The sequence below is a fragment of the Streptomyces sp. NRRL F-525 genome, assembly GCF_000716605.1.
Lineage (GTDB): Bacteria > Actinomycetota > Actinomycetes > Streptomycetales > Streptomycetaceae > Streptomyces.
This window is the reverse complement of the sequence record NZ_JNXE01000044.1, coordinates 1-82,749: the sequence shown is the minus strand read 5'-3', so window position 1 is coordinate 82,749 and position 82,749 is coordinate 1. Positions and strand designations below refer to the sequence as shown.

Genomic DNA, 82,749 nt, shown 5'->3' with positions numbered 1-82,749 from the left:
CCACCCACCCCCATCCCGGTCCCCCCAACACGGCGCCCTCGCCCACGCAGCCTTCGCCGGCTTCGACGTAGACGCCGCAGCCGCAGCCCAACACCCCGCCTGCGCCCTACTCCCCGTAGAGGCAGACGCCCACGGCGTAACCACCCTCGTCTGGCACCGCCGCCGCCCCTTCCACCCGGAGCGCCTCTACGCCGCACTAGAGGACATCACCTGCGCCGCCGCCCGCAGCCGAGGCCGCTTCTGGCTCGCCGACAAACCCGACTCGCTCCTGCACTGGGACGCGGCCGGCGGCGCCCTCTGCGTGGAGAGCGCGGGCCCGTGGCTGGCCTCATTGCCGGACGCGGCCTGGGAGTTGGTGCCACCGGTACGCCGCGCAGCCGCCGCGCTCGACTGGCACCCGGAGCACGGCGACTGCTGCCAGCACCTCGTCTTCACCTCCCCCGGCCTCGACCGCGACGGACTCGAACTGCTCCTGGAGTCCTGCCTGTTGACCGATACCGAGTACGCCGCGGGCCGTAGCGCCTGGAAACGCATCCCGTCCGCCTTCGACACCCTGCTGGAGATCTGACCGTGCCCCGCAAGCCCGACCTCAAGTCCGCGCGCCGACCCGCCAAGTCCCGTCGTAGTCCCCTGGATTCGGCCGGAGTGACGTACATCGACTACAAGGACACCGCCCTGCTGCGCACCTTCGTCTCCGACCGCGGCAAGATCCGCAGCCGCCGCGTCACCGGCGTATCCGCACGGCAGCAGCGGCAGTTGGCGGCCGCGATCAAGAACGCCCGGGAGATGGCATTGTTGCCGTACTCGACCCGATAGCCGCGCGCATGGAACACAAGGGCCCCCGTACACGTCTTCCCTAGTACATGTCCTGCCCGGTCCTGGGCAGACGCTGGAACGGCATCGGTAAAGCAGTCGTCAAAGCTGTAACCGGAGGACCACCCCCCGTGCACGTGCATCTGCCCATGCATCTGCACATGAACAGGGCTATGATCCGGAACAGTTGACCACTGCATCAATGGCCACACCAGCCAGTGCACAACCGGGAGCGACCTGTGGACCACCGCGTTGACAGCGTGTACTTGGGGTTCGACGTGTACAACGGCATGGCTGCCAGGCAGCTGGACGGAGTGGCCTGGCAGAAGAGCCGGCACAGCAACTCGCAGGGATCCTGCGTGGAGTTCGCGCGCCTGCCCGGCGGCGACGTCGCGGTGCGCAACTCACGCTTCCCCGACGGCCCGGCGCTCGTCTACACCCGCGCCGAGATCGAGGCGATGCTCCTGGGCATCAAGGACGGCGAGTTCGACCACCTGATAGCGGGATAGCGGAACACCACGCCGACCTGCGGAAACAGCGGCAACGCGCGTAGAACCGCGGCCTCAAAAAAGAGCCGCGGTTCCTCACGCGTCGTTCTGCGCGGGGTCACCCTGGAGCCGGAACAGCGCCCAGACCACCTTGCCGCTGAGCGTCCCCGCCAGCGGGTGCCAGCCCCAGCCGTCGGCGAACGAGTCGACGAGGAACAGGCCGCGGCCCGACTCCGCCGAGAAGTCCTCCGACTCGCAGGCGATGGGGCTGTCGTGACTGGGGTCGCGCACGGCGCACACCAGCCGCTCGGTCCAGCGCATCAAGTGCAGCCGCACGGGCGGGTTCTGCTCCGGGACGCGTGGAGTGTTCGCCGGCAGCGCGTGCCGCAGCGCGTTGGTGACCAACTCGGAGACGACCAGACAGACGTCGTCGAAGCGGTCGCCTATGTCCCACTGGTCGAGGGTGCGGCGGGTGAACTGCCGTGCCTCGCGCACCGCTTCGTAGCGGGCGGCCAGAGCACACGACGCGGCGCTGGACACAGCCGATGGGTCCAGCGGCGGAAGGCCCTGCCGTAACGGCTCGAGCATGGTCGATCCATTCGTCCCCATGCGAGGCACTCCCGGGAATTCGCGGTCGTTGCGATGCAGCGGTGGCGCGAGACCATGGTTTCGGATGCGTACAGCAGATGCAAGGGCAGATGCACGTGCAGCTGACCGAATTGGACCCTCCCGTACCGCTTGTTGGCCATTTTTTCCGCCAACTTCGCGCCGATCTAGCGCTCCGGCCTTGCTTCTTCCTGACGTCTTCCTGACAACTTCCTGTGAACGGGCGCCCCTTCTTTCCATTTCTGTAACCGAACGAGTACTGCTCGAAGTGTTTTAGTGGCAGACTGCGGCCCCTGAAGACGGTTGGGGAGGCTGGCGAACGTGAGCGCGGGAGAGCCCGGATCGGTGGTGCGGCGGATGCTGCTCGGCTCGCAACTCAGGCGACTGCGGGAAGCACGTGGGATCACCCGAGAGGCGGCGGGGTACTCCATCCGCGCTTCCGAATCCAAGATCAGTCGCATGGAGCTGGGGCGAGTGAGCTTCAAGACCCGGGACGTCGAGGACCTGTTGACGCTGTACGGCATCACGGACGAGGCGGAGCGCATCTCACTCCTCTCCCTCGCGAAGGAGGCCAACGTAGCGGGCTGGTGGCACAGTTACTCCGACGTCCTGCCCAGTTGGTTCCCCACCTATGTGGGCCTGGAGGGCGCCGCCTCCCTCATCCGCGTCTACGAGGTGCAGTTCGTGCACGGACTCCTCCAGACCGAGGCCTACGCCCGCGCGGTCGTCCGTCGCGGCATGAAGGGCGCGAGCGAGGCGGACGTAGAACGGCGGGTGGCGCTGCGGCTTGAGCGGCAGAAGTACCTGGTGAACGAGAACGCCCCCGACTTCCACATCGTCCTGGACGAGGCCGCCCTGCGCCGTCCGTACGGCGACCGCGAGGTGATGCGCGGGCAGCTCCAGCATCTGATCGAGGTCTCCGAGCACCCCAACGTCCGGTTGCAGGTCATGCCGTTCGGCTTCGGCGGCCACGCCGGCGAGTCCGGTGCCTTCACGATCCTGTCGTTCCCGGAGTCCGACCTCTCGGACGTCGTCTATCTGGAGCAGTTGACCAGCGCGCTGTATCTCGACAAGGCCGAGGACGTGGCCCAGTACGAGAAGGCGCTGAAGGAGCTCCAGCAGGACAGCCCGGGCCCGGACGAGAGCCGGGATCTTCTTCGGGGACTGCTCCAACTCTCTTGAAACACAAGTACGATGACGTGTGATCAGACCGTGATGATCGTGAGGGATCGCCCGGTCTGCTGTTGATCGTGTCTGCAACTGATCGTGTCTGCTGACGATTTGAGCGATTGAGGGATCACATGTCGTCCTACTTCACCGACCTGGCTCAGCAGTACATCGACGGTGAGTGGCGCCCGGGCACCGGCTCCTGGGACATCATCGACTTCAACCCGTACGACGGCGAGAAGCTCGCGTCGATCACGATAGCCACGGTCGACGAGGTCGACGAGGCGTACAAGGCGGCCGCCCGCGCCCAGAAGGCATGGGCCGCGACCAACCCCTACGCCCGCCGTGCCGTGTTCGAGAAGGCCCTGCGGCTCATCGAGGACCGCGAGCAGGAGATCGCCGAGGTGATCATCGCCGAACTCGGCGGCACGCACCTGAAGGCCGGCTTCGAACTGCACCTCGCCAAGGAGTTCCTGCGCGAGGCGATCCACCTCGCGCTGCGCCCCCAGGGCCGGATCATCCCCTCACCGGTCGACGGCAAGGAGAACCGCGTCTACAGCGTCCCGGTGGGCGTCGTCGGCGTGATCAGCCCCTTCAACTTCCCGTTCCTGCTCTCCCTCAAGTCGGTGGCCCCCGCACTGGCGTTGGGCAACGGCGTGGTCCTCAAGCCGCACCAGAACACCCCGATCGTCGGCGGTTCCCTGGTCGCGAAGATCTTCGAGGACGCGGGTCTGCCGGGCGGCCTCCTGAACGTCGTCATCACCGACATCGCGGAGATCGGCGACGCGTTCATCGAGCACCCGATCCCGAAGGTCATCTCCTTCACCGGCTCCGACAAGGTCGGCCGCCACGTCGCGACCGTCTGCGCCTCGCACTTCAAGCGCTCGGTGCTCGAACTCGGCGGCAACAGCGCGATCGTGGTCCTCGACGACGCCGACATCGACTACGCGGTCGACGCGGCGGTCTTCAGCCGCTACGTCCACCAGGGCCAGGTCTGCATGGCCGCGAACCGTGTCCTCGTCGACCGGTCGATCCGGGACGAGTTCACCGAGAAGTTCGTCGCCAAGGTCAAGTCCCTCAAGGTCGGCGACCCGCGCGACCCGCAGACGGTCATCGGCCCGGTCATCAACTCCTCGCAGGCGGACGCCCTTTCGGGTGTCGTCGAGCAGGCGATCGCCGAGGGCGCGACGGCCCTCGTCCACGGCACGACCACCGACAACCTGGTCGCCCCCTCGGTCCTCACCGACGTCCCCGCCGGCTCGGACCTGCTGCGCCAGGAGGTCTTCGGCCCGGTCGCCTTCCTCATCCCGTTCGACGGCGAGGAGGAGGCGGTGAGCATCGTCAACGACACGCCGTACGGCCTGAGCGGCGCCGTCCACACCGGTGACATCGAGCGCGGCGTGAACTTCGCCAAGCAGATCGACACGGGCATGTTCCACGTCAACGACGGCACCGTCCACGACGAGCCGATCGTCCCCTTCGGCGGCGAGAAGGCCTCGGGCCTGGGCCGCCTGAACGGCGAGTCGATGCTGGACGCGTTCACCAGCCTGAAGTGGATCTCGGTGCAGCACGGGCGGAGCGGGTTCCCGTTCTAGAACATGTGCTTCCGGCGGGCCATCGAGGACAGAACCTGACCTCGATGGCCCGTAGCTTCATCGACGTCGGGCAGGGGGACAGGCTCCCAGCCGGCACCGGCGAAAGGCGAAGGCCATGGTCACGCACGTACCCGCGGACGCACAGGGCGACGAGCGAGGGTCACTGCTCACGTTCATCGAGGACCAACGGGGCGGTATCCGCCGGGCGTTGCTCGGGCTGACCGAGGAACAGGCCGCGAGCAAGCCGAGCGCGAGCGGGCTCTCCCTCTCCGGGCTGCTGAAGCATGTCGCCGACGTCGAGCAGGGCTGGATCGCGCGGGCGAAGCAGGAGCCGCCGGCCGTCCAGCGCGACCAGAGCAACTGGCACGAGACGTTCCAGCTGGTCGGCGGCGAGACCGTCGAGTCGCAGCTCGCGTACTGGGAGAAGGTCGCCGCCGAGACCGAGGCGTACATCCGCTCGGTGCCCAGCCTGGACGACACCTTCCCGGTCCCGAGCGAGCCCTGGTTCCCGCCGGAGGGCCGCGTCTCCGTGCGCTGGCTCTGCCTGCACCTGATCCGCGAGACCGCCCGGCACGCGGGCCACGCCGACATCATCCGCGAGTCCCTGGACGGCGCGACCGCCTACGAGCTGGTCGTGAAGGAACGGGGCACCACCGAGGGCTGACCTCGCGGGTTCTACGCTGGCCCCATGTCAGCGATCCGTCTCCTCGTGCTCGGCGCGGTGCGCCAGCACGGGCGGGCCCACGGCTACCAGGTGCGCAACGACCTCGAATACTGGGGCGCGCACGAGTGGTCCAACGCCAAGCCCGGCTCGATCTACCACGCGCTCAAGCAGCTGGCCAAGCAGGGCCTGCTGCACGCCCACGAGATCGCGCCGTCCACCGTCGGGGGCCCGCCCCGCACCGAGTACGAGATCACCGGTCGGGGCACCGAGGAGTACCTCCGGCTGCTGCGCGAGGCGTTGACGTCGTACGACCAGCAGATGGACGTCAAGTCCGCCGCTATCGGCTTCATCGTGGATCTGCCGAGGGCCGAGGCGGTGGCGCTGCTGAAGGAGCGCACCCGGGGTATCGGCCAGTGGCGGGCCTCCGTCACCGAGCACTACATCCCCGAGGACGGGCCCGAACAGCTGGGCCACATCGGCGAGATCATGAACCTCTGGATTCACACGGCCGACGCGGAGGCCGCGTGGACCCAGGGGTTGATCGACCGGATCGAGGGCGGGGCGTACACCTTCGCGGGGGAGGGTGAGCCGTTCGTCGGTGTCCTGAGGGACGACGAGGAGAACCCGTACGCGACGGGGGAGCGGCATCCCGGGGATGTCGGCTAATCAAGTTTGACTAACGCTCGTTGTGGGGTTACTTTCGTGTGCGTAGTCAAGTTTGACTAGTGGAGGGGTGTTCAGTGGTCGACGCGGCGATCGTCGTCGAGGGTGCGTGTAAGACGTACGGCGACAAGAAGAGCCGGAAGAAGGCGTTGGACGGGCTTGATCTGTGCGTTGCGCGAGGCACCGTGCATGGGGTGCTCGGGCCCAACGGGGCGGGTAAGACCACCCTGGTCCGTGTTCTGTCCACGCTGCTGCGAGTCGACTCCGGTCGGGTTGAGGTGGCGGGCCATGATGTGTTGACCGAGGCTCGTGCGGTTCGGTTGCGTATTGGGCTGCTTGGTCAACATGCCGCTCTAGACGAGGAGTTGGGTGGGCGGCAGAACCTGGAGATGTTCGGGCGTCTTCATCATCTCGGTGCCCGGGGTGCGCGTGTGCGTGCTGATGAGCTGCTGGAACGGTTCGATCTTGCCGACACCGGGCGTAAGCCGGTTCGCGCCTACAGCGGGGGTATGCGGCGGCGGCTTGATCTCGCTGCCTCGCTCGTCACCGCGCCCGAGATTCTCTTTCTGGACGAGCCGACCACCGGGCTCGATCCGCGTGGTCGGGCCGAGGTGTGGGCGGCGGTTCGGTCTCTGGTGGGTGGGGGTACGACGGTGCTGCTCACCACGCAGTACCTGGAGGAGGCCGATCAACTCGCCGGTCGGGTCTCGGTGGTTGACCGGGGGCGGGTCATCGCGGACGGGACCCCGGACGAGCTGAAGTCCCGGACGGGTGGGGACCGTATCGACGTTGTCCTGCGTGATGCGGGTCAACTGGGCGCTGCGGTCGCTCTGTTGCCGCTTCCTGCCGCCGATGTCCGGGTCGATGCCGATCGGCGGTTGCTCAGTGCGCCCGTCTCCGACCGGATGGCTGCGCTCTCCGGGGTTGTGCGGGCGTTGGAGGAGGGCGGGATCGATGCCGAGGATGTGGCGGTGCGGCGGCCGACGCTGGATGAGGTGTTTCTGCATCTCACGGGTGACGGTGTCGGGACGGATGCGGGTGCGGGTGACCGGATGAACGTGAAGGAGGCCGTGTGAGCGTCTATGCCCTGAACGATTCCTGGACCATGACCCGGCGTGAACTCGCCCACTGGGCGCGGCAGCCCGTGCAGGTCGTGGTGAGTCTCGTTTTCCCGGTGATGTTGTTGTTGATGTTCGGGTATCTGATCGGCGGCGGGCGGGCAGTCGAGGGTGCGTACGTCGACTATCTGGTGCCCGGGATGCTCGCGTTGACCATGGCCTTTGGGCTGGAGGGCACGATGGTCGCCGTTACGCAGGATCTCAACAAGGGGGTGATTGATCGGTTCCGGTCGATGCCGATGGCCGACGGGGCGGTGCTGGTGGGGCGTTCGGCTGCGGACATGTTGCAGTCGGCGATCGGGCTGGTTGTGCTGATCGGGGTTGGGCTGGGGCTCGGGTGGCGGCCGCATGCCGGGGCGGGGCAATTCCTCGGCGCTGTAGGGCTGTTGTTGTTTTTTCGGTTCGCCATGTTGTGGGTCGGGATCTATCTGGCGCTGGTGGCGGGGCGGCCGGAGATGGTGCAGGCCGTGCAGATTCTGGTGTGGCCGGTTGGGTTTCTGTCCAATGCGTTGGCTACGCCGGCTGCGATGCCTGGGTGGTTGGGCGCGGTTGTTCAGTGGAATCCGATGTCTCAGACCGCTACGGCCGTGCGGGCGGCGGTAGCCGCAAATGTCACAGCCCCGCGCCCCTGGGTTGTGGGGGTGCGGCTCCGTGTGTGGGTGCGGGTGCGCTTCGGCGCGTGGGGTGCGTTGTGGGGCGGCGCCGCGCCGGGGGGTATCCGTCCTCGGATCGGCGCGGGGGCGTTTCTCGAGAGTGCGGCGGTGTGAGCGCCGACCGCTGCGGGCGGACACCCCCCGACACGTCGCCTCGCGTCGTACGCGGCTTGGGGGCCGTGCCGCCCATGGGGTGGGTGGTACGGCCCCCGGTGGGTTAGTGGTGGAAGCCTGTTGCCGCTTGCTTGTCGCGGGTGGAGGGGTGGGGCTGGCGGCGTAGTTCGGGGAGGAGGCGGGTCAGGTCGTCGAGGAAGAGTTCGGCCAGGTCTGCTGAGAAGCCGTTGCGGCAGACGATGCGGAGGACCGAGAGGTCTTCGCGGTTCGCCGGGAAGGTGTACGCCGGGACCAGCCAGCCGTGTTCTCGTAGGCGGCGGGAGATGTCGAATACGTCGTACGTCGTGACGTCCGGCCCTGTGGTGAAGGCGAAGACCGGCAACTCGTTGCCCCGGGTGAGGAGTTTGAAGTCGCCCAGGGCTTCGATGCGTTGTGCCAGGCCTTGGGCTACGTCCCTGGTGGACTGTTGGACCGCGCGGTAGCCCTCTCGGCCGAGGCGGAGGAATGTGTAGTACTGGGCTACTACTTGGGCGCCGGGGCGGGAGAAGTTGAGGGCGAAGGTGGGCATGTCGCCGCCCAAGTAGTTGACGCGGAAGACGAGTTCCTCCGGGAGGGCCTCCTTGTCGCGCCACAGGGCCCAGCCGACGCCCGGGTAGACCAGGCCGTACTTGTGGCCCGAGGTGTTGATCGACGCCACGCGCGGGAGGCGGAAGTCCCAGATCAGGTCCGGGTCCAGGAAGGGGGCGACCATGGCGCCGGACGCGCCGTCCACGTGGACCGGGATGTCGAGGCCCGTGCGCTCCTGGAGTGCGTCGAGGGCTGTGCAGAGGTCGGCGATCGGTTCGTAGGAGCCGTCGAACGTGGAGCCCAGGATGCCTACGACGCCGATCGTGTTCTCGTCGCACAGGTCGGCCGCGGCTTGGGGGTCCAGGTGGAAGCGGTCGCCCTCCATGGGGACTTGGCGCGCTTCGACCTCCCAGAAGTTGCAGAACTTCTCCCAGCAGACCTGGACGTTGACGCCCATCACCAGGTTCGGGCGGGCTGCCGGGTAGCGGTCCTTGTTGCGTTGTGTCCAGCGGCGCTTCAGGGCCATGCCGGCGAGCATGCAGGCCTCGCTGGAGCCGGTTGTCGAGCAGCCGACGGCAGCTGAGGGGTCCGGTGCGTTCCAGAGGTCGGCGAGCATCGCCACGCAGCGTTTTTCCAGCTCCGCGGTGCGGGGGTACTCGTCCTTGTCGATCATGTTCTTGTCCCGGCACTCCGCCATGAGGACGCCGGCTTCCGGCTCCATCCAGGTGGTGACGAAAGTCGCCAGGTTCAGGCGGGAGTTGCCGTCCAGCATCAGCTCGTCGTGCACGAGCTGGGCCGCCGTCATCGGGGGCAGCGGGGTGTCCGGGAGCCGGTGCTTGGGCGGGGCCTCGGACATGCCGCCGACCGGATTGGCCTCTCCGTAGAAGGGGTTCACGGACATGGGGCGCTCGGCGGACGGGTCGGGACCTTCGTGCAACGGCATGGGCTTGCCTCCGATAAGGATCAAAAGAACCAACGGGTACTAGCGAACCGGAGTTCCGTCCGCGCGCAACTGCATCTGCGGTCTCCCGGTCACCAGCAGCCAGGCCGGCAGCGAGGCGATGCAGAGGAGGGCGAGGATCGCGGGGGAGGCGACCAGGATGGCGGCCGTGAACAGGCTCACCCAGCCTTGTCGGGTGATGGCCAGGAGCATGCCGAGGACGCCTGTGGCGACCGCGAGTGCCGGGTCTACGGCGGGTACGACCGCGTGGGCGAACAGGCCGAACGCGACGCCGATGAAGACGGACGGGAAGATCCGGCCGCCCCGGAAGCCGCAGGACGCGGCGACCAGCAGTGCCGCCAGTTTCACAACGGTCATCGTTGCGAACTGGCCAGCCGACCAGCCCTCGGGATGCGCCGCCAGTTCTCCGACCTCGTCCAGTCCCTTGAAGAGCGTCAGGTGGCCGCCCAGCGCCGCCAGGAGGCCCAGGACCAGTCCGCCGGCCGGCAGCGTCAGCATGGGGTGTTTGAGCCGGGAGAAGGCGCCGTGGACGTACGGGAAGAGGTAGACGGCCGCCATGCCCAGCGCCGCTGCCAACGGGGCCAGGATCAGGGCCGCCAGCAGGTCGCCCCAGCCGGGACGGCCGAACGCGGGCAGGTGCAGGTCGAAGGTCGGGTGGGCCACCAGGGTGGTCGTCATGGCGCCCGCCGCCGCCGCGGCGAGCGGCGCGAACACGTTGTCCCACAGCGCGCCCTTGGTCTGCCGTGCGGCCAGCGCCTCCGAGATCAGCAGCGCCGCCGCGACCGGCGTCCCGAACAGCGCCCCGATCGTCGCCGACTCGGCCAGCGCGCCCCACGCCCCGCCCGGCACCCGGGGTGCCAGCCTGCGCCCCGCCCACAGCGCGAGGCCCACGTTCACGGCGATGATCGGGTTCTCGGGCCCCAGGCTCGGGCCGCCCGCGAGCATCAGCGCCGTCGCCAGGACCAGACCGGGAAGTACGGCCGGGGGCAGCGCTACGGCATCGAGGCCTGTGGTCGCCGGGTCGGGACCCGCGTGTCCGGGGACTTTCCACACCACCAGGCCGACCGCGATGCCGGTGGCCGTCAGCATGACGAGCATCCAGAGGACCGAGTACCGGCCGATGTTCAGGGCGTCGGGCAAGTTCTTCCAGAGCACGTGCTGGAGTTGTTCGGCTGCCTCGCTCACGCCGATGAAGAGCAGGCTCGCGAGCACGCCCACGACGAGTGCGGGGACGATCATCGGCAGCAGGGTGCGCGCCGGGGTCGTAGGGGCGGCTGGTGCCTGTTGCGCGCTGTCCTGGGCCACGGGCTCACCATAAGCGGGCAAAACGGACCCAACATCTTGAGATCGTGAGACGGGGGAGTGGGGGGCTTGTACCTCACGTGGCGTGAGGGCCGACCGTGGAGCGCGGACACGAGAAGGGAGCGGGAGTGAGCTACTCCGTAGGACAGGTCGCCGGATTCGCCGGGGTCACCGTGCGCACGTTGCACCACTACGACGACATCGGCCTGCTCGTCCCCAGCGAGCGCAGTCACGCGGGTCACCGGCGCTACGGCGACGCCGACCTCGACCGGCTCCAACAGGTCCTGTTCTACCGGGAACTCGGCTTTCCGCTCGACGAGGTCGCGGCCCTGCTCGACGACCCGGAGACGGACCCGCGCGCACATCTGCGCCGGCAGCACGACCTGCTGACCGCCCGGATCGAGAAGCTCCAGAAGATGGCCGAGGCCGTGGAACACGCCATGGAGGCACGCACGATGGGCATCAACCTCACCCCCGAGGAACGCTTCGAGGTCTTCGGCGACAAGGACCCCGAGCAGTACGCCGAGGAGGCGGAACAGCGCTGGGGCGGCACCGAGGCCTACGCCGAGTCGCAGCGCCGGGCCGCCCGCTACACCAAGGCCGACTGGAAGCGGCTCCAGGCCGAGGTCGACGACTGGAGCGAGCGTTATGCCGCCCTGGTGACCGCCGGCGAACTCCCCACCGGCGACGCGGCGTTGGACCTCGCCGAGGAACACCGCCTGCACATCGACCGCTGGTTCTACGCGTGCTCGTACGAGATGCACGTCTGTCTCGCCGGGATGTACGTCTCCGACGAGCGCTTCAAGGCGTTCTACGACGCGATGGCCCCGGGCCTGGCCGTGCACCTGAAGGACGCGATCCTGGCGAACGCGTCCCGGCACACCTCCTAGGGACCTGGCCCGGGGGTACGCGCTACTCCCGGGCCAGGACCACCGCCGTCCCGTAGGCGCACACCTCGGTGCCCACGTCCGCCGCCTCGGTCACGTCGAAGCGGAAGGCCAGGACGCCGTTGGCCCCACGCGCGCGTGCCTGCTCGATGAGCCGCTCCATGGCCTGGTTGCGGGTCTGCACGAGGGTCTTGGTGAGCCCCTTGAGTTCACCGCCGACCATCGACTTCAGACCGGCGCCGATCTGGCTGCCGAGATGCCGTGAGCGCACGGTCAGCCCGAAGACCTCGCCGATCACCTGCTCGACCCGGTACCCCGGGACGTCGTTCGTCGTCACGACCAGCACATCGGCCTGCGGCCCCTGGCCGCCGCCGTACTCTTCGATACCCATGGCTCACAGCTTTGTCCTATGGGGTGCACAGTGCATCCTGGAGTCACCGGTGGAACCTGGGACGGACACATCGCGTTGATAGCTTTGTGCGGCTGTACCTGGACGCTGGCACCTCCCTCCACCCCTCAGGAGCCCGGAACCGTGATGACGCTCGCCCTCGGCCCGAGCTGGCTCGACCCGAACACCATGCTCGACCGGTTCGGGATCTGGGGCCTCCTGCTCGTGGTCTTCGCGGAGTCCGGCCTGCTCATCGGGTTCTTCCTGCCGGGTGACTCCCTGCTCTTCACCTGCGGCCTGCTGATCACCGCGGGCACCCTCGACTTCCCGCTGTGGGCCGCCGTGGCGCTGATCTGCGTCGCCGCGATCCTCGGCGACCAGGCGGGCTACATCTTCGGCAAGAAGGTCGGCCCCTCGCTCTTCAGCCGCCCGGACTCACGCCTCTTCAAGCAGGAGAACGTGGTCAAGGCGCACGAGTTCTTCGAGAAGTACGGCCCCAAGTCCCTTGTCCTGGCCCGCTTCGTGCCGATCGTGCGCACCTTCACGCCGATCATCGCCGGTGTCAGCGGCATGAAGTACCGCTCGTTCCTCACGTTCAACATCATCGGCGGCGTCCTGTGGGGCGCGGGCGTGACCCTGCTCGGCTCCTGGCTCGGCAACATCGACTTCGTCCACAAGAACATCGAAGCGATCCTCATCCTGATCGTCATGATCTCCGTGGTCCCGATCATCATCGAGTTCCTCCGCGCCCGCTCCAAGGCCAAGAAGAACCCCCAGGGCCCCGGGGAGCAGCACGCCGACCCGGCCGAGACCCAGCCGTTCCCGGTGATCATGGACGACTCGACGACCCAGCTCCGCCGAGTGGACAGGCCCCAGCAGCAGCAACCTCAGCAGCAGTACGACCAGAACAACGGCTACGACCAGTACTACGCCCAGCCCCAACAGCAGCCGACGTACCAACAACAGCCGTACGGCAACCAGCAGCAGTACCCGCCGTACGACAACCAGGGCTACCCACAGGGCTGACCGCACCCCCTTAAGGGGCGCGGGGCTGTATCGATTTGCGGCTCCGCCGCGTGGGCGCGACCAGCCACGACGGACCCGCACCCGCCAACGATCCAAGGGCCCCCAGCTACTAGGCGCTCAGAACCCCCTGGTCCGCTTGGCCGCCCGCCGCGCCCCCGCAGACGCCCCCGGAATCCGCAAGAACAACCGCGAGATCTCCGACCCCAGATTGACCCCGATGGCGATGGCCATGGCGAGAGAAGCCGCCGTGGCCAACGACACCAACCCCCGGTCGACCTTGTTCTGCGCGATGGCCAACAGCCCGAAGTACGTGGCGGACCCCGGCAACAGGGGCCCGATCGCAGCGGTCGTGTACGGCAACGCCGACGCGAACCGGTACCGCGACAGCAACTGCCCGAACAGCCCGACCAACCCCGCCGCGACAGCCGTGGACGCGACCGGCGAGATCTTCGCGACGAAGTGCATCGCCCCGTAGACCGACCAGGCGACACCCCCGTTGAGGGACACGAGGAGCACGGTGGATCGTTCCTGCTGGAGCAGTACGGCGAAGGTCAGAGACAGCAGGACGGACGCCCCGATCTGCCACAGCGGCCGGTGGGAGTTGCCGAGGGCCACGTCCGGGTTGAGCTGTGCGCCGAGCTTCACGCCGAAGTACAGGACGATCAGGACCCCGGCCACGATGCCGACGAAGAAGTACATGACCTCCAGGAGCCGGGCCGCCGCGGTGATGTAGAAGCCGGTCAGACCGTCCTGTACGCCCGCTACGAGGGCCCGCCCGGGCAGCAGGGCGAACAGCCCGCCGGTGATGACCGCGGAGGCCTTCACATCGACGTTGGCGACCGTGAGGGCGACCCCTATCGCGGCGGGCGGCATCGCGGCGACCGTGAACTGGTAGAACTCCGGCAGCCCGCGCCCCGCGCACAGCCACGCCAGCCGGTCCCCGAGCATCGCCCCGAGCGCGGCGGCGAAGAACACGATGATGTCACCGCCGACGAGCACGGAGGCGGCACCCGCGAGCAGCCCGCTGGCGGAGGTCAGCACCCATCCGGGATACGGGTGCCGGTTGCGCCGCATCTCCGCGAGCCGCCGGTAGGCGTCCTCCAAGGAGAGTGCCGTTTCCGGGTCGCTGAGGTCCTGGACCAGCCGGAACACGGATGCGAGCCGCGTGTAGTCGGTGCCCCGCCGCCGTACGGTCCGGGACGCGGTCACCGGATCGTCCACCAGGGAGGGCTGATAAGAGATCGACAACAGGGTGAACGTGACGGTCGGCTCGCAGCGGTCGAGGCCGTAGGACCGGCAGACCGCGAACATCGCCGCCTCGACGTCCTCCGCGCCCTCACCGCCCGCGAGCAGCAACTCGCCGATGCGGAGCGTCAGATCGAGCACGCGCGGTACGGCGGGACCGCTGTCGTCCGGCTTCTGCACCGGCTCCGGCGCGGGCCGCTCGGCCACCGGCATGCGCAGCATCGTGCGCATCCGGTCCTGCCAGGGCACGTCCTTGGTGAGGCTGACGACGGGAATCCCGGTCGGCGGTGTGAAGGCGGGCGGCGCCTTGCGCGCGCTGTAGAGGCTGGGCGGGCTGAACGCCGACCCCTCGGAGTCCTCGACGGCCGGCGCGGGCGTCACGTCGAGCCCTTGCGGAACGGCGAACTCGGACGTCGTGGACGATTCCCCGTCAGCCGCCGCCACGACCGCCGCCTCGACGCCCGCCGGAGCCGTGAAGGCACTCCTGGCCTCGTCCGACTGCGGCTTGCGGTCCTCCGCTTCCGTCACTCCGTGGCACTCCCTGTACGACGCTTCGGTGATCCTCAGTATGCGCACAGACATGCAAACGGGCCGCACGCGTGCGCGTGCGGCCCGTCAGTGCACAGGGGGCTCAGTGGCCGCCCTGCTCCTTGAGTCGCTTGTACGAGCGCTCGATCTCCGCCTCGGCGTCCGTACGGCCCACCCAGTTGGCACCCTCGACCGACTTGCCGGGCTCCAGGTCCTTGTAGACCTCGAAGAAGTGCTGGATCTCCAGGCGGTCGAACTCCGACACGTGGTGGATGTCACGCAGGTGCTCCACACGCGGGTCGGACGCCGGGACGCACAGCAGCTTGTCGTCGCCGCCGGCCTCGTCGGTCATCCGGAACATGCCGATCGCGCGGCACTTGATGAGGCAGCCGGGGAAAGTCGGCTCCTCCAGGATGACCAGCGCGTCCAGCGGGTCGCCGTCCTCGCCGAGAGTGTTCTCGACGAAGCCGTAGTCGGCCGGGTAACTGGTCGAGGTGAAGAGTCGACGGTCCAGGCGGATCCGACCGGTCTCGTGGTCCACCTCGTACTTGTTCCGCGAACCCTTCGGGATCTCGATCGTGACGTCGAACTCCACCGGTGGCTCCTCCATGATCAGCACATAGTTCTGGTGGTTAAGTGTCCCTCACGCAGGTGTGTGATCGCGAAAGGGGCTGGTGGTCGTGCCGGAGCTGAGGCCTTGGCGGGCCGCGAGACCGCAAGTGACGCGGGTCGCGCGAGCCGTCCGGCCCCGTCTCGAGCGGGCCGCACAATCCGTGAAACCGCAGGTCACACGGCTCAACCAAGCCGTGAAACCACAGGTCACGCGGGTCACCCGGACCGTGCGGCCACAGGTCACGCGGATCACCGAAGCCGTGTCACCGAAGGTCGCCCGGCTCGTCGGATCCGTGTCACCACAGGTCGCGAAGTTGCCGCGGCCGAACAGGACCTGGCAGTTCACCGCCGTCGCCGCCACCGCCGGAATGGCGCTGGCCGCGGGTGTGGTGACCGCCGCCGGTCCCTGGGACTCCTCGGGTCAGCGTACGGCCGAGCGGGACTACGCAGCCGCACAGGAACAGTCAGGTGGCGTAGATCACGGCCGTTATTCCGATACGTCCGCCAAGGCACCCCGCCCCGCCCCGAGCGCCGCATCCGTCCTCGTCGGCCTCGGCGGCGCCGCCAGCACCGTGAAGTCCGCCCCGACCGGCACGGCCCTCGCCGACGTCCTCACGCCCCTCCTGGGCAACTCCGCGCTCGGCACCCGCCACACGGCCGCCGTGGTCGACGTCTCGACCGGAAAGCGCCTCTACGGAGTCGGCGCCGACGACGCGTTGACCCCGGCCTCGACGACGAAGATCGCCACCGCGACGGCCGCCCTCTCCGCGATGGGCGCCGACCACCGCTTCACCACCCGCGCCGCCCTGGAGCCCGACACCAGGGAACTCGTCCTGGTCGGCGGCGGCGACCCGACCCTGACGGCCCACCAGGACGCCGAGGGCTGGGCCAGCCTGCGCACTCTGGCCGACCGAACGGCGGTGGCCCTGAAGAAGCGCGGCGTGAGCGAGGTGACGCTGTCGTACGACAAGACCCTGTACTCCGGTGCCGAACTCCACCCGATCGGGGAGAACGTCAACCTGGCCCCGGTCAGTGCCCTGATGGCCGACGAGGGTCGTACGGACGACTCGTCCAGCGGCCCGGTCAAGCGCGTGAAGGACCCGGCGGCGGACGCGGCCGAGAAATTCGCGGGCTTCCTTAAGAAGCACGGCATTACGACGACATCCCCCGGTCCCTCCAAGGCGACCGGCCGGGCCACCACCCTCGCCGCGGTCTCCTCGCCCCCGCTCTCCGACATCATCGAGCGGATGCTGACGAACAGCGACAACGACATCGCGGAGGCCATGGCCCGCCAGACCGCCATCGCGACGGGCAAGCGCGCCGACTTCGACGGGGGCGCCGCCGCGATCCAGGCCCAGCTGACCAAGCTTCAACTCCCGGTCAAGGGCGCCGTGTTCAACGACGGCAGCGGCCTCAACCGCGACGACCGCCTCACCGCCGACCTCCTGACCGCCCTCCTGGTCAAGGCCGGTTCCCCGGCCCACCCCGAACTCCGCCCGGTCCTCACCGGCCTCCCCATCGCCGCGTTCACGGGCACCCTGACGAGTCGCTACACGGACGCCACGGGCGCGGCGGGCCTGGTCCGCGCCAAGACCGGCACCCTGACGGGCGTCAACACCCTCGCGGGCACGGTCGTGGACAAAGACGGCCAACTCCTGGCCTTCGCCTTCATGGCCTCCGACACGACGAGCCCCCAGGACGCCCAGGCAGCCCTGGACCACACGGCAACGGCGTTGGCGGCCTGCGGCTGCAGTTGACGGTGGCCGCTACCGCTGTGGGCAGGCGTTCCGCAAGGCGGAACGGGTGGGCACAGCCATCAGCACCGGGCGCCGTTCCAACAGACGCTCACCTGACCGACCTCACGGCCTGCCCCCAGCGGCAGCGCTCACGTACGGTTGACGCATGACGAGCATCGGTGGTGCCGAGATGGTCGACTGGAATCTCGCGGTGGCGACCGCGACCCGACTTGTACGGCCGGGCCCCGAGGTGAGCCGTGACGAGGCCCGGGCCGTCGTCGCGGAGCTGCGCCGGCATGCGAAGGCCTCGGAGCAGCACGTCCGGGGATTCACCCGGATGGGCACGGACGACATCCACGACACCCCGATCCTGGTCGTCGACCGCCCCGGCTGGGTGCGGGCGAACGTCGCCGGGTTCCGGGAGGTCCTCAAGCCGCTGCTCGACAAGATGCAGGAGCGGCGCGGCAACACCCCCGGGGGCGCTGTTTTCGGGGCGGTCGGCGGCAAGGTGACCGGCGTCGAGCTGGGCATGCTGCTGTCGTTCCTGTCCTCGCGCGTGCTCGGGCAGTACGAGACCTTCGCCCCGGCGTCCCGCGAGCTGCCGGCGGGGGCGAAGGGCGGGCGGCTGCTGCTGGTCGCGCCGAACATCGTGCACGTGGAGCGCGAACTCGACGTAGAGCCGCACGACTTCCGTCTGTGGGTGTGCCTGCACGAGGAGACGCACCGCACGCAGTTCACGGCCGTGCCCTGGCTGCGTGACCACCTGGAGGGCGAGATCCAGTCGTTCTTGGGGGAGACCGAGGTCGACCCCATGACGGTCCTGGAGCGCATCCGGGAGGCCGCCCAGTCGCTGGCCGGCGGTCGGCCCGAGGGCGAGGAGGACGACGAGGGCCGGTCCCTCGTGGAGATCGTGCAGACGCCCGCGCAGCGGGAGATCCTCGGCCGGCTCACCGCCGTGATGTCCCTCCTGGAGGGGCACGCCGACTTCGTGATGGACGGCGTCGGCCCGGATGTCGTGCCGAGCGTCGCGGAGATCCGCGAGAAGTTCCAGCAGCGCCGCGCCAAGGGCGCCTCCCGGCTGGACTCGGCGCTGCGCAAGCTGCTCGGCCTCGACGCCAAGCTGCGGCAGTACCGGGACGGCGAGCGGTTCGTCCACGCGGTCGTCGACCAGGTCGGCATGGACGGCTTCAACCGGGTGTGGACCTCCCCGAACACGTTGCCCACGAAGACGGAGATCGCCAAACCGGCGGACTGGGTCGCGCGGGTGCACCGCAAGGCCGAGTCGTGAACCGGTCGCGGATGTGGTGAAACGGATTCGGCCGACGGCAGGCGAACGCCCCTGCAATCACCCGTCCGAGGGACCGTGAGCGATGGGTAGGCGTGCGATGCTCGGGGAACGCCCCGGTTCTGTCACCATCTACACACTCTGAGTGACCGAACCTCGGGCCAACCCCCCGAAAACTTCATGAAGGGAACCGGACATGGGTCCCCATCCTGCGGTCGCGGCGATACGCCTGGCGGTCCGCCGCGTCCTCCACGACATCCTCACCGACCACGAGGCCCTGCAGACCGCCGGAGCCTCCCGGCACACCTCGCACGAGCGCCCGCCCTCGCCGCTCGTGCTCGTCGCATGCTCCGGCGGCGCCGATTCCATGGCTCTCGCCTCCGCCCTCGCCTTCGAAGCCCCCAAGCTGGGCATCCGGGCCGGCGGCATCACCGTCGACCACGGCCTCCAGGCCGGCTCCGACCTGCGCGCCGACGAAGTCGTTCTACGGCTGCGCGAACTGGGCCTGGACCCCGTGGAAGCCACGTCCGTGACCGTGGGCCGCGAGGGCGGCCCCGAGGCAGCCGCCCGGGACGCCCGCTACGCAGCTCTCGACGACTGCGCCGCCCGCCACGGCGCCGCCGCCGTCCTCCTCGGCCACACGCGCGACGACCAGGCGGAAACCGTCCTGCTGGGCCTCGCCCGCGGCTCCGGCATCCGCTCCCTGTCGGGGATGGCCGCGGTCTCGGGGGCCGACGGCCGTTACCGCCGCCCGTTCCTCCAGCTCGACCGGCAGACCGCCCGCAAGGCCTGCATGGTCCAGTCGCTGCCCGTCTGGGACGACCCGCACAACGCAGACCCCGCGTACACGCGTTCCCGTCTGCGCCACGAAGGCCTGCCGGCCCTGGAGAAGGCGCTCGGCAAAGGGGTCGTAGAGGCACTGGCCCGTACCGCGCAGCTGTCCCGGGACGACGCCGACGCCCTCGACACCTGGGCCAGCCAGGCCGAGGCCTCCGTACGGGACGCCACCGGGCTCCTGGAGTGCGCGAAGCTCTACGCCCTGCCGCCCGCCGTACGCCGTCGCATCCTGCGCCGGGCCGCCATCCAGGCCGGTGCCCCGGCCGGTTCGCTGTTCGCCCGGCACATCGAGGAAGTCGACCGGCTGATCACCGGCTGGCGCGGCCAGGGAGCCATCAATCTCCCGGGCAAGGTCGTCGCCCGTCGCCAGGGTGGCAGACTGGTGATTCGGCAAGGCTGAATCGACACCCCCTCCGGGCCTCCGGGGGCGGGGCCAGGTAGTAGCCGGTTGGACGACCGAAAGTGATGCGGGTGGACGCGAAAGACATGGGTGACGACCTCCAGTCGGTGCTCATCACCAAGGAAGAGATCGACGCGAAGCTCGTGGAGCTCGCCGCGAAGATCGACGCGGAGTACGCGGGCAAGGATCTGCTGATCGTCGGCGTCCTCAAGGGCGCGGTGATGGTCATGGCGGACCTCGCCCGGGCGCTGTCCACCCCCGTCACCATGGACTGGATGGCCGTGTCGTCGTACGGCGCGGGCACCCAGTCCTCCGGTGTCGTGCGGATCCTCAAGGACCTCGACACCGACATCAAGGGCAAGCACGTCCTCATCGTCGAGGACATCATCGACTCGGGCCTGACGCTGTCCTGGCTGATCTCCAACCTCGGCTCGCGCGAGCCCGACTCGTTGAAGATCTGCACCCTGCTCCGCAAGCCGGAGGCGGCCAAGGTCGCCATCGAGGTGGAGTGGGTCGGCTTCGACATCCCGAACGAGTTCGTCGTCGGCTACGGCCTCGACTACGCGGAGAAGTACCGCAACCTCCCGTTCGTCGGTACGCTCGCGCCGCACGTCTACGGCGGCTAGGGCCACTCGGCCCAAGCCCTGTAAGACGATCGGGAACCCCAGCGGGTTTCGCGCCGTTGGAGCATGCAGACGCGTCTCCCAGCCGTCCCGTGCGACTTCGGGCAACATTGCTGGGGTACGGTCAGAAGAACTGTCTTTATCAAACTCACTATGGCAGGAGGGACGGAGCGAATTCGCTCCGTATGGATGGACGTGAAGCGATACTTCCGTGGGCCGGTCATGTGGATCGTGCTGGCCGTCCTTGCCGTGGTCGTGTTGATGCAGGTCGTCGGCTCGTCCGGCGGCTACAAGGCGGTGGACACCGGCCAGGTCGTCCAGGCGATCAATGACAACAAGGTCGAGTCGGCCAAGATCACCACCGGTGACGAGCAGACCATCAAGGTCACGCTCAAGGACGGCGTAAAGGTCGAGGGCAGCTCCAAGATCCAGGCGAGCTACATCGGCGACCAAGGCGTGGACCTCGCGGCCACGCTGCAGACCAAGTACCAGGACAAGCAGATTCCGGACGGCTACACGGTGTCGCCGACGAAGCAGAACGCTTTCGTCGGGATCCTGTTGTCGCTGCTCCCCTTCGTCCTCATCGTGGTCGTCTTCCTGTTCCTGATGAACCAGATGCAGGGCGGCGGCTCCCGAGTCATGAACTTCGGGAAGTCCAAGGCCAAGCTCATCACCAAGGACACCCCGAAGACGACGTTCGCGGACGTCGCGGGCTCCGACGAGGCCGTCGAGGAACTGCACGAGATCAAGGAGTTCCTCCAGGAGCCGGCGAAGTTCCAGGCCGTCGGCGCCAAGATCCCCAAGGGCGTACTCCTGTACGGCCCTCCCGGCACCGGCAAGACCCTGCTGGCGCGCGCCGTCGCGGGCGAGGCCGGGGTGCCCTTCTACTCGATCTCCGGTTCCGACTTCGTCGAGATGTTCGTCGGTGTCGGTGCCTCCCGAGTCCGTGACCTGTTCGAGCAGGCCAAGGCGAACGCCCCGGCGATCGTCTTCGTCGACGAGATCGACGCGGTCGGCCGCCATCGCGGCGCCGGCCTCGGCGGTGGACACGACGAGCGCGAGCAGACGCTGAACCAGCTGCTCGTCGAGATGGACGGCTTCGACGTCAAGGGCGGCGTGATCCTCATCGCCGCGACGAACCGGCCCGACATCCTCGACCCGGCCCTCCTGCGCCCCGGCCGCTTCGACCGCCAGATCGCGGTCGACCGCCCGGACATGCAGGGCCGTCTGGAGATCCTCAAGGTCCACCAGAAGGGCAAGCCGGTCGCACCGGACGTCGATCTGTCGGCCGTCGCGCGCCGTACGCCGGGCTTCACCGGCGCGGACCTGAGCAACGTCCTCAACGAGGCCGCCCTGCTCACCGCCCGAGGCAACCGCAAGCTGATCGACAACGCCATGCTGGACGAGGCGATCGACCGTGTGGTCGCGGGCCCGCAGAAGCGGACCCGGATCATGTCGGACAAGGAGAAGAAGATCACCGCGTACCACGAGGGCGGACACGCCCTGGTCGCGGCGGCTTCCCCGAACTCCGACCCGGTGCACAAGATCACGATCCTCTCCCGAGGCCGTGCTCTGGGCTACACGATGGTCCTGCCGGAAGAGGACAAGTACTCGACCACGCGCAACGAGATGCTCGACCAGCTGGCCTACATGCTGGGCGGCCGCGCGGCCGAGGAACTGGTCTTCCACGACCCGACCACGGGCGCCGCGAACGACATCGAGAAGGCCACCGCGACGGCCCGCGCGATGGTCACGCAGTACGGCATGACCGAGCGCCTCGGCGCGATCAAGTTCGGCGGCGACAACACCGAGCCCTTCCTGGGCCGGGAGATGTCGCACCCGCGCGACTACTCGGAAGAGGTCGCCGCGCTCGTCGACGAAGAGGTCAAGAAGCTCATCGAGAACGCGCACAACGAGGCCTGGGAGATCCTGGTCGAGAACCGTGACGTGCTCGACGCGCTCGTGCTGCAGCTGCTGGAGAAGGAGACGCTGAACAAGGAGCAGATCGCCGAGGTCTTCGCTCCCATCGTCCGGCGTCCGGCCCGTCCCTCCTGGACCGGCTCCTCCCGCCGTACGCCGTCCACCCGCCCGCCGGTGCTCTCCCCCAAGGAGCTCTCACTGACGAACGGGACGAACGGCGCGGGTCCCGCGATCACCGCCGGTGCGACCACCGAGTCCTCTCCCACGCTGGAGAAGGCCCCGGAGGACCGCCCCGAGAACTGACGCGCGTCTCACACGGCTCGAAATGGAAGCCGCGCCCCCCGGGATTTAGCCTGGGGGGCGCGGCTTTTCCATATGCCCGCAACTGAGGCGTGTGTCCGCACACGCGTGACCCGCACAGGAACGAGGCACCGCTATGACCGACCCCGTGACGCTGGACGGCGAGGGAGCGATCGGCGTCTTCGACGAGAAGCGCGCCGAGAACGCCGTACGCGAGCTGTTGATCGCGGTCGGGGAGGACCCCGACCGTGAGGGGCTCAGGGAGACGCCGGGGCGGGTGGCTCGGGCGTACAAGGAGATATTCGCGGGGTTGTGGCAGAAGCCGGAGGATGTGCTGACGACGACGTTCGACCTGGGGCACGACGAGATGGTCCTGGTGAAGGACATCGAGGTCTTGAGCAACTGCGAGCACCATTTGGTGCCGTTCGTCGGGGTCGCGCATGTCGGGTACATCCCGTCCGCCGACGGGAAGATCACCGGGTTGTCGAAGCTGGCGCGGCTGGTGGATGTCTATGCGCGGCGGCCTCAGGTGCAGGAGCGGTTGACCACGCAGGTCGCGGATTCCCTGATGGAGATTCTGGAGCCGCGGGGGGTCATCGTCGTCGTTGAGTGCGAGCACATGTGCATGTCGATGAGGGGGGTGCGGAAGCCCGGTGCCAAGACCATCACGTCTGCTGTGCGGGGGCAGTTGCGGGACCCGGCGACTCGTAATGAAGCGATGAGTTTGATCATGGCTCGCTGACGGGTCACTTCGGGTGCGGGTCCGGTGGGGGCTGGTCGCGCCGTTCCCCGCGCCCCTTTCGGGGCGCTCAAGCGAGGGGCGTTATCTCATCAGGTGACCGGGGTTGCCCCGGCCGCGTTGTTGTCGTCGTCCTCCGGGAGTTTGCAGACTCGCTCCAGGAAGATCGCCGCCGCTATGACCGCGATGCCCGCTACGACCGAGAAGCCGGCGTAGATGGCCTGGTCGCGGCGGGCGGGGATGTCGAGGGACTCCAGGAGGTAGGCGCCCGTGCCGCCGTACATGCCGGCTACGAGGGCGGCGACCAGGGCGCTGGACTGGCCGAAGACGACCGCGCGGGCGGCCATCAGGGGGTCGACGCCCTTGGCGCCGGGGCGGCGCTCGCGCTGGGCCTTGAGGCGGGCGCGCAGGGAGAGCGCCGTGGCCAGCAGGACCACGGCGATCACGGCGAGGACGATGGGCGCGGCCAGCGGGACGCTCGGCAGGGTCCCCACCGCGCTCCACAGCCGGGCCCCCGCCCAGGACAGCACTCCGGCGATCACGAACACGCCGGCCAGCACCCTGATCCGCAGCTCTCTCACGGTGTCCCTTCAGCTCCCCGTGCCCTGTCCGGGCGTAGTGGTCGTCTCGACCTTAACGACTACTCGGGCAGCCGGAGTTCCAGGTCCTTGCGGGGCGCGACACCGTCGCGGGTGATGTCGTCCAGGAGGGCGGCGACCGGGCCGTGGCCGGGCAACTGCGCCTCGGGGTCCACGTCGTGCCAGGGGACGAGGACGAAGGCCCGCTCGTGGGCGCGCGGGTGGGGGAGCGTCAGGACCGGGTCGTCCGAGACGACGTCGGCGTACGCGACGATGTCGACGTCGATCGTGCGCGCGCCCCAGCGCTCCTCGCGGACCCGGTGGAAGGCCTCCTCGACCGCGTGCGCCCGCTCCAGCAGGGAGGACGGGGGCAGGGTGGTCTTGAGGACGACGACCGCGTTGAAGTACGACGGCTGGCTGCCGGGCTCGACGCCCCACGGCACCGTCTCGTAGACAGGGGACACGGCCTTGATGCGGACGCCGGGGGTGTCCTCCAGGGCGTCGATCGCACCCTGGAGGGTCTCCAGGCGGTTGCCCAGGTTCGCGCCGATGGAGATCACGGCGCGCCTCGGGTTGCTGAGGGTGGTGTCGGCGGCGTCCACCTGCTGCACCACGGAGGCGGGCACCGGCTGGACGGTCGGGTCGCTGTGACCCTCGGTGAACGAGAAGGTCATACTCGGCTCCGGGTGATGGTGACGGTCACGTCGTCGAAGGGGACGGTGATCGGGGCGTCCGGCTTGTGGACGCGGACCTCGACCTCCTCGACCCCTTCGTGCTTCAGGCAGGTCTGCGCGATGCGCTCGGCGAGGGTCTCGATGAGGTTGACGGGCTCGCCCTGGACGACGGCCACGACCTCCTCGGCCACGATGCCGTAGTGCACGGTCTTCGCCAGGTCGTCGTCGGCGGCGGCCGGCCGGGTGTCCAGGCCCAGGACGAGGTCCACGATGAAGGTCTGGCCCTCCTCGCGCTCCTTGGGGAACACGCCGTGGTGCCCGCGGGCCTTCAGGCCGCTCAGCGCGACACGATCCACGCGAATCACTCCTGCAATCGTCGGTGGTGGCCGGTTCGTACCGTGTGCGGGCGGTACCCCGGCCTCGAACGAATCTACCTGCGGGCACTGACAACGCCGGGCCACGAGGGCGTGGGCGCCGCCCGGGGCCAGAGGATTCACAGAGCGTTTCCCCTGGGGAACCCGGTGGCTCATGGGTCGGTAGCCGCCCCTACCCGCACGTTCGTGATTCCAACCACTTCTTGGTCCCGACGGGTTGCGACGGGTTCTCCCAGGGGGCGCCTACCCACTCAGGTGGGGGTGTCCTCGCCCTCGTCCTCGTCGTTTTCGGCCAGAACCGGGGACGCGTGGTGCGACCAGAGCTTCCAGCCCTCGGGGGTGCGCCGGAACACGTTCGTGGCGACCACGAGCTGGCCGACCAGGGGGCCCAGTTCGTCGCTGTCGTCGGGGGAGGGGCCGCCGCTGAGGATGTTCTCCGTGCAGGTGACCAGCGCGGTGTCGCCGGTCACCGAGACATGCACGTCCGTGAGGAAGAACTGGATGTACTCGGTGTTCGCCATGATCAGCGCGTACGACCGCAGGACCTCGCCGCGGCCGGTCAGCACCGGCCAGCCCGGGTGCACGCAGGAGATCACGCCGCTGTCCGCCGGGTCGTGGTACTCCTCGTCGACGCCGAGGTCGGCCGGGGTCAGCCAGAGCGCGGAGAGCTCGTCGAAGTCACCGCGCTCCAGGGTCTCGTAGAACGCGGTGTTGGCGAGTTCCACCTGCTCGACGTCGGTGTGCGGGGCGGTCACAGGGCGGCCTCGGAGTTGGTGTGAGCGGCCGGTCGGGCGCCGGGGGCGCGCGCTCCCTCGACGGCGCGGGCGACGCGTACGGCGTCGGCGGTGGCGCGGACCTCGTGGACGCGCACCGCCCAGGCGCCGGCGTGCGCCGCGAGCGCGGAGACGGCGGCCGTGGCGGCGTCGCGCTCGCGCGCGGGCGGGGGCGCGCCCTCGGGGCCCGCGAGGACGCGGCCGAGGAACCGTTTGCGGGAGGCGGCGACCAGGAGGGGGTGGCCGAGGGCGAGCAGGCGGTCGAGGTGGGCCAGGAGCACGAGGTCGTGCTCGGCGTCCTTGGAGAAGCCGAGGCCCGGGTCGACGACGATCCGGTCGGGGGCGACACCGCCGGCCAGAACGGCCTCCACGCGTGCGTGCAGTTCGTCGACGACCTCGGTGACGACGTCGTCGTAGACCCCCTTGACGTTGCCGCCCTCCAGGAAGCCGCGCCAGTGCATGACGACGAAGGGGGCGCCCGAGGCCGCGACGACCGGGATCATCGCGGGGTCCGCGAGGCCGCCGCTGACGTCGTTGACGAGGGCGGCGCCAGCGGCGAGGGCCTGCTCGGCGACGGAGGCGCGCATGGTGTCCACGGAGACGGTGACGCCCTCGGAGGCGAGACCGCGCACTACGGGGATGACGCGCTTGAGTTCCTCGGCCTCGTCGACGCGGGACGCGCCGGGGCGGGTGGACTCACCGCCGACGTCCACCAGGTCGGCGCCCTCGGTGACCAGGTCCAGGCCGCGCTTCACCGCCGCCGTGGTGTCGAAGAAGCGGCCGCCGTCGGAGAAGGAGTCCGGGGTGACGTTCACGACCCCCATGACCGCGCACCGGTCCCACTCCGGAAGGCCCGTGACGCGCCCGCGCCCGCTCTGCTTGCTCATACGTTCAGCGTAGGCCCAGGAGGAGGGGGCACGGCCCTGCGGGCCGGGGGGTGCTCCGGTGGTCGGCCTGCTTCGCAGGGGGTGGGCCCTCGTGAGGCCCTGGTGGGTGGGGTCGGGGTCGTGGCGGTACGGCGAGCCCGCCGCAGGTCGGGCCCTTTGGTTTCTCAGCATGGTTGAACGGGTTGGTGCCGGCTACGCGGCGGGCTGCGCCGTACCGCCACGACCCGCTCCCGGTTCGTTGGCGGCCGCGGGCCGGTGGGTGGGGTCCTGGGCCTCCTTCGCGGGGCCGTACCGGCTCGCGGACTTGGAGCGGCCGGCGGTGGGCGTCGGCCCTTGCCGTGATCGGCCGTGACCCTCGGGGGACCGGTCCGCGCCCGTCGTCGTAGCGCCCCGGGGTTCGCGCGACGACCTCCGGGCCCGACACGCGGAAACCTCGGGCCCGGCCCGAGCAAGCCCCCCAGCCGGAGCTGAAGGTCTCGCCCGGGTCGGGCCCGTTGGTCAGGCTGCGCGGACATCCCGTTCCGCCAGGCCGTGGGTGCAGGCCGGGGCCGCGGTCGTGCGGCGGCGGAGGAAGCGGGGGAGGGGGAGGGCCAGGTTGACGAAGCCCTCGGCCTGCATCGCGGCGAAGCCGATGCGGGGGAGGTCGCCGGAGGCGCGGTAGACGACGAAGCGGGGTTCCCAGCGGGGCTGGAACTTCGCGTTGAACTTGTACAGGGACTCGATCTGGAACCAGCGGGACAGGAAGACGAGCAGTCCGCGCCAGGCGCGCAGCACCGGGCCCGCGCCGATCTTCTCGCCGCGGGCGAGCGCCGCGCGGAACATCGCGAAGTTGAGCGACACGCGCGTGATGCCGAGCTTCGGTGCCGCCTGGAGGGAGGCCACGATCAGCAGTTCGTTCATCCCCGGGTCCGCCGCGCGGTCGCGGCGCATCAGGTCCAGCGACATGCCGTCGGTGCCCCAGGGCACGAAGTGCAGGATCGCCTTCAAGTCGCCGTACTCGCCCGGCTGTTCGTCCGTCTTGTGGGCGGTGGCGATGAAGCAGTCACCGTCCTCCGGGTCGCCGATGCGGCCGAGCGCCATGGAGAAGCCGCGCTCGGTGTCGGTGCCCCGCCAGGCCTCCGCGGCGAGCCGGATCCGCTCCAACTCGCCCTCACCGAGGTCACGTACACGCCGTACCCGGGTTTCGTAGCCGGCCCGCTCGATGCGCTTCACCATTTGGCGTACGTTGCGCATCGCGCGCCCGGCGAGCGAGAAATCCGCCACGTCGACCACCGCCTCGTCGCCCAGTTCGAGGGCGTCGAGACCGGTCTCGCGGGTCCACACCTCGCCGCCCGTCTCCGAGCAGCCCATGACGGCGGGCGTCCAGGAGTGGGCCTTCGCCTCGTCCATGAACCGCTCGATGGCGCCCGGCCAGGCCTCCACGTCGCCGATGGGGTCACCACTGGCGAGCATCACTCCGGAGACCACGCGGTATGTCACCGCCGCCTTGCCGCTGGGCGAGAAGACGACGGCCTTGTCGCGGCGCAGGGCGAAGTGGCCCAGCGAGTCGCGCCGGCCGTGCTTCTCCAGGAGGGCGCGCAGGTGCGTCTCGTCCTCCGGGGTGAGCTGTGCGGCCGGGTGTTCGGGGCGGAACGCGAGGTAGATCGTGGTGACCGCGGTGAGCAGGCCCAGGGCGCCCAGCGAGAACGCGACCGTCCAGGAGGTGCTGCCTTCGTAGTCGACCGGGCCCTCGAAGCCGAACAGGCCGTACAGGACGTGCGTAATCCGATCGGCCAGGCTCGGGTCGCCGACCATGCGCTTGGAGTGGACGCTGACGATGACCAGTCCGAGGACGAGGGAACCGGCGCCCATGAGCACGAAGTTGGCGAGCGCGCGCCACCTGCTGCGCGGGTCGGGCAGCGCCCGGAACTCGTCTCGGTGCAGCAGCAGCGGCGCGAGCAGCGCGGCCGAGATGACGACTCCTATGAGGGAGTGCCGGTACGCGAACTGCGCCACCGCGCCCGCCGGAAGCAGCGCGACGGCGGCCCGCCACGCCCGGCGCTTGCGCCGCCTGAGCCCGTGCGCGAGGAGCAGCAGCAGCACGCCGGCGCTCAGCGAGAGCGCCGCCGCGAACGGACCGAGCGCGCCCGGGAGCACCTCGGCCATCGTGTGCATACGGCTGTGCCGGAAGCGCGGGAACACCCCCGCGGCGATGTCCAGCAGGCCGACGAGGGCGCAGGCCCTGGCGACGAGCGTGGGAACGACCTCGGGGCGCGGACCTCGGACTATGCGCCGGACCCGGCCTGAACGGCTCGGAACCCCACCCGACATTTCCCCATCTATCCTGACAGACATCGCATCCCGTAGTTCTGCGAGAGACCTTGGATCCGGGCCCGATTCGGGCATCCGGCGACATTGCGCCCTCTAGGACGGTGTCTAGAGGAAGGAGGTTCCTTCCTTACCGAAAAGCCGGTTCAAAGGCAGAGGAAAGCCCGGGGCAAGCGTTCGCGAAAGTTGCGTGCGCCATGGGCGGAAAGCGCAGGCGGGGACAGCTCATGGGACTCACGAGCAGGAAAGTTCTGGTACTGGCGGTCGTCTGCGCCGTGCTGCTGTTCATCGGCACAGTATGGCTGTGGCCCCGCCTGGCCAGACACAACTGGCGGGCCGTCAGCGGGCGCGTGGGCCTGCTGCTGGCAACGCAGTTGGTGCTCTTCGCCTCGGTCGGCCTCGGCGCCAACCAGGCCTTCGGTTTCTACGCCAGCTGGTCCGACCTGTTCGGCAAGGAGACCGGCCAGGGAGTGGTCGTCGACAACTCGGCGCTCCAGGGCGCCGGCGGACCGGTCCAAGTGGTCGACACCCGGCGGGTGGACGCACCGGGCGGTTCCTCGCGGCCGGAGACCGTGGGCCAGGTGCAGCGGGTCGACATAGCCGGTCGTACGACCCACATCACCACCCCCGCGTACGTGTACCTGCCGCCGGAGTACTTCCAGCCGCGCAACCACACCCGCTCGTTCCCGGCGACGGTCGTCCTCACGGGGTACCCGGGCACCGCCCAGGCGCTCGTCGACAAGCTGAACTACCCGCGCACGGCACTGGAGTTGGCCAGGGCGGGCCGGATGCAGCCGATGATCCTGGTGATGATGCGGCCCACGGTGGCGCCGCCGCGCGACACGGAGTGCGTGGACGTCCCGGGTGGGCCGCAGACGGAGTCGTTCTTCGCCAAGGACCTTCCCGACGCCGTGACGGCCCACTACAGGGTGAGCAAGAAGCCCGGGAGCTGGGGCATCATCGGCGATTCCACGGGCGGTTACTGCGCCCTGAAACTCGCCATGCACCACCCCGGGGTGTACGCCGCGGCGGCGGGCCTGTCGCCGTACTACAAGGCACCGAACGACCCCACCACGGGAAACCTCTTCCAGGGCGACGAGACGCTGCGGAACGAGGCCGACCTGTCCTGGTACATCAAGCACCGGCCCGCGCCCGACACCTCACTGCTCGTCACCAGCAGCAGGGTCGGCGAACACAACTACAACGACACCCTGAAATTCATCGCCCAGGTGAGGGCCAGGAACTCCACCCGTATCTCGTCGATCATCCTGGACAGCGGCGGCCACAACTTCAACACCTGGCGACGGGAGATCCCGCCGGCCCTCCAGTGGATCAGCGGGCGGCTCACCGACTGGTGGAAGTGACCGCCGGACCCGGGTGAGAGAAGAGGGGTGGCTGTGTTTTTACCGGGCGGGGCACCATGATTCGCCTACGCGCGGTAAGTTTCTGGCCATGCCACGTGGACGTCACCGCCATTCCCCGCCGTTGCACCGGCTGTTGCCCCCCTCGGCGATCGCAGGCGTGTCGCTCGTCTGCGCCTTCGGGCCCTGGGTCTTCTCGCAACCGGCGGCGCTCCGCATAGTCGCGGCGATCGCCGCCGCGACCGCGCTCGTCGGCGCGGCGTTCATGCGCCGCTGGGACACACAGGCGGGCAAGCAGGTGGCCGACCTGATACGCGCGCGTACGAGCGACGAGTGGCGCTACGAGGAGCGGCTCGCCGAACTCGAGTCCGACCTCGACGAGTCGCGTGAACTCCGGGTCAAGCTGGAGCACAAGCTGCGCGCCAAGCGCACGGAGCTGGCGGGCCTGCGCAACGAGCACGCGGCCCTGCTGCGCCGGTACGCCACGGCCGAGACCGAGCGCGCGAGCGCCCTGGAGGGCCGCCGCCTGCTGGAGATAGAGGCCGCGGAACCCGCGCGCGCGTTGCCACCGGTTCCGGCCGACGGCGACGACGAGGCGTCGGCGGACGCGGAGTTGGAGCTCCAGGACGACGTTCCCGAGACGGACGACACCGAGGCTGTGGCTGCTTCGGTCGACGCCGACGACGAGACGGACGCCGAGGGCGAGACCGACACCGACGCCGAGGGCGACACCGAGGACGAGGAGTCGGAGGCGGCCGAGGTCGCCGCGGCCGCAGCGGAGAAGTCGTCGGAGTCCGCGGTGTTCTCCCCGGAGGGGTCCAAGCTTTTCCTGCGCGCCAAGGCGGCCCTGGTCCGGCTCGACGACGACCACGAGACCCCGGCGCCCGCGCCGAAGGACTCCGCGCCGAGCGACCCCGCGCCGAAGGACCTCGCTCCCAAGGACCTCGCACCGAAGGACGACGACTCCGCGCGGGCCGAGCCCGCCCCGGTGCCGGCCGACAGCGGCGGTTCCGGGTCGGAGGCCGCGCAGGAGGACGAGGCGGAGGGGAAGCCCGAGGCGGTCGACGGGCATGAGCACGCGGCCGCCGTTCCCCCGGCCGCGCCGTCCGCACAGCCCGCCCCGTCCGCACAGCCGTCCGGCCACTTCACCGTGCCGACCGCGGTGGCCGTCGTACCGGCATCTCCCGTACGGCGCCCGATGGTCGAGGGCGGTTTCGACTTCTTCGGCATGCAGAAGGGCTCGACGTCCGCCGCGATGGACGCCGTGCAGAACGAGGACCTCGCCGACGTCGTGGGCGAGGAGGCCATCGCCGTGCACAAGGCCGAGGCGGAGGCGCAGTTCAAGCCGGCCGACGAGCGGTCGCGCGATGTCGGCCACGGCCAGGTCATCGACCTGACGGCCCACGACGAGACCGAGCAGATCAACCTCCACGGGCTGCGCAGCGCGGCTTCCTGACCGACCCTCAGGCCATCCAGCGGTCCGGGCGGGCGTCTCTACGACCCGTCCGTGACCGCTCGGCCTGGCCGCGGAGCAGCTCAGCGGCCTCCTCAGCGTCCCGCAGGCGCGCTGTGACGGTCTCATTGGCCCCGGTGTCCACGTGCACCTCGGCAAGCCGCCAGAGGCGCTCCCAGGGCCCCTGGCTCAGCCGTACGCTCTGCACCTTCGCGTGCGGCACCAGCGACAAGCTGCGGCGGAGTAGTCCGTGCCGGGCCGCGAACACCGTGTCGGTTACCGCGAGGCCGTAGCCGCGCCACCACAGCGGCATGCACCGGCCCGCCCGGCGCGGTGAGCGGGACAGCTCCTCGCGGGACGGCACGGTCACCCCGGGCAGCACGCGCGCGACGACCGCCTCGGCGATCTCGCGCGGGGCGACCGGCACCAGCACGGAGTTGGACGAACCGGCCACGTCCAGCTCGACCCGCACCCAGCCGCGCCGCCGCCACAGCAGCGGTTCCACGATCCGCACGGTCTGCACGCGCCCCGGAGGCACCGTCTCGTGCGTGCGGTCCAGCAGCCCGTGGTCGATGCGCAGCCCGTCCGGGGACTCGCCGACCGTCCAGTCGTACTCGCCGACGAACCGCCCCACACTGCTCGCGCCCGCCGCGCCCAGCAGCGGCAGCGCGGTCGCGAGGACTGTCCACACGCTGTGGGTGGCGAACCAGAGCAGCGGCGGTACGACGAGTGCGGCGGCCAGTGATCCCCAGGTGGCGCCCGTCAACACCAGGGACTTGGCGAGGACCCCGGCCGGCACGTGCAGCAGCTGCCGCGCGGGTGCCTCGCCGACCTCGTGCGCGGTCTCGGGCGCGAACCCGGCCGCCCGGGCGAGGAGTTCGGCCCGCAGCGCCCGCGCCTCACCCTCGCCCAGGAAGGCCAGTTCGTCCTTCTTGTCGGTCCCCACGACGTCCAGCTTCAACTTGGCGACGCCCGCCACGCGCGCGAGGAGGGGTTGTGTCACGTCGACGGCCTGGAGGCGTTCCAGCCGGATGTGCGCGGTGCGCCGGAACAACAGGCCGGTGCGGATGCGCAGTTCGGTGTCCGTCACCGCGAAGTGCGTGAACCACCAGGTGAGGAAGCCGTACAGGGCGGCGGCCGGGACGAACACGGCGAGCCCGATGAGCAGCGTGACCGTGGTCAGCCGGGTCAGCTGTTCCTGGGCCTGGTTGGGGTCGTGCACCGCCCACCCGATGATGACGGCGACCGGCGCCCACGCCCGGCGCAACGGCGTCACCGGATGCAACCGCCGCTCCACGACCGGCACTTGCTCCCGTACGGCCGCGGTCGCTTCGGGTACGTCCTTGTCGGCGCCCGGCGTCGTCACAGCCCCGCCGATCGGGCCTCGCCCAGCTCGGTGAGCCGGTCGCGCAGCCGTTCGGCCTCGGCCGGGACGAGCCCCGGGATGGTCGCGTCGGTCGCCGCGGCGGCCGTGTGCAACTGCACGCTGGCCAGCCCGAAGTGGCGCTCCACGGGCCCCGAGGTCACCTCCACGAGCTGCATCCGCCCGTACGGCACGATCGTCTCGTGGTGCCACAGCACACCCCGGGTGATCAGCAGGTCGTCGGCGCGCTCGGCGTACCTCCAGGAGCGCCAGTTGCGGCCCAGCAGCACCCAGCCCCACGCCATCAGGGCGAGCGGCAGCAGCGCGAACGCGGCCCACCCGGTGCCGACGAACAGGCCCAGCGGCACCCCCAGGGCCACGGCCAGCAGCCCCAGCCACACCACCAGCAACAGGCGTCGCATCTTCAGCAGCCCCGGCGGCAGCCCGGTCCACACCGGCTCGCGCGCCGCGCCGTCCTGGGCGGCAGTCCCCGTTTCCATGCCGCAAGCGTACGTACGAGAGACTGTGCCCATGACTCCCACGACGGAGACCATGGTCGGGATCGGCGGCGCCGCGGAGAGCACCGACATGGTGCTCAACATCGGCCCCCAGCACCCCTCCACGCACGGAGTGCTGCGCCTGCGGCTCGTCCTGGACGGCGAGCGCATCCAGCACGCGGAGCCGGTGATCGGCTATATGCACCGGGGCGCCGAGAAGCTCTTCGAGGCGCGCGACTACCGCCAGATCATCATGCTCGCCAACCGCCACGACTGGCTGTCGGCGTTCTCGAACGAGCTCGGCGTGGTCCTCGGCGTGGAGCGGATGCTCGGCATGGAGGTCCCCCCGCGCGCGGTGTGGACGCGCACCCTGCTCGCCGAGCTGAACCGGGTGCTCAACCACCTGATGTTCCTGGGGTCGTACCCCCTCGAACTCGGCGGGATCACCCCGGTCTTCTACGCGTTCCGGGAGCGCGAGGTGCTCCAGAACGTCATGGAGGAGGTCTCCGGCGGGCGCATGCACTACATGTTCAACCGCGTGGGCGGCCTCAAGGAGGACCTGCCTGCCGGGTGGGCCTCCCGCGCGCGGGAGGCCGTTTCCGCGGTGCGCTCCCGGATGGGCCGGTTCGACGACCTGGTGCTCGGCAACGAGATCTTCCGGGGCCGCACGCGCGGAGTGGGCGTGCTGTCGGCGGAGGCGGTGCACGCGTACGGAGTGAGCGGGCCCATCGCGCGCGCCTCGGGCGTCGACTTCGACCTGCGGCGCGACGAGCCGTACCTCGCGTACGGCGAACTCCAGGACACCCTGAAGGTCGTCACGCGCCAGGAGGGCGACTGCCTGGCCCGCTTCGAGGTGCTCCTGGAGCAGACCCACAACGCGCTCGACCTCGCGGACGCCTGCCTCGACCGGCTCGCCGAGTTGGAGCCGGGGCCGATCAACCAGCGGCTCCCGAAGGTTCTGAAGGCGCCCGAGGGGCACACGTACGCGTGGACCGAGAACCCGCTCGGGATCAACGGCTACTACCTCGTCAGCAAGGGCGAGAAGACCCCGTACCGGCTGAAGCTGCGCTCGGCGTCCTACAACAACATCCAGGCACTCGCCGTGCTGCTGCCGGGGACGCTGGTGGCGGACATGGTGGCGATCCTGGGGTCGTTGTTCTTCGTGGTCGGGGACATCGACAAGTAGCGGAAATCGGCGGCCAGTAGAGCGCGTTACGGCTCCTGCAGAGGGTCCGGAATTCCCACCGACTGCACGAGCCAGCCGAAGTCGCCGAGTCCGCCGGTCGCCGTGAGCTCGGCCGCCTCACCGGCGCTCGCGAGGGCGCGGATGTACGCCGTCGGGTCGGTGGAGGCCAGCGTTAGCGGGGGGCGCGCGCCTGCGACGCCGAGAGCGCGCAGGGCGGCGCGTTGGGTGAGCAGGCGTGCGCCGGGGAGCGTGCCCTCTGCGTTGGCCGCCGTCGCGCCCGCTTCCGCGCAGGCGTCCAGGGCGACGTGGGTCGTGATGTCGCACGAGCCGTCCGGCACGGGCGCCGTCTCGCGGCCCTCGCGGAAGCCGGTGAGCGTGCCGAACGGGGGCCGGGTGTCCCGGGTGTGCGCGTAGTCGACGGCGATCGCGAGCCCCTGGTCGACGGTGGCGACGGCGGACGCCCAGGCCGTGTCCCTGGGGAGGCCGATCTCGGCCCGCAGCCCCTCCTCGGGCGCCAGGGGCCACCACCGGGCGAGCCACTCGGCCTCCGCACCGGAGAGGGGCTCCCCGAGCCGCTCGGTGCCGTCTTCTCGTACGAGCACGCGCCGCGGGACGCCGACGGGGTCCACCTCGGCCACCTCCACGGGCACGTTGTCCAGCCACTCGTTGGCGAACAGCAGCCCGGTGATTCCCTTCGGGGGCTCGGTCAGCCACTCGACGCGCGGATCGAGTCCTACGGGGCGGTCGGCGAGCTCGACGGCGAACGCACGCACGCGTGCGGCCACTTCGGCGGGCAGGGCGGCGAGTACGCCGGGCGCCAGCTCACCGCGGCCGGCGGCCAGGTCCACGAAGTCCAGGGCGGCCGGCTTGCCGAGGGCCTCGTCCACCCGGCACAGCAGCCGGGCCACGGCGCCCGCGAAGAGCGCCGACGCGTGCACGGACGTACGGAAGTGTCCGGCTGGTCCCTCGGGCCTGCGGTAGAAGCCGTCGGGCCCGTACAGGGCGTCCTCGGCCGCCGTCCGCCAGCCGCGCCACCGGCCCGTGGTGTCTTCCGTCACGTGGTCAGACTAAGTGCACAGGACAACAGGGCCTCCACCTTGGGGAGTACGCGGGACGTATACGGATCGGTCCTCCGGTTGACCCCCGCACACTTCACGCGTCCCTACGCTGGGTTACGTGCAGCGCCTCTATGACTTCCTCCGCAGACACCCGACATGGGTCGACACCTTCTGGGCTGTCTTCCTGATGGGGCTGAGCGGTGTGAGCATCGCGAGTACCAGCTACGCGTCGGGCCGGCACGGGACGGCCACCGGGGCGATCGCGGCGTCCGCCGTCATGTGCGTGGCGATCGCGCTGCGCCGCCGCTGGCCCGAGAAGATGCTCGTCCTCGCCAGTGCGACGGGCCTCGCGCAACTGCTCCTCGACGTCGAGCCCGTGGTGGCCGACTTCGCCATGCTGGTGATCGTCTACACGGTCGCCGCGGTCGGTGCGCGCTGGGCCTCCCGCTTCGCGCTGGCCGCCGGTCTGTCCGCGGCGACCCTCGCGCAGATCCGCTGGCCGCAGGAGCACACCAGTTCCGCCGGGCTGGTCGCGCTGGCGATCTTCCAGACGGTGCCGTTCGCGCTGGCCTGGGTGCTCGGCGATTCGATGCGCACCCGGCGCGCGTACTTCGCGCAGTTGGAGGAGCGCGCCGCCCGGCTGGAGAAGGAGCGCGAGGCGCAGGCGAAGGTCGCGGTCGCCGCCGAGCGCGCCCGGATCGCCCGCGAACTGCACGACGTGGTCGCGCACAACGTGTCGGTGATGGTGGTCCAGGCCGACGGCGCCGCCTACGTCCTCGACTCCGCGCCGGACCAGGCGAAGAAGGCCCTGGAGACGATCTCCTCCACCGGCCGCCAGGCCCTCGCCGAGATGCGCCGCCTGCTGGGCGTGCTGCGCACCGGCGAGCACAAGGAGGCCGGCGAGTACGTGCCGCAGCCGGACGTCGAGCAGATCGACGACCTGGTCGAGCAGTGCCGTACGTCCGGACTGCCCGTCGACTTCAAGGTCGAGGGCACCCCGCGCCCGCTGCCCAGCGGCGTCGAGCTGACGGCGTACCGCATCGTCCAGGAGGCGCTCACCAACACCCGCAAGCACGGCGGCCCGAACACGGGCGCGAGCGTGCGGCTGGTCTACTTCGACGACGGACTCGGGCTGCTCGTCGAGGACGACGGCAAGGGCGCCCCGCACGAGCTGTACGAGGAGGGCGGCGCCGACGGCCAGGGGCATGGTCTGATCGGTATGCGTGAGCGGGTGGGCATGGTCGGGGGCACGCTCGACGCGGGACCGCGGCCGGGTGGCGGTTTCCGTATCAGCGCGCTGCTGCCGCTGAAACCCGCGCACTGAGGTGCCGTACGCCGGGCAGTGACACCTGTAACGAATTGTTGAACGACTTGTTGAACCCATTGTTGAACGATCCTGTTGATGGAACGGAAGAGGACCCGATGGCGATCCGCGTGATGCTCGTCGACGACCAGGTGCTGCTGCGCACCGGGTTCCGGATGGTGCTCGCCGCCCAGCCGGACATGGAGGTCGTAGCCGAGGCGGGCGACGGCGTCGAGGCCCTTCAGGTGCTGGCCGCGACCGCGGTCGACGTGGTGCTGATGGACGTCCGTATGCCGAAGCTGGACGGGGTGGAGACCACCCGCCGCATCTGCCAGGGCGAGAACCCGCCGAAGGTGCTGATCCTGACCACCTTCGACCTCGACGAGTACGCCTTCTCCGGGCTGAAGGCCGGTGCCTCCGGCTTCATGCTCAAGGACGTGCCGCCCGGTGAACTCCTCACCGCGATCCGCTCGGTGCACAGCGGGGACGCCGTGGTGGCGCCCTCGACGACCCGCCGCCTCCTGGACCGCTTCGCCCCGATGCTGCCCGCCACCGGGAAGGAGCCCCAGCACAAGGAGCTGGAGCGGCTCACCGAGCGCGAGCGCGAGGTCATGATCCTCGTCGCCCAGGGCCTGTCGAACGGCGAGATCGCGGCCCGCCTGGTGCTGTCCGAGGCGACCGTGAAGACCCACGTCGGCCGCATCCTTACGAAGCTCGGCCTGCGGGACCGGGTGCAGGTCGTCGTCCTGGCGTATGAGACGGGGCTGGTACGGGCCGGCGGGCACGGCTGAAGCCCGGCTGCCGGGGGGCTACCTGAGGATGCCCTCCAGGAAGTCGCTGCCCAGGCGGGCCACCATCGTGACGTCCAGCTGGTGCAGGACGTAGCGGCCTCGGCGGCGGGTGGTGATCAGGCCGGCCTTCTTCAGGACGCCGAGGTGGCGGGATATCTCGGGGGCGGTCATGCCGTGCACCTGGGTCAGCTCGCTGGTGGTGAACGCGCTGCGGGCCAGGCTGCGGCACAGGCGCATGCGGACCGGGTGGGACAGGGCGGTCATCCGCAGGGTCAGCTGCTCCAGGGAGGTCGGCGCGGCGATCTTCGGGGTGTTGTGCACCGGGTAGTGCACGACGGGCTGCCAGCCGTACCGGTACAGGACCGTCAGGTGCGGCCAGCCCAGGGCCGTGGGCACCAGGAGGAGGCCGCCGTCCTGGGGCGCGGTGCGGCCGGTGCCGAGTTTGTCGACCGTGATGAGGGTGGCGTCCTCGTCGACTGTCACCGCCGTGGACATCGACGTCAGTGCCTCGGCGAGGCCCTTGTGGCGCAGGAGGTCCGTCTTGTGGCGGGCGTCGGCCACGAGTTGGTGGTGCGTCCGGGACCAGGTCTCCGCGAAGAACGCCTCGTCGCAGTCCTCCAGGAACTGCCGCAGCCACGCCCTGGTCCGCGGCGGGTCGGCCAACAGCCGCTCGGTGAACGCCAGTTGATGCGGACCCCGCGCGGCCGCCTGCTCCAGGGCGCGGTGCCGGATCCCGGCGTCGGCCAGCGGGCCGGGTCCGCCCGTGCTGTAGGAGATCGCGCAGGTGGTGAACTCCATCGCGGCGTCCACGAATTGCTCGTCCGTCAGCTTGTCCAGCAGGTCCAGCTCCTCGGCGAGCGTGGCCCCGGGGAGCGTGCTCCGGCCCGGGATGCCCGCGTACGGCAGGAACAGGTCGGAGAACGTCGACCGCCACAGGAAGTCCGCCTCGCACATCCGGTCGGCCAGATGCGGATCGAGCCGCGCGGTGACGCCGGTGACCCAGCCCTGGAGGCCGGGGTGGTGCCCCGGCTCGGACATCGCGTGCAGCGCCATGCACAGCTCGCCCAGCGGCGAGGGCGCGAAGGTGATCCGCTCCTGCCGCAGCCCGGTGATGTCGATGTGCACGCTCATGTCCCCAATCGTGCACCCCGCCACTGACAACGCCCTCCTCGTTTGACGGCGCCCGTCAATCGGCGCGACAGCCACGGGGGAGCGGCGCAGCCTGGAGACATGAGCATCACCCAGCAGCACCTCCTCGACGTCCATCGCGCCCGGCGGCTCGGCGAGGTCCCGCCGCCCCCGCCCGGCACCCACGACTGGCGGACGGTCCGCGAGGTGCGCGGCTACCGGCAGTTCCGTGCGGTCGTCGCGGAACGCCCGGCCCACGGCAGGCTGCGGCGGGCCCTGGACCGGTGGCGGCGCCCGCGCGCGCGTGCCGCCTGCTGACGTCCGTCAGCCCCCGGTCTCCTCCTTCAGCCGGACCACGAAGTCCGCGACCGCCGCCTTCACGTCCTCGGCCGTCCACTCCAGGGCGGCGGCGCGCACGTAGACCTCGGTGACCGCGAGGCCCGGGCCCTTCGCGTCCCAGTAGTTGGAGAAGAGGGCGGTCTTCGTCTCCTCGGCCTGCCGGATCGAGGCCTCCGTGACGGCGTCCGGATCGAACGGCAGCCAGACCTGGAACTCGTTCGTGTGCGGCTGCTCGGGGTGGACGCGTATCCAGGGCACCCCGGCGTCCGCGAACCCCTCACGCAGCGCCTCGGCGACCACGCGCGCGTGGGCCACGTACTCGGGGAGCCGGGGGAGTTCCCGGTCCAGGCCGGCGAGTGCCGTCAGCGCGGTGGGGAACTGCTGGAAGATCTGGCCGCCGTACCGGTGCCGCCAGGTCTTCGCCTCGTCGATGAGGGTCTTCGGGCCGGCGATCGCGGCGCCGCCGAGGGCTTCGAGGGACTTGTAGAACGACACGTAGACGCTGTCGGCGAGGCCGGCGATCTCGTCGAGCGGGCGGCCGAAGTGGGTGGCGGACTCCCACAGGCGGGCGCCGTCGAAGTGGACCACCGCGTCGCGTTCGCGGGCGGCCTCGACGACGGCGGAGAGTTCCTCCCAGGAGGGCAGGACCAAACCGGCGTCCCGGAGAGGCAGTTCGAGCATCAGCGTCCCGAAGGGCTCCGGGAAGTCGCGGACCTCGTCGGCGGTCGGCTGTCGGGGCTCGCTCGTCACGTGGACCGGGCGGAGCCCGCTGACCTGGCTGAACGCGTCCCGTTCGTGCACTTCGGGGTGGGCGAGCGGGTGCAGGGCGACGGTCGGATTGCCGGTGCGGCCCGCCCAGCAGCGCAGGGCGACCTGCTGGGCCATGGTGCCGGTGGGGAAGAAGGCCGCGGCCTCCTTGCCGAGCAGTTCGGCGACCCGCTTCTCCAGGGTCTCGACCACGCCGCCGCCGTACATGTCCGACGTCTCGTCGAGGTCGTACAGCTCGGCCGCCTCCTGTACGAAGGCGAGCCCTTCCCTGAGTGTGCCCAGGAAGCCGAGGCGCGCGAGGGCGCGCTCCGCGTTCCGGTTCGCGCTGAGGCGCCGCTTGCGGCGGGCCAGGACGCGTTCCTCGTCGGTCGCCGGTTCCACTCCCCGCTCGCGCTGCTCCGCCTGATCCACGCCCTGTTCCGCTGTATCGCTCATGCCCCGGATCATGCCTGGCGCGGGTCCGCGGGAGCACCCGGATTTCCACGGGCTTTCCCGTACGGCACGGCTGTGCGACAGCCCACAGCCTGTGGACAACCGGACGCCCCTCGAACCGATCGCGTTAACATGACGAGAAATCGTCCGGTACCCGGAGCGGACTGGAACGGGAAGGCCGCCGTCGCGTGAGTACATTCCAACAGCCAGAGCCCAAGGACCGCCCCGCGCGGCTCGCCGTCGGTGTCGTCGGCGCCGGCCGGGTGGGCCCCGCGCTGGCCGCCTCGCTCCAGCTGGCGGGGCACCGCCCGGTGGCCGTCTCCGGGGTGTCCGACGCGTCCAGGCGACGGGCCGCGCTGATGCTCCCGGACGTGCCGGTCGTCACGCCCGCGCAGGTCCTGGAGCGCTCCGACCTGGTGCTGCTGACCGTCCCGGACGACGCCCTGCCCGGTCTCGTGGAAGGCCTCGCCGACACCGGGGCCGTACGCCCCGGCCAGCTGCTGGTGCACACCTCCGGGCGGTACGGCGCGCAGGTCCTGGACCCCGCTCTGCGGGTCGGCGCGCTGCCGCTGGCCCTGCACCCCGCGATGACCTTCACGGGCACTCCGGTGGACGTCCAGCGGCTCGCCGGGTGCTCCTTCGGGGTCACCGCGCCCGAGGAGCTGCGGCTGGCCGCCGAGGCCCTGGTGATCGAGATGGGCGGCGAGCCCGAGTGGATCGCCGAGGAGAACCGCCCGCTCTACCACGCGGCCCTCGCGCTGGGCGCCAACCACCTGGTGACCCTGGTCGCCGAGTCCATGGAGCTGCTGCGCACGGCCGGCGTCGAGGCCCCCGACCGGATGCTGGGCCCGCTGCTGGGCGCCGCCCTGGACAACGCCCTGCGCTCCGGCGACGCGGCGCTCACCGGCCCCGTCGCGCGCGGGGACGCGGGCACCGTCGCCGCGCATGTCACCGAGTTGCGCAAGCACGCGCCCCAGACCGTCGCCGGCTATCTGGCGATGGCCCGCGCGACCGCCGACCGGGCCCTGGCCCACGGGCTGCTGAAGCCGGAGCTCGCCGAGGACCTCCTCGGGGTGCTCGCCAACGGCACCGAGGGAGATGCCGGATGACCGCCACCCTGCTGCGCACCGCCGCCGAACTCCACGCACGCACGCGTGCGGGCCGTCGCGCCGTCGTGATGACGATGGGCGCTCTCCACGAGGGCCACGCCACGCTGGTCCGCACCGCGCGCGAGATCGCCGGACCGGACGGCGAGGTCGTCGTCACCGTCTTCGTGAACCCGCTGCAGTTCGGCGAGGGCGAGGACCTCGACCGCTACCCGCGCACCCTGGACGCCGATCTCAAGATCGCCGAACTGGCGGGCGCCGACGTCGTGTTCGCGCCCTCCGTGGACGAGGTCTACCCCGACGGCGAACCCCAGGTGCGCATCTCGGCTGGCCCCATGGGCGAACGCCTGGAGGGCGCGGTCCGCCCCGGCCACTTCGACGGCATGCTCACCGTCGTCGCCAAACTGCTGCACCTCACCCGCCCCGACGCCGCCCTGTTCGGCCAGAAGGACGCCCAGCAGCTCGCCCTGATCCGCCGCATGGTGCGCGACCTGAACTTCGGCATGGAGATCGTCGGCGTGCCGACCGTGCGCGAGGCCGACGGCCTGGCGCTGTCCAGCCGCAACCGCTATCTGTCCCCCCGGGAGCGGCGTACCGCGCTCGCCCTCTCCCAGGCCCTGTTCGCGGGCCGGGACCGGCACGCCGCCCAGGAGGCGCTCCGCGCGCGGGCCCGCGAGGTGCCCGCCACGCACGCGCGTGCCGAGGCGCTCAGCGCCATAGGGGAGTCCCGCGCGGCGGCCGACGCGCACGCAGTCGCCAAGGCGGCCCCCGGTCCCGGCAACCCGGCGTCCGTCCGCGCGGCCGCCCGTCTGGTCCTCGACGACGCGGCCCGTCTGGACCCACCGCTCGTGCTGGACTACCTCGCCCTGGTCGACCCGTCCGACTTCACGGACGTCGACGAGGACTTCACCGGGGAGGCCGTCCTCGCCGTCGCCGCCCGGGTCGGGACGACCCGGTTGATCGACAACATCCCACTCGCTTTCGGAACCCTCGGAGCCGCCTCGTGACCAGCACAGGCATACGACTGCACGCACCCGCCCCCGGGTGGTCCATCGACGCGGACGTCGTGGTCGTCGGCTCCGGAGTGGCCGGTCTGACGGCGGCCCTGCGCTGCGAGGCGGCCGGGCTGCGGACGGTCGTCGTCACCAAGGCCCGCCTCGACGACGGCTCCACGCGCTGGGCCCAGGGGGGCATCGCAGCCGCCCTCGGGGAGGGCGACACCCCCGAACAGCACCTGGACGACACCCTGGTCGCCGGCGCGGGCCTGTGTGACGAGGAGGCCGTACGGATCCTTGTCACCGAGGGCCCCGACGCCGTACGGCGGCTCATCGAGACCGGCGCCCACTTCGACGAGTCCTCCGAAGGAGGGCTGGAGCTGGCCCGCGAGGGCGGTCACCACCGGCGCCGGATCGCGCACGCGGGCGGCGACGCGACCGGCGCGGAGGTCTCCCGGGCGCTCGTCGAGGCCGTACACGCGCGTGGCCTGCGCACGATCGAGAACGCGCTCGTGCTGGACCTGCTGACCGACGCGGAAGGCCGTACCGCGGGCGTCACCCTGCACGTCATGGGCGAGGGCCAGCACGACGGTGTGGGTGCCGTGCACGCGCCCGCCGTGGTCCTCGCGACAGGTGGCATGGGGCAGGTCTTCTCGGCGACCACCAACCCGTCCGTGTCGACCGGCGACGGGGTCGCGCTCGCCCTCCGCGCGGGTGCCGAGGTCTCCGACCTGGAGTTCGTGCAGTTCCACCCGACCGTGCTGTTCCTCGGCGCGGACGCGGAGGGCCAGCAGCCCCTCGTCTCCGAGGCGGTGCGCGGCGAGGGTGCCCACCTGATCGACGCCGAGGGCGTGCGCTTCATGGTGGGCCAGCACGAACTCGCCGAGCTGGCGCCCCGGGACATCGTCGCCAAGGGCATCACACGGCGGATGCTGGAGCAGGACGCCGAGCACATGTTCCTGGACGCCCGGCACTTCGGCGCCGACATGTGGGAGCACCGCTTCCCGACGATCCTCGCCGCCTGCCGCAGCCACGGCATCGACCCGGTCACCGAGCCCGTCCCGGTCGCCCCGGCCGCCCACTATGCCTCCGGGGGCGTCCGCACCGACTCCCGGGGCCGTACGACCGTCCCCGGGCTGTACGCGTGCGGCGAGGTCGCCTGCACCGGCGTGCACGGCGCGAACCGGCTCGCCTCCAACTCCCTCCTCGAAGGCCTCGTCTACGCCGAGCGGATCGTCGCCGACATCACCGGGAACCAGGCCGGGAACGCCCTCCACGCGCGTGTGCCCGAGCTGGTCCCGCACCCCCAGAAGCCCGCGCACCCGCTGCTCGCCCCGGAGGCCCGCTTCGCGATCCAGCGGATCATGACCGAGGGCGCGGGCGTCCTGCGCTCCGCCGAGTCCCTCGCGAAGGCCGCCGCACAGCTCCAGCAGCTGCACACCGACGCCCGCGACGCCCTCGACGAGAACGGCAAGACCGCCGAGCCCGGCGTCGACACCTGGGAGGCCACCAACCTCCTGTGCGTGGCGCGTGTCCTGGTCACCGCCGCGGCTCAGCGCGAGGAGACCCGGGGCTGCCACTGGCGCGAGGACCACGCCGACCGCGACGACAGCTCGTGGCGGCGCCACATCGTCGTACGGCTGAATCCGGACCGCACGCTGGCCGTACACACCACGGACACCGCAGACTTCCCCCCGACCCGGCAGCACCGTCCCCAGGAGCAGTGACAGACGTGAGCACCCACGACCTTCCCCTCGCCGACAGCGGTGGCTGCGGCGACGGCTGTGCCTGCGGCGCGGGCGCCGACGCGGAGTACATGGAGTGCGGCCTCGACCCCGCGCTCGCCGAGCTCCTGGCGGACGCCGGACTCGACCCCCTGGAGGTCGAGGACATCGCCAATGTCGCCCTCCAGGAGGACCTGGCAGGCGGCGTCGACGTGACGACCGTGGCGACCATCCCTGAAGAGGCCGTCGCCACGGCCGACTTCACCGCGCGCGAGGCCGGTGTCGTGGCGGGCCTCCGGGTCGCCGAAGCGGTGATCTCCGTGGTCTGCACCGACGAGTTCGAGGTCGAGCGGCACGTGGAGGACGGCGACCACGTGGAGGCCGGACAGAAGCTCCTGTCGGTCACCACGCGCACGCGCGACCTGCTGACCGCCGAGCGCAGCGCGCTCAACATCCTGTGCCGCATGTCCGGCATCGCGACCGCCACGCGCGCGTGGGCCGACGCCCTGGAGGGCACGAAGGCGAAGGTCCGCGACACCCGCAAGACGACGCCGGGACTGCGCTCCCTGGAGAAGTACGCGGTCCGCAGCGGCGGCGGGGTCAACCACCGCATGTCCCTCTCGGACGCGGCCCTCGTCAAGGACAACCACGTGGTCGCCGCGGGCGGCGTCGCGCAGGCCTTCGAGGCCGTACGGGAGGCCTTCCCGGACGTGCCGATCGAGGTCGAGGTCGACACCCTGGACCAGCTCCGCGACGTCCTGGACGCCGGCGCCGACCTGATCCTGCTGGACAACTTCACGCCCGACGAGTGCGCGGAGGCCGTCGGCATCGTCGCCGGCCGCGCCGCCCTGGAGGCCTCGGGCCGGCTCACCCTGGACAACGCCAAGGAGTACGCCGACACCGGGGTGGACTACCTCGCCGTAGGAGCCCTGACCCACTCCGCGCCGATCCTGGACATCGGCCTCGACCTCCGCGAGGCGCAGTAGTCATGCTCCTCACGATCGACGTGGGCAACACGCACACCGTCCTGGGCCTCTTCGACGGCGAGGAGATCATCGAGCACTGGCGCATCTCCACGGACGCGCGCCGCACCGCCGACGAACTCGCCGTCCTCCTCCAGGGCCTCATGGGCATGCACCCGCTCCTCGGAGAGGAGCTGGGCGACGGCATCGACGGCATCGCGATCTGCGCCACCGTCCCGTCCGTCCTGCACGAACTGCGCGAGGTCACCCGCCGCTACTACGGCGACGTGCCCGCCGTCCTCGTCGAACCGGGCGTCAAGACCGGCGTCCCGATCCTCACCGACAACCCCAAGGAGGTCGGCGCGGACCGCATCATCAACGCGGTCGCCGCGGTCGAGCTCTACGGCGGCCCGGCGATCGTCGTCGACTTCGGTACGGCGACCACGTTCGACGCGGTCTCCGCGCGCGGGGAGTACATCGGCGGTGTCATCTCCCCCGGAATCGAGATCTCGGTCGAGGCCCTCGGCGTCAAGGGCGCCCAGCTCCGCAAGATCGAGGTGGCCCGGCCGCGCAGCGTGATCGGCAAGAACACCGTCGAGGCCATGCAGTCGGGCATCGTCTACGGCTTCGCCGGCCAGGTCGACGGCGTCGTCAACCGCATGGTCAAGGAGCTGGCCGACGACCCCGAGGACGTCACCGTCATCGCGACCGGCGGCCTCGCCCCGATGGTCCTGGGCGAGGCCTCGGTCATCGACGAGCACGAGCCCTGGCTGACCCTGATCGGCCTGCGGCTGGTGTACGAGCGGAACGTCTCGCGGATGTGATCACGCGCGCGGGGCACACAAGGGGCTGCTCGGTCGTCTCACGAGCGTCTCGGGTGTGACCCGCGCGCGTGGTGCTGCCGACCGACACCCCGGCCGGCGAGTGCCTCACCGAGATGACCCCGCGCGTGTGGCGCCACCCTCGCCGACCCGCACCCCATCCCCACCCCCGCCGTCCGGCGAAAACCCCGCGCCACACCCGCCCCCTATGTCGAATTTGTCTGATTAGCGCGTATCGTCGCCCCATGCCCACGCCATACGGATCCCGCGGCGGCATGGCGTTCGGTGCGGAGGAGCTGCGTGTGCTCCGTCGCGCTCTCGCCCTCGCCCTCCAGCCCAGAACCGCCTCGGCCGAGGACGTCCAGGACTGTCTTCGGCTCGCCGAATCGCTCGACGAGGCGGTACACGAGGGAGTCCGGCTGCGCGCCTTCCTGGTCGCCGACCTCGCCCGGTACCGCGCCGCCCTGCCCGGCACCACCGCCGGCTACCTCACCCTCCTGGAGGAGGCGCTCGGCGCCGGGTACCGCCCGGACGTCGACGACCTCTCCGCGCTGAGAGCGCTGCGCGGGAACCCCTCCGCCGCCGTCCTCCTGGACCGCTGCCTCACCCTCGCCGAGCAGGACGTACGCGCGCGTCTCGCCCGTCGTACGACCGCCAGGGCCGCCGCCCCGACCGTCCCCGCCTCGCGCACCCGCCTCCTGGCGCTCCCTGGAGGCCTCTCCGGCGGCTTTCGCGCGGCCGACGGCGAACCGGTCGGGGAGGACGCCAAGGAGCCCGTGCGCAAGCCCGTGGAGCGGCCCGCGCCGACGCCCGCGCCCTCGGCGCCGAAGCCGTCCCGGCCCATCCCCACCCCCGGCGAGGTCTTCCCCCGGCGCAAACCGGCACCGCCTCCCGCGAACCCGTCGCAGCAACTCGCCGCCGGCTGAACCGACCCCGCCCCGTCCTCCTTGGGGCCCGTGGCTACTCTGGAGGCATGGACTATGTCTCCGCGCTCGTGCCCCCGGTCGTCATGGCCGTGTTCTTCATCGGACTGATCCGGGTCATCGTGAAGACCCAGGGCGGGGCCATGAAGGCCAAGGAGGACGCGGCCGTCGACGCCGCCATCGCGCGCGCGGAGAGCGCCCGCCAGGCCTCTTCGGCTGCCGACGCCTGAACCCTCCGTTTTCCCCGGCGCCTTCAAGGGCGTACGACTCCCGCACGCGCACGCGTGCTTTCCGAGTCGTACGCCCTTTTTGTTCCTTTTCCACTATGGTTCTGAGCTGTGCCTCGCCCATTGGGAGAACTCGAAGACTCGGTCATGACGCGGGTGTGGAAGTGGAACCGCCCGGTGACCGTTCGAGAAGTCCTGGAAGACCTTCAGCAGGAACGGTCGATCGCGTACACCACGGTGATGACCGTTTTGGACAATCTCCATCAGAAGGGCTGGGTGCGCCGTGAGGCGGAAGGCCGGGCCTATCGATATGAGGCGGTCTCCACACGGGCCGCCTACTCCGCCGCCCTGATGAACGACGCCTGGTCCCAGAGCGACAACCCCGCCGCCGCTCTCGTGGCCTTCTTCGGGATGATGAGCGACGAACAGCGCGAGGCCCTCCGCAGCGCCGTACGCATCGTCCAGGGACCGGAAACACCCGAACCCGCGGATGGCGTCCAGAACCCCGGCTCCACGCCCTCCAGGGGCGGGCGATAGCGTCCGCTCATGTCAGCAGAGCACCCCGAAGTCACCGCGAAAGCCATCACCGTCCGGCGGGCCAGGACCGGCGATGTCGAGGCGGTGCGCCGACTCCTTGACGCCTACGTCCGCGGTCGCATCCTGCTCGACAAAGCGACGGTGACTCTTTACGAGGACATCCAGGAGTTCTGGGTCGCCGAACGGGACGACAACGCCGAGGTCGTCGGCTGCGGGGCACTGCATGTCATGTGGGAAGACCTCGCGGAAGTCCGCACTCTCGCGGTGAAGCCCGGCTTGAAGGGTGCCGGTGTGGGCCATCAGTTGCTGGAGAAGTTGCTGCACACGGCTCGCTGGCTAGGCGTTCGTCGCGTTTTCTGTCTCACCTTCGAAGTGGACTTCTTCTCGAAGCACGGCTTCGTGGAGATCGGTGAGACACCGGTCGACACCGATGTCTACGCGGAGCTGTTGCGTTCCTATGACGAGGGCGTGGCGGAGTTCCTCGGTCTCGAACGAGTGAAACCGAACACCTTGGGCAACAGCCGGATGCTTCTGCATCTGTGATCGCGTCCCCCAATTCGGCCGGGTCGCCCTGCCCAGGTTCCCTATGTCCGAAACGCGCATCTTTCTGGGCGAGGGAGGTCACTCGGTCTCTCCCAGGGGTTTGTGTTTTTCCAGCAAAAGCGGTTTGCTTTCCGACGTACTGCAGTACTGCATATAACAGGGGACGGCGAAACGGCGGACGCCGCAGACCCCAGACCCGCAAGTAATCGATGAAAGGAAATCCGGTGGCACAGAAGGTTCAGGTCCTTCTTGTCGATGACCTCGACGGCGGCGAGGCGGACGAGACGGTGACGTTCGCGCTGGACGGCAAGACGTACGAGATCGATCTCACCACCGCGAATGCGGACAAGCTCCGTGGACTTCTCGACGCTTACGTGAAGGGTGGGCGCCGTACCGGTGGCCGCGCTTCGGGTGGTCGCGGAAAGGCACGCGCCGCAACCGGTGGCAGCCAGGACACCGCGCAGATTCGCGCGTGGGCCAAGGAGAACGGCCACGACGTGAACGACCGCGGCCGTGTTCCCGCGGCCATTCGCGAGGCCTACGAGAAGGCCAACGGCTGAGCGCACGAGCGCCGCAGCCGTACCCGGTGGCACTGTGTGGCCACCGTGTCCACAAGTCGTACGAGATCAGGGGCATGACCGATGCCCCCCACGGCCGACATTGTCGGCAGCGAGGCCTCGACCTCGCACCCCGGCTCGGGGGGTCGCAGCCATACGGCGGCCCCCTGCAAGGGACGTGAACCGCCCGCGGGGAGCGGTCGCGCCCTCGCGGCCCCCGCGCCCGGCAGCGGCGCCCCTGCGGGCCTCGCCCCGGGGAACGACGGCGCCTCCATGAGCCCGTCCGCGCCCAGTGCCACCAGATCCAGCGCCGGCGCCAGAGCGCCCCACTCCAGCCAGTCCAGCAGCCCCGGAAGCTCCTCCGCGCTGCCCGCGGCCACCAGCAGCCGCATCCGGTCGCCCTGCACGGCCACCGGAGAATCCGGACCCAGCCGCCACAGCGCCGCGGCACCGGCCTCGACCGGCACGTCCAGGACGTCGAAACGCAGGCCCGTGATCAGCCGTAGCGGCTCTCCGGGCACCGTGCGCCACCCCAGTTCGTTCTCGTACCAGTTCCGCCGCCGGTCGTCCGGATCGCGCGGGCGGCGGGGGAGCGGGACCGTGCCGAGAGGGGGGACTGTGCGAACCATGCCAAGAGCAACCGCCGAAGCGGGCCGGGAGTTACGCTGGGTGGTCCAACGAATGCGCTGGGTGCGGGTTGCGGGGGCGTTCGGGGGTGCGGCGCGGCGCAAGGTTGTTCGCCCGTAGCGGAGGGAACCGGTGCGAACGGCATGGAGTGTCAGTCCGTGCGGGTAAGACAATCCCTAGTGGGAGGGGGCGACACGCAGAAAAGGGCGTCTCACGTTCGCCATCGGCGTACTCATGGTGAGGGTAACTGCCTGGCCTGCGGGAACATCGTCTCGCACCATCAGGTTGGAGCAGATGTCGGCGTTACGGTTCAGGAGGCAGTGTTGGTTCTCGGTCCGGTGTCGGCAGTTGGAATGAGCGGTCCCCGCTTGCGGGACTAAGCTGCGGAAGGACAGGGAGGGGAGCGTCCCCTTACTGCCTGACCGCTCTGAGGAGCGATTAACGATGTTCGAGAGGTTCACCGACCGCGCGCGGCGGGTTGTCGTCCTGGCTCAGGAAGAAGCCCGGATGCTCAACCACAACTACATCGGCACCGAGCACATCCTCCTGGGCCTGATCCACGAGGGTGAGGGTGTCGCCGCAAAGGCCCTGGAGAGCCTCGGCATTTCGCTTGAGGCGGTCCGCCAGCAGGTTGAGGAGATCATCGGACAGGGCCAGCAGGCACCGTCCGGTCACATCCCCTTCACTCCCCGTGCCAAGAAGGTCCTGGAGCTGTCGCTCCGCGAGGCCCTTCAGCTGGGCCACAACTACATCGGCACGGAGCACATCCTGCTCGGCCTGATCCGTGAGGGCGAGGGCGTCGCCGCCCAGGTCCTGGTCAAGCTGGGCGCTGATCTCAACCGTGTGCGGCAGCAGGTGATCCAGCTGCTCTCCGGTTACCAGGGCAAGGAGACCGCCACCGCCGGCGGCCCTGCGGAGGGCACCCCCTCGACGTCCCTGGTCCTCGACCAGTTCGGCCGGAACCTCACCCAGGCCGCTCGTGAGTCCAAGCTCGACCCGGTCATCGGGCGCGAGAAGGAGATCGAGCGGGTCATGCAGGTGCTGTCCCGCCGTACGAAGAACAACCCGGTCCTGATCGGTGAGCCCGGCGTCGGCAAGACCGCCGTCGTCGAGGGCCTCGCCCAGGCCATCGTCAAGGGCGAGGTGCCCGAGACCCTCAAGGACAAGCACCTCTACACCCTGGACCTCGGCGCGCTGGTCGCCGGCTCCCGCTACCGCGGTGACTTCGAGGAGCGCCTGAAGAAGGTCCTCAAGGAGATCCGCACCCGCGGCGACATCATCCTGTTCATCGACGAGCTGCACACGCTGGTCGGTGCGGGTGCCGCCGAGGGCGCCATCGACGCCGCTTCGATCCTGAAGCCGATGCTGGCCCGCGGTGAGCTGCAGACCATCGGTGCGACGACGCTGGACGAGTACCGCAAGCACCTGGAGAAGGACGCCGCTCTCGAGCGCCGCTTCCAGCCCATCCAGGTCGCGGAGCCGTCCCTGCCGCACACCATCGAGATCCTCAAGGGTCTGCGCGACCGGTACGAGGCGCACCACCGTGTCTCCATCACGGACGAGGCGCTCGTGCAGGCCGCCACGCTGGCCGACCGGTACATCTCGGACCGCTTCCTGCCGGACAAGGCGATCGACCTGATCGACGAGGCCGGTTCCCGGATGCGCATCCGCCGGATGACCGCGCCGCCGGACCTGCGCGAGTTCGACGAGAAGATCGCGGGCGTGCGGAGGGACAAGGAGTCGGCCATCGACTCCCAGGACTTCGAGAAGGCGGCCTCTCTCCGCGACAAGGAGAAGCAGCTTCTTGCCGCGAAGGCCAAGCGGGAGAAGGAGTGGAAGGCCGGCGACATGGACGTCGTCGCCGAGGTCGACGGCGAGCTGATCGCCGAGGTCCTCGCGACCGCCACCGGCATCCCGGTCTTCAAGCTCACGGAGGAGGAGTCCTCGCGTCTGCTGCGCATGGAGGACGAGCTCCACAAGCGGGTCATCGGCCAGAAGGACGCCGTCAAGGCGCTCTCGAAGGCGATCCGTCGTACGCGTGCGGGCCTCAAGGACCCGAAGCGTCCCGGTGGTTCGTTCATCTTCGCCGGTCCGTCCGGTGTCGGTAAGACCGAGCTGTCCAAGGCGCTCGCGGAGTTCCTCTTCGGTGACGAGGACGCGCTGATCTCCCTCGACATGTCGGAGTTCAGCGAGAAGCACACGGTCTCGCGTCTCTTCGGTTCGCCCCCCGGTTACGTGGGCTACGAAGAGGGCGGCCAGCTCACGGAGAAGGTCCGTCGCAAGCCGTTCTCGGTCGTCCTCTTCGACGAGGTCGAGAAGGCCCACCCGGACATCTTCAACAGCCTTCTGCAGATCCTGGAGGACGGTCGCCTGACCGACTCCCAGGGCCGGGTCGTGGACTTCAAGAACACGGTCATCATCATGACGACCAACCTTGGAACCCGTGACATCTCCAAGGGCTTCAACCTGGGCTTCGCGGCCACGGGTGACACGAAGTCCAACTACGAGCGCATGAAGAACAAGGTCTCGGACGAGCTCAAGCAGCACTTCCGCCCCGAGTTCCTCAACCGTGTCGACGACGTCGTCGTCTTCCCGCAGCTCACCCAGGACGACATCCTCCAGATCGTCGACCTCATGGTCGGCAAGGTGGACGAGCGCCTCAAGGACCGGGACATGGGCATCGAGCTCTCCCAGGCCGCGAAGGAGCTCCTCTCCAAGAAGGGTTACGACCCGGTGCTGGGCGCGCGTCCGCTGCGGCGCACGATCCAGCGCGAGATCGAGGACACGCTCTCGGAGAAGATCCTCTTCGGCGAGCTGCGTCCCGGTCACATCGTGGTCGTGGATGTCGAGGGCGAGGGCGACGCGAAGACCTTCACCTTCCGGGGTGAGGAGAAGTCGGCGCTTCCCGATGTGCCGCCGATCGAGGATGCGGCCGCTGGTGGCGCGGGTCCGAATTTGAGCAAGGAGGCGTAAGGCTCAGCGGTTTGGGTTTTACGGCTGGGAAGGGGTCGGTGCCTTTTGGACACCGGCCCCTTTCGCGTATTCGGGGCAGGAGTCAGCGCCGGTCGTCGGTTACTTCGGCGGCGGGGAAAAGCGCGGCGTAGCGGTCGAGGTGGATCTTCAGGCCGTACGTCTTGAAGCGCACCTTGCGCAGGCCGGGGAGGCGCGAGGCCAGGGTGCGGAGCTGGTCCCGGGTGGCGTCCTGGGCGGGCAGCCGGAGGCACCCGATGGAGGGGATGACCGGCATCTCCTCCACGGCATAGCGGTCAAGGGACGTGTTCAGCACGAGGTTCCGCAGGGCGGGCAGCCGGCCCACCTCCCGCCAGTCCCCGGCCGTCATGGTGCCGTCCGTCCGGCCGAGGCTGAGCGTGGTGAGGGTCGGCCATTGATCGAGATCGCGCAGGTCCGTGGAAGCGAGCGTGTACCGGCCCAGGTGCAGGTACTCCAGGCGCGCGTCCAGCGGCAGGTGGGCGCGCAGGTGCGGGCTCGGGAGCACCTGGTCCAGGGAGAGGCGGGTGAGTCCGCGCAGGTTCCGCAGGCCCGCCGTTTCGACGATGTTGTTGAACGTCAGCTCGGTCAAGGGCAGTTCGGACAGCGGCTCGAGGGACCGGACGACGGGGCAGTCCTGAAGCCGCAGTGTGTTCAGGGACCGGAAGGCCAGCAGTCCGTCCAGGACCTGGAGACCGAGGTTCCGCTCAAGACCCAGGACAGTGACCGCGTCCGGATCGCCGACGGCGTCGATGATCTCGGCCGGCGCGGCCGAACCCTCGATCGTCAGCCCGTGCCAGGGCCGCATCAGCCGCAGCGCCTCCAGCTGTTCCCGGGTCGAGCAGCGCAGGAAGAGGCCGTCGTCGCGGCGCAGCCGGTCGAGCACCTCGGCGGCGTACTCCCGGGCGTCGAACCGGTCCCACGTGCCCGCGAGTTGGCGTCGTACGCCGTGGGACGGATGCCCGCGGAAGCGGCGCAGGACCGCCAGCGCGCCATCGGGCTCCGCCCCGCCCAGGACCGAAGCGGTGACCGTGACCGCCCTCGCCTCCTCGTCCGTCAACCCCTCCGGCCCCGGCAGCAGTTCCAGGACCAGCGGTCCCGCCTCCGCCAACGCGAGCGCGTCCTCCGTCGTACGCGGCGGGATCAGCTCGGCCGCCTGCGTCTCGACCTCCGCCCGCACCCCCGGGTCCAACGCCGTCGCATGCTCCTGGCAGGCCAGTGCGAGCAGCGTCAGCCGGGGCTCCTCCCGGGCCAGCAACTGCCGTAGGAGTACGACCCGTTCGCGCGGCCGGGCGTGGGCGACCGCCATCCGGATCACGTCCTCCCACTGGGCGTCGCCCGCGTGGGAGGTCAGGACGTCGAGGTGGCCCTCCTCGACCGCGTACCGGGCGCCCAGGTAGTCCTGGAACGTGCGGTGGACGAAGTCGACGACACCGTCGGCGGGTTGGCGCAGCAGGCCGCTTCTCAGTAGGAGGTCCCGCAGTACCGTCCCGGCGTCGCCCCGCCCCGCGACCGTGGGCAGGCATCGTTCAACGATTCCCTCCGCCGTCTCCCGGTCCATCTCCGTGCGGCCGCTCAACACCAGGGCGTACGCGAGCCGTTGGAGGATCTCCAGCTGGGCCTCCTCGCCCAGTTCCGCTCCCTCCAGCGTGCTCATGCCCCGCTCCCGGTCCCGGCGGGCCAGCAGCATCGTCAGGGCGGCGTCGTACAACTCCTTGCGGCCTGTGGGGAGATAGCCCCTCCGTTCGCGATGCAGGGCGCAGATCAGGCCGCACATCAGGGGGTTCGTGGCCAGCCGTGCCAAGTCCCGTTTCGTGCGCAGGGAGTCCAGGAGTGGGCCCTCGTACTCCGGGGCCTGAGCCGCCGTGTGCCAGCGCTCGACGAAGGTCTTCACCTCGGGGCGGCGCATGGGGGCCAGGGTCAGTTCGCGGAAGCCCTCCGACGCCAGCCAGTCGGGGCGGACCGCGGTGGGGCGGGAGGTCAGGAGCCAGCGGTTGCCCGGGAAGGCGCTGATCAGGGACTGGAGCCAGTCGCGGGTGCGGTGGCGGTCGGCGGACGGGATCTCGTCCAGGCCGTCGACGAGGACCAGGGCGCGGCCGGCGGTCAGGACGCGTTCCGTCCAGCCCTCGGGTGGGGTGTGCGGGCAGCCGACCGAGGCCAGGAAGGTTGCCGGGGACGGGAGTTGGCCCGCACGGATCAGCGTGCGCAGGGGGAGGACGTACGGGATGCGGTCGCCGTCCCTCGCCGCCGTCACCGCCAGCCACTGCACCAGGGTCGTCTTGCCGGAGCCCGCGTCACCGCGCAGCAGGACGCGGTCGTGCGTCGACAGGGCTTCTTCGGCGGGGAGTTGGACGCTGAAGGACGCACCGGGGTGTTCGTCGGGGAGGTGGCGTTCCTCTGTTGCCGTCGCCTCCAGGCTCAGGTACGCCACTTCGAGGGGCCAGCGGTCCGGGGAGTCGCGGAGGTCGATGCCGTAGATGGTGATGTGGTTGTGGCGCTCGGCGACGTACGGGAGGTAGCGGCGCTCGAAGGCGCGGTCCTGGGAACCGGGGCGTTGGGTGCGGGCGATCAACTCGTCTACGCGGGCGATCAGTTCGGCCTGGCTGCGGGTCTGTTCCACCAGCGTGCGGGCTACGAACGTGGAGCGGCGGGTGAAGAACTCCAGGATCTGGAGGCAGGCCCACTCGGTGGCGTTGCCTAGGAAGTAGCGGGCGTCGGTGGAGAGTCCGGCGGGTGCGGGGGCGCCGTACTCCAACTGCCGGGCCAGTTCCCGGTGTCCGAGTCGTACGGCCTGGACGTCGTCCATGGCCAGGTCGCCGAGAGCCAGGAGTCTGCGGGCCAACGCGTCGGCCACGGCGGTCTGTTCGTCGGGCGGGAAGGGGGGCTCGCCGGGGGAGTCCACGGCCCGCGCGACCAGGTGGGCGGCGAGCTTGTGGACGTCCTTCTCCGTCAGGGTGCGTTTCTCGCCCTTGAAGGAGACGAGGGAGGAGAGGCGGATCGGTCTGTCGACCAGGCCCGCGCCGGGGGCGTCGGGTACGAACAGCTTCTTCAGCAGTGGTGTGATCAGGCCTGACGCCAGCTTGCCACCGAGTACCGCGGGCTCCATCCGCCGCCCCACCCCCGTCGTCGCGCGAACGGACGGAGCCTAACGGCTTACGACAACTGGCCGTCGTAGTCCGGCAGTTTGAAGGTCTTCTCGGCGTGGCCGCCCGACAGGTCGGTGGCGCTGTTGCCGATGTTCGCGATGATCGTGTAGCCCTTGTTCTCGATCGCGGTGCGCTGGGCCGTCTTGTAGTCGGCGACGTCCTTGAAGAGGTCGAAGAGGCCGCGGACGTAGAGGCCGTCGACGTCGTAGCCGTCGTGTTCGAGGTTGTACTCGGTCGGCAGGTAGATGATGCCGGGGCGGGCCGTGACGAAGAACAGCGAAACGCCGTGCTCCTGGGCGTACTTGGCGACCGCGAGGACCGGCTTGTTGGCCGGCTGCGGCCAGCTGAAGCCGAAGTCCGTCTCCAGGGTGGTGTTGTCGATGTCGAAGACGATCGCCTGCTTCTCGCCGGGCTTCGTGGCCGCGATGCGCTGCTTCAGGTAGGGCAGGGCCTGGTTCATCACCGTCTGGCAGTCGGTCTGCCAGGTGGCGTAGTCCACCGTCGTGGCGGTGGTGCTGGTCGCCGTCGCGGCCTCCGCGGGGACGGTCAGCGTCGCGAGGGCGGTCGCGGCCACGGCGACTGTGGCGGTACGGCGAGCCCAGGGGCGTCGTCTCGTCATGGGGGTGGGGGTTCCTCTCACGTCTGTGCGCTGCCGTGCGGTGCAGAAGGCATGGTCGCGGGCGCGGGTGGCGGGAGGGGAACCGTAAGGTTACTGAACGGTAGGTGTATAGAGGTCTGCGCCACATTTCCGCGCCCGGCGGCGGCCCCCGCCGGTGACAAGCCGCACAGGCGATTCGGGCCCTACTAGGGGAGATAGTCGCGTGCCTCGATCGGGGCAAAAGGGACTTTTTTCTTGAGATTCGTGGAACCGAATGACCGATTTCGCCCTCGAGGGGGCCGAATCGGGAGGCATGAGCACCCTGTCAAGAAGTCGGAAGTTTTGTGGTGAAGTACTAGCTTCCGTCGTAGAAGAGGGGTTTGGGGGTCCGTGGGGTCCGGGGTTACCAATGAACGTGCCATCCGGCGGCCGTATGCGTGCCGGGTGGTTTTTCTGTCCCCGTCCCCCGTGAGGTTTCGATGTTCCAGCGCGCCACGTCCCGTTCTTCCCGTACGTCTTCGCTCCGCACCCGGGTGGCCGTCCTGGCCGTCGGACTGGGAGCCACCGCCGTGCTGGGGACCGGGGTCGCCAGCGCCGCCTCCTCGAGCGTCGCGCCGAAGGCCGTCAGCGCGAAGGTCGCCGCCTCCTGGGTCGACCCGGTGAAGAAGTACACGCTGTCCGCGAGCTTCGCCCAGGCCGGCAGCATGTGGCAGTCCACCCACAGCGGGCAGGACTTCGCCGTGGCCAGCGGCACCAACGTCATGGCCGCGCACGGCGGGACCGTCGTCAAGGCCGGCGGCAACGGCGCGGGTGACGGTGCCGCGTACGGCAACGCCATCGTCATCAAGCACGGCAACGGCACGTACTCCCAGTACGCCCACCTCTCGCGCATCGACGTGAAGGTCGGCCAGGTCGTCAGCACCGGTCAGCACATCGCGCTCTCCGGCAGCACCGGCAACTCCAGCGGCCCCCACCTGCACTTCGAGATCCGTACGACCGCCAACTACGGCTCGGCGATAGACCCGGTCTCGTTCCTGCGCGGCAAGGGTGTCTCCGTCTAGGACCCGTCCCGAGTGGGCTTCGTGCCCGCGTGGGCCTGCGTGATCATGTCGGTGGCGACCTCCAGGACGGCCTTGTGCTTCTCCTCGGGGTCGCCTTCGAGGTCGTGCACGGCGAACATGCCGGCGTGCAGCGTGAAGATCGCGCTGAGGGAGCGGACCTGGTCGACCAGGCTCGCGTCGGGGTCGATCATGATCTCCCGGAGGCCGCGCATCCGCTCCTTGAAGCGCTCGCCGATGCGCAGGTCCCGTACCGTCGCCTGGTTCTCCTGCATGAAGCGGAACAGCGGGGTCGCGCCGTCGAGCGCGTCGCTGTAGCGCCGTACGATCTCCTGCTTGGTCGCCAGGGTGTGCGGCTGGCCGCGGCCCCACTCGATCAGTTCCTCGATCGGCCGGGTCAGGTCCTCGAAGATGCCGACGAGGATCTCTTCCTTGGTCTTGAAGTGGTAGTAGAGCGCCGCCTTCGTGACGTCCAGGTGCTCGGCGATCTCGCGCAGCGAGGTCTTCTCGTAGCCCTGCTCGGCGAAGAGTTCGAGCGCCACGTCCTGGATGCGCTGGCGGGTGTCTCCGCGACGCTGCCGCTTGGTGCCGTCCATGGTGCCGCCCATTCGTCTCATGCTCCAGCAAACTTACTTGACGCCCGGCTAGTTACGGGTCTACTTTCCCTGAGTGTAGTCAACTAGCCGGGCGGCAAGTAAGTGGTCGGCCGGGGGCAGTACAAGGGGAGTGGGAAAGATGGCGGACACACAGACGGTCGAGGCCGGGCCAGGGGCGCCCGGGCCAGAGGTGGACGGCAAACAGCCGAAGAGCGTGCGGGTCGTCCTGCTCGCCCTGATGATCACCATGATGCTCGCGATGCTCGACAACATGATCGTCGGTACGGCGATGCCGACGATCGTCGGTGAGCTGGGCGGGCTGGAGCACTTGTCGTGGGTCGTCACCGCGTACACGCTCGCCACGGCCAGCTCGACCCCGCTGTGGGGCAAGCTCGGTGACATGTACGGGCGCAAGGGCGCCTTCATGACCTCGATCGTGATCTTCCTGGCCGGGTCCGCGCTGAGCGGTATGGCGCAGGACATGGGGCAGTTGATCGGTTTCCGGGCCATCCAGGGTCTCGGTGCCGGTGGTCTGATGGTCGGCGTCATGGCGATCATCGGCGACCTCATCCCGCCGCGTGAGCGGGGCAAGTACCAGGGCATGATGGCCGGCGTCATGGCGCTCGCGATGATCGGCGGACCGCTGGTCGGCGGCACCATCACCGACAACTGGGGCTGGCGCTGGTCCTTCTACATCAACCTGCCGCTCGGCGTCATCGCGCTCGCCGCGATCAGTGCGGTGCTGCACCTCCCGAAGAAGCGGTCGCAGGCGCGGATCGACTACCTGGGTGCCGGGTTGCTGACCGTGGGCATCACCTCGATCGTGCTCGTCACCACGTGGGGCGGTTCGCAGTACGACTGGACGTCCGCGCGGATCATGGAACTGATCGGGCTCGGGGTGGCCGCGCTCGTCGGGTTCGTGTTCTGGCAGACCAAGGCGGCCGAGCCGGTCGTACCGCTGCACATCTTCCGCAGCCGGAACTTCACCCTGATGGCGATCATCGGCTTCATCACCGGGTTCGTGATGTTCGGGGCGACGCTGTTCCTGCCGCTGTACCAGCAGTCCGTGCAGGGCGCGTCCGCTACGAACTCCGGGTTGCTGCTTCTGCCGATGCTCGGGGCGATGCTCGTGACCTCGATGGTCGCGGGGCGGGTGACCACCAACACCGGTAAGTACAAGGTGTTTCCGGTCGTCGGCAGCGTGCTGATGGTGGTCGGACTGTATCTGCTGTCGACCATGGACACGGATACGACCCGGTTCATGTCCGGTGTGTTCATGGCCGTCGTCGGGCTCGGTATGGGCTGCCTGATGCAGATCACCATGCTGGTCGCGCAGAACAGTGTGCAGATGAAGGACATGGGGGTCGCGTCTTCCACGAGCACCCTGTCCCGGACGCTCGGTTCGTCGTTCGGTGTCGCCATCATGGGGGCGTTGTTCAACAACCGGGTGCAGGACGTCATGACCGAGCGGGCGGGGGCGCTGGGGTCCAAGGTGACCGAGCAGTCCGCGACGTTGAACGCGGCGAGTCTGGCGAAGTTGCCGGCGGTGGCGCGGGAGGCGTACCAGCACGCGGTGTCCGCGGGTATTCACTCCGCGTTCCTGCTGGGGGCGGTTGTCGCTGTGGTCGCGTTGGTGGCCGCGGTGTTCGTGAAGGAGGTTCCGCTGAAGGGGGCGGGGCCGACTGCGTCTAAGCCTGGCGAGGAAGCGGGAACGGTGGCGCCGGCGTCGATCGTCGAGGTCGTGTGATTCGCCTACGGTGAGCTGAAGGTCCCCCGGTTGGTGTCCGCCCCGGGGGGCCTTCTTTGTGTGCGGGGGTGTGAGTCGGGCGTTCGGCTGCGGGTCCGTTGCTGGGGGCTCCGCCCCCAGACCCCCGATCGGCCCTGAAGGGGCCTCGTCCTCAAACGCCGGACGGGCTGATTAGTGCCGGCCTGAGTTGAGAGGTGCCGGACCCCGTCGCGTCGGATTCAGCGGCCCGGTGTCGATGTCAGTGCTGCGTGCCACCATCGGGTGCATGGACAAAATGCGGCAGTTGCGTCTTGCCAAGGACGCCATGGATCGCGACTGGGCCGAGCCGGAGCTCGATCTGGGCGTGGTGGCCGCGCATGCCGGGTATTCGCGGTACCACTTCATCCGGGCCTTCAAGGAGGCGTACGGGGAGACGCCCGGGCAGTATCTGACGCATCGGCGGATCGAGCGGGCCGAGGAGATGCTCCGTAGCGCCGATCTGTCGGTCACGGAGATCTGCCATCTGGTCGGGTTCAGCAGCCTCGGGACCTTTTCGGCGCGGTTCAAGGCGCGGACCGGGCTGACGCCGAGTGAGTATCGGGCCAAGCATGTGGGGCGTGGGGCCGCGCTCATTCCTGGGTGTTACGCGATGCTCTGGGCCGGCGGTTTCCCCACCGCAACTTTGAAGAAGCGTCGCGATGTCCGCCCTGCCTACGGTGATGAGCAGGAAGCCGGCTCGGTATCAATCTCGTCCGACAGGAGTGCGGAGTCATGATCCAAGGCTTGGGCATCGCCACCGTGTGGACCTTCGACCAGCAGCGCAGCAAGGCCTTCTTCACCGAGAAACTCGACTTCGAGATCCGCGACGACATCTCGATGGGCGACATGCGGTGGGTCACCGTGGGCGCCAAGGACCAGTCCGACGTCGCGCTCACCCTGATGAGCCTGGACGGTCCGGGGCTCGACCCCGAGTCCGCCGAGGCGCTGAAGAAGCTGATCAGCAAGGGGGTGCTCGGCGCCGGGGCGTTCACCACCGATGACTGCCGTGGCGATCACGCGACCTTCAAGGCGCGCGGGGTCGAGTTCCTCCAGGAGCCGACCGAGCGGCCGTACGGCATCGAGGCGATCTTCCGCGACGACAGCGGCAACTGGTACTCGCTGACCGAGCGCAGCGCCGAACTGGACTTCTCGAAGGACTTCGGGTGACCGGGGAGCGGTCGGTGGCCGAGGCGGCGGAAGTGGCGGAGGTCGAGCCGGATCACACGGCTGTGCGGGTCGCTCTGTGGCGGGCCCTGCACGTTCAGGCCGATCCGGCGCCGCACGTCATCGAGGACGAGGTCGGGCTGCGGCTCGCGGACCCGGGGGAGGAGTGGCGGGAGCGTCCCGACATGGACGTCGAGGCCACGCGGCGTATCCGTGCGTCGATCGTCGCGCGGGCCCGCTTCGTCGAGGACGTGGTGGAGGAGCAGGCCGGGAAGGGTGTGCAGCAGTACGTCATCCTCGGCGCCGGTCTCGACACCTTCGCCCAGCGGCGGCCCGAACTCGGCGCGAAACTCCGGGTGTTCGAGGTCGAGCAGCCCGGCACGCAGGCCTGGAAGCGGCGGCGGCTGGCGGAGTCGGGGTACGGCGTCCCGGACTGGCTGCGGTTCGTGCCGGTCGACTTCGAGGGCGACTGGTGGGGGCAACTGGGCGCCGCCGGGCTCGACTTGGGGCGGCCCGCCGTCGTGGCCGCGACCGGCGTGACCATGTACCTCACCCTGGACGCGATCACCACCATGTTCCGCCGGGTCGCCGGCCTCGCCCCGGGCTCCACCCTGGTCACCACGTTCCTACGACCCGTGGACGACGTGGAGCCGGAGCAGCGCGCGCAGTTGGAGGTCGCGGTGCGGGGAGCGCGTGCCGCGGGGACACCCTTCCTGAGCTTCTTCACCCCGGAGCAGGTGCTCGCGCTCGGGCGGGAGTGCGGGTTCCGGGAGGTACGGCATGTGCCGGCCGCGGAGCTTGCCGAGAGGTACTTCGCGGACAGGGAGGACGGGGCGATGCCGTCCCGGGGGGAGGAGGTGATGGTGGGGAGCACGTGAGAGGCCCTGACCTGTTGCCACCCTGACGGTCCCAGGCTCCTACGGCTGCACAGCCTCGCGGCAACACACCGGTCAACCGCCGGAGGCTACGGCAGCATCGGATAACTCCCCGTACTCGTAGGCGCGTGCTCCGGCAGCCACAGCACCGCCACCGCGCCCTCCGCCGGGATGTGGTCCGGGGCGCCCGCGGGGCGGACGTTGCGGAAGGTCAGGCGGGCGCCGAGGACGCGGGCCTGGCCGGCCGCGATGGTCAGGCCCAGGCCGTGGCCGTGGCCCGCGCGGTCCTTGCTGCCGGTGCGGAAGCGGCTCGGGCCCTCCGCCAGAAGTTCCTCGGGGAAGCCGGGGCCGTGGTCGCGGACGCGGATGACCCGGCCCTCGACGGAGACCTCGATCGGCGGCTTGCCGTGCCGGGCCGCGTTGGCGAGGAGGTTGAACAGGACGCGTTCCAGGCGGCGGGGGTCCGTGGTGACCTCCGACTCGTGCACCACGTGCACCACCGCGTCCGGATCCTTCGCGAGCACCCGGCGGCTCACGAAGTCGCCCAGCATCAGGTCCTGCAACTCGGCCCGCTCGGACGCCCCGTCGAGCCGGGCGACCTCCAGCACGTCCTCGACCAGCGTGCGCATCGCCTTCGCCCGGTCCAGGACCAGCTCGGTGGGGCGGCCCGGGGGGAGCAGTTCGGCCGCGGTGAGCAGGCCCGTCACCGGGGTGCGCAGCTCGTGCGCGATGTCCGCGGTGACTCGGCGTTCGGCCTCCAGCCGTTGCTGCAGCGCGTCCGTCATCGCGTCCACCGCGCGTGCGAGGTCGTCGGTCTCGTCGCGTACGACACCGCCGATCGCGTCCCGCACCCGTACGTCCGTCTCGCCCTTGGCGACCTGGTTCGCCGCGGCCGCAGCCTTGCGCAGCCGGCGCGAGAGCTGGCCGCCGATCAGGACACCGAGCGCGCTGCCGCCGAGCACGGCCGCGATCGAGCCGATCACCAGCGCCTGGTCGAGATCCTTGAGGATGTCCGTGCTGCGGTCGGTGAACCCGGTGTGCAGGGACATGACGTGACCGTCCTTGAGCGGTACGGCCGCCCAGATGTCCGGCACCCCGTGCGGCCGGTCGGTGACGTACGTCGCCCGGCGGCCCTCCTCGACCTTCTCGCGCAGCGCCGGCGGCAGGCTCGGGTCGTCGATCTTGATGCTGGGGAAGTTCGGGCGCCCGGACAGCTCGTAGTTGCGCTGGGCGATCTGGACGCGCTCGTCCGCGAGGTCGCGCGCGTTGTCCAGCATCGAGACCCGGGCCGCGTTGTGCACGACCAGGCTGAGCGCGATCGCGACCAGCGTGCCGACCAGCGCGATGGCCGCGCTGAGCTTCCATCTCAGGCCCGTACGGATGCCCGCTCTGTCCATGAACGACGGGACCCTGCGCCGTGAATTCCCCCGCATACCCCTGCTCAGGCCTTCAACTTGTAGCCGAAGCCGCGGACCGTCTCGATCCGGTCCTGGCCGATCTTCGTCCGCAGCCGCTGCACATGGACGTCCACGACCCGGGTGTCACCGCCCCAGCCGTAGTCCCACACCCGCTCCAGGAGTTTGTCGCGGGACAGGACCGTGCCGGGCGCCGACGAGAACTCCAGCAGCAGCCGCATCTCGGTCGGCGTCAGCGCCACCGGCTGCCCGGCCCGGCGCACCTCCATGCCCTCGGTGTCGATCTCCAGGTCCCCGAAGGTCAGCACCCCGCCGCCTTCCGGGGCCGCCTCCGCGTCCGTCGTACGGTCGCCGCCGCTCGCGTGTCCGAAGCGGCGGAGCACCGCGCGGATGCGGGCTACCAGGACGGCGCCGTCGAAGGGCTTCGTGACGTAGTCGTCGGCGCCCGCCTCCAGGCCGAGGACGACGTCGATCGAGTCCGCGCGTGCCGACAGCATGATCACCGGGACCGTCGAATCGTCCCGGATACGGCGGCACAGGCTCACCCCGTCCAGGCCCGGGACCATCACGTCCAGCAGCGCGATGTCGGGGCGGTCCGCCCGGAACGCCTCCAGGCCCGACAGGCCGTCGGGCATGGCGGTGACCACGAAGCCGTCCCGCTCCAGGGCGAGTTGGGTGGCCTCGCGGATGACGTCGTCGTCCTCGACGAACAGGACGTGGGTCTGGTCTGCCATCCCGGTGCTCTCAGTCTCGTGTGGGTCGTTCTCAAGCATGGGACGCCTGGGGCGGCGTCCGCGTTCACTGAAGCATCGGATCGGGGCGGCCGATCGGTTCAGTTCCGACCGGTTCGGTTCCGATGAAGTTCCGACGGGGTTCCGGTGGGGCCGGTTCCGATCGGTTCTCTTCCTGTTCCGATGGGTTCAGTTCTTGCTCGGAGTGGGCGAGGCGTCGCCCCCGACCGCGTTGCTGTACTCGTTGTGGGTGCTGTACTCCTGGACGAAACGGCCCGAGGTCCAGCGGTACGTGATCACGTTCTCCCCGGAGGGACTCGACACCGGGTCGCCCTTCTCGTACACCTGCTTGGTGACGACCAGATCGCCGCGGTCTATCTCCGCGTAGACCGGGGGTTCCTCGGCCTTGAACACATTCTCGTACGTCCCGCCCTTGTCGCGATACACGTACGAGCCGATCCCCACCGCATCGCCGCAGGTCATCACGTTGACGACGACATCGTTCGCGGTGCCGCCGGTCAGCACTCCGTACGACACGTCGACCGCGTACTCGTCGGCGACGCACGGCTTCAGCTCGTGCTTGACCGCCGCCGAGACCTTCGGGTCGTCCATGACGAGCTTGACCGCGTCCACGTGGTCGTCGACGGTCGCCGAGGGGGTGGGAGCGGACGCCTCCGCCACGCCCGCCACGGAGTCGGAGTGCGCCGGGCCCTCGTCACGCGCGCCGGTGCCGCCCGTGGCGCAGCCGGACACCAACAGGGCGAGGGCGGCGAGCACGGCAAGCGCCGTGACCGCCGCCTCCAGGCTCCCGCGCACCCGCCCCGGCCCGGCGGTGTCACTCGGGCCCGGCCCCGGAGGGTCGTGGCTCGGGCCGCCGGGCCCGGGGGTGTCGTCGCTCAGGCCGCGCAACGCTCCCGCTCCTCACGCTCCAGCGCGCGTGCGTCCAGGTCGCGGGCCTCCAGCTCCTCCCGGAGCCGGGCGAGCGCCCGGTGCAGCGTGCTCTTGACCGTACCGGCCGACATGCCCAGGGCGGCGGCCGTCTCTTCGGTGGACATCTGCTCCCAGTGTCGCAGGACGACCACACTGCGCTGCTTCGGAGCGAGAACTTTCATGATGTCCATAAGAAGCGCCCGATCCGCGTGCTGTTCGGTCGCGTCGTCGACGCTCGCGTCCGGCAGCTGCTCGGTGGGGACCTCTTCGAGCTTGCGGGCCCGCCACCACTCGGTGCGGGTGTTGATCATGACGCGGCGCAGGTAGGCGTCCGCGAGGCGCTTGTCCTCGATGGTCTCCCAGCGGCCGTACGTCCGTACCAGCGCCGTCTGGAGCAGGTCCTGGGCGTCGACCGGGTCCGGCACCAGTCGGCGGGCGCTGCGCAGCAGCGCGTCCTGTCGGGTGCGGACGTACTCCTCGAATTCGAGCACCTCGCCCTGCGCCATGATCAACCGCCTCCATCCCCGTGTCCGACCCGCCCGCTGTCGGTTGTCCTCTGCTGCTGTCCCGCCGGTCTGCGGTACACAAATGAAGTTACGGAGGGGTTGTCACGGCACTGTGCGGAGCAGCCTGCGGAGAGCGCTCGGCTGTCCGTCGGTTGTGTAACGGAAGTAGGTCCGGGGTAAGGGGGCGGGGTTGTTGGGGTGGATATGAGGTGATTTGCCTGGTGGGGTGAGGGTGTTGGAGTGTTGCGGGAGCTTGGTGTGGGCTGTGGGGCGCGTTGGGGTGGGGGTCCAGTCTGTGAAGTGACCGTGTGTCAGGTTGTGACGGGGTGTGTCCGGTTGTTTCAGGCTCGGGTCGCGGGGAGCCGGTACATGCCGTCGGGGAGGGGTTCGACGAGGCCGTCCGCGACCAGGCCGTCCAGTGCCCTCGCCCGCTGTACCGGCTCGTGCCACACGCGGTCGAGTGCGGACTGGGGGACGGGGGTGTGCGCTTCGCGGAGTACGGCCAGGAGCTTGCCGCGGACCTGGCGGTCCGTGCCCGCGTACGTCTGGCCCTTGCGGGCCGGGCCCTCGTGTTCCGGCTTGCCTGCGAGGTTCCAGGCGCACTGGGCGGAGATGGGGCAGCGGTGGCACGTCTCGTTCTTGGCGGTGCAGACGAGGGCGCCGAGTTCCATGGACGCGGCGGCCCACCGGGCTGCGGTGTCGTCGTCCTCGGGGAGGAGCGCGCGGGCCAGCTTGCGTTCGGCCGCGGTGGTGGCGTTCGGGGGGTACTGGGTGCCGGTGACCGCGCGGGCGAAGACCCGGCGGACGTTGGTGTCGAGTACGGCGTGGCGCTGGCCGTAGGCGAAGGACGCGACCGCGGCAGCCGTGTACTCGCCGATGCCGGGGAGTGCGAGGAGCTGGGCGTGGTCGGTGGGGACGTCGCCGCCGTGGCGTTCCGTTATGGCGGTGGCGGCGCCGTGGAGGCGCAGCGCGCGGCGGGGGTAGCCGAGGCGGCCCCAGGCGCGGACGGCTTCGCCGGGGGCGTCCTGGGCGAGGTCGGCGGGGCGGGGCCAGCGGGCGAGCCACTGTTCGTAGACCGGGAGGACGCGGTTGACCGGGGTCTGCTGGAGCATGAACTCGCTGACCATCACGCCCCAGGGGCCGGCGTCGGGGTGGCGCCAGGGGAGGTCGCGGGCGTTGTCCTCGAACCAGTCGATGACCGGGGTGTGGAGGTGGGCGCCGTCCGGTGTGGTCGCGGACGTTGTGTGCGGGGGTTTCGTGGGCGCAGTCATGGCGTTCCGATCCTGCCACGGTTGGTGGGTGGGTCGGGGTCGTGGCGGTACGGCGAGCCCGCCGCCTTCGGGGCCCTTCGGTTTGTCATCACGGTTGAGCGGGGTTGGTGCCGGGTACGCGGCGGGCTGCGCCGTACCGCGACGACCCGCTCCCGGTTCGTTGGCGGCTGCGGGCTCGTGGGTCATTCCGAGTTCCGCCCGCGTGGTTCTGGGGCGTGCCTCGGTACACCGGCGCGGCCGTGTGGGCGGGTGGGTGGCGAGATGCGCCGTACCGCCACGACCCGCTTCCGTCTCGTCGGCGGCTGCCGGTTCGTGGTCCATCCCGGGCCATTCCAGGCGGGGTTGCCGGAATGATGATCCGGAAAAGTTGGGGCTGGGGCGGCGGGTGGGGCGAGGTAACTCGCCGATCTCTCGTACAGTTTGCGCCGTGGGATCACTGCGCAATCCGGTCGGGCCGCTTCCCTCCTCCATCTATTGGCGACGGAGGGTCCTCATGGTGTCCGTGGTCGCCTTGTTGGCGCTGCTGATCACCTGGATCGTCAACTCCGGTGGCGGGGGCGGCAAGAACGGTGCGGATGGGTCCAAGAACGGAAAGACTCCCGCTCCTACGATCACTGCCGGGCCGTCGGGATCTGGTCCCGCCATCAGTCAACACCCGGGCGGACGTGATGACTCCGGGGGTGGCAATACCTCCGGTGGAGGCAATACCTCCGGTGGGGCGAGTGGGTCGACCGGTGGGGGCTCTGGGTCGGATTCCGGCTCCGGCTCCGGTGGGTCCAGTGCCGGATCAGGTGGTAGTGGGTCCGGTGGTGGGTCCAACGGCGGTAGTAGTACGGGGACTACGGTTCCTGCCGACTCGACGCTTCCCAACTGCACCGCCGGCGCTGTGCAGTTGAGCCTGCGGAGTCTTCACAACTCGTACTCGCCGGATCAGACGCCGACGTTCGTGCTCACCGCCAAGAACTCCTCCGGCAGTGACTGCAAGGTTGATCTCGGGCCCAAGAGTGCTGTGTTGAGCATTACGGAGGCCGGGAGCAGCGCTGACTTCTGGTCGTCCGCCGACTGCCCGAAGAGTGCCGGGAGTGTCTTCTATCGGGTGTCCGCCGGGAGCAGCGTCACGTACACCCTGAAGTGGGACCGCAAGCCGAGCGCGCCCGAGTGCGCTACTCCGGCCGCTGGTTCGGCCGGGGCCGGGACCTATCTGGTGGAGGCGCAGGCCTCCGGGTTCGCCAAGGCGCAGACCTCGTTCGTTCTGGCCAGCGACTAGGGGCAGTTGGGCTTAGTAGGCGGTTGGGCTACACGTAGCGTTCCAGGATTGAGGACTCCGCCAGGCGGGAGAGGCCCTCTCGGACACTGCGTGCCCTTGCTTCGCCTACGCCGTCCACTGTCTGGAGGTCGTCGACGCTGGCTGCCAGGAGTTTCTGGAGGCCGCCGAAGTGCTCCACCAGGCGGTCGATGATCGCGCCGGGGAGGCGCGGGACCTTGGCCAGGAGGCGGAAGCCTCGGGGGGAGACCGCCGAGTCGAGGGCCTCGGGGGAGCCTGTGTAGCCCAACGCGCGGGCCACGGTGGGGAGTTCGAGGAGCTCCGCATGGGAGAGGGCGTCCAGTTCGGCCAGGGCCTCGTTCACCGTGCGGGAGCGTTTGGCTGTGGGCTCGGGGACGTAGTCGCGTACTACTAGTTCGCGCTCCGGCTCCACGCCCGCGATCAACTCCTCCAACTGGAGGGCGAGTAGGCGGCCGTCTGTGCCCAACTCCACTACGTACTCGGCGATCTCGGTCGCGATCAGGCGGACCATTTCGAGACGTTGGACCACTGCCGATACGTCTCGGACCGTCACCAGGTCCTCGATCTCCAGGGCCGAGAGCGTTCCCGCCACCTCGTCCAGGCGGAGCTTGTAGCGCTCCAGGGTGGCGAGGGCCTGGTTGGCTCGGGACAGGATCGCCGCCGAGTCCTCCAGTACGCGGCGTTGGCCGTCTACGTAGAGGGCGATCAGGCGCATGGACTGGGAGACGGAGACCACTGGGTAGGCGACCTGTTTGCTGACCCGGTCCGCCGTGCGGTGGCGGGTGCCTGTCTCTTCGGTGGGGATGTTGGGGTCCGGGACCAGTTGGACGCCCGCTCGGAGGATCTTCGAGAGGTCGGACGACACTACGATGCCGCCGTCCAGCTTGCAGAGTTCGCGTAGGCGCGTGGCTGTGAACTCCACGTCCAGGATGAAACCGCCTGTGCACATCGCTTCTACGGTCTTGTCGGAGCCGAGCACGATGAGGCCGCCCGTGTTGCCGCGGAGGATGCGCTCCAGGCCGTCGCGCAGGGCCGTGCCGGGGGCAACGGCGCTCAGTGAGGCGCGCATCAGGCCATCGCCGCCGGACTTTCCGGGAGCTGACGCCCGGTCGTTGGCTGCCACTGCACTCCTCCGGTCGCAGGTGTTTCCGGTACTCCCGTTTCCGCACACTCTCTTCGTACGGACGGGCGAGACCAGGGCAAAGTCTACCGGCGGTCCTCGGCGTCCCGTGGGGCCTCTCGCTTACGGGACCTTGGAAGGACCCGGAGAGCGTCTCCTATGTCGGCTACTTCGAGGACCTTCATGCCGGCCGGGATCTTGCCGGGGTCGCTCGGAACGAGGGCGTGGGTGAAGCCCAGACGGTGTGCTTCGGAGAGTCTGCGCTGGACGCCCGTGACCCTTCTGACCTCGCCTGCCAGGCCTACTTCGCCGATCGCCACCAGGTTTTTGGGGAGGGGGGTGTCGCTTGCCGCTGAGGCCAGGGCGAGTGCGATGGCCAGATCTGCTGCCGGTTCGGTGAGTTTTACGCCGCCCACTGTTGCGGAGTAGATGTCTCGCTTGCCCAGGGCGCTGATCTTGCCGCGTTGTTCCAGGACCGCCAGCATCATCGAGACCCGGGATGTCTCCAGGCCCGAGGTGGTGCGGCGGGGGGAGGGGATCTGGGAGTCGACCGTGAGGGCCTGGACCTCGGCGACCAGGGGGCGGCGGCCCTCCAGGGTGACGGTCAGGCAGGTGCCGGGGACCGGCTCCGCGCGGCGGGTCAGGAACAGGCCGCTCGGGTCGGCCAGGCCTGTGATGCCCTCGTCGTGGAGTTCGAAGCAGCCGACCTCGTCCGTCGTGCCGTAGCGGTTCTTGACGCCCCGTACGAGGCGCAGGCGTGCGTGGCGGTCGCCCTCGAAGGAGAGGACCACGTCCACCAGGTGCTCCAGGAGGCGGGGGCCCGCGATCGCGCCGTCCTTGGTGACGTGGCCTACGAGGAGGGTGGACATGCCTCGTTCCTTGGAGGCGCGGATCAGGGCGCCGGCCACCTCGCGGACCTGGGCCATGCCGCCGGGGGCGCCGTCGATCTCCGGGGAGGCCACCGTCTGGACGGAGTCCAGGATGAGGAGGGAGGGCTTCACCGCGTCCAAGTGGCCCAGGATCGTGGCCAGATCGGTCTCGGCGGCGAGGTAGAGGTGGTCGTCGATCGCCTTGATGCGGTCGGCGCGCAGGCGGACCTGGCTCGCCGACTCCTCGCCGGTCACGTAGAGCGTGCGGTGCTCCTCGCTCGCCGACTTCGCCGCCACGTCGAGGAGGAGGGTCGACTTGCCCACGCCCGGTTCGCCCGCTAGGAGGACCACCGCTCCGGGGACCAGGCCGCCGCCGAGGACCCGGTCCAGCTCGGGCACGCCGGTCGAGCGGGCCGTGGCCGTGCGGCCGTCGACCTGGCCGATCGGTACCGCGGAGGTGGTGACGCGGCCGGGGGACGTCGTCCGGACCGCGGGCGTGCCGTACTCCTCGACCGTGCCCCAGGCCTGGCACTCGGAGCAGCGGCCGAGCCACTTGGCCGTCTGCCAGCCGCACTCGGTGCAGCGGTAGGACGGTCGGTCCTTGGTGGTCTTGGTACGGGCAGCCATGCGTGAACCGTAACCGCCGCCACTGACAACGCGGTCGGCGGACGGGCCGCGCCCCTTCGGTATCCGGCCACCGTCCGTCGGGAACGAGCCATGGAAGGAAGGGTTCCTGTCCCCTTATGAGGGATCGTTTCACCCGTACGGATTAAATGTGCTCAAGGGGGCGGAAGGGGGCATCGCCCGCCGCCTACGGTCGCACGGGTGATGAGCAGCAGTCCGGAGACCTCGACCCGCACCACCGGCGCACACCGGGCGCATCGGGAGGCGCGCGACCGCGGGGCGGCGCGCACGCTGGCGCAGCGCCCGCCCGCGCGCTACGAGCCGTATCTGGACGGCCTGTTCACCTACTGCCTGTCCGTCCTCTGCGACCACGACGCGGCGACCGCCGCCCTGGGGGACGTGCTCGCGCTGGCCGAACGCCGGGGCGCGCGCGTGCCGGAGACGGCCGGTGACCGTCGGGCCTGGCTGTACGCACTGGCCCGCTGGGCATGCCTGCGCAAGCTGGCCGAGGCCAAGCAGAAACGTCAGGGCACCCACGCCGTGGGGCGCGGTGAGGTGGAAGAGCCCGCACTTTCCGAGGAGTTGAGGGAGCAGCGGCGGCGTGAACTCGCCCTGCTCGCCTGGCCGGAGGCCGCAGGCACCACCCCGGAGCAGCGCGAGGCGCTCGAACTCGCCGTGCGCCACCGGCTCGCCGCCCATGAGGTCGCCGCCGTTCTCGGCATGGACCTCGCCGGCGCACGGGAGTTGCTCGCCTCTGCTGCTTGCGAGGTGGAACGCACGCGTGCCGCCCTCGCCGTCGTGGAGACCGGGAGCTGCCCGAGCGTCGCCCGGCTCACCGGTGACCATCAGCTGGTGCTCAGCAGCGCCCTGCGCCGCGAACTCGTCCGGCATGTCGACGACTGCCCGCACTGCCGTCGTACCGCCGAGCGCGCGGTGCCCGGGAGTTGGCCCGGCGCGAGTGTCACGCCCGCCGAACTGCCCGTCCTGGAGGCACCCCGCGCGGCCCTGCACGTCGCCATGGCGCATCTCCCACGCGCGCGTGGCGCCGCCGCACCGCGTTTCGACCGGCGCGGTTTTCCGATGGACCCGAAGGACCGCGCCGCCCGGAGGGACCGCCTACGCGCGCGTGCCGTCACGACGACCGTCGTCGCCACCGTCATCGCCGCGCCCGTCCTCGCGCTGTGGGCCGCCTACCGGGGCACACCGACCGGCGAGGGCGTCGACGGCAGGGCTATCACCGCGAGCGAGCAGCACGGGCCCGGCAGCCTGGAGGGCGAGGTCGCGAGCGGGGGCTACGAGAACACCGGGAACGCGAGCGCGACTCCACGGCCCGGCAAGAACGGCAAAAACGATGTCTCCGTAGAGGTCATCAGCGTCACCGGTGCCGGACAGAAGGGCGCCGGTCACCTCGCCGTCTCGGCCGCCAACAGCAGCGACACCACGCTGATCACCCTCACGGCGTCGGGCTCGGCCCCGGTCCGCTGGTCCGCGACCACCGCCGCGCCCTGGCTCTACCTCAGCCAGTCCTCGGGAACCCTCGCACCGGGCGACTCGTTGACGATCAAGGTGTACGTCGACCACCTGCGCGAGCCCTCCGGCCACTGGACCGCGCGCGTGGCCGTCTCACCGGCCGGGGCCATCGTCTCGATCGAGGGCTACGGCACCGCGCCCGCCCCGACCGACCCCGGCGACCCCACGCACCCCACCGACCCCGGCGACCCGCCCTCGTCGAGCCCGGATCCGACGCCCACGAGCACGGCACCCACCGACCCCACGCCGAGCGACCCGCCGCCCACGTCCGCCGACCCGACCCCGACACCGACCGCGACGGACTCGTCCCCCGCCGACCCGGGTGGCTCGACGCCGCCGGACGACGGCGGCGGCGAGCCGAGTTCGTCGTAACCTGTCAGGCGACCGGGTCCGCCGGATGCGGTGCCAGGAGCGGGAGTTGCGAGGCCAGGCGCTGTTCGCACAGCTCGACCAGGCGGTCGTAGCCGGCCTTGCCCATCAGCTCGGTCAGCTCCGGGCCGTAGGACACGTAGACCGGGTCGCCCGCACCGTGCGCCGAGGTCGCCGACGTGCACCACCAGTGCAGGTCGTGGCCGCCGGAACCCCAGCCCCTGCGGTCGTACTCGCCGATCGACACCTGGAGAATGCGCGTGTCGTCCGGGCGGTCGATCCACTCGTACGTCCGCCGCACCGGGAGCTGCCAGCAGACGTCCGGCTTGGTCTCCAGGGGCTCGCGGCCCTCCTTGACGGCCAGGATGTGCAGCGAGCAGCCCGCGCCGCCGGCGAAACCGGGGCGGTTCTGGAAGATGCACGAGCCCTGAAAGGGGCGGGTCTGGCGGTCGCCGTCCTCGTCCTTGGAGACCCAGCCGTTCTCCACGCCCTCGTCGTGGTGCTGCCAGATGTCGGGCGTGAGCCTCGCCACATGCCCGGCGACCCGTTTCTCGTCGTCCTTGTCCGAGAAGTGCGCGCCCAGGGTGCAGCATCCGTCGTCCGCGCGGCCTGCCTGGATGCCCTGGCAGCCGCTTCCGAAGATGCAGTTCCAGCGAGAGGTCAGCCATGTCAGATCGCAGCGGAACAGCTGCTCCTCGTCCGCCGGATCCGGGAACTCCACCCACGCGCGCGCGAAGTCGAGCCCCTTCTCGTCCGCTTTCAGGGCCTTCTTCGACGGCTTCGGGGGCTTGGCCGACGTCACCGCCGAAGAATCGCCGGGTGATTTGGCCGCCTTGTCGGTCTTCGCCTTTTTCGTCTTTGGCACGGGTCCAGGGTAAGTCGCCCGGAGCGGCCCCAGACACCGCACCGGGGACCGAGATAGGTGCAGGTGGCAGTAGCGTTCCGTATATGAGACTCGGTGTCCTCGACGTGGGATCGAACACGGTGCATCTGCTGGTGGTGGACGCACACCCGGGCGCGCGCCCGCTGCCCGCGCACTCGCACAAGGTGGAACTGCGCCTTGCCCAACTCCTCGACGAGGACGGCGCGATCGGCCCCGAAGGGGTCGACAAACTCGTCGGCGTCGTCCAGGAGGCGCTGCAGGCAGCCGAGGACAAGGGCGTCGAGGAACTCCTCCCGTTCGCCACCTCCGCCGTCCGCGAGGCCAGCAACGCCGACGACGTCCTCGCGCGCGTGCAGACCGAGACCGGCGTCGAACTCCAGGTCCTCACCGGCGCCGAGGAGGCCCGGCTCACCTTCCTCGCCGTCCGCCGCTGGTTCGGCTGGTCCGCGGGCAAGCTCCTCGTCCTCGACATCGGCGGCGGCTCCCTGGAGATCGCCTACGGCATCGACGAGGAGCCCGACGCGGCCGTCTCCCTGCCCCTCGGCGCGGGCCGCCTCACCGCCGCCTGGCTCCCCGGCGACCCGCCGGAACCGGACGCGATAAGGGCCCTGCGCCGCCATGTGCGCGCCCAGATCGCCCGCACGGTGGGCGAGTTCAGCCGTTTCGGCGCCCCCGACCACGTGGTGGCGACCTCGAAGACCTTCAAGCAACTGGCCCGCCTCGCCGGCGCCGCCCGCTCCGCCGACGGCCTCTACGTCCAACGTGAGCTGAAGCGCGGCTCCCTGGAGTCGTGGGTCCCGCGCCTCGCCGGCATGACCACCACCCAGCGCGCCCTCCTCCCCGGCGTCTCCGAAGGCCGCGCCGAACAGCTCATCGCGGGCGCGATGGTCGCCGAGGGCGCGATGGACCTGTTCGGCGTCGAGACCCTGGAGGTCTGCCCCTGGGCGCTGCGCGAGGGCGTGATCCTGCGGCGCTTGGATCAGATGCCGTCACGGCTGGATCAGATGCCGTCGGTGTAGGTGGGGTGGATCGGATGCCGTCGGTGTGGGGGGCGGTCGGACGGTGCGGCGGGCGCAGGCGCGTGTGGCTGTTTGCCGGGGCGTACGTCCGTGGCCGTCCGCGCCGGGGCTTGAACGACACCACCACCGAAATCGGCACAGATCGACCATCCAACTCCGACCGACTGATCGCCCGGCCCGTCCAGCACCCGCCAACTCCGGCCCGCATGGATCAGCCTGTCCGGCGTTTGAGGACGAGGCCCCTTCAGGGCCGATGGGGGTCCGGGGGCGGAGCCCCCGGCAACGGCGCCGCAGCCGAACGAAGCACCCCGCAGACGCACGAAGAGGGCCCCCGGGGCGGGACACCCAGCCGAGCCGTACTGAACGCCCGCAAGGTACGGGACGTATCGAACCCGCATGAAGTATCGCCACAACGCGGCCCCGCGCCGCGGATGGCCGGTTGCCGTCCCCCGCACAGCGCGGCCACAGCAACCGGCTCCCCCGCGCAAAGCACCGCCCCGTAGTCTGTCCTCCGTGGCAGAACCAGTCGTGCGCATCCCGGATGCGAAGGTCGCGCTGTCCACGGCGTCCGTGTATCCGGAGTCGACGGCGACGGCCTTCGAGATCGCCGCACGCCTCGGCTACGACGGCGTCGAGGTCATGGTGTGGACCGACCCGGTCAGCCAGGACATCGACGCGCTGCGCCGGCTCAGCGACTACCACCAGGTCCCGATCCTCGCCGTGCACGCGCCGTGCCTGCTCATCACGCAGCGGGTGTGGTCCACCGACCCGTGGATCAAGCTCCAGCGCGCCCAGGCGGCCGCCGAGAAGCTCGGCGCGAGCACGGTCGTGGTGCATCCGCCGTTCCGCTGGCAGCGCCAGTACGCGCGGGACTTCGTCAGCGGGATCTGGCGGATGGCGAACGAGACGGATGTGCGGTTCGCCGTAGAGAACATGTACCCGTGGCGCTACCGCGACCGCGAGATGCTCGCCTACGCCCCCGACTGGGACGTCACGAACGAGGACTACCGGCACTTCACGATCGACCTCAGCCACACCGCGACCGCCCGCACCGATGCGACCGAGATGATCGGGCGCATGGGCGACCGGCTCGGCCATGTCCACCTCGCGGACGGCAACGGCTCGAACAAGGACGAGCACCTCGTCCCCGGCCGCGGCACCCAGCCCTGCGCCGAGTTGCTGGAGCGGCTCGCGACGACCGGCTTCGACGGCCATGTCGTCATCGAGGTCAACACCCGGCGCGCGATGTCCAGCGCCGAACGCGAGGCCGATCTCGCGGAGGCGCTCGCCTTCACGCGGCTGCATCTGGCCTCGGCCGTGAAGGTGCCCCGGCGGTGACCGACGCCACCGCCAAGCGCCGGGGCCGACCCCCTCGTACGGAGTCCGCCGACACCCGCGACCGGATCCTGGCCGCGGCCCGCGAGGAGTTCTCCGAGCGGGGGTACGAGAAGACGTCTGTGCGGGGGATCGCGAAGGCCGCCGGGGTCGACTCCGCGCTCGTGCACCACTACTTCGGTACGAAGGAGCAGGTTTTCGAGGCGGCCATCGCGGTCGCGCTCGCGCCCGCGCAGAACGCGCCGGACGCGGTCGTCGAGGGGCCGCTGGACGGCGTCGGCGAGCGGCTGACCCGCTTCATCTTCGGCATCTGGGAGAACCCGGCCACCCGTACCCCGCTGCTGGCGGTGGTCCGTTCCGCCGTCAACAACGAAGCCGCCGCGGCCGTCTTCCGCCGGCTCGTGGTCTCCCAGGTGCTCGGCCGGGTCGCCGCCCGGCTCGACCTCCCGGACGGGGAGCTGCGCGCCGAACTGGCGGCCGCGCAGTTGGTCGGTACGGCGATGCTGCGCTACGTGATCAAGGTGGAACCGCTCGCCTCGGTGGACGTGGAGCGGATCATCGCGCGGGTGGCGCCGGTCGTGCAGGGGCACTTGACCGGGCCGTAGGACCCTCACGTTCGCGAGACGGGTGTCCCGCGATGCGGACACCGTGTCCGACCCCTGGATGACCGGCGTACGCTCTTTAGCAGCCCTATCTGTCTGAAGGAGCGATCGACGATGCCCGAGCTGAGGTCCCGTACAGTCACCCACGGCCGCAACATGGCGGGCGCACGCGCCCTTATGCGCGCCTCCGGTGTACCCGGTGCGGACATCGGCCGGAAGCCGATCATCGCGGTGGCGAACAGCTTCACGGAGTTCGTGCCCGGCCACACCCACCTGCAGCCCGTCGGCCGGATCGTCAGCGAGGCGATCACCGCGGCTGGGGGCATCCCGCGCGAGTTCAACACCATCGCGGTCGACGACGGCATCGCGATGGGCCACGGCGGCATGCTCTACAGCCTGCCCTCGCGCGACCTGATCGCGGACTCGGTCGAGTACATGGTCGAGGCGCACTGCGCCGACGCCCTGATCTGCATCTCCAACTGCGACAAGATCACGCCCGGCATGCTCATGGCGGCACTGCGCCTGAACATCCCGACGGTCTTCGTCTCCGGCGGTCCCATGGAGGCCGGGCGCGCCACGCTGCAGGACGGCACCGTCCGCACACTGGACCTGATCGACGCGATGGTCGACGCCGCCAACGACAGCATCTCCGACGCGGACGTCCTCAACATCGAGGAGAACGCCTGTCCGACCTGCGGCTCCTGTTCCGGCATGTTCACCGCCAACTCGATGAACTGCCTGACCGAGGCCATCGGCCTGTCGCTGCCGGGCAACGGCTCGGTCCTCGCGACGCACACCGCCCGCAAGGGCCTGTACCAGGACGCGGCCCGCACGGTGATGGACATCACCCGCCGCTACTACGACCAGGACGACGAGACGGTCCTGCCGCGCAACGTCGCCACCTTCGCGGCCTTCGAGAACGCGATGGCCCTCGACATCGCGATGGGCGGCTCCACCAACACGATCCTGCACCTGCTGGCCGCGGCGCAGGAGGGTGGCGTCCAGTTCGGCCTGGAGGAGATCAACGCCGTCTCGCGCCGCGTGCCGTGCCTCGCGAAGGTCGCCCCGAACGTCGCGAAGAGCCGCACGTACTACATGGAGGACGTCCACCGCGCGGGCGGAATCCCGGCCCTGCTGGGCGAGTTGCACCGCGCGGGCCTGCTGAACGAGGACGTCCACTCCGTCCACAGCCCGTCCCTGGCGGACTGGCTGAAGACCTGGGACGTGCGCGGCGGCTCCCCGTCGCCGGAGGCCGTGGAACTGTGGCACGCGGCGCCCGGCTGCGTCCGCTCCGCCGAGGCCTTCTCCCAGTCCGAGCGCTGGGAGGCGCTGGACGAGGACGCGGCCGAGGGCTGCATCCGCTCCGCCGAGCACGCGTACTCCAAGGACGGCGGCCTCGCGGTCCTCAAGGGCAACCTGGCCGTCGACGGCTGCGTCGTGAAGACGGCGGGCGTCGACGAGTCCATCTGGACCTTCGAGGGCCCGGCGGTCGTCTGCGAGTCGCAGGAAGAGGCCGTCGAGAAGATCCTCAACAAACAGGTGACGCACGGCGATGTCGTCGTCATCCGCTACGAGGGCCCCAAGGGCGGCCCCGGCATGCAGGAGATGCTCTACCCGACGTCCTTCCTCAAGGGCCGCGGCCTCGGCAAGACCTGCGCCCTGATCACCGACGGCCGCTTCTCCGGCGGCACTTCGGGCCTGTCCATCGGCCACGCGTCCCCCGAGGCGGCGTCCGGCGGCACCATCGCCCTCGTCGAGAACGGCGACCGCATCCGCATCGACATCCCGAACCGCTCCATCGAACTCCTCGTGGACGACGCCGAGTTGGCCCGCCGCGAGGCCGCGCTGGACGGGCGCTACGCCCCGAAGCAGCGCGAGCGCAAGGTGTCGGCGGCCCTGCACGCGTACGCGGCGATGGCCACCAGCGCGGACCGCGGAGCGGTGCGGGACGTCAGCAAGCTGGGCTGAGGTTCGTAACTCCGGTAGTACTGAAGCCTGTTAGACCTCGGGCCGTCCCCCTTCGCGGGGACGGCCCTTCGGCTTGCCGGGCCTACGGCCGTTACCAGGCGCCGGGAGTACGGGAGTTGACGGCGAAGACCGTGCCGTCGGGGGCAGCCGCGTAGACGTGGTCGTTCGCTACGACGGGTTCGGGCAGCGCCGCGCTGATCCGGTCGGAGTTGGAGTCGAGGCGCGCGGGTGTCTGCCCCACGAGTCGTCCCGCGCGGGCGTCCACCGCGAGCAACCGCCCGTCCCCGGAGGTGACATACACCTGCCGTCCGTCCGCGACCGGCGCGGAACTCCGTGCCACGGCCGTCTCCAGACCCCACAGCTGCTTCCGCGCGGCCATGTCCACGGCCCTCAGCGATCCGCCGGCCCCCATGAGGTAGACGACGTTCCCGTGGACGGTCCCGTGGGCCTGGTCGACGCGCGCGGGCAGCGCCACGCGCCGCGTGGCCCCGGTGTCCGGGGTGTAGCGGACGACGGCCTCCGTGGCGCCGTAGACGGTGTCGACCGCGAGGAGATACACGGACCCGCCCGCCGCGCCGACGGGCTTCAACGACCCCTTCAGCCGCGCGTCCCAGCGCACCGCGCCGGTGGCCGGATCGACCGCCGTCACCCGGGTCTTCGCCCCGTCCTCCGACGTGTTCGTCGCGTACGCCGTCGAGTCCCCGGTGAACGAGGTGAAATAGGGCGCCAGTTGACCCGGGATCCGGTGGCTCCACCTCGTGTCGCCCGAGGCGCCGTCCACACCGGTGACCGTCCCGTCCGCGTGGGTGAGCAGGAGCATGCCGCCGGCGTCCGCGAGCCCGGTGTACGCGGGGACGGTCTTCTGCCAACGCACCTTGCCCGAGGCGGGATCGAGCGCCTCCAGACGCCGGCCGGTGTCCAACGACGGCTGCACCAGGCCGCCCGAGAGGACCGGCGGCCCGCTGCGGTGCGTCGTCGCGACGGAGTGCCGCCACAGCACCCGGCCGTCGGACGGGTCCAGGGCGAACACCACCCCGGGCTGCGCGCAGAGCAACTTCCCTGCCCCGTACGAGCATTGGGGCGTGCTCTGCTTGGAGACCGGCGTGGCCTTCCACTCGCCGAACCCGGTGCTGGGCGTGGTGTGCGGGGTGGTGCTCCTCGCCGTCGCCTCGCCGTCGTCGGTCAGCTGGAGCGCGGCGAGCGTGCCGATCGCGGCCAGGCCGAGCGCGCCCGCGCCGAGGGCGAACCGATGGCCCAAAAGCCGCCGCCCGAGCCGCCGTTCGGACTGCTCGGGCTCTTCCGTACGGTGCTCCGGCACCGGCGTGACACCGGCCCGCTGTGCCGGTATGTACGCCTGGGTGTCGTACGAGGCCGACACCGACCGGAGTTCACGCATCAGCTCGTCGGGCGTGGGCCGGTCCTCGGGCTCCTTGGCGAGGCAACGCAGCACCAGCGGCGCGATGTTCTCCGGCAGCCCGGCCAAGTCCGGCTCGTCATGGACGACTTGATAGGCGACGACGTACGGGCTGTCGGAGTCGAACGGCCCGCGCCCCGTCGCCGCGTGCACCAGCACGGACCCGAGCGCGAAGATGTCGGCGGCCGGCCCGACCTCGCGAGGCCGCCGGAACTGCTCGGGTGCCATGAAGGGCGGCGTCCCGATCAACTTGCCGGTCTCGGTGCGCAGTTCGCTGTCCTTTGGCCGAGAGATGCCGAAGTCGATGACCTTCGGCCCGTCCTCGGCGAGCAGCACATTGCTCGGCTTGAGATCTCTGTGGACGACGCCCACCCGGTGGATGTCGCGCAGCGCCTCGGCCAGTCCCGCCATCAACCGGCGCAACTCCCCGGGCGCCATGGGCCCGTTCCGCTTCACATGCTCGGACAGGGTCGGCCCGGGGATGAACGACGTTGCCATCCAAGGCCGTTCGGCCTCCGGGTCGGCATCGACCACGGGTGCGGTGAAGGCCCCGCTCACCCTCCTGGCCGCCGCCACCTCCTGCCGGAACCGCCCCCTGAACTCGGGGTCCTGCGCGAACTCCGCGTGGACGACCTTCACGGCGACCTTCATCCCGGAGGTGCTCTGCGCCAGATGCACCACGCCCATTCCACCGGAGCCCAGGCATGACTCCAGGCGGTAGTGACCGGCGTACTCGGGAAGTTCCGCTTCCGCGCCCGCTCCGGTGTTGCGCTGTGGCGCCATGGAACCACCCCCGTGCTGATCGTCCGCGCGCGCGACGGACGGAGCCTAGTCGATGACCCTTACGGGACAGAGGTGGCTCGCCAGTCTCCGAGCGCGATGTGCGCACATATGTTTCATGGCGTGTTTTAGGGGAATCAACGGGACCCCATGGCAGTCATGGGGTCCAACGGGGGAGGTTTTTCATGTCTGTTGACCGTATTGGTGAGGTCGAGGGCGAAGGCGCGGCGGAGGCCGTCACCACGGCGGCGACCGCGGCAGCCGCACTGCACTACTACTCGATCGCACCCGGCACCCGCGTCAACGTCCGCAGCGGTCCCGGCACCGGCTACACCATCGTCCGCGTCCTGGCCGAGGGCTCCCAGGTCCCGATCTACTGCCAGACGCCGGGCACCACGGTGACGGGTTACTACGGCACGACGAACATCTGGGACAACATCGACGACGGCGAGTACATCTCCGACGCCTACGTGAACACGGGCAGCGACGGCTATGTCCGCCCGCACTGCTCCTGACCGCATCGGCAACGGTGAGCACGTCCCGGACGCGTACGTGAACACCGGCAGCGACGGCAGCACCGCCGACCGCTGCGCCTGAGCCCCAACGGGAGCCCGCGCCCACCCTCGGAGCCATAATCGTCCCGTGAACGACGAGACGACCGGCACCCAGGACACCCCCGCGAGCTCCCCAGGCGAAGGCACGGGCACGGGTCCCCGCCCCGAGCCCCTCCGCTTCTTCGGCACCACCTGGGTGAACCACGACAACGGCTACACCGGGCGCCGCGTCGGCACAGCCGCCGGCTCCCTCGCCGCCGCGGCCGCCGCCTGCCTGATCCTCCGCTTCGCCTACCAGGGCATCCAGATCGCGGACGTCGGCGGCTTCGTCACCCTCCTCGTCATCGTGATGTTCGCGATCTGCAGCGCCCTGGCCTTCGGCCACACCTGGGAGACCTTCAAGAAGCGCCCCGACCCCGACCGCCAGGCCTCCCTCCGCGGCCTCCTGGCCATCGGCTTCGTCGGCTCCCTCCTCGCCTACTTCTTCCGCTCCCTGGTGGAGGCCCCCGGCGAAACCCTCCACCGCCAGGAGTACGAGACGGCCCTGACCCAGCACGAGAAGCGCACGTCCCGCCGCACCCGCAACCCGTCGAAGAAGCGCCGGGGCGCCTGAGGCGGAGGCACGGACTCCGGGGGAGCTACGACGCCTGGGTCACGGCCAAGTCCTCGGGCACGCGGAACTCTCCGGGTACGCGGAACTCTTCCGGCGAGCGAGAGCCGGTAGTACGGCAGCTCACCGCTCCGACGGTCGCGCCGATTCCCCATGTCTCACCAAAAACCACCTGCACCCTGCACCCACCCACGTAACCATGGCCGTATGACCACCTCCGCGAATCCCCCCTCGCCCGCGGCCCGAGCCAGCTCCTTCAACGCGGCCGCGGCCCAGTACGCCGAGAACCGCCCCTCGTACCCGCCCGCCCTCTTCGACGCCATCGAGGAACTCGCCGGCCACCCCCTCTCCGGTGCCCGCGTCGCGGACGTCGGCGCGGGCACCGGCATCGCGACCGCCCTGCTGCACGCGCGCGGCGCCGAGGCGATCGCGATCGAACCCGGCGACGGCATGGCCGCCCAGTTCCGCCGGACCCTCCCCGAGGTCCCGATCGTCCGGGGCAACGGCAACGCCCTGCCCCTCGCCGACCACTCCGTCGACTTCCTCACCTACGCCCAGGCCTGGCACTGGACCGACCCCACCCGCTCGGTCCCGGAAGCGCTCCGCGTACTGCGCCCGGGCGGCGCACTCACGCTGTGGTGGAACACCGGCGCTCGCGACGTGCCGTGGATCGAGGAGCAGACCGAACGCATCAAGACCCACTTCGGCATCGACCGCGTCGTGGAGCAGAACGGCAGCGGCGTACGCTCCGCGCTCGCCGACCCCACCGGCCGCCTCGACTTCGCCCACCGGCAGGTCCGCTGGAGGCGCCGCGTCCCGATCGACACCCACCTGGCCAACATCGGCAGCCACTCGGCCTTCCTGGTCCACGACAAGGCCAGCACGAACGCCTTCCTGACCGAGGAACGCGACCACCTACGAACCGTCTTCCCCGACGAGACGGTGGAGGAGACCTACGTCGTGGAACTCGTCGTAGCCCTCACCCCATGATCCCTTGACCTGACGGGCCCCGCTCACCGCGTCACGCCCTCGGCAGTCACCCGACAGCCGCCCGACTCACCACCGCCCCACAACGCACATCAGGCGACCCACCACGCACCCGCACCCCCCACCACCTAGGGGCGCGGGGAACTGCGCGACCAGCCCCCCACAACCCGCACCCGACAACTCACGCCTCCCTCAAGACCGTTACCCCGTCACCCCGCCCCCGACC

The 82,749-nt window shown here is 70.1% G+C and carries 78 protein-coding genes; 48 read left to right on the top strand and 30 right to left on the bottom strand.

What is annotated here, in order from left to right:
• From OO69_RS41620 to OO69_RS41610, 3 genes are all read left to right on the top strand, one after another.
• Positions 1 to 568 (top strand): GTP-binding protein (locus OO69_RS41620; protein ID WP_033286158.1); only part of this gene is annotated, 568 nt, incomplete at its 5' end.
• 2 nt (positions 569 to 570) lie between these two features.
• Positions 571 to 816 carry a 30S ribosomal protein S18 gene (gene rpsR / locus OO69_RS41615; protein WP_033286157.1) on the top strand — a complete coding sequence of 82 codons (246 nt, stop codon included), beginning with the start codon at positions 571 to 573 and terminating at the stop codon, positions 814 to 816.
• A gap of 287 nt (positions 817 to 1,103) precedes the next feature.
• Positions 1,104 to 1,322: a DUF397 domain-containing protein gene (locus OO69_RS41610; protein ID WP_051801612.1), complete on the top strand. Its 219-nt coding sequence runs from the start codon at positions 1,104 to 1,106 to the stop codon at positions 1,320 to 1,322.
• Between the two features lie 75 nt (positions 1,323 to 1,397).
• Here OO69_RS41610 and OO69_RS41605 read toward each other — a convergent pair whose 3' ends face one another.
• Positions 1,398 to 1,889, bottom strand: coding sequence for an ATP-binding protein (locus OO69_RS41605; RefSeq protein WP_051801607.1), 492 nt, complete (start codon positions 1,887 to 1,889; stop codon positions 1,398 to 1,400).
• A 375-nt stretch (positions 1,890 to 2,264) separates the two neighbouring features.
• Here OO69_RS41605 and OO69_RS41600 point away from each other — a divergent pair, with 375 nt between their 5' ends.
• The 6 genes from OO69_RS41600 to OO69_RS41575 all read left to right on the top strand — a co-directional run bounded on the left by OO69_RS41600 (position 2,265) and on the right by OO69_RS41575 (position 7,881).
• On the top strand, positions 2,265 to 3,089 hold the full coding sequence (locus OO69_RS41600; protein ID WP_051801610.1) for a helix-turn-helix domain-containing protein: 825 nt from the start codon (positions 2,265 to 2,267) through the stop codon (positions 3,087 to 3,089).
• Between the two features lie 119 nt (positions 3,090 to 3,208).
• On the top strand, positions 3,209 to 4,669 hold the full coding sequence (locus OO69_RS41595) for an aldehyde dehydrogenase family protein (protein WP_033286154.1): 1,461 nt from the start codon (positions 3,209 to 3,211) through the stop codon (positions 4,667 to 4,669).
• Positions 4,670 to 4,784: 115 nt separating this feature from the next.
• Positions 4,785 to 5,333: a DinB family protein gene (locus tag OO69_RS41590; RefSeq protein ID WP_033286153.1), complete on the top strand. Its 549-nt coding sequence runs from the start codon at positions 4,785 to 4,787 to the stop codon at positions 5,331 to 5,333.
• 24 nt (positions 5,334 to 5,357) lie between these two features.
• A complete protein-coding gene (locus tag OO69_RS41585) occupies positions 5,358 to 5,999 on the top strand; it encodes a PadR family transcriptional regulator (RefSeq protein ID WP_033286152.1) in 642 nt (213 codons plus the stop codon).
• Between the two features lie 74 nt (positions 6,000 to 6,073).
• Positions 6,074 to 7,072 carry a daunorubicin resistance protein DrrA family ABC transporter ATP-binding protein gene (locus OO69_RS41580; protein WP_033286151.1) on the top strand — a complete coding sequence of 333 codons (999 nt, stop codon included), beginning with the start codon at positions 6,074 to 6,076 and terminating at the stop codon, positions 7,070 to 7,072.
• Positions 7,069 to 7,881, top strand: coding sequence for an ABC transporter permease (locus tag OO69_RS41575; protein WP_234444669.1), 813 nt, complete (start codon positions 7,069 to 7,071; stop codon positions 7,879 to 7,881). Before OO69_RS41580 ends, OO69_RS41575 begins: the two co-directional genes overlap by 4 nt.
• 103 nt (positions 7,882 to 7,984) lie before the next feature.
• Here OO69_RS41575 and OO69_RS41570 read toward each other — a convergent pair whose 3' ends face one another.
• Complete coding sequence (locus OO69_RS41570) at positions 7,985 to 9,391, bottom strand: glutamate decarboxylase (RefSeq protein WP_033286150.1); 1,407 nt, start codon at positions 9,389 to 9,391, stop codon at positions 7,985 to 7,987.
• A gap of 39 nt (positions 9,392 to 9,430) precedes the next feature.
• Positions 9,431 to 10,714, bottom strand: a complete 1,284-nt coding sequence (locus OO69_RS41565; protein WP_033286149.1) for an ion channel protein — start codon at positions 10,712 to 10,714, stop codon at positions 9,431 to 9,433.
• A 125-nt stretch (positions 10,715 to 10,839) separates the two neighbouring features.
• Between OO69_RS41565 and OO69_RS41560 the strand changes: the two genes are divergently transcribed.
• On the top strand, positions 10,840 to 11,601 hold the full coding sequence (locus OO69_RS41560) for a MerR family transcriptional regulator (RefSeq protein ID WP_033286148.1): 762 nt from the start codon (positions 10,840 to 10,842) through the stop codon (positions 11,599 to 11,601).
• Positions 11,602 to 11,623: 22 nt separating this feature from the next.
• On the opposite strand, the gene OO69_RS41555 is transcribed toward OO69_RS41560, so the two are convergent.
• On the bottom strand, positions 11,624 to 11,989 hold the full coding sequence (locus OO69_RS41555; RefSeq protein WP_033286147.1) for a YbjQ family protein: 366 nt from the start codon (positions 11,987 to 11,989) through the stop codon (positions 11,624 to 11,626).
• 144 nt (positions 11,990 to 12,133) lie between these two features.
• On the opposite strand from OO69_RS41555, the gene OO69_RS41550 reads away from it, so the two are divergent.
• Positions 12,134 to 13,012: a DedA family protein gene (locus OO69_RS41550; RefSeq protein ID WP_420707955.1), complete on the top strand. Its 879-nt coding sequence runs from the start codon at positions 12,134 to 12,136 to the stop codon at positions 13,010 to 13,012.
• Positions 13,013 to 13,129: 117 nt separating this feature from the next.
• Here OO69_RS41550 and OO69_RS41545 read toward each other — a convergent pair whose 3' ends face one another.
• Positions 13,130 to 14,785, bottom strand: coding sequence for a threonine/serine ThrE exporter family protein (locus OO69_RS41545; RefSeq protein ID WP_033286145.1), 1,656 nt, complete (start codon positions 14,783 to 14,785; stop codon positions 13,130 to 13,132).
• A gap of 103 nt (positions 14,786 to 14,888) precedes the next feature.
• Positions 14,889 to 15,380, bottom strand: a complete 492-nt coding sequence (locus OO69_RS41540) for an inorganic diphosphatase (protein ID WP_019070224.1) — start codon at positions 15,378 to 15,380, stop codon at positions 14,889 to 14,891.
• Between the two features lie 79 nt (positions 15,381 to 15,459).
• Between OO69_RS41540 and dacB the strand changes: the two genes are divergently transcribed.
• The 6 genes from dacB (at position 15,460) to folE (ending at position 23,240) form a co-directional block, all read left to right on the top strand.
• Complete coding sequence (dacB, locus tag OO69_RS41535; RefSeq protein ID WP_078652803.1) at positions 15,460 to 17,154, top strand: D-alanyl-D-alanine carboxypeptidase/D-alanyl-D-alanine-endopeptidase; 1,695 nt, start codon at positions 15,460 to 15,462, stop codon at positions 17,152 to 17,154.
• 145 nt (positions 17,155 to 17,299) lie between these two features.
• The gene (locus tag OO69_RS41530) at positions 17,300 to 18,421 is read left to right on the top strand and encodes a zinc-dependent metalloprotease (RefSeq protein WP_033286143.1); all 1,122 of its coding nucleotides are present in this window, start codon (positions 17,300 to 17,302) and stop codon (positions 18,419 to 18,421) included.
• A gap of 193 nt (positions 18,422 to 18,614) precedes the next feature.
• Positions 18,615 to 19,655 (top strand): tRNA lysidine(34) synthetase TilS, encoded by a 1,041-nt coding sequence (gene tilS, locus OO69_RS41525; RefSeq protein ID WP_033286142.1) that lies wholly within the window; start codon positions 18,615 to 18,617, stop codon positions 19,653 to 19,655.
• Positions 19,656 to 19,720: 65 nt separating this feature from the next.
• Positions 19,721 to 20,281 carry a hypoxanthine phosphoribosyltransferase gene (gene hpt, locus OO69_RS41520; protein ID WP_033286141.1) on the top strand — a complete coding sequence of 187 codons (561 nt, stop codon included), beginning with the start codon at positions 19,721 to 19,723 and terminating at the stop codon, positions 20,279 to 20,281.
• Between the two features lie 186 nt (positions 20,282 to 20,467).
• Complete coding sequence (ftsH, locus tag OO69_RS41515) at positions 20,468 to 22,501, top strand: ATP-dependent zinc metalloprotease FtsH (protein ID WP_033286140.1); 2,034 nt, start codon at positions 20,468 to 20,470, stop codon at positions 22,499 to 22,501.
• Between the two features lie 133 nt (positions 22,502 to 22,634).
• On the top strand, positions 22,635 to 23,240 hold the full coding sequence (gene folE / locus OO69_RS41510; protein WP_033286139.1) for a GTP cyclohydrolase I FolE: 606 nt from the start codon (positions 22,635 to 22,637) through the stop codon (positions 23,238 to 23,240).
• An 89-nt stretch (positions 23,241 to 23,329) separates the two neighbouring features.
• Here the strand turns inward: folE and OO69_RS41505 are convergent, their stop codons facing one another.
• The 6 genes from OO69_RS41505 to OO69_RS41480 form a co-directional block, all read right to left on the bottom strand.
• Complete coding sequence (locus OO69_RS41505; RefSeq protein ID WP_033286138.1) at positions 23,330 to 23,818, bottom strand: DUF3180 domain-containing protein; 489 nt, start codon at positions 23,816 to 23,818, stop codon at positions 23,330 to 23,332.
• Positions 23,819 to 23,877: 59 nt separating this feature from the next.
• The gene (gene folK / locus OO69_RS41500) at positions 23,878 to 24,489 is read right to left on the bottom strand and encodes a 2-amino-4-hydroxy-6-hydroxymethyldihydropteridine diphosphokinase (RefSeq protein WP_033286137.1); all 612 of its coding nucleotides are present in this window, start codon (positions 24,487 to 24,489) and stop codon (positions 23,878 to 23,880) included.
• Positions 24,486 to 24,845, bottom strand: coding sequence for a dihydroneopterin aldolase (gene folB, locus OO69_RS41495; RefSeq protein WP_033286136.1), 360 nt, complete (start codon positions 24,843 to 24,845; stop codon positions 24,486 to 24,488). Before folB ends, folK begins: the two co-directional genes overlap by 4 nt.
• A gap of 269 nt (positions 24,846 to 25,114) precedes the next feature.
• Positions 25,115 to 25,618 (bottom strand): nuclear transport factor 2 family protein, encoded by a 504-nt coding sequence (locus OO69_RS41490; protein WP_019064272.1) that lies wholly within the window; start codon positions 25,616 to 25,618, stop codon positions 25,115 to 25,117.
• Complete coding sequence (gene folP / locus OO69_RS41485; RefSeq protein ID WP_033286135.1) at positions 25,615 to 26,523, bottom strand: dihydropteroate synthase; 909 nt, start codon at positions 26,521 to 26,523, stop codon at positions 25,615 to 25,617. Before folP ends, OO69_RS41490 begins: the two co-directional genes overlap by 4 nt.
• 498 nt (positions 26,524 to 27,021) lie before the next feature.
• On the bottom strand, positions 27,022 to 28,833 hold the full coding sequence (locus OO69_RS41480; protein ID WP_033286134.1) for a phosphatidylglycerol lysyltransferase domain-containing protein: 1,812 nt from the start codon (positions 28,831 to 28,833) through the stop codon (positions 27,022 to 27,024).
• A 224-nt stretch (positions 28,834 to 29,057) separates the two neighbouring features.
• Between OO69_RS41480 and OO69_RS41475 the strand changes: the two genes are divergently transcribed.
• Both OO69_RS41475 and OO69_RS41470 read left to right on the top strand, forming a co-directional pair.
• Positions 29,058 to 30,194, top strand: coding sequence for an alpha/beta hydrolase (locus OO69_RS41475; RefSeq protein ID WP_033286133.1), 1,137 nt, complete (start codon positions 29,058 to 29,060; stop codon positions 30,192 to 30,194).
• An 88-nt stretch (positions 30,195 to 30,282) separates the two neighbouring features.
• Positions 30,283 to 31,647, top strand: coding sequence for a hypothetical protein (locus tag OO69_RS41470; protein ID WP_234444668.1), 1,365 nt, complete (start codon positions 30,283 to 30,285; stop codon positions 31,645 to 31,647).
• Between the two features lie 7 nt (positions 31,648 to 31,654).
• On the opposite strand, the gene OO69_RS41465 is transcribed toward OO69_RS41470, so the two are convergent.
• Both OO69_RS41465 and OO69_RS41460 read right to left on the bottom strand, forming a co-directional pair.
• Positions 31,655 to 33,010, bottom strand: a complete 1,356-nt coding sequence (locus OO69_RS41465) for a PH domain-containing protein (protein ID WP_033286131.1) — start codon at positions 33,008 to 33,010, stop codon at positions 31,655 to 31,657.
• Positions 33,007 to 33,507 (bottom strand): PH domain-containing protein, encoded by a 501-nt coding sequence (locus OO69_RS41460; protein WP_033286164.1) that lies wholly within the window; start codon positions 33,505 to 33,507, stop codon positions 33,007 to 33,009. The genes OO69_RS41465 and OO69_RS41460 overlap by 4 nt, the downstream gene beginning before the upstream one ends.
• A gap of 31 nt (positions 33,508 to 33,538) precedes the next feature.
• Between OO69_RS41460 and OO69_RS41455 the strand changes: the two genes are divergently transcribed.
• Positions 33,539 to 34,690, top strand: coding sequence for an NADH-quinone oxidoreductase subunit D (locus OO69_RS41455; protein ID WP_033286130.1), 1,152 nt, complete (start codon positions 33,539 to 33,541; stop codon positions 34,688 to 34,690).
• A 26-nt stretch (positions 34,691 to 34,716) separates the two neighbouring features.
• Here the strand turns inward: OO69_RS41455 and OO69_RS41450 are convergent, their stop codons facing one another.
• A complete protein-coding gene (locus OO69_RS41450) occupies positions 34,717 to 35,748 on the bottom strand; it encodes an SAM-dependent methyltransferase (RefSeq protein WP_033286129.1) in 1,032 nt (343 codons plus the stop codon).
• A 118-nt stretch (positions 35,749 to 35,866) separates the two neighbouring features.
• Between OO69_RS41450 and OO69_RS41445 the strand changes: the two genes are divergently transcribed.
• On the top strand, positions 35,867 to 37,072 hold the full coding sequence (locus tag OO69_RS41445; RefSeq protein ID WP_033286128.1) for a sensor histidine kinase: 1,206 nt from the start codon (positions 35,867 to 35,869) through the stop codon (positions 37,070 to 37,072).
• 98 nt (positions 37,073 to 37,170) lie between these two features.
• Positions 37,171 to 37,842: a response regulator gene (locus OO69_RS41440; protein ID WP_026151569.1), complete on the top strand. Its 672-nt coding sequence runs from the start codon at positions 37,171 to 37,173 to the stop codon at positions 37,840 to 37,842.
• An 18-nt stretch (positions 37,843 to 37,860) separates the two neighbouring features.
• Here the strand turns inward: OO69_RS41440 and OO69_RS41435 are convergent, their stop codons facing one another.
• The gene (locus OO69_RS41435; protein WP_033286127.1) at positions 37,861 to 38,973 is read right to left on the bottom strand and encodes a DUF5937 family protein; all 1,113 of its coding nucleotides are present in this window, start codon (positions 38,971 to 38,973) and stop codon (positions 37,861 to 37,863) included.
• 99 nt (positions 38,974 to 39,072) lie between these two features.
• Between OO69_RS41435 and OO69_RS41430 the strand changes: the two genes are divergently transcribed.
• Positions 39,073 to 39,288 (top strand): hypothetical protein, encoded by a 216-nt coding sequence (locus OO69_RS41430; protein ID WP_033286126.1) that lies wholly within the window; start codon positions 39,073 to 39,075, stop codon positions 39,286 to 39,288.
• Positions 39,289 to 39,294: 6 nt separating this feature from the next.
• On the opposite strand, the gene OO69_RS41425 is transcribed toward OO69_RS41430, so the two are convergent.
• The gene (locus tag OO69_RS41425; RefSeq protein ID WP_033286163.1) at positions 39,295 to 40,512 is read right to left on the bottom strand and encodes a threonine aldolase family protein; all 1,218 of its coding nucleotides are present in this window, start codon (positions 40,510 to 40,512) and stop codon (positions 39,295 to 39,297) included.
• 185 nt (positions 40,513 to 40,697) lie between these two features.
• On the opposite strand from OO69_RS41425, the gene OO69_RS41420 reads away from it, so the two are divergent.
• The 10 genes from OO69_RS41420 (at position 40,698) to OO69_RS41375 (ending at position 48,907) form a co-directional block, all read left to right on the top strand.
• Positions 40,698 to 41,618 (top strand): Rossmann-like and DUF2520 domain-containing protein, encoded by a 921-nt coding sequence (locus OO69_RS41420; RefSeq protein ID WP_033286125.1) that lies wholly within the window; start codon positions 40,698 to 40,700, stop codon positions 41,616 to 41,618.
• A complete protein-coding gene (gene panC, locus OO69_RS41415) occupies positions 41,615 to 42,622 on the top strand; it encodes a pantoate--beta-alanine ligase (RefSeq protein ID WP_033286124.1) in 1,008 nt (335 codons plus the stop codon). The genes OO69_RS41420 and panC overlap by 4 nt, the downstream gene beginning before the upstream one ends.
• Positions 42,619 to 44,337: an L-aspartate oxidase gene (locus OO69_RS41410; RefSeq protein WP_033286123.1), complete on the top strand. Its 1,719-nt coding sequence runs from the start codon at positions 42,619 to 42,621 to the stop codon at positions 44,335 to 44,337. Before panC ends, OO69_RS41410 begins: the two co-directional genes overlap by 4 nt.
• Before the next feature lie 5 nt (positions 44,338 to 44,342).
• Positions 44,343 to 45,320, top strand: coding sequence for a carboxylating nicotinate-nucleotide diphosphorylase (nadC, locus tag OO69_RS41405; RefSeq protein WP_033286122.1), 978 nt, complete (start codon positions 44,343 to 44,345; stop codon positions 45,318 to 45,320).
• A 2-nt stretch (positions 45,321 to 45,322) separates the two neighbouring features.
• Positions 45,323 to 46,120 (top strand): type III pantothenate kinase, encoded by a 798-nt coding sequence (locus OO69_RS41400; RefSeq protein WP_033286121.1) that lies wholly within the window; start codon positions 45,323 to 45,325, stop codon positions 46,118 to 46,120.
• A gap of 272 nt (positions 46,121 to 46,392) precedes the next feature.
• Positions 46,393 to 47,043 (top strand): hypothetical protein, encoded by a 651-nt coding sequence (locus tag OO69_RS41395; protein WP_033286120.1) that lies wholly within the window; start codon positions 46,393 to 46,395, stop codon positions 47,041 to 47,043.
• A 47-nt stretch (positions 47,044 to 47,090) separates the two neighbouring features.
• Positions 47,091 to 47,270, top strand: coding sequence for a hypothetical protein (locus tag OO69_RS41390; RefSeq protein ID WP_033286119.1), 180 nt, complete (start codon positions 47,091 to 47,093; stop codon positions 47,268 to 47,270).
• 144 nt (positions 47,271 to 47,414) lie between these two features.
• Entirely contained in the window at positions 47,415 to 47,804 is a 390-nt protein-coding gene (locus OO69_RS41385; protein ID WP_033286118.1) for a BlaI/MecI/CopY family transcriptional regulator, read from the top strand.
• Positions 47,805 to 47,813: 9 nt separating this feature from the next.
• Positions 47,814 to 48,347 carry an amino-acid N-acetyltransferase gene (locus OO69_RS41380; protein WP_019064250.1) on the top strand — a complete coding sequence of 178 codons (534 nt, stop codon included), beginning with the start codon at positions 47,814 to 47,816 and terminating at the stop codon, positions 48,345 to 48,347.
• Positions 48,348 to 48,571: 224 nt separating this feature from the next.
• Positions 48,572 to 48,907 carry a histone-like nucleoid-structuring protein Lsr2 gene (locus OO69_RS41375; RefSeq protein ID WP_033286117.1) on the top strand — a complete coding sequence of 112 codons (336 nt, stop codon included), beginning with the start codon at positions 48,572 to 48,574 and terminating at the stop codon, positions 48,905 to 48,907.
• Here OO69_RS41375 and OO69_RS41370 read toward each other — a convergent pair.
• Entirely contained in the window at positions 48,886 to 49,533 is a 648-nt protein-coding gene (locus OO69_RS41370) for an SCO3374 family protein (protein WP_033286116.1), read from the bottom strand. The genes OO69_RS41375 and OO69_RS41370 overlap by 22 nt on opposite strands.
• 442 nt (positions 49,534 to 49,975) lie before the next feature.
• Here OO69_RS41370 and OO69_RS41365 point away from each other — a divergent pair, with 442 nt between their 5' ends.
• A complete protein-coding gene (locus OO69_RS41365; RefSeq protein WP_033286115.1) occupies positions 49,976 to 52,504 on the top strand; it encodes an ATP-dependent Clp protease ATP-binding subunit in 2,529 nt (842 codons plus the stop codon).
• 82 nt (positions 52,505 to 52,586) lie between these two features.
• Here OO69_RS41365 and OO69_RS41360 read toward each other — a convergent pair whose 3' ends face one another.
• Together OO69_RS41360 and OO69_RS41355 are read right to left on the bottom strand one after the other, a co-directional pair.
• Positions 52,587 to 55,625, bottom strand: a complete 3,039-nt coding sequence (locus tag OO69_RS41360; RefSeq protein WP_033286114.1) for an NACHT domain-containing protein — start codon at positions 55,623 to 55,625, stop codon at positions 52,587 to 52,589.
• Between the two features lie 47 nt (positions 55,626 to 55,672).
• The gene (locus OO69_RS41355) at positions 55,673 to 56,284 is read right to left on the bottom strand and encodes an HAD family acid phosphatase (RefSeq protein WP_033286113.1); all 612 of its coding nucleotides are present in this window, start codon (positions 56,282 to 56,284) and stop codon (positions 55,673 to 55,675) included.
• 458 nt (positions 56,285 to 56,742) lie between these two features.
• On the opposite strand from OO69_RS41355, the gene OO69_RS41350 reads away from it, so the two are divergent.
• The gene (locus tag OO69_RS41350) at positions 56,743 to 57,324 is read left to right on the top strand and encodes a M23 family metallopeptidase (protein ID WP_033286112.1); all 582 of its coding nucleotides are present in this window, start codon (positions 56,743 to 56,745) and stop codon (positions 57,322 to 57,324) included.
• Here OO69_RS41350 and OO69_RS41345 read toward each other — a convergent pair.
• Complete coding sequence (locus OO69_RS41345; protein ID WP_033286111.1) at positions 57,321 to 57,929, bottom strand: TetR/AcrR family transcriptional regulator; 609 nt, start codon at positions 57,927 to 57,929, stop codon at positions 57,321 to 57,323. The genes OO69_RS41350 and OO69_RS41345 overlap by 4 nt on opposite strands.
• Positions 57,930 to 58,056: 127 nt before the next feature.
• On the opposite strand from OO69_RS41345, the gene OO69_RS41340 reads away from it, so the two are divergent.
• The 4 genes from OO69_RS41340 (at position 58,057) to OO69_RS41325 (ending at position 61,724) form a co-directional block, all read left to right on the top strand.
• Complete coding sequence (locus OO69_RS41340; protein ID WP_033286110.1) at positions 58,057 to 59,664, top strand: MDR family MFS transporter; 1,608 nt, start codon at positions 58,057 to 58,059, stop codon at positions 59,662 to 59,664.
• A gap of 274 nt (positions 59,665 to 59,938) precedes the next feature.
• Complete coding sequence (locus OO69_RS41335; RefSeq protein WP_033286162.1) at positions 59,939 to 60,418, top strand: helix-turn-helix transcriptional regulator; 480 nt, start codon at positions 59,939 to 59,941, stop codon at positions 60,416 to 60,418.
• Positions 60,415 to 60,849, top strand: a complete 435-nt coding sequence (locus OO69_RS41330) for a VOC family protein (protein ID WP_033286109.1) — start codon at positions 60,415 to 60,417, stop codon at positions 60,847 to 60,849. The genes OO69_RS41335 and OO69_RS41330 overlap by 4 nt, the downstream gene beginning before the upstream one ends.
• Positions 60,846 to 61,724 carry a class I SAM-dependent methyltransferase gene (locus OO69_RS41325; RefSeq protein WP_234444667.1) on the top strand — a complete coding sequence of 293 codons (879 nt, stop codon included), beginning with the start codon at positions 60,846 to 60,848 and terminating at the stop codon, positions 61,722 to 61,724. The genes OO69_RS41330 and OO69_RS41325 overlap by 4 nt, the downstream gene beginning before the upstream one ends.
• Before the next feature lie 86 nt (positions 61,725 to 61,810).
• On the opposite strand, the gene cseC is transcribed toward OO69_RS41325, so the two are convergent.
• The 5 genes from cseC to OO69_RS41300 all read right to left on the bottom strand — a co-directional run bounded on the left by cseC (position 61,811) and on the right by OO69_RS41300 (position 66,574).
• On the bottom strand, positions 61,811 to 63,154 hold the full coding sequence (cseC, locus tag OO69_RS41320; protein WP_033286108.1) for a two-component system sensor histidine kinase CseC: 1,344 nt from the start codon (positions 63,152 to 63,154) through the stop codon (positions 61,811 to 61,813).
• 8 nt (positions 63,155 to 63,162) lie between these two features.
• Complete coding sequence (cseB, locus tag OO69_RS41315) at positions 63,163 to 63,870, bottom strand: two-component system response regulator CseB (protein WP_033286107.1); 708 nt, start codon at positions 63,868 to 63,870, stop codon at positions 63,163 to 63,165.
• 186 nt (positions 63,871 to 64,056) lie between these two features.
• Positions 64,057 to 64,776: a hypothetical protein gene (locus tag OO69_RS41310; RefSeq protein WP_420707954.1), complete on the bottom strand. Its 720-nt coding sequence runs from the start codon at positions 64,774 to 64,776 to the stop codon at positions 64,057 to 64,059.
• A complete protein-coding gene (locus OO69_RS41305; RefSeq protein ID WP_019064956.1) occupies positions 64,764 to 65,303 on the bottom strand; it encodes a SigE family RNA polymerase sigma factor in 540 nt (179 codons plus the stop codon). The genes OO69_RS41310 and OO69_RS41305 overlap by 13 nt, the downstream gene beginning before the upstream one ends.
• 341 nt (positions 65,304 to 65,644) lie before the next feature.
• A complete protein-coding gene (locus OO69_RS41300) occupies positions 65,645 to 66,574 on the bottom strand; it encodes an A/G-specific adenine glycosylase (RefSeq protein WP_033286106.1) in 930 nt (309 codons plus the stop codon).
• Positions 66,575 to 67,001: 427 nt separating this feature from the next.
• Here OO69_RS41300 and OO69_RS41295 point away from each other — a divergent pair, with 427 nt between their 5' ends.
• A complete protein-coding gene (locus OO69_RS41295; RefSeq protein ID WP_199811133.1) occupies positions 67,002 to 67,841 on the top strand; it encodes a hypothetical protein in 840 nt (279 codons plus the stop codon).
• 28 nt (positions 67,842 to 67,869) lie between these two features.
• Here OO69_RS41295 and disA read toward each other — a convergent pair whose 3' ends face one another.
• Together disA and radA are read right to left on the bottom strand one after the other, a co-directional pair.
• Positions 67,870 to 68,928, bottom strand: a complete 1,059-nt coding sequence (disA, locus tag OO69_RS41290) for a DNA integrity scanning diadenylate cyclase DisA (RefSeq protein ID WP_051801604.1) — start codon at positions 68,926 to 68,928, stop codon at positions 67,870 to 67,872.
• Between the two features lie 137 nt (positions 68,929 to 69,065).
• Positions 69,066 to 70,475, bottom strand: coding sequence for a DNA repair protein RadA (gene radA, locus OO69_RS41285; protein WP_033286104.1), 1,410 nt, complete (start codon positions 70,473 to 70,475; stop codon positions 69,066 to 69,068).
• Positions 70,476 to 70,673: 198 nt separating this feature from the next.
• Between radA and OO69_RS41280 the strand changes: the two genes are divergently transcribed.
• On the top strand, positions 70,674 to 72,374 hold the full coding sequence (locus OO69_RS41280; protein ID WP_033286103.1) for a BACON domain-containing protein: 1,701 nt from the start codon (positions 70,674 to 70,676) through the stop codon (positions 72,372 to 72,374).
• 4 nt (positions 72,375 to 72,378) lie between these two features.
• Here OO69_RS41280 and OO69_RS41275 read toward each other — a convergent pair whose 3' ends face one another.
• On the bottom strand, positions 72,379 to 73,236 hold the full coding sequence (locus tag OO69_RS41275; protein ID WP_078652800.1) for a hypothetical protein: 858 nt from the start codon (positions 73,234 to 73,236) through the stop codon (positions 72,379 to 72,381).
• 83 nt (positions 73,237 to 73,319) lie between these two features.
• Between OO69_RS41275 and OO69_RS41270 the strand changes: the two genes are divergently transcribed.
• From OO69_RS41270 to ilvD, 4 genes are all read left to right on the top strand, one after another.
• Positions 73,320 to 74,273 carry a Ppx/GppA phosphatase family protein gene (locus tag OO69_RS41270; RefSeq protein WP_033286101.1) on the top strand — a complete coding sequence of 318 codons (954 nt, stop codon included), beginning with the start codon at positions 73,320 to 73,322 and terminating at the stop codon, positions 74,271 to 74,273.
• A gap of 513 nt (positions 74,274 to 74,786) precedes the next feature.
• Positions 74,787 to 75,611: a sugar phosphate isomerase/epimerase family protein gene (locus OO69_RS41265; protein WP_033286100.1), complete on the top strand. Its 825-nt coding sequence runs from the start codon at positions 74,787 to 74,789 to the stop codon at positions 75,609 to 75,611.
• The gene (locus OO69_RS41260) at positions 75,608 to 76,213 is read left to right on the top strand and encodes a TetR/AcrR family transcriptional regulator (RefSeq protein ID WP_033286099.1); all 606 of its coding nucleotides are present in this window, start codon (positions 75,608 to 75,610) and stop codon (positions 76,211 to 76,213) included. The genes OO69_RS41265 and OO69_RS41260 overlap by 4 nt, the downstream gene beginning before the upstream one ends.
• A gap of 111 nt (positions 76,214 to 76,324) precedes the next feature.
• Complete coding sequence (gene ilvD, locus OO69_RS41255; protein WP_033286098.1) at positions 76,325 to 78,178, top strand: dihydroxy-acid dehydratase; 1,854 nt, start codon at positions 76,325 to 76,327, stop codon at positions 78,176 to 78,178.
• Between the two features lie 91 nt (positions 78,179 to 78,269).
• On the opposite strand, the gene OO69_RS41250 is transcribed toward ilvD, so the two are convergent.
• Entirely contained in the window at positions 78,270 to 80,375 is a 2,106-nt protein-coding gene (locus OO69_RS41250) for a serine/threonine-protein kinase (protein ID WP_033286097.1), read from the bottom strand.
• Positions 80,376 to 80,557: 182 nt separating this feature from the next.
• On the opposite strand from OO69_RS41250, the gene OO69_RS41245 reads away from it, so the two are divergent.
• The 3 genes from OO69_RS41245 (at position 80,558) to OO69_RS41235 (ending at position 82,526) form a co-directional block, all read left to right on the top strand.
• Positions 80,558 to 80,887 (top strand): SH3 domain-containing protein, encoded by a 330-nt coding sequence (locus OO69_RS41245; protein ID WP_033286096.1) that lies wholly within the window; start codon positions 80,558 to 80,560, stop codon positions 80,885 to 80,887.
• A gap of 127 nt (positions 80,888 to 81,014) precedes the next feature.
• Entirely contained in the window at positions 81,015 to 81,539 is a 525-nt protein-coding gene (locus OO69_RS41240; RefSeq protein WP_033286095.1) for a hypothetical protein, read from the top strand.
• Positions 81,540 to 81,743: 204 nt separating this feature from the next.
• Positions 81,744 to 82,526, top strand: coding sequence for a class I SAM-dependent methyltransferase (locus OO69_RS41235; protein ID WP_033286094.1), 783 nt, complete (start codon positions 81,744 to 81,746; stop codon positions 82,524 to 82,526).
• Positions 82,527 to 82,749 lie beyond the last annotated feature (223 nt).

Coding starts and splice junctions, on each gene's coding strand:
- OO69_RS41610 (WP_051801612.1), top strand. CDS start 1,104: ATGGCTGCCAGGCAGCTGGACGGAGTGGCCTGGCAGAAGAGCCGGCAC.
- OO69_RS41605 (WP_051801607.1), bottom strand. CDS start 1,889: ATGCTCGAGCCGTTACGGCAGGGCCTTCCGCCGCTGGACCCATCGGCT.
- OO69_RS41600 (WP_051801610.1), top strand. CDS start 2,265: ATGCTGCTCGGCTCGCAACTCAGGCGACTGCGGGAAGCACGTGGGATC.
- OO69_RS41595 (WP_033286154.1), top strand. CDS start 3,209: ATGTCGTCCTACTTCACCGACCTGGCTCAGCAGTACATCGACGGTGAG.
- OO69_RS41590 (WP_033286153.1), top strand. CDS start 4,785: ATGGTCACGCACGTACCCGCGGACGCACAGGGCGACGAGCGAGGGTCA.
- OO69_RS41585 (WP_033286152.1), top strand. CDS start 5,358: ATGTCAGCGATCCGTCTCCTCGTGCTCGGCGCGGTGCGCCAGCACGGG.
- OO69_RS41570 (WP_033286150.1), bottom strand. CDS start 9,391: ATGCCGTTGCACGAAGGTCCCGACCCGTCCGCCGAGCGCCCCATGTCC.
- OO69_RS41555 (WP_033286147.1), bottom strand. CDS start 11,989: ATGGGTATCGAAGAGTACGGCGGCGGCCAGGGGCCGCAGGCCGATGTG.
- OO69_RS41550 (WP_420707955.1), top strand. CDS start 12,134: ATGACGCTCGCCCTCGGCCCGAGCTGGCTCGACCCGAACACCATGCTC.
- OO69_RS41530 (WP_033286143.1), top strand. CDS start 17,300: ATGACGAGCATCGGTGGTGCCGAGATGGTCGACTGGAATCTCGCGGTG.
- tilS (WP_033286142.1), top strand. CDS start 18,615: ATGGGTCCCCATCCTGCGGTCGCGGCGATACGCCTGGCGGTCCGCCGC.
- hpt (WP_033286141.1), top strand. CDS start 19,721: ATGCGGGTGGACGCGAAAGACATGGGTGACGACCTCCAGTCGGTGCTC.
- ftsH (WP_033286140.1), top strand. CDS start 20,468: ATGGACGTGAAGCGATACTTCCGTGGGCCGGTCATGTGGATCGTGCTG.
- folE (WP_033286139.1), top strand. CDS start 22,635: ATGACCGACCCCGTGACGCTGGACGGCGAGGGAGCGATCGGCGTCTTC.
- folK (WP_033286137.1), bottom strand. CDS start 24,489: ATGACCTTCTCGTTCACCGAGGGTCACAGCGACCCGACCGTCCAGCCG.
- folP (WP_033286135.1), bottom strand. CDS start 26,523: ATGAGCAAGCAGAGCGGGCGCGGGCGCGTCACGGGCCTTCCGGAGTGG.
- OO69_RS41480 (WP_033286134.1), bottom strand. CDS start 28,833: ATGTCGGGTGGGGTTCCGAGCCGTTCAGGCCGGGTCCGGCGCATAGTC.
- OO69_RS41475 (WP_033286133.1), top strand. CDS start 29,058: ATGGGACTCACGAGCAGGAAAGTTCTGGTACTGGCGGTCGTCTGCGCC.
- OO69_RS41470 (WP_234444668.1), top strand. CDS start 30,283: ATGCCACGTGGACGTCACCGCCATTCCCCGCCGTTGCACCGGCTGTTG.
- OO69_RS41460 (WP_033286164.1), bottom strand. CDS start 33,507: ATGGAAACGGGGACTGCCGCCCAGGACGGCGCGGCGCGCGAGCCGGTG.
- OO69_RS41455 (WP_033286130.1), top strand. CDS start 33,539: ATGACTCCCACGACGGAGACCATGGTCGGGATCGGCGGCGCCGCGGAG.
- OO69_RS41440 (WP_026151569.1), top strand. CDS start 37,171: ATGGCGATCCGCGTGATGCTCGTCGACGACCAGGTGCTGCTGCGCACC.
- OO69_RS41435 (WP_033286127.1), bottom strand. CDS start 38,973: ATGAGCGTGCACATCGACATCACCGGGCTGCGGCAGGAGCGGATCACC.
- OO69_RS41430 (WP_033286126.1), top strand. CDS start 39,073: ATGAGCATCACCCAGCAGCACCTCCTCGACGTCCATCGCGCCCGGCGG.
- OO69_RS41425 (WP_033286163.1), bottom strand. CDS start 40,512: ATGAGCGATACAGCGGAACAGGGCGTGGATCAGGCGGAGCAGCGCGAG.
- panC (WP_033286124.1), top strand. CDS start 41,615: ATGACCGCCACCCTGCTGCGCACCGCCGCCGAACTCCACGCACGCACG.
- OO69_RS41400 (WP_033286121.1), top strand. CDS start 45,323: ATGCTCCTCACGATCGACGTGGGCAACACGCACACCGTCCTGGGCCTC.
- OO69_RS41395 (WP_033286120.1), top strand. CDS start 46,393: ATGGCGTTCGGTGCGGAGGAGCTGCGTGTGCTCCGTCGCGCTCTCGCC.
- OO69_RS41390 (WP_033286119.1), top strand. CDS start 47,091: ATGGACTATGTCTCCGCGCTCGTGCCCCCGGTCGTCATGGCCGTGTTC.
- OO69_RS41385 (WP_033286118.1), top strand. CDS start 47,415: ATGACGCGGGTGTGGAAGTGGAACCGCCCGGTGACCGTTCGAGAAGTC.
- OO69_RS41380 (WP_019064250.1), top strand. CDS start 47,814: ATGTCAGCAGAGCACCCCGAAGTCACCGCGAAAGCCATCACCGTCCGG.
- OO69_RS41370 (WP_033286116.1), bottom strand. CDS start 49,533: ATGGTTCGCACAGTCCCCCCTCTCGGCACGGTCCCGCTCCCCCGCCGC.
- OO69_RS41365 (WP_033286115.1), top strand. CDS start 49,976: ATGTTCGAGAGGTTCACCGACCGCGCGCGGCGGGTTGTCGTCCTGGCT.
- OO69_RS41360 (WP_033286114.1), bottom strand. CDS start 55,625: ATGGAGCCCGCGGTACTCGGTGGCAAGCTGGCGTCAGGCCTGATCACA.
- OO69_RS41355 (WP_033286113.1), bottom strand. CDS start 56,284: ATGACGAGACGACGCCCCTGGGCTCGCCGTACCGCCACAGTCGCCGTG.
- OO69_RS41350 (WP_033286112.1), top strand. CDS start 56,743: ATGTTCCAGCGCGCCACGTCCCGTTCTTCCCGTACGTCTTCGCTCCGC.
- OO69_RS41345 (WP_033286111.1), bottom strand. CDS start 57,929: ATGGGCGGCACCATGGACGGCACCAAGCGGCAGCGTCGCGGAGACACC.
- OO69_RS41340 (WP_033286110.1), top strand. CDS start 58,057: ATGGCGGACACACAGACGGTCGAGGCCGGGCCAGGGGCGCCCGGGCCA.
- OO69_RS41335 (WP_033286162.1), top strand. CDS start 59,939: ATGCGGCAGTTGCGTCTTGCCAAGGACGCCATGGATCGCGACTGGGCC.
- OO69_RS41330 (WP_033286109.1), top strand. CDS start 60,415: ATGATCCAAGGCTTGGGCATCGCCACCGTGTGGACCTTCGACCAGCAG.
- cseC (WP_033286108.1), bottom strand. CDS start 63,154: ATGCGGGGGAATTCACGGCGCAGGGTCCCGTCGTTCATGGACAGAGCG.
- cseB (WP_033286107.1), bottom strand. CDS start 63,870: ATGGCAGACCAGACCCACGTCCTGTTCGTCGAGGACGACGACGTCATC.
- OO69_RS41305 (WP_019064956.1), bottom strand. CDS start 65,303: ATGGCGCAGGGCGAGGTGCTCGAATTCGAGGAGTACGTCCGCACCCGA.
- OO69_RS41300 (WP_033286106.1), bottom strand. CDS start 66,574: ATGACTGCGCCCACGAAACCCCCGCACACAACGTCCGCGACCACACCG.
- disA (WP_051801604.1), bottom strand. CDS start 68,928: ATGCGCGCCTCACTGAGCGCCGTTGCCCCCGGCACGGCCCTGCGCGAC.
- radA (WP_033286104.1), bottom strand. CDS start 70,475: ATGGCTGCCCGTACCAAGACCACCAAGGACCGACCGTCCTACCGCTGC.
- OO69_RS41270 (WP_033286101.1), top strand. CDS start 73,320: ATGAGACTCGGTGTCCTCGACGTGGGATCGAACACGGTGCATCTGCTG.
- ilvD (WP_033286098.1), top strand. CDS start 76,325: ATGCCCGAGCTGAGGTCCCGTACAGTCACCCACGGCCGCAACATGGCG.
- OO69_RS41250 (WP_033286097.1), bottom strand. CDS start 80,375: ATGGCGCCACAGCGCAACACCGGAGCGGGCGCGGAAGCGGAACTTCCC.
- OO69_RS41245 (WP_033286096.1), top strand. CDS start 80,558: ATGTCTGTTGACCGTATTGGTGAGGTCGAGGGCGAAGGCGCGGCGGAG.
- OO69_RS41235 (WP_033286094.1), top strand. CDS start 81,744: ATGACCACCTCCGCGAATCCCCCCTCGCCCGCGGCCCGAGCCAGCTCC.